This window comes from Pseudomonas sp. DF11 (assembly GCF_058148565.1).
In genome coordinates this window covers 230,687-346,029 of the sequence record NZ_JBYVYN010000001.1, presented here as the reverse complement: position 1 = coordinate 346,029, position 115,343 = coordinate 230,687, and the positions used below count along the sequence as shown (strand labels likewise).

The following is a 115,343-nucleotide window of genomic DNA, read 5'->3' as shown; positions in this document are numbered from 1 at the left end:
AGAGGGATTCTGCTCATGCGCGATTATTCGTCCGCCACGTCGCAGTTCGATTACCTGAACACCGTCAACGCCGCGCTGCACGGCTCGCTCGAGGCACTCAATGCCTGTGTCGAGTGTTGCGACCGGCACGCGTTGCCAGGGCGCATTGCCCTGTTCTGGGAGGGCCGCGACGGCAGCGACGCGACTTGGACTTACCGCGACTTGCAGGACCGCGCAGCGCGGTTCGCCAATTTTCTCCTGACCCAAGGTGTGGGCAAGGGCGACAAAGTGGCCGGCCTGCTGCCGCGCACCGCTGAACTCTTGATCGTGGTGCTCGCCACCTGGCGCATCGGGGCGGTGTATCAACCGCTGTTCACCGCGTTCGGGCCCAAGGCCATCGAGCACCGCCTCGGCGGCTCGGGCGCGCGGGTGGTTGTCACCGATGCGGTCAACCGTCCCAAGCTCAACGAAGTCGCCGGTTGCCCCACCGTGGTTACGGTCGGCGGCGAAAAGGGCCAGGGCATCGTGCGAGGCGACTACAGTTTCTGGGCCGAAGTGGCAAACCATTCCGACCAGTGCGAACCCGTGATGCTCACTGGCGAAGACCCGTTCCTGCTGATGTTCACCTCCGGCACCACGGGGCCCGCCAAGGCGCTGTCGGTACCGCTCAAGGCCATTGTCGCGTTCCAGAGCTATACCCGAGACGCGGTGGACCTGCGCCCTGAAGACGCCTTCTGGAACGTCGCCGACCCTGGCTGGGCCTACGGCATCTATTTTGGCGTGACCGGCCCACTGGCGATGGGGCATCCCATCACGTTCTACGATGGCCCGTTCACCCTGGAAAGCACCTGCCGAGTCATCAACAAATACGGCATCACCAACTTGACCGGCTCGCCCACCGCTTATCGCCTGTTGATTGCCGGCGGCGAGCAGTTTGCACGCTCGATCAAGGGCAAGCTGCGCATCGTCAGCAGTGCTGGCGAACCGTTGAACCCGGAGGTGATCCGCTGGTTCGCCGACAACCTGAACGTGGTAATCCACGACCATTACGGCCAGACCGAACTGGGCATGGTGCTGTGCAACCACCATGGGCTGGAACACCCGGTGCACCTGGGCGCAGCCGGTTTCGCCTCGCCGGGCCACCGGATCGTGGTGCTGGATGAAAACCAGCGCGAGCTGGGGGTGGGCCAACCGGGCATTCTCGCGGTGGATCGCAGCCAGTCGCCCATGTGCTGGTTCGCCGGTTACGAAGGCGCGCCAACCAAGGCCTTTGTTGGTGATTACTACCTGAGCGGCGACACCGTGGAGCTGAACCCGGACGGCAGCATCAGCTTCGTCGGCCGCAGCGACGATGTGATCACCACCTCCGGCTACCGGGTCGGTCCATTCGACGTGGAGAGCGCGCTGATCGAACACCCGGCCGTGGTGGAAGCGGCGGCGATCGGCAAACCTGATCCGGAACGCACCGAGTTGGTGAAGGCCTTCGTGGTGCTCAGCACCCAATACCGCGCCTCACCGGAACTGGCCGAGGAATTGCGCCTGCACGTGCGCCAGCGCCTGGCGGCCCATGCCTATCCCCGTGAAATCGAATTTGTCAGCGACTTGCCGAAGACCCCAAGCGGCAAATTGCAGCGCTTTATCTTGCGCAACCAGGAGATCGCCAAAGCTCAAGAGGCCGCGGCGCAGAACGTTTCAGCTTGAACCCAAGGAAACCATGATGCAGATCGACAACAAGATTTTCCTCGTCAGCGGCGGTGCCTCCGGCCTCGGCGCGGCCACCGGTGAAATGCTGGTCAAGGCTGGCGCCAAAGTGATGCTGGTGGACCTCAACGCCGAAGCCGTGGCCGCCCAGGCGCAGAAACTGGGCTGCCAGAGCGTGGTGGCGGACATCAGCAACGAGGTGGCGGCTGACGCGGCGGTCAAGGCCACGGTGGATGCGTTCGGCGGCCTCAATGGCCTGGTGAACTGCGCTGGCATCGTGCGCGGCGAGAAGATCCTTGGCAAGAATGGTCCCCATGCACTGGCCAGCTTCAGTCAGGTGATCAACGTCAACCTGATCGGCAGCTTCAACCTGCTGCGCCTGGCCGCTGCCGCCATCAGTGAAACCGAGGCCGATGCCGACGGCGAGCGAGGCGTGATCATCAATACCGCCTCGGTGGCGGCTTTCGACGGCCAGATCGGCCAGGCTGCCTATTCGGCCTCCAAGGGCGCCATCGCCAGCCTGACCCTGCCGGCCGCCCGGGAACTGGCACGCTTCGGTATCCGCGTAATGACTATTGCGCCGGGCATTTTCGAAACCCCGATGATGGCCGGCATGACGCCCGAAGTACGCGATTCCCTGGCTGCCGGCGTGCCATTTCCACCGCGCCTGGGCAAACCGACCGAGTACGCGGCGCTGGTCAGGCATATCATTGAGAACAGCATGCTCAACGGCGAGGTGATCCGTCTCGACGGTGCCTTGCGTATGGCGGCCAAGTAAGGAGCAATAGTCATGTCCAACGATCCGATTGTCATCGTCAGCGCCGTCCGCACCCCCATGGGCGGCTTTCAAGGTGAATTGAAAAGCCTCACGGCCCCGCAACTGGGGGCTGCCGCGATCAAGGCGGCGGTAGAACGGGCCGGCATCGCGCCGGACGCAGTTGAAGAAGTGTTGTTCGGTTGCGTGCTCGCCGCCGGCCAAGGCCAGGCACCGGCGCGTCAGGCTGCGCTGGGGGCCGGGCTCGACAAGTCGACCCGCTGCACCACGCTCAATAAAATGTGCGGTTCGGGCATGGAAGCGACGATTCTCGCCCATGACATGCTCATCGCCGGCAGTGCCGAGGTGGTGGTGGCCGGCGGCATGGAAAGCATGTCCAACGCGCCGTATCTGCTCGATCGGGCCCGCAGCGGATACCGGATGGGCCATGGCCGGGTGCTTGACCACATGTTCCTCGACGGCCTGGAAGACGCCTACGACAAAGGCCGGCTGATGGGCACCTTCGCCGAAGATTGCGCCGAGGCCAATGGCTTCAGCCGTGAGGCCCAGGATGCCTTCGCTATCGCCTCAACCACCCGCGCCCAGCAGGCGATCAAGGACGGCAGCTTCGACGCCGAGATCGTGCCGCTGCAGGTCATGGTCGGCAAGGAACAAGTGACTGTGCGCCACGACGAGCAGCCGCCCAAGGCGCGGATCGACAAGATCGCCTCGCTGAAACCGGCGTTCCGCGAGGGCGGCACGGTGACGGCGGCCAACGCCAGTTCGATCTCCGATGGCGCCGCTGCCCTGGTGCTGATGCGCCAGAGCCAGGCGCTCCAGCGTGGCCTCACGCCCCTGGCGGTTATTCACGGCCATGCAGCGTTTGCCGATACCCCGAGCCTGTTCCCCACCGCGCCTATTGGCGCTGTGAAGAAACTGATGCAAAAGACCGGCTGGTCGCTGGATCAAGTCGATCTGTTCGAAGTCAACGAAGCCTTTGCCGTGGTGGGCCTGGTGACCATGAACAAATTGGAAATCGCCCATGACAAGGTCAATGTCCACGGCGGCGCCTGTGCGCTGGGCCATCCGATTGGCGCGTCTGGCGCGCGGATTCTGGTAACCCTGTTGTCAGCCCTGCGCCAGAAAGGTTTGAAGCGTGGCGTCGCGGCGATCTGCATCGGCGGCGGCGAAGCCACGGCCATGGCTGTCGAATGTCTGTATTAAGGAATCACCATGCTGCCGACTGAAGAACAGACACAAATCCGTGACATGGCCCGGCAATTCGCCCAGGAGCGCTTGAAACCGTTCGCCGCCGAATGGGACCGCGAGCACCGCTTTCCCCGGGAGGCCATCGATGAGATGGCCGAACTGGGTTTTTTCGGCATGCTGGTGCCGGAGCAGTGGGGCGGTTGTGACACCGGTTACCTGGCCTATGCCATGACCCTGGAGGAAATCGCCGCGGGCGATGGCGCGTGCTCGACCATCATGAGCGTGCATAACTCGGTGGGCTGCGTGCCGATCCTCAAGTTCGGCAACGATGAGCAGAAGGCGAAATTCCTCACGCCCCTGGCCAGTGGCGCGATGCTCGGCGCCTTTGCCCTGACCGAGCCCCAGGCCGGTTCGGACGCCAGCAGCCTCAAGACCCGAGCGCGGTTGGAGGGCGATCATTACGTGCTCAACGGTTGCAAGCAGTTCATCACGTCGGGGCAGAACGCCGGGTTGGTGATCGTGTTCGCGGTGACTGATCCGAGTGCCGGCAAGCGTGGCATCAGTGCGTTCATCGTCCCGACCGATTCGCCGGGCTACAGTGTGGCGCGGGTCGAAGACAAACTCGGCCAGCACGCGTCCGACACTTGCCAGATCCTCTTTGAGGATGTGAAGGTGCCGCTGGCTAATCGCCTGGGCGAGGAGGGCGAGGGTTACAAGATCGCCCTGGCAAACCTCGAAGGCGGTCGGGTCGGTATTGCGGCGCAAGCGGTGGGCATGGCCCGCGCTGCGTTCGAGGCTGCCCGTGACTATGCCCGGGAACGCGTCAGTTTTGGCAAGCCGATCATCGAGCACCAGGCCGTGGCGTTCCGCCTGGCCGATATGGCGACCCAGATCGCCGTGGCCCGGCAAATGGTGCATTACGCCGCCGTCCTGCGGGACAACGGCCAGCCGGCGTTGGTCGAAGCGTCCATGGCCAAGCTGTTCGCCTCGGAAATGGCCGAAAAGGTCTGTTCCATGGCCTTGCAGACCCTGGGCGGTTACGGTTACCTCAACGACTTCCCGCTGGAGCGCATCTATCGCGATGTGCGGGTCTGTCAGATCTACGAAGGCACCAGCGACATTCAGCGCATGGTCATTTCGCGCAATCTTTGAACAGGAGTCTTGCATGAGCTACGAAACGATTTTATTGGAGATCAAGGACCGTGTCGGCCTGATCACCCTCAACCGTCCCCAGGCCTTGAACGCCTTGAATGCGCAGATCGTCAGCGAGCTGAACCAGGCGCTGGACAGCCTGGAGGCCGATCCGAAGATTGGCTGCATCGTACTGACCGGCTCGAAAAAAGCCTTTGCCGCCGGTGCCGACATCAAGGAAATGGCTGAGCTGACCTACCCGCAGATCTACCTGGACGACCTGTTCAGCGACAGCGACCGCGTGGCTAACCGGCGCAAGCCGATCATCGCGGCGGTGAACGGCTTTGCCTTGGGCGGCGGTTGCGAGCTGGCGTTGATGTGCGACTTCATCCTGGCCGGCGACAATGCCAAGTTCGGCCAGCCGGAGATCAACCTCGGCGTGCTGCCGGGCATGGGCGGCACCCAGCGCCTGACCCGGGCGGTGGGCAAGGCCAAGGCCATGGAAATGTGCCTGACTGGGCGCTTCATCGACGCGGTGGAAGCCGAACGCTGTGGCATCGTCGCCCGCATCGTGCCGGCCGATGAACTGCTGGATGAGGCGCTGAAAACGGCGGCGTTGATCGCCTCCAAGTCGGTGCCCATCAGCATGATGGTCAAGGAAAGCGTCAACCGCGCCTTTGAAGTCAGCTTGTCCGAAGGTGTGCGCTTCGAGCGCCGGGTATTCCACGCGGCGTTTGCGACGCAGGATCAGAAGGAAGGCATGGCGGCGTTCGTGGCCAAGCGGGCGGCGGAGTTCAAGGACAAGTAAATGCGGCGTCCTTACTGACGCCATCGCGAGCAGGCTCGCTCCCACAGTGGTTCTGGGTGTATGCAACATGTGTGTACACCACAAAGCCCTGTGGGAGCGAGCCTGCTCGCGATTGGCTGATAACGTCCAACTGCGCAAACGCTTTTGCTATTTCTTGGTTGATGCGAGATACGCGTCAATCTCAAGACCCAGGGCCCTTTTTAGAGCCTCCAGATCGGTATACATCGGACTACGTCCCCGGCCGCGTTCGTAAATATAATAATATTCCGTGGGACCGCCATAGGGGTCGTATTGTTTCCGCCAGATCTTCACGTCTCGGTAGGGCTCGACAAGTATATCTCCGGCTTGGTCTGCCATGATTTCGCTCCTATTCCTATGTAGCTATGCTGGATCGACCCGCCCGGCTGGCAATCGAAGCAGCGCAGGCAGGGACTGATGTAGCGACGAAATCATTAGGGCAGGGGCGGCGGGAGGTGGCTACTGTAGGAACTTACAGGTAGCGAATTTTTCAGATGAGCGGAGGCGCTCAAACAGGGCAGAATTGACATGTGAACGCGGAGTTTATCGTGTCAGTGACATCCGGGCCGCCGTGCCATCGTCATCGCGAGCAGCTCGCTCCCACAGTGGATCTGGGGTGTATGCAAAATGTGTGTACACCACTAAGCCCTGTGGGAGCGAGCCTGCTCGCGATGCTTTTTCAGCTATCACACCAGGTAGTTCTTTAACTCCCGGGCAATGACCATCCGTTGTATTTCGCTCGACCCTTCATAGATCTGGGTAATCCGCGCATCGCGGTAGTAGCGCTCCACCGGATAATCCTCGAGATACCCATACCCACCATGAATCTGTATCGCCGAGGAGCAGACTTTCTCGGCCATTTCCGACGCAAACAGCTTGGCCTGGGAAGCTTCCGACAGGCACGGCTTGCCAGCGCTGCGCAGGCGCGCGGCGTGGAGGATGAGCAGGCGTGTGGCGTTGATGCGGGTGTGCATGTCGGCCAGCAGGTTGGCGATGCTCTGGTGTTCGATGATGGGCTTGTCGAACTGCACCCGATCACGCGCGTAAGCCAGCGCCGCTTCAAATGCGGCACGGGCGATGCCCAAGGCTTGCGCCGCGATGCCGATGCGGCCGCCTTCCAGGTTGGAGAGGGCGATTGCCAGGCCTTTGCCACGCGCGCCCAGCAGGTTGGCCTCGGGGATGGTGCAGTTGCTCAAGGTCACGGCGCAGGTGTCCGAAGCGCGGATGCCCATTTTGTGTTCGGTGCGATCGACGATGAAACCCGGCGTATCGGTGGGCACCAGGAACGCTGAAATGCCTTTCTTGCCCAGTTCCGGGTCCGTCACGGCAAACACGATCGCCAGTTTCGCCCGCTTGCCATTGCTGACGAACTGCTTGGCGCCGTTGATCACCCAATGGCCATCGCGCAGTTCGGCGCGGGTGCGCAGGTTGTGAGCTTCGGAGCCAGCCTGGGGCTCGGTCAGGCAGAAACAGCCAATGGCCTGACCACTGGCGAGTTCGGCCAGCCAGGTCTGCTTTTGTTCATCAGTGCCGAAATTCAGCACCGGCCCGCAACCTACCGAGTTGTGGATGCTCATCAGGGCCCCGGTGGCACCGTCGCCGGCGGAAATTTCCTCCACCGCGAGGGCATAGGCCACATAGTCGACGTAGGTACCGCCCCATTCTTCCGGCACCACCATCCCCAACAGGCCCAGTTCGCCCATCTTCGCCACCAGGCCGTCGTCGATCCAGCCGGCCTTTTCCCACGCCTGGGCATGGGGGGCGATTTCACCACGGGCGAAGTCCCGGGCCATGTCGCGGATCATCACTTGTTCTTCGGTCAGTTCGAGGTCGTGCATGGCTCAGTTCCCGTGGTCGTCGAAGCCGTCGAAGAAACTCGCCACGTGGTTGGCGTCCAGCGCCTCCAGGGTCGGCGGGTTCCAGCGCGGGTTTTTGTCTTTGTCGATCAGCAAGGCGCGCACGCCTTCGATCAGGTCACCGCGTTCGAACCATTGCCGGTCCAGGTGCAGTTCCAGGGCGAAACAGTCTTCCAGGCTCAAATGCCGACCACGCCGCAGCATCTCCAGGGTCACGGCCATGGCCAGGGGAGAACGGCTGTCCAAGAGGTCGGCGGTCTTCAGCGCCCATTCGTGGCTGTTGGCGACGGTGACCTGGCGCAACTGCTCGACCATGCTTGGCACATCGGGCAAGGCAAAAAAATGGTCAATGGCCGACCGCAAGTCAGCCAGGGGCGGCGCAGGCAGTTGTTGCTGGCCGAGCTTGGCCAGCAGGCTTTGCAGGTCCTTGAGTGGCGTGTCGTGCCACTCAAGCCGATCGAGACGTTCGTCGAGTTGCTTGAGCTTGCGACTGTCGAGGTACCAGTCGGCGAGCCCGCAATACAATGCGTCGGCGGCATGGATCTGGACGCCGCTGACTCCCAAATAGATTCCCAGCTCACCAGGAATGCGCGGCAGGAAGTAACTGCCGCCCACGTCCGGGAAGTAACCGATGGCGACTTCCGGCATGCCCAGGCGGCTGCGTTCGGTCACGACCCGCAGGTCGGCGCCTTGTACAAGGCCCATGCCGCCGCCCAGCACGAAACCGTCCATCAAGGCGAGGATCGGTTTGCGGTAATGGTGGATCGTCAGGTCGAGGGCGTATTCCTCGACGAAGAAATCTTCATGCAGGGTGTCGCCCTGCTTGTGGCTGTCGTACAGCGAGCGGATATCACCGCCGGCGCAAAACGCCTTGTCACCGGCGCCACGCAGTACCACGGCGCGGATCTGCGGGTCGAGTGCCCAGGTATCGAGTTGTTGCTGCAAGCTGCGCACCATGCCCAGGGTGAGGGCATTGAGGCCGGCGGGGCGGTTCAGGGTCAAATGGCCAATGTGATTGCGAACGTCGACCAGCACCTCATAGGCCGCGGTTTCGATGGTTTGCGCGGCTTGTGATGAAACCTGAGCTGTCATCGCTAACTCCCTGCTTTTATTCTTCTTTGTGAATTGTGTCGCGCGTATCCGTTCAGGATCGTACCAGTGCAAATTTGCATTGCACAACCGGGATACGTGCAGGTCCTGTCTGCATATTTATAGCAGCCACAGGCTCAACCGCGACCAGAGAGAACCTCCGTGATGCTTCGGCGCTTGGCATTTCGCTCGCTGGCGTGGATCAATCGCTCGAGATCTTCCGGCGTGACGTCAAAGAATGCTTCCATTTCCGCCAGGGCCAGTTTCAGGTCTTCGGCCGTGATGGCCTGGCGGTCGACGGGAGAGTGGTCAGCCGGTATGACGGCCACCGGTTCACTGGCCCGCTTTGGATAGCGCACCCGGGTCAGGTTGTTGTAGGCCAGCGCAAAGGCAAGCAGCCCGGAGCCGGCCAGCATGGCCGCGCCTACGGACTGCCAGTCCAGAGCAATGATGGACGGATCCGCCAGCACCAACGTCGCCGCCAGGGCGCCTGCCGGCGGGTGCAGGCAGCGCAACCAGCACATCAATATCAGCGCCATGCCGGCCGCCAGGCAGGCGCTTCCCAGCGTGCGGCCCAGTACATGGGCCACCAGCAGTGCGACGACCGATGCACACAGGTAGCCGCCGACAATCGACCAGGGCTGGGCAAGGGCACCCGAGGACACCGCAAACAACAACACCGCCGAGGCGCCAAGGGGGCCGATCAGGTGTTGCGCCACCTCAAGGCCAAATACCTGTCCACAAAGCCAGACGCTGAACATCGTCCCCAACGCCATGCCGATGGCGGCGCGGCTCCATTCGGAGGGACGGGTATTGATAGCAGCGGGGAACCAGCGAGAAAGCATTAAACGGAAATCCAAAAAACGAACAAAAAAAGGGGCTTACGGGTAAATCCCAGAAAGCCCTTTAAGTGTTCCAACAGTTGGGGGAGGAACGCTGCACAGTGTGCCGCCCACAACCCTTGGTTACAAATTCATATTAATGCTGGTTGAGTGCATTAATTTTGAGGTAACGGCCAGGCTCAAGCACTTTTTGGAGGCCGTAACCATGTTTGCTGGGCAATGGGCAGGTTGCGCGACTGCCCGCGGCCCATCGGGAAATAGGTAAAACCCTTGTCGGCCATGCGCTCCGGGTCGAACAGGTTACGGCCGTCGAAAATCACCGGGGCCTTGAGCCGTTGCTGGATCAGGTTGAAATCCGGCGCCTTGAAGGGCTGCCATTCGGTGCAGATGACCAGCGCGTCGGCCCCCGGCAACACCGATTCCGGCGTGCCCATCAGCATGAGTCGGGGCTCGTCGGGATAGAGCAATTGCGTCTGCTGCATGGCTTCCGGGTCGAATGCGCGGACGCTGGCACCCGCGGCCCAAAGCGATTCGAGCAGGGTGCGGCTCGGCGCATCGCGCATATCGTCGGTGTTGGGCTTGAACGCCAAGCCCCACAGCGCGAAGGTCTTGCCGCGCAGATCGCCCTGGTAGAACGCGTTGATCCGCTCGAACAGCTTGTGTTTCTGCCGTCCGTTGATGGCTTCCACTGCTTGCAGCAGGTCGCTGGAGCAGTGGGCCTGCTCGGCGGTGTGGATCAGGGCACGCATGTCCTTGGGAAAGCAGGAGCCGCCGTAGCCGCATCCCGGGTAAATGAAGTGATAGCCGATGCGCGAGTCGGCGCCGATGCCCAGGCGCACGGATTCGATGTCGGCCCCCAAGTGTTCGGCCAGTTCGGCGATCTGGTTGATGAAGCTGATCTTGGTCGCCAGCATGCCGTTGGCGGCGTATTTGGTCAGTTCGGCACTACGCAGGTCCATGAACAGCACCCGGTCATGGTTGCGGTTGAACGGGGCGTACAGGTCGCGCATGGTTTCGCGCACTTCATCGCGCTCGCAACCGATCACGATGCGATCCGGACGACGGCAATCGGCGACCGCCGAGCCTTCCTTGAGGAACTCGGGATTGGAGACGATATCGAACTGCAGCAAGCGACTGGCCTTGAGCAGGCATTTGTCGATATGCGCCCGCAGAACATCGCCAGTGCCCACCGGCACGGTGGACTTCTCCACCACAATGACCGGTAGCTCGCGGTAGCGGGCGATGGCCTCGCCGACGGCCAGGACCTGGGCCAGGTCTGCGCTGCCATCGTCCCGCGATGGCGTGCCCACCGCGATAAACAGCACCTGGCCGTGCTGTACGGCGAGTTGTTCGTCACAGGTGAAGTGTAAGCGTCCGGCCTCCAGGCCTTCACGTACCAGCGCGGCGAGGCCGGGCTCGAAAATACTCACCTGGCCTTGGCGCAGGCTTTCCACCTTGCGTTCGTCGATGTCCATGCACACCACGTCATGGCCCACCTCGGCCAACACCGCGGCTTGCACCAAACCTACGTAGCCACTTCCGAATACACTGATTTTCATGGCGGATTCCCTGGGTCATTCCGAGCGGGCGACATGCACAACCAGCGTTTGCCGCAGTGCGCTCGGCTCAGAATAAGTCGGGGATATTGCAGTTCACTTACAGTCCGGTAGGTGCTCGCAAGCAAATACTGTGGATGCCGCGCGCAACTAGAGAAATGTCTCACGCACCTATCGGACGCTGCTCATTTCTTCTTGCCTGTCTCCCGAACACAATCAGGGCCCCCACGCTTTCGGTCAAACCAGCGCCTTGACGATCATTCTTGTGGCTTGCCCCAAGGAAACGCGCACTGGCGACGGGGCTCTGAAGTGCTTCAACAAGAGAGATCAACGCATGAAAAGACGCTCTTTTTTTCACGGCGTAGGCGCTACGCTGGCTTTGGCATCGGCGGCGCCCCTGGCTGGCGGCGCAACGGTCCGGCAAGTTGAGCCTGCAAACAGTTGTGGTGTCGGTCGACGTAGCAGTTCGCTCGTTCCCGTTGATGCTCGCGTAGACAGGATTACCGAAATCTCGACGTGCCTGAGACCGTTTCGGTTGACGGGGCCCCGGATTGAAGCGCAGCAATTGGGCAATAAACTGGTGGTGCACAACTACGGTCACGGCGGCAGCGGTTGGTCGTTGTCCTGGGGCTCGAGCAGGGTCGCGTTGCAACTTCTGGAAAGGTCGGCCAAACACATCCGGCGCCTGGGCGTAATCGGTTGCGGTCCAATGGGCCTCACCTCGGCGATTCTCGCGCAGCGTGCCGGATTGTCGGTGACCCTCTATGCGAAAGAGATTCCACCCCATATATCGTCCATGGGCGCAACGGGACACTGGTCGCCGGACTCCCAGTTCTGCTCGGCAAGATTTGCCTCCAGATGGTGTGGACGCTGGATTGAAATGGCGGATTTCTCCTACAGAATGTATCAAGGCCTGCTTGGGTTGCCCGGCGATCCGGTGGAGTGGTATCACGGCTACAAGCTGTCCAGCTCGCCATTTGGCTTGACGGAACCGCGCGGGGAGCCGGATTTCGCGAAATTCAGTAACCCCAACCGCCACTATCAGCCAATACAGGTTGATCTTTCACCGGATGAACATCCTTTTTCATACCCTTATGTTCGCCGCTGGCAAAACCTGCTGTTCAACATCAATGGCTATGCCCGCTTGTTGTTGTCCGACTTCCTGGCGGCGGGGGGAAAGATCCACATACGCCATTTTGAAAGCACCGATGAGCTTGCGGGCCTGCCTGAGAAAGCGATCATTAACGCTACGGGCTATGGTGCAAAAGCGCTGTTTGACGACAGGGACATTGTCCCGATCCGGGGGCAAACGACCAGGCTCGTGCAGCAACCGGATATCAAATATGCAATTCGGGCTGAAGACTTTCTCTTCCTCCCGCGACGAGACGGCCTGCTTGTGCAGTACATCGACCGAGCAGGGAGCTATGACAATAGCGATGACAGCCCTGATTCCGTAGAAGCATCTATGGCCATCGAACAGTTGGCCACCGTCATGAGGGGGCTGCGCGACTGAAATTCAACTCGCATTCAACGTGTAGCTGGCAGGCAGTTGTGCCACGAATTCACCCACCACGTCCCGAGTCAGGCTAACGATGTCTTCCACCCGTTCCATTCCCGCGCCGGTCCTCCAACTGGCCACGATGTCCATGACCGATGGCAGCGGCACGCCGTCCACCAGGGTCAAGGTGCCTTGGGTCAGTTCGCCGACAACCAACGCCGCGGGCATGGCCCCGATGCCAAAGCCATCGCGAACCAGGCGGGTGATGGCCGACGCGGAGTTCACACAGTTGATGCGGGGCGAGACGATATTGGCCGAATGCAGCAGGTTGAGAATGTCCTGGTGGGGGCGTGAGTTGCGCGAGAACGTCACGATGCGTTCCTGGGACAAGTCCTCCAGTGACGCATAGGATCGGTCATAGGCGGAGCCAGTGCGGACCACCCAATGCATCGGGTAGCGCGTCAGGAGTGCATTGCGCACGCTGTCCAGGCGCAGGATGTCGGTCTGGAAAATGATGTCCTGGTAGCCCTTTTCCAATTGTGAGCACAAGTTGCTCGCGGTGTCGGCCGACAGTTCGATTTCCAGGGCTGGGTAGCATTCCATCAGGCGTGTCACCAAGGGGCTGAGCCAGGTGTGGATCACCGTATCCATTGCCCCGATGCGGATTCGGCCGCGTACTTGGCGTGGATCCTTGATCACGGCTTTCATGCTTTGCATGGTGTCCATGATGCGCTCGGCGTATTCCAGCACGCGCTGGCCTTCGGAGGTCAGCGATACGCCTTTGGAATCGCGCACGAACAGACGCACGCCCATTTCGTCCTCCAGGGCTGCGATCCGGCTGGAAATGGACGCCTGGGTGGTGAACAGCTTTTCGGCGGTGAGGCGAAAGCTCTTCAGGCGGGCAACCCAGACGAAGGTTTCGAGAAACTTGATGTTCACTTGGGCGTTTCCTTGGCGCTGGCTTAGAAACCGTGGCGAGGGGGATCTAGGTTAGTTTCATGTTCTTCACTGCTGGGTATTAGCCAAGTATCGAACTACCTCCTTCATCTCGCCCAAATCCGGCGCGTTATCAATAATCGCTTCAGGCCTACACCATGGATAGTCCAACTTCGATACCCAGGCCATGATCATCGGCAGATCGCTCGCCGGCAGGATCTTCATGTGTTCGATGGTGATGGTCAGTCGCTCGGCCAGTCTCGAGGCTGGATCGAACTGCCATTCATACAGGCCACAACCGACACGTGCTTCGCCGCTGCTTTTGTCTGACATCGCCACCAGCCATTTGCACTGGAATGCCCCGGAGTTGGCGGGTGGTGGAACTGCCAGGCAGAACGTGTAGACGTTTTCGAAGGTCTGGCCAAAGCGACTGACCAGCACGTCGCCAATGGCGGTACGGCCTTCGACGTGGGCGGGAAACGCGATGGAACCGGTGCGCACGACCATGTCCAGGATAGCTGTCGGCGTAAAGGCCTGGGCCAGCAGGTGAGGGCGGTTGCTGTCCTTGGCGTGGATGTACTGTTGAATCGATCGCTGAACGGTGTTCATCGCGTGTCCTTTCAGGTTGAAGACAGCCTTGTTCGAGCTTACAAATCACTGTTCCATAAGTCCGTCACCAGCATGCAGCCCGGAGCGTGGGTGATGCACAACGGTGGACGCGAGGCCTGGACCACGGATTGGGGCGTCACGCCACAGGCCCAGAATACCGGGATTTCGTCCGCTTCCACCGGCACGGCGTCGCCATAATCCGGCGTGTCCAGGGACCGGATGCCAATCAATGAAGGATCACCGATGTGCACCGGAGCGCCGTGAACGCTGGGCATGCGCCCGGTAATCTGGATCGCCTGGATGGCCGCGGCCGCTTTCATCGGCCGCATGCTTACCACCATCTTGCCAGACAGGCGAGCGGTGGGGCGGGTGTCGATGTTGGTCTGGAACATCGCGACATTGCGCCCCAGCTCGATGTGCCGCAAACGGATGCCAGCCTCCAGCAAGGGCTGCTCGAAGGAGAATGAGCAACCGAGGGCGAAGGCCACCAGGTCGTCCTGCCACAGGTGTGCGATGTCCAGCGGCGTTTCGCTCAACTCGCCGTGGCGGTAGACCCGGTATTGAGGCACCTCATGGCGGATATCGATGGCGGCGCCCAGGTTACGGAAGAACGGATCCCCTGGCTCGGTCACGTCCAGCACTGGGCAGGCCTGGCGGTTGAGGGTGCAGTAGCGCAGGAATTCATTGGCCCAGTCGCTGGGCAGGATCACGATATTGGCTTGCACGCGCCCTTGGCCCAGGCCGCTGGTATGGCCCTGGTATTGGCCGGCGGCGATGCTCTGGCGCAGGGCGACGGGCGTGCATTGCTGCAGTTGTTCGAAAGGCAGGGCGGGTTGATTCATCACGGGGTCTCCAAGCGTTCGTCCGTTACTTTGGGAACAGCGTGGCGATGACGTCCAACAAGGAATATTGGTACCCCGTGACAACTAAAAGTTATTCCAGAGGCGCTTGGCTGTTCAGGCCCGGGGCCGCCACCATGCGTTGCGGCCCGACATCAGCGGCGTATTGGCTGACCACCTGGCGACTCATCTGGACGATGTTCTCGATCAGTTCAAGGCCGACGCCAGCGCGCCAGGAGGCGACCACGTCGAGTTGGGGCAGGGCGGTGCCGGGCTCGAGCTGGATCAGTTCGCCGCTGGCCAGCGGCTTGGCCACCAGCGCCGCCGGCAAGGCGCCAATGCCGAATCCGTCGCGAATCAGCCGGGTCATGGCCGACACCGAATTGACACAACTGACCCGCGGTGCCGTGATCCCATGGGCGTACAACAGGTTGAGCACATCCTGGTGCGGACGCGAATGCTTGACGAAGGTGATGATGCGCTCGCCCGCCATCTCCACCAGCGAAGCATAGGGACGGGCATAGATGGACTGGCTGGCGGCGATCCAGTGCATGGGATAGTGACCCAGCTCCAGGTTGCGCACGCTTTCGTGGCGGACCAGGTCGGTCTGGAACACGATGTCCAGGTAGCCTTTCTGCAGTTGCTCACAGAGATTGCGTGCCGCATCGGCGGTGATTTCGATTTCCACGGAGGGGAAGGCTTGCATCAGCATCGACATCAACGGGCTGAGCCAGGTGTGAATCACCGTATCCATCACGCCGATGCGCACCAGGCCTTGCTGCGGGCTGTTGGTGTCCAGTGACTGCTTCAACGCCCGCTGGACTTCGAGCATCTGTTCGGCGTAGTCGAGCACCTTGAGGCCTTCGGGTGTCAGCGAGACCCCACGCGAATCCCGCACGAACAGGCGCAAGCCCAATTCTTCTTCCAATGAAGCGATCCGGCTGGAGATCGCTGCCTGGGTGCTGAACATCTTCTCGGCGGTGAGGCTGAAGCTCTGCAGTCGGGCGACCCAGACGAAGGTTTCGAGGAATTTGAGGTTCATGAAGGCTCTCTGGGTGCGTGTGGTTCTTATGATTGCAATTGTTACTCCAGATCGCCCCATTGGATGCATCAAATTTTCTTATGTCCGATCGGGTGTTTTTCCCGTTTGACGTTGTGTGGATTCGCCGCAAAGAATCCGGCCCACGACGCAGGCACTGCGTCCGCATCTCCAACGACAACGCCTTCACAAAAGAATAACGAGGCGTGTCCGTCATCTTCGCTTGCTGCCGCAGGAACCTTCCATGGAAAAGACCATGACTGACGGCGTAACCACCGGGACAGGGCGCACGGGCCCATTCAGTTGGTACGGCCCCCTGTCGAAAAATGAAAAACGTACATTCTGGAGCTGCAAGATCGGCTATGCCTTGGACGGCATGGATACGCAGATGCTGAGTTTCGTTATTCCGACCCTGATCGCGACCTGGGGAATCTCCAAGGGCGACGCCGGCATGATCGGCACCTGCACCTTGTTGGCCTCGGCGGCTGGCGGGTGGATCGCCGGGATCCTGTCCGACCGTATCGGCCGGGTACGGACCCTGCAACTGACGGTCCTGTGGTTCGCGTTCTTCACCTTTTTGTGTGGGTTGGCGCAGAACTACGAACAATTGCTGGTGGCCCGGACCTTGATGGGCTTTGGCTTCGGCGGTGAATGGACCGCGGGGGCGGTGTTGATTGGCGAGGTTATCCGCTCCAAGGACCGTGGCAAGGCAGTGGGCATGGTGCAGGCTGGATGGGCGCTGGGCTGGGGGCTGACGGCGCTGCTGTATGCCGGGCTGTTCAGTTTCCTGCCGCCGGAACAAGCCTGGCGGGCATTGTTCATGATTGGCCTGGTACCGGCGCTGTTTGTGCTGGTAATCCGCCGACTGGTCAAGGAGTCGGACACCTTCGAACATGCTGTGCGGGAGCGCCAGGCCAAGCCAGAGCTGGGTTCGCGGTGGGCATTTTTCGAGATATTTGCCCCACGGATGCTCAGCACGACCTTGCGTGCCTCGCTGTTGACCACCGGTGCGCTGGGCGGCTACTACGCAATTACCACGTGGTTACCGACATACCTGAAAACCGAGCGCGGCCTGAGTGTGCTCGGTACCGGCGGTTACCTGGCGATGGTCATCGTCGGTTCCTACGTCGGCTATGTCACCAGTGCGTTGTTGACCGATGCCATCGGCCGCAAAAAGAACTTCATTCTGTTCGCCGTCGGGTCCATGGCAATCGTCCTGGCCTACACCCAACTGCCCATCGATAACGCCTGGATGCTCTGGCTGGGCTTCCCACTGGGTTTCTTCGCTTCGGGCATCTTCGCCGGCATGGGCGCGTTCCTGACTGAGCTGTTTCCCACCCGTATGCGTGGGTCGGGTCAGGGGTTCTGCTACAACGCCGGGCGCTCCATCGCGGCGCTGTTCCCGTTGTTCATCGGCACGCTGAGCAACACCTTGCCCATCGGCACCGGGATCGGTGTATTCGCCGCCGGCGCCTATGGCGTGGTGATCCTGGCGGCGTTGAGTCTGCCGGAAACCCGCGGCAGACAGCTCGAATCCTGACGACCCGTGGCGTCCGCGCGCAGAGCGGACGCCGCAACAACCTTTAAAACAACAACCATCGGACGCGACGGCAGCGCCCCCGAGAGGGTTCGCTCGCGTCCATAAAAAGGAGCATGCCATGCGGCATTTCACATCCACCTGGTTTCATACCCCCGCCGGTACGTTGCTCGGCCTGAGCCTGATCGGCATGCCGAACGCCCAGGCCGACTTCATCGCCGACAGCAAAGGCAGCCTGGAGGCCCGCAACTTTTACTTCAACCGCGACTTCCGCCAGGAGGGCGCACGGGACAAGGCTGAAGAATGGGCCCAGGGCTTTTTGCTGCGAATGGAGTCGGGATACACCGCCGGCACCGTAGGTTTCGGCCTCGATGCCTTGGGCATGGCCGGCTTCAAACTCGATTCCGGGGGCGGCACGGCGGGCACCAATCTGTTACCGGCGGATTTGTCGGGCGGTTCGCAAGACCGTTATGGCGAACTGGGCCTGACTGCCAAGGTGCGCCTATCCAATAGCACCTTGAAGCTGGGGACGTTGCAGATCAAGGACCCGGCGGTGAGTTCCAACGACACGCGCCTGTTACCAGGAACGTTCAAGGGCGGCTTGTTGAGCGTGCAGGAAATCGATCGCTTGAAGCTGACCGCCGGGCAACTCACGCAGATCAACTTTGTCGATTCCACCGACTACCAGGACATGACCGCCAACCGCATCGGTGGAAACAGCGACAAATTCCAGTTCGCCGGGGCGGACTATCAGTTCCTGCCGAACCTCACCGCGCAATACCGCTATAGCCAGTTGGAAGACATCTACCAGCAAAACTACCTCGGGTTCGTCCACACCCTGGACCTGGGCGCGGGCCAATCATTCAAGAGCGACGTGCGCTATTCGCGCAGCACCGAGGATGGCAACTTCCGCGATCTCGACAACCAGGCCTTCGGCGCCTTGTTCACCTACAGCCTGGCGGGCCATGCGTTGGGCCTGGGCTACCAGCGCATGAGCGGCGACGACCCGTTTCCCTACATCGGACGCAGCGATCCCTACCTGGTCAACTTCGTGCAGATCGGCGACTTCGCCAACATCAAGGAACGTTCCTGGCAAGCGCGTTATGACTACAACTTCGCAGCCATTGGCGTGCCAGGGTTGACCTTCATGACTCGCTACATCACCGGCGACAACGTCCAGCGCACCGCCCCGGGCGAAGGTAAGGAATGGGAGCGCAACACGGATATCGCCTATGTGGTGCAGGACGGCACGCTGAAAGGGCTGGGCTTGAAATGGCGCAATGCGACGGTGCGTTCGAATTTTGGCAACGACCTGGATGAGAACCGGTTGATCGTCAGCTATACGATGGCGCTGTGGTAAGAATCATCTCTCTGGCGACTGGTATTGTTCGGCCACCAAAAGCAGCGACTGCGGCACCGGACTTTGTGGGTGCTGCGGTTCCTGCAGGCCCACCAGGCGGAAACCGGCCATGTCCAGGGCATTGAGCCAACTGGACAAGGTGCGGAAATACCACGGCATGGGTCGCCATTGGCCTTTGAAGCCGTCGAAGGTTTCTTCGCGCCAGCCGTCCTGATAATTGCCCGCCGCCACTGTCCACGGGTGCAACGTCTGGATCACTAGCGCTCCGCCCGGGCTTAGCAGAACGTTCATCGCCGCGAGCAATGGGATGATGTCCTGGTGCAACAGGGCGAAGTTGGCGCAGATCAGGTCGTAGTCGTTGCCGACGTCCACTTTAGCCTCCACCAGCGCCTCATAGCTTGCCAGGTGCACCGGCGAGGACCCCGCGGCCCGGGCCGCATCGACCAGTATCGCGTCGCCATCCACACCGACCGCCTCGATGCCCCGTTCAGTCAGCGCCCGCAACAGCCAGCCTTCGCCGCAGCCCAGGTCAAGCACGCGTTCGGGCTGGCGGCTCAGCACCGCCAGCAGCATGGCCTGGTCGGTGACCGTTTGGCGGCTTTCGATGGCACCGGTGCGAATGGCTTCGATCCAGGCCTGGGCGTTGTGGTGCCAGCTTTGGAGGAGGGTGGTTTCGGAGGTCGACATGGATCCAGCTCCGCAGTGAATGGGGTCAGCATAGGACAATCGTTGGCCCGGGTCACAGCGGCCGATCAAGAAACAACAGGCGTGCCGCCAGCGCTGCCATGACCCCGGCAAAACCATACGTGCCCAGGCGCCTTGAAATCCCGCTGTTTGCCAGTCTCGCCCTGAGCTGTGCGGCGCAAACACCCAGCAGCGTATGGAAGACAAACGCAATCAATGCCAGCAACGCTCCGAGGAAGATCAGTTGCAGGCTTACGCCGCCGGCCTTGACGTTGACGAACTGGGGCAGGAACACCATGAAGAACAGCAGCGCCTTGGGATTCAAGAGGCTGTTGAGGGCGCCTCGGCAGAAGATTTTCCACTGCGAAGCCCCTTGGAGCTGACTATCTTGAGTCACTGCCGGCGTTCTCAGGGCTTGCCAGGCAAGCCACAGCAGATAAGCGGCCCCGGCCAGGCGCAGCACGTCGAACGCCGGCGCCCAACTCATCACCAACGCGCCAATGCCAGCGCTGACCATCATGGTCATCAGCACGTCCGCCAGGGAAATGCCGAGGGCGGCCGCGACGCCGGCACGCCAACCGTGGGCCAACGCATGGCTGGTGACAAAGGCCATGTTGGGCCCCGGAACGATCAGCAAAAGCACGACAGCAACCACGAACAGATAGAGATTGGCGGTATCCGGCATGGGATTCACTCCGTGGGATGAGCCTCGACAGTAAGCGAACGGCGAGCAGGGCGTCAGTTACAGTCCGGGCCTAACTGATAGCAACAGTCGTCTCTCTCGCGATGAATCACGGGAATCGCTAAACTGCGGCCCCGAATTTCAGCAAGGAAGTGGGTGGATGCGTTCGCTCGTCAGCAGTGTGCTTCTCTCCATGACTGTGGCGGCCCCGGTCATGGCCGAACCAAGGTCATTTTCGGTGAATGACCGCAGCGGCCAATACCTGGTCGAAGTGCTGTTCCCGGAGCCGCCGGAAGATCCACATCAACTGGCGCAAGCGTTCATCACCGTGCGCGACAACAACACCCACGAAACCCTGCAGCAATTGCAGACACCCGCCGGCAATGTGCCCGTGGACCGCAACGGCAAGGTCGATAACTGGCTACTTGGCCCCCAGAGCCTGTTGTACTTCGACGACTTCAACTTCGATGGCCGCCAGGACTTGGCGATCCGCAACGGCAACGATCCCGACGCGAGCTACAAACCGACGTTCGACGTCTACCTGCAAGACCCGCGGAAAGCCCAATGGGTCCTCAACTCTGCCTTGACGGCCCTGGCCAAGGAGGACAGCAAAGGCATGTTCTCCGTCAGCCCTCTGGACGGCGTTCTGCTGTCACAAACCGACCGCGACTGCTGCTGGACGCGCGCCACTCAATGGAAAATGCACGGCGACGAGTTGGTCCTGCTTCGCTCGGACACCGAGGAGCAAATCCAGCCGACCGAGCCAGGCGAAAATACCAGCATGCCCAGCGGCTACACGCTGCGTACCACGGGTGAATGGAAAGAGGGCCAATGGCAGGAACAATCGCGCCTGGAAGGCCCCGAGAAAGAGGACCCAGTGATCCTAGCCGGGACCCTCGACGGCAAGACCCCGGTGGAGCTCTGGTATCAGGTGCAAGGTGCCGTGATCATTGGCGAGGTGCGCTATACCCAGGCGGGCGGCGGCGAACCGATCAAGCTGCTGGGCATTCGGGAAGACGCGGATGACGACCTTATCAGCCTCCATGAATATGCCGGCGATGGCCGCCAAACGGGTACCTGGCGGATGTCCCGGGAGCAAGTCGAGCCCAATTTTTTTACCGGCACGTGGGTCAGCGACGCCAAGGGCGACGACCGGCAACTGGCAGTCCTGCTGCATGATGAAGAACGGGAATTGGATGGCGACAAAATCGACGACGTCGACTCTGACCAGCGCAGCGGCCATTACCAGATGCGCCAGGATGCCCTGGGGCTTGACGCGGATCTGGATTTGAAGATCCTCCCTGAGCGGGATGCCAACGGAAGAGAAATCGCTGAATTCACCGTAACCACGAAGCACAGCGTGACCGAGCATCACGTCGTGCCGATGGACACCGACAACCTGATCATCGTGCGCGAGCCGCAAGCCTCCGAGAAGAACGGTCCGTATCACATTCAACTGGTGAAAGGCTTTGCGGTCATTGGCTACAACGCGGTGCCGGATTCGCAGGGCGGCCTGGCAGGGGGGTATTTGAAGCTGCGTTGAGCACGGCATCGGTGTGGATGAAGGCCAGCCTTCATCCACTGCGTTGTGCCTGCAGGGCAGCGAGCGTTTTGTCAGTCGCTGGCTTTTACCGACTATCCCCCTCGATTTCGATGCAAAAGGGTATTGGGCGCAACGCCAAATGCCTTGCGAAACGCATGGCTGAAGTGTGAGAAGTCAGAAAATCCGTAGTCGAGTGCCGCTTGAGAAACGCTGCGTACCTGGCCGCGTTCAATGGCTTCACGACTGGCATGCAGGCGTTCTTTCCAGATTTCTGCAACGGGGGTTTTCTGGTAGCGCGCGAAGGCGCGCGTAACGGTTCTGGTGGAGACATTGTGAGCCTGGGCGATGACTTCAATCGACAGTTCCGGCTCGGTCAGGTGCCGTTGAATGTACTTCATGATGCGGCCGTAGAGATCCAGCTCCTCATGGGAAGTCTTCAAGTCCTGGAGTTCCAGGCTGATGACGAGGAGGTCGAGCAATGTGCTGGAATAACGGTTGGAGATGTTCTCATCCTGCAACGATGCCGGCGTGCTCGCGGCCTGGCGCAACATTTCTCGTAATGGAGCGACGCCGGGGCGTCGGTCGTCGAGGACCATGGCGGTGTAATCGGCGACACGGGGCAAACGCTCGGTGAGTAATGCTCGCGGAATACGCACCAAGTGGTTTTCGGTACCACCGAAGCTGAATCGAAACGTCTGGTTTGCGTCATAAAGAAACAAACTGCCGGGGGCCAGACTGGCTTTTCGCCCGCCCTGTTCAAGTTGGCCATGGCCGTTTCGAGAGAAACCCAACCACAGGTCTTCGGCCGGGCCACTGCGCAAATGCCCGGCGGAGCGTTCCCAATAATGCAGCGGCGCTGACAGGGAGCAGATGTCCAGGGCGCCCATGGCGTTGACGGCCAGTGCCCCATCAAAACTGCTCTGCGACAACGGTTTGCTATCGGCCGCCAGGCAATGACGACAGACGACTTCTTTCCAGTAATCAAAGCGACGAGGGGCCGAGACGGCAAGGGTCGAATACTGAGTGCTTTGGTTCATGGCACTGACCTCGGTACGGCGATATGAGCTCAAGAAGTTGTAATGGGCTTGTGAACATCAGCTGTTACTCGCAGCAATTACCAGGCCATGGGCACTCACGGATGGCCTGGAGGGCTGTGTAACGTCCATTCAAAGGCAGAGAACCAGACGTTTTTGGTGCGGGCGCACCAACAGCGATCACGTGAAGCCCTCTGCGCCTGCGTTGTCTTTTCCAACCAAACGGTTGTCTTGACGAACAAAGCTCCCCGTTGCTCTCCCGCCTAATTTTCACCTCACAGCAGCTCATGTCCCCGCTGATGAGGCACGCCATGTATCGACACTGTTCACAACGATTGCCCGACGCCTCCTGGTTTCTGCAGATGCGCGACCTCGTGCCTGAAGAGTCGGCTTACTGGTTGATTGAATGGGGCGCCATGAAGCTGCTGCACCGACGGCAGGTCGCCAGACGCAGCCAGCCACCGGGACGCTAACTCCCACCCGTACGCCTGAAAATAACGAGGAGCTCAAGATGGAATCTGCAATCGATAAACATCTCAAATGCCCACGCACACTGTCTCGCCGTGTGCCCGACGAATACCAGCCGCCGTTTCCGATGTGGGTGGCGCGCGCTAACGAGCAATTGGAACAAGTGGTGATGGGTTACCTCGGTGTGCAGTATCGAGGCGAGGGCCAGCGCGAGGCAGCGCTGCAGGCCATGCGTCATATCGTGGGCAGTTTCAACCTGCCCGACGGCCCGCAAACCCATGATTTGACCCACCACACCGACAATAACGGCTTTGATAACTTGATTGTCGTGGGGTACTGGAAAGACCCTGCTGCCCATTGTCGCTGGTTGCGCTCACCCGAAGTGAACGGTTGGTGGGCTTCACCGGATCGCCTCAGTGACGGCCTTGGCTATTTTCGCGAAATCACCGCGCCGCGTGCAGAACAGTTTGAAACGTTGTATGCCTTCCAGGAAAACCTGCCCGGTGTCGGCGCGGTCATGGACGCGACCAGTGGTGAAATCGAGGAGCACGGTTACTGGGGGTCGATGCGCGACCGCTTCCCGATCTCCCAGACGGACTGGATGAAACCCTCGGACGAACTGAAAGTGATCGCGGGTGATCCTGCCAAAGGCGGACGGGTCGTGGTCCTGGGGCATGACAACCTCACGTTGATTCGTTCTGGCCAGGACTGGGCGGACGCCGAGGCGGACGAACGCTCACTGTACCTCGACGAAATCCTGCCGACGTTGCAGGACGGCATGAACTTCCTGCGTGACAACGGCCAACCGCTGGGCTGCTACAGCAACAGGTTCGTGCGCAATATCGACATGGACGGCAACTTTCTCGACCTGAGCTACAACATCGGCCACTGGCGCTCGGTCGAGAAGCTCGAACGCTGGGCAGAATCCCATCCTACCCACCTGCGCATTTTCGTGACGTTCTTCCGGGTGGCCGCAGGTTTGAAGAAGTTGCGGCTGTACCACGAAGTGTCCGTGTCGGACGCCAAGAACCAGGTGTTCGAGTACATCAATTGTCATCCGCAAACCGGGATGTTGCGCGACGCGCAGTCGGCAAAAGCCTGAGCGCCATCCGCGTTTTGAACGCCTCTGCAACTTCAATCTGGCTTGCCGCGTCGCTCGGGCGGCACGGTATTCCTTGCAAGGAAAAAATAATGAATAAGGTCCGTCTGCTGGCAATCACCACGCTATTGCCCACGTTTCATGCGAATGCCGTTGAGGTCGCCCCCGGCGACTACGAACAATATCCCGTCGGCGCGACCATCGGTGCGATTTATTACCAGCATTCCACCACGGATTCAGCCTATGCCAACGGCCATAAGGTCAGCTCGGACTTCGCGTTGAGTTCGGACGTCGGCATCCTGCGTCTGCTCCATGTCTACGCACTGAGCGACACGGTCACCATCGACCCGCAATTCCTCTTGCCCTTCGGGCACGTCTCCAGCGGCGGCGATGCTTCAACGCTGGGCAGTACGCGTGGGGTGGGCGACTTGATCCTGACCGCGCCGGTCAAGCTGCGGCTCAACGATGCCCGCGACACCCTCAGCATCGCCCCCTATCTGTTCGTTCCCACGGGTACCTATGACAAGGACGACGCCCTGAACATCGGTGAGAACCGCTGGAAGTTCGAGCTGCAGAGCGCCTACGTCAAGCACTTCACGCAGAAGTGGGCGATGGATCTGGTCGCAGGTGCCACCTGGTATGGCGATAACACTGATTACGGCGCAAATGCCGATCGTCTCGAACAGGACGTTTCCTACGCAGCACAGGTCATGGGGCGCTATATGCCGGACGCCACCACCACGTTCGCTATCGGTTTCGGGCGCAACTGGGGAGGCGAGACCCGCGTCGAGAAGGTCAACCAGGACAACGAAATCGGCACGACCAACTTCCGTCTGACGGCCACCAAATTCGTCACCGCCCAGGACCAGATTCAACTGCAGCTGGGCAAGGATCTTTCGGTGGACAACGGTCCCAGGGAGGACTTCCGGATGAACCTGCGTTATGTGCGGGTGTTTTGAGGTAACCGGCGGCAGGCAGCGGCCGGATGCTCCTCCAGCAGTCAGCGGAGCGTGTCCGGCTCAGCCAAGTCGTTGTCTTTTTCAATCAAGCCTGCGCGCAGGGCTCCGGATTATCTTCAACCCCAGGCCCACCGACATTCGATGCGCCCGCAGTGCTTACAGGCCATTACGATAAGGAAAGCGCCACCATGGCAATCGTCCGCCCCTCTCTTGAGCAGCTACTGGACATCGCGAGCAGCCTGCACATGCAGCTAAGCCGTGAGCAAGCCAGTGAATACCTGACCCTTATGCAGTCGAGCTTCGACGCCTACGACCTGGTCGACGAGCTGCCCGACTTCATCCCGTCGGTACGCTACGAGCGCAGTCCGGGCTACCGCCCATCGATGGCGCACAATCCGCTCAACGCCTGGTATTTCCGCACCGAAGTCAGCGGTGCGCGTGAGGGCAAGCTGGCGGGTAAGACAGTCGCGCTCAAGGACAATGTCTCATTGGCCGGCGTACCCATGATGAACGGTGCCTCGCCATTGGAGGGTTTCGTCCCTGCATTCGATGCCACCGTCGTCACCCGCTTGCTGGATGCGGGCGCGACCATCCTCGGCAAGGCAACGTGCGAGCACTACTGCCTGTCCGGCGGCAGCCACACCTCCGACCCCGCGCCGGTGCACAACCCTTACCGGCATGGCTTCACTTCCGGCGGCTCGTCTTCCGGCAGTGCGGCCCTGGTTGCCGCCGGCGAGGTGGACCTGGCGGTCGGTGGTGACCAGGGTGGGTCGATCCGGATTCCTTCGGCGTTCTGCGGTACCTACGGGATGAAACCGACCCACGGCCTGGTGCCCTACACCGGAATCATGGCGATCGAAGCCACTATCGATCATGCCGGCCCCATCACGGCGAACGTGCGAGACAACGCCTTGATGCTGGAGGTCATGGCGGGAGCGGACGGGCTCGATCCACGGCAGGCCGCGCCCCAGGTCGACACGTACAGCAATTATCTGGAGCGCGGGGTGAAAGGGCTCAGGATCGGCATCCTGCAGGAAGGTTTTCAACTGGCCAACCAGGATCCGCGTGTCGCCTCATCGGTGCGTAATGCCATCGCACAGTTCGTACGGCTTGGCGCGCAGGTCGAGGACGTCTCCGTTCCCGAGCACACCGTTGCCGGCTCTCTATGGCACCCCATCGGGTGTGAAGGCCTGACGATGCAGATGATGCACGGCAATGGCGCCGGTTTTAACTGGAAAGGCCTGTACGACCTCGCGCTGCTGGACAAGCAGGCCGGATGGCGCGAACAGGCGGATGAGCTGTCTGCTTCGCTCAAGCTGTGCATGTTTGTCGGCCAATACGGCGTCAACCGTTACAACGGCCGTTTTTATGCCAAGGCGCAAAACCTCAGACGCCTGGCCCGCTCCGGTTACGACGCGGCACTGGCGCGCTTTGACCTGCTGGTGATGCCGACCGTGCCCATCATTGCCCAACCGCACCCTGGAACTGATTGCTCGATCACCGAGTACGTGGCCCGGGCACTGGAGATGATTGGCAATGCTTCAGCCCAGGACATCACCGGCCATCCGGCCATGTCGATTCCCTGTGGGCTGGTGGACGGGTTGCCAGTCGGGCTCATGCTGGTTGGCAAGCACTATGCCGAAGGCACGATTTACCAGGCTGCCGCTGCCTTCGAGGCGTCTGTCGATTGGAAAAACCTTTAACCGATCCGTCTTTCGTGCAGCGCAAAAAACAACGACATCAAGCGTTGCTGTGAAGCTCAACGATGAGGAGTCAACTGATGAACGTACCTGGAAAAAATACCTCGACCCCGGGCGAGAGAGCACAAGCGTTGCTTCAAGTGCTCAAGCACAAGGACCTGATCCCCGACGGATACATCGAACAGATGACACAGCTGATGGCCCACGAATGGAGCCCGGAGAATGGAGCACGGGTTGTAGCCAAGGCCTGGGTCGACCCGCAGTTTCGTGAATGGCTGCTCAGGGACGGCACCGCTGCGTGCGCTCAGTTCGGCTATACCGGCCCGCAGGGCGAATACATCGTGGCCCTGGAAGATACGCCCACGTTGAAAAACGTGATCGTCTGCAGCCTGTGCTCTTGCACCAACTGGCCCGTCCTCGGTTTGCCGCCGGAATGGTACAAGGGCTTCGAATTCCGTGCGCGCCTGGTCAGGGAAGGGCGCACTGTCCTGCGGGAATTGGGCACCGACCTGCCAAGCGAGGTGACCGTCAAGGTGTGGGACACCAGCGCTGAAAGCCGCTACCTGGTGCTGCCTGTACGCCCCCAGGGCAGTGAGGCCATGGATGAGGAAGCGCTTCGAAAACTGATCACCAAGGACGTCCTGATTGGCGTGGCGCTACCGCACGTAGCGTAGCCGGGACGCTTTGTTTCTTGCATTTTCCAGAGGTATTCACGATGGATGGTTTTCACGATCTGGGTGGTTTTCAAGGCTTTGGCAAAGTCCCCCACACCATCAACAGTCTGAGCTACAAACCGGTGTTCAAGCAGGACTGGGAGCACCTGGCCTACAGCTTGATGTTCATCGGCGTCGATCACTTGAAAAAGTTCAGCGTGGATGAAGTGCGCCACGCTGTCGAACGCTTGGATGTTCGTCAACATGTCGGCACGCAGTATTACGAGCGTTACGTCATTGCGACCGCCACCCTGTTGGTCGAAAAGGGGGTGATTACCCAGGCGGAGCTCGACCATGCCTTGGGCTCGCACTTCAAGCTGGCCAATCCCCCTCATGCCAAAGGTCGTCCGGCGATCACCGGTCGGCCACCTTTCTCGGTGGGCGACCGGGTTGTCGTTCGAGACGAGTATGTGGCAGGGCACGTACGCATGCCGGTCTACGTACGGGGCAAGGAAGGCGTGATCCTGCACCGGACTTCCGAACAATGGCCTTTCCCGGACGCGATTGGCCATGGTGATTCGACTGCGGCGCATCAGCCAACCTACCACGTCGAGTTCCGCGTAAAAGACCTTTGGGGCGATGCCGCAGATGATGGTTTCGTGGTGGTCGACCTTTTCGAAAGCTACCTGGACCACGCCGACAGCACAGCAGCGGTGAACGCATGAATGACGGCGCCCTGACAGGCCGACTACCGGTGACGGTCCTTTCGGGCTTTCTAGGTGCCGGCAAAACCACGCTGCTGAACCATATCCTGCGCAACCGCGAAGGTCTGCGGGTAGCGGTCATCGTTAATGACATGAGCGAAGTCAACATCGACGCCGAGCAGGTGCAACGTACGGTCTCGTTGCACCGCGTTGACGATCAGTTGGTCGAGATGAGCAACGGCTGTATTTGCTGCACCCTGCGCGCCGACTTGCTCGAGCAAATCAGTCTCCTGGCGCGTCAGCAGCGTTTCGATTACCTGCTCATCGAATCCACGGGCATTTCCGAGCCGATGCCAGTCGCGGAAACGTTCGCCTTTCTCGATGCCGAAGGCTTCAGCCTCAGCGAACTGGCGCGGCTCGACACATTGGTAACGGTGGTCGACGGCAGTCATTTTCAGGCGTTGCTCGAGTCGCCGGACACCGTGGCCCGCGCCGACGCCAAGGACATGCCTGCGCGCCATCTGGCTGATCTGTTGATCGAACAGGTGGAGTACGCCAACGTCATTCTGGTCAACAAGCTGGACCTTATCGGTGAGGCTGGCTACCTGGCCTTGCGCGCGATCCTCGAAAGCCTGAACCCAACCGCACGGATCCTGCCGATGGCTTACGGTAACGTGGCGTTGACCAGCGTCCTCGGCACCCACCTTTTCGACTTGCCCAGCCTTGCGGCGTCACCGGGCTGGATGAGAACAATGGAGTCGATCGATGCGCCGGCCTCCGAATCGGACACCTATGGCGTGACCTCCTGGGTGTACCGGGAACGCGCTCCGTTCCACCCGCAGCGATTGCTCGATTTTCTCCGGCGGCCTTGGCGCAATGGTCGGCTGTTGCGCAGCAAAGGTTACTTCTGGGTCGCCAGCCGGCACCTGGAAACCGGCGTACTGGCGCAAAGCGGCAGGCAGTTCCAGTGGGACTATGCCGGGCGATGGTGGAACTTCATCGAGCCGTCGCAATGGCCGCGGGATGAATATCGGCTGCAGGGCATCATGGCCAAGTGGGACAGCGTCGTCGGCGACTGCCGGCAGGAACTGGTCTTTATCGGCCAGGATCTCGATACCGGCGTGTTACAGCGCGAACTCGACAACTGTCTGCTGAGTGCTCAGGAAATAGCCGCTGGTCCGTTGGCCTGGCAGGCCCTGCCGGGGGCGACGGCCTTTGACGCCGGAGCCTTGTCGGCATGCCCCACGCAATCCTTGTCGGTTGAGTCCATTGACCGAGGTAGAGGTGTTCCATGCTTTTTTTCAGTCGAACCACCCGCTGGGTATTGACGCTGCTCGCCGACAGACTGGAGCAGCCTGATCAGGCAAGCACGCCGTTGGCGTCGAGCAATCCTTTGCTGCGACGCCTCCTGGCAGGCGTCGAACAATTGCTGCTTGAGCGGCGAGGGCTACAGGAACAAGCGCGTGCGCTGACGTTGGAAGTCGCCGACCTGGGCGTGAGCCTGGCGGCCCGCGATAAGCTTCTACAGCAACTGGAGGCGCGCTGGGCACTGATCACTCAAGGCGCAGGCGAGCTGTTTTGGGCGCTGGAGTTGGATGGCACCGCAGCACCTGCGCTGGACTGTACGCTGGAGTGGGTGGGGGCTGCGTCGACCCGGCCCCAAGCCATCGACCAGCTCGGTCATTGGAGTGAACAGTTGCACCCGGCTGACCGTCAACGGCATTTGGACGCTCTCGCCAGGCATCTTGCCGATCGTAGCGGGCGGACGCCCTTTGTGTTGGACGTGCGAATGAGGGCCGCAGCGGACGGTAGCTATCGCTGGTGCAGGATCAGCGGTGACGCGCACCGTGATGCGCAGGGCGTACCTGTCGCCATCGGTGGAAGCTTGCGTGACATTCACGGACAGCACCTGCACGACGAGGAACTCGAATTGGCGGCTACTCGTTTCGACATTTCTCGGGAAATGCTCCATGACGGACTCTGGGATATCGAGGTCATGGCGGGCGACCCGGCGAATCCGAAAAATACCATTTGGTGGTCTTCGCAGATGCGTCGGCTGTTGGGATACACCACGGTTGAGGAGTTTCCCAACACACTGGAAAGCTGGACCTCGCGCCTGCATCCCGACGACAGCGCCCGGGCGATCGGTGCCTTTGTCGCACATGTGGAAGACCGCAGCGGGCAAACGCCGTTTGATGTCGATTATCGGCTCAAGCACAAAAGTGGCAGTTACCGCTGGTTTCGCGGCCGTGGTCAAACACGACGGGCAGCGGACGGCTCGGCGCAAAGGGTGGTGGGCGCCATCACCGATATCCATGCCAGTCACGAAGAAAGCGCGATGCGCGAGGCTCAGGAGCAACAGCACCGGGTGATGCAGGAAACCCTCAACAAGCTGACGCAAATCGTCGCGACCATCCAGGGGATTGCCAGCCAGACCAACCTGCTGGCGTTGAACGCAGCCATCGAGGCGGCGCGAGCGGGGGAGGCGGGGCGGGGATTTGCGGTGGTCGCCGATGAAGTGCGCAAGCTGGCCACCCGCACCAGCCAGGCGACCCAGCAGGCGGCCGATATGATGGACGGCTAGACAGAGGAAAGCGCCCGGGCGCGAGGCTAGAAAAACGACGAACAGTGACTATTCGCTACCGGACCCGCAACGCACCGAGCCGATGCATGAAAACATGGCCGAGCATTTTAAGCTGGCCGTCATGGACATCAGCCGTCTCAGCGTATCGATGGACTAAAGCCGCGCCTCTGTCGGCTTTACGACGCTGCGGATCAGCGAAGCGAATGTTTCCATGACCTCGTCCTCGCCATGCCGCCCTCGTACCAACGCGCCGGACAGGGCTTCCCCCGCGCCAACCAGGCCAATGCAGCATCGTTCGAGTTCATCCGCTGACCACGTCGTATGAGGTTCGAGCACAGACATGAACATCTGCACACAGTTATCCAGGAGCTCCTGGAATACCGCTGCCTTCTCTTCGCTGCCTGCCAGGGCGGCACCCACGGCATGGAATTCGTCGGTGTTATCGGCCGCGCAATGAATGTAGGCGTTGGCCAGGACCCGGGCCGTCTCCTCCAGGTTCCGCGCAGTCCTGGACATGGCGTCACGGAAAGCGCTGACCCGCTCGGTATCGATCCACTTGTAGAGCTCGATCAACAGACCCGAACGGGTGCCGAAATGATCGTAGACAACCGGTTTGGACACGCCGGCGCGAACGGCCAGATGCCCCAGGGTCAGCCGATCCGCGTCTTCTTCGCGCACGATCAGCAGCGCCGTATCCAGCAACTGTCGCCGCCGTTCGGCTTTCGCAAGCCGGCGAGGAGGGGAACCGGCAGGGCTGTGCTCAATGTTTTTCTGCACGTTTTTTTGCTCCTGGTCGCCAAAAACCTACCAATGGTAGGTTGAAGTGCATGATGTTGTGTTAGCTTACCTACTGAAAGTAGGTTTAAACCAGAGACAAGGAGAACACACCATGTCACTTGATCCTATCTTGTTAATGGGCGGTTCCGGCGCCATTGGCCACCACACTGCCCGGGCGCTACGCGCTGCTCATCCCGACGTACCACTGCTGATCGGTGGTCGCGACCTTGCCAAGGCTCAGCGCGCCGCGGAGCACATTGGCGGAGCGCAGGGCGTGGCGATTGACTCTGCCGCAGACGACCTGGGCCTTGGCGATCGCCCGGTCAGCGCCGTCGTGGTCTTTTATATGGACCACGCCCTTGCCGGATTGCGCTTTGCGCAAAAACGTGGCGTGCCGCACCTCAGCATTTCCTCCGGCGTTTTCGAGATCGCGCCGGAAATCGCGACCTACATGCACACGCCTGACGCCTCGCCCATTGTCCTCGGTTACGAATGGATGGTAGGCGCGACGACCGTGTCGACGCTGAGCGTTGCCCGGGCTTTTGGCCGGGTCCAGGACATCCGTATCAACGCGCTGGTCGATGAGCAGGACACCGGCGGCCCGACCGTCGCCACTGACTTTGAACACCTGAACAAAATGCTCCCCGCCGCGCTGACACGACGCGACGGTGTGTTCGTCTGGCGCGAAGGGGAGGACTCCAAGGCACGATTCCGCGCGGTGGATGGTACGGGAATCGATGCCACGGGCTTCTCGTCCATTGATGTGGTTGGCCTGGCGGCGGCGACAGGCGCGCCGAATGTTCAATTCAACCTGGGCACTGCGGTGAGTTCGACCCGGCGCCAGGGCAGGCCGATGTCTACCGAGATCATCATCGAACTCGTTGGTAAGGACCTCAAGGGCGAACCCCTGCATACACGTCATGCGGTCATCCACCCGGCAGGCGCTGCGCCATTGACCGGCCTCAGCGTCGCAATGACGCTTGAACGACTGCTCGGGTTGGACGGCCAGCCACCGACGCCGCCAGGGCTTTATTTTCCTTATCAACTGTTGGACGCCAGCGCGTATCTGGAACGTTTGAAGGAGGAGGGCGGTGAGTTGCGCACGCTGCCGGAGTAATGAGCGACGCAATTGCGTGTGCCGAGCGTTTCCTCCTTTTAGTCAGTGCTAGCCGGCTACCGGCCGGCAGACCTGACGATGAGAGGTGCCCCCCGGGCTATAGCTTTCCAGCCCAAACCTCAGGTTTGCGTGCCGTCCAAGGCAACGCACGTTCTAGCTGACCGGCCAGCCGCAGCAGCATGTCCTCTCGGCCAACGCCCGCTGAGAACTGCATGCCTATAGGCAGACCACTTTCTGGATCAAACGCCAATGGCATGGACATAGACGGGGATCCAGTCACATTCGCTAACGCGGTGAAGGGGGAGTGGGTGAATACCCGATCCATCCAGCCCCTGCCATCCAGATGCGTCTGACCCTCGTTATAGCTGCCGATGGCAGGAGGCAGCGCTGGCAGCGTCGGGCTCAACAGGACGTCATATTTGCAGAAGAAGTGCCCCATGCTGCGGGAAACAAGATTTCTCGAATGCATGGCCTCAAGCAAATCGATGGCGGTGAGTTGGCTCCCCATCCGATGCAGCGAAAGCGTGGCCGGTTCAAGCGTGCTGGCATCAATAGAGCGGCCTGTACCCGCAGCGATGGCATTGATCCAGGCAGCGGTATTGGCTGACCAGAATTGCGCGTTCATTTCAACAAAGCCGTCCCAGCTCAGCCCGATGTCCAGACAGACTTCTTCCACGCTATGACCCATGCCTTGGAGCTGGAGCGCCACATGACCGGTCGCTTCTGCGATTGGCGCAACAGAGCGAGTCGCGTTCAGTGGATGCAGGAGAAGGCCAATTCGTAGTGAACCAGGCTCGCGAGTCGTTTCCGACAGATAGGCATGTTGCGGCTTAGCGATCTCAAAGGGATCCCCAACAGCCGCCCCTTCGATTGCGTCCAGTAACGCGGCACTGTCGCGCACCGTTCGACTGACCACACCGTGCACGGCAAGCCCGGCCCACACCTCGTCAACTCCAGGCCCCATTGAAACTCTGCCTCGACTGGACTTGAGCCCGAACAGTCCGGTAGAGGCTGAAGGCACGCGGATAGAGCCACCGCCATCGGTGGCGTGCGCCGCGGGTACCAGGCCGGCGGCTACCGCAGCAGCCGAACCACCGCTTGATCCACCGGCGCTGCGGCTGAGATCCCAGGGGTTGCGCGTCGGCCCCGAAAATACCGATTCAGTGGTGGTACTGGCAGCCAACTCGGGGGTGGTGGTCCTGCCAAGGGTAACCAGACCTGCCTGGCGCAAACGGGTCATCAGGTTGGAGTCCGCGTCAGCGATGCATCCGGCTGCCAAGCGACTGCCCAGTTCGTTCAGATGCCCCTTGGCAGTAAGGCCCAAGTCCTTGACCAGAAAGGGCACCCCCATGAACGGCCCGGTAGCTGCCTGAGGTTCATTCTCCCAAATCTCAACCACCGCATTGATCTTTGGATTGAGCTGCTCGATGGCGGACAGTGCCGCAGCACTGACCTCGGCTTGGGTGACTTGACCGCTGGCGATCAGCTCAGCAAGGCCCAGCGCATCGTATTCGGCGTATTCAGCGGTTCTCATCGCGTTCTCCGAGCCATCTACCTGGCAAAAGCGGTATGATTACTTATCAGTATCGAGCGATACTTCTGGGTATAGTACGATACCAAAAAGTATCGCTGTCAAGCGGAGAACACCATGCGCCCCGAACGAGTCCCACAGTTGGCCCCCAGAGAGAGGATTCTCGACGCAGCCGAGGAGCTGTTTTTCAATGAAGGCATCAGTCGGGTAACGGTGGACGCCATCGCGGCAAAGGCCAAGTCGACCAAAATGACCGTCTACCGGCATTTCGATTCGAAAGACGCACTGGTGCTGGAGTGGTTGCGGTTGCTCGTCGAGAAATACTCCGAGGTCTTCGAAGCGCTTTCGGCACAGTACGCCGGCGATCCCAAGGCGCAGATTCTCGGGTTTGCCAAGTTCATCGCCCAGGATCTTTCGGCGGCGTCTTATCGAGGCTGTCCGTTTACCAACTCACTGGCGGAGATACCCGAGCCAGGAAATCCTGCCCGTCGTCTCATCGAAGCACATAAAAAGCGTCAGTTCCTCCGGCTGGTGGATCTCTGTGTCGAGGCTGATTTGCCCGAGCCGGAACAAGCGGCGATGGAGCTCTCGTACCTGATGGAGGGGGCTCAGGTCGTTTCGCAGAACAAGAGCATCGAGGGCGTGGGTGAAAACCTGATGAAGATGGTTCGGAAAAAAATCAGCGGCTAGGTCAAGGGCAATTGGCTGTGCTGTTTCGTGTTCGGGCATCTTCGGCCGATCCCTCAACAGGCGGTTTCTGCAACGTGCTCTCGTCTGATCACCACAGGACGTCTACTGAAAGATAGTCATTGTGTTGCTTCGAAATCGAATGTTACTCTAGTAACAAGAATTGAAATAATGACAACATAATAACACCTGGCGCTCGGAGGCTTTGAAATCCATGGAAAAAAACAGCTTCCTGCAACGGCTGGAGCAAGAGTTCTCCAACCTGACCCCGACGGGCAAGCGGATCGCCAGCTATCTGCTGGGTAACCCTGAACAGCTTCCGTTCGAGTCGGCTGATAGCATCGCGCAGCAGACCTCCACCACTGGGATTTCCGTAGGGCGCTTTTTTCGATCCCTTGGTTACCAGAACATCGATGAAGTCAAACAAAGCCTGCGCGTTGAAACGCCAGCGTCATGGCTTATCACCGATCGCATCGGCGCCTTTCGTGCCGAAAGCAATCAGCAGGATGCGCTGGATCGCTCCCTGAGTCGCGAGATCGAGGCCATCCGGTATGTCTACGGTTTAGCGCGCAGCGATGCTTTCGCCAATATCGTGCAACGCATCCATGAAGCCGATGCCGTGTTCATTCTCGGCATTCAGTCCACTCGAGGGATTCTCACAGCGTTCCATAGCCACCTTGAGTACATCCGGCCCAAGGTCTACTACGTCGATGGCCTATCCGGCATTTACGCAGAAACCCTGAATTCCGGCTTCGCCAACCCTTACGCGATCATTGCGGATTTTCGTGCTTATTCCAGCGTGACTCAGACCTTCTGCGACACGGCCATAGACAACAACCTCCCATTGGCGCTGATCACCGACTTGCAATGCCCCTGGGCTCGAGACTACCCACTTGACCTCCTGCAGCTGAAAACCGACGTCGGGCAGTTCTGGGATTCTCCTGCGCCATTGGCCTGCCTGTTAAATCTCATCGTCTCGGCCGTCGCTGAAAAATACGGCGATCGGCTCGATGAGCGCTTGGCCAGGAACCGTCAATTGCAAAAAGCTTTCGGTCAGTTCGAAGGCTGACCCTCATCGTCCCACCGAACCCAACTGGAGTATTGGCGTGAACAACAGCCCCCTTGTAGAGATCGATGCCCAGCGCCATCAGGTGCAAATCGATTTGATCTACGCCGGTGCAGACAACCTGGCAGGAAGAGTGATTTATCCAGATGCGCGTTGCCTGTTACATCACCAGGCTGCCGACTGCCTGTACAAGGCCAGTCAGCTTGCGCGTCAGGCCGGATTTACCCTTCGCATCTATGACGCCTATCGGCCGCCTTATGCTCAGTACCTGCTGTGGGACGCGCTGCCCAACAACGACTATGTACGTGACCCGCATTTGGGCTCCCACCACAGCCGTGGCGTGGCGGTGGACCTGACCCTGGTCGGTGCTGATGGCGAGCCGTTGAATATGGGGACCGAATTCGACGCAATGGAAGAAAAATCCCACCAGTTCTATCCCGACTTGCCAGTAGACGTGCAACGCAATCGACTGCTGTTGGTGGGGATCATGCTCGCCGCCGGCTTCCAGACGATTGCCACCGAGTGGTGGCATTACGAACTTCCGAATGCCGATGACTACCCATTACTGGAGGTCGTTTAAATCACGGATTGATGGCCCTGCAACGCCGTGCAGCCCACGTTCAGTGCGGCTGATAACAAAACAACAAGACAGCGTTACTTACGTTTCACCTGCAACTGCCCGGTTATAGCTTTTATAAAAAACCTGACGTACTTCCCTCTATCGAATGATCAAGGAAACCGGCATGAACCCAATGAACACCGTGACCAGCAAAACCTTTCCCGGCGCTGGCAAGCTTTTGCTGAGTGTTTTGTGCAGCGCACTGAGCCTCGGTGCCTGGCAGGCCGCGACAGCGGCTGTACCGCAAGACACCCTGGTCATCGGCAAACCCGCTGATCCCCAGACCCTCGACCCGGCCGTGACCTTCGATAACAACGACTGGACCATCACCTACCCGTCGTATCAGCGCCTGGTCGGCTACAAGGTCGAAGGCGACAAAAGCAGCACCGAAGTTCAGGGGGACCTGGCCGAGAGCTGGACCGTTTCTGCGGATAATCTGGTCTGGGAATTCAAGATCAAACCCGGCAATAAATTTGATGACGGCGCCCCGGTAGATGCCGCCGCGGTGAAGTTTTCCTTTGATCGCTTGATGACCCTCAAGCAGGGACCTTCCGGTGCATTTCCAGAGGACATGGTGGTCGCGGTTGTCGACCCGCAGACCATTCGGTTCACCCTGAAGACGCCTTTCGCGCCGTTCCTGTTTACCCTGGCCCACAATGGTGCTTCGATCATCAACCCCGCCGTGGTCAATAAAAGCGCGGACGTCAATGCCTGGCTGTCGAGCCATACCGCAGGCTCCGGTCCCTTCCGCTTGAGCAACTGGCAAAAAGGCCAGTCGTTGACCATGGAGCCGAACACCTACTTCGCCGGTCCCAAACCTGCGCTGAAAACCGTGGTCATCAAGATCATCGGTGAACCCTCCGTGCGTCGCTTGCAATTGGAACGGGGTGACCTGGACATCATCGAAGACATGCCCGAAGACCAGCTCGGCGTTCTTGCCAGCAAGCCCGGCGTGGCGGTGAGGGAGTTCCCGTCGCTACGGGTCACCTATCTCTACCTGAACAACAAGAAGGGCCCATTGACCAGCGTCGATGCTCGTCGTGCGATCACCGAAGCGGTGGACTACAACGGCATCGTCAAAGGCATTCTCAGGGACAAGGCCAAGCTCCTGAACGGGCCAATCCCGGACGGCATGTGGGCGTATGACAGCTCGTTGCCGCCGATGAAACAGGACATGGCAGCCGCCAAGGACAGCCTTGCCAAAGCACCGCAGAAGATCACCAACCTCAGCTACATGTATTCGGACAAGGATCCTAACTGGGAACCGATCGGCCTGACTCTGCAAGCTGCATTGGCGCCGCTGGGCATCAACCTCAAGCTGGAAAAGCTTGCCAATGCCACGCTGCGTGAGCGCGTCGGCCAGGCGGACTACGACATCGCGGTCGGTGCCTGGAGCCCGGACTTTGCCGACCCGTACATGTTCATGAACTTCTGGTTCGACTCCAAGATGCAGGGCCTGCAAGGCAACCGCTCGTTCTATAGCAACCCGCAAGTCGACAAGCTGATCCGAGAAGCGGCCGCCGTTAGCGACACCGCGAAGCGCGTAGAGCTGTACCAGACCGCGCAGAAAATCGTGCTCAAGGACAGCGTCTACGCCTACCTCTATCAGAAGAGCTACACCTTGCCGATGCGTGATTCGGTCAAGGGTTACGTGTTCAACCCCATGCTCGAACAGGTGTTCAATCTGGGCAGTATGAGCAAGTAAACCGGCTCCCTCGCGCCGGCCATTCGTGGCTGGCGCGGCTTCTGATTTTCGTCGTGGGTGTGACTGAGGTGCCAAAATGGCCTTCCTGACTTTGTTGCGCAAGCGTCTGCTCGGCCTGTTGCTGGTCGTGTTCGGCGTTTCGCTGATTACTTTTGCAATTTCGCACCTGATCCCCGGTGATCCTGCTCGATTGATCGCTGGCGACCGTGCCAGTGATGCGTTGGTGGCCGGCATACGTCATCAATTGGGATTGGATCTGCCGTTGTATCAACAATACGGTCGTTACCTGATGGACCTGGTGCAGGGTGACCTGGGAACCTCGATACGCACCAGCCGCCCCGTTCTGGAAGACTTGCAGACGTTCTTCCCGGCGACACTGGAGCTGGCGCTGGTAGCGCTGGTGCTCGCGATCCTGGCCGGCGTGCCGCTTGGCGTGCTATCGGCGGTTTACCACAATCGGGCGATAGACCAGATCGCCCGTACCCTGGCGGTCACCGGTATTTCAACGCCGGCCTTTTGGCTCGGTCTGGGTGCAATCGTTCTGTTCTACGGGCATCTGGGTTGGTTGCCCGGAGGCGGGCGGTTGTCCGAAGGGCTTGCTCCGCCGCCGACAATCAGCGGTTTTTATCTGCTCGACTCGCTGCTCGCCGGTGAGGGCACGCTGTTTCTCGATGCCGTGGAGCATCTGATTCTGCCGGCGGCGACCCTGGGTTTCGTGACCTTGGGCGTCGTCGCACGGCAGATTCGTTCAGCCATGCTTGATCAACTCGGCGAAGACTATATCCGCACCGCCCGCGCCTACGGCTTGTCCCGATGGACTGTGATCCTGCGCCATGCACTGCCTAACGCGCTCATCCCTTCGGTGACGGTACTCGGACTGACCCTTGGGGATTTGCTGTATGGCGCGGTGCTGACCGAAACGGTATTTGCCTGGCCCGGCATGGGGGCCTATGTCGTCAAGTCGATCCAGTCGCTGGACTTCCCGGCGGTGATGGGCTTCGCCATTCTGGTTTCGTTCATCTATGTGCTGCTGAACATGGCCATCGATATTGTGTACCGCGTGATCGACCCACGCATCGGCGAGGTAAGTTGAAATGTCCGCTACCCTGATGGCCACGCGCCGCCCGCGCTGGAACGAAAAACTCGCCTATCTGACCTACCGCATCCGCCGCAGCCCGTTGACCATGGCGGGTCTGGCGATCACTTTTATCGTCTTGCTGTGCATGATCTTCGCCCCTTGGCTCGCTAGTCACGACCCCAACGAGCTGAACTTGGCCGAACGCCTGGTACCGCCATCCAGCACCCATTGGTTCGGCACCGACGAAGTCGGCCGCGACCTGTTCAGCCGCGTGCTGTTCGGTAGCCAGCAGTCGGTGGGTGTAGGTCTATTCGTGGCTTTTGCATCCTGCTTTATCGGCGGGTTGCTGGGGTGCTTTTCCGGGGTCGTCGGTGGTCGTTTCGACGCATTGATCATGCGCCTGATGGACATCATGCTGTCGGTGCCATCGCTGGTGCTGATCATGGCCTTGGCGGCTGCGTTGGGCGCGAGCCTGTTCAACGCGATGCTGGCGATTACGCTTGTACGAATTCCTTCCTATGTCCGGCTAGCCCGCGGCCAAGCCTTGAGCATCCGCGAGATGGGCTATGTCAAGGCCGCCCAAACCTTCGGGGCAGGGCGCTGGCACGTCGTGCATTGGCACGTGGCACGCAACGCAATGCCGCCATTGCTGGTGCAACTGAGCCTGGATATCGGCAGCGCGATCCTCATGGCCTCGGCCCTGGGCTTTATCGGCCTGGGAGCGCAGCAGCCTACGGCCGAGTGGGGCGCGATGGTCGCCACCGGGCGCAACTACATTCTCGATAACTGGTGGTACTCGACCTTTCCGGGCCTGGCGATTCTGATCACGGCCACCGGGTTCAACTTGCTGGGCGATGGCGTACGCGATCTGCTCGACCCACGGCAACAGGGGAAATGACCATGCATGCATCGAGTCCAGTATTGTCCATCGACAACCTGAGCCTGGAGTTTCCGGCTTACAAGAACAACGTCAAAGCCCTGAACGGCGTGTCGCTACACGTCAATCCCGGCGAAATCGTCGGTATCGTCGGCGAGTCCGGGTCGGGCAAGTCGGTCACGGCCATGCTCAGCATGCGATTGTTGCCCGAGCGCAGCTATCGCATCACCGCCGGCAGCCTGAGCATGCTCGGTCGCGACATGCTGGCAGCGCCTGAAAAAGAGTTACTGACGATTCGTGGACGCGATGCCGCGATGATTTTCCAGGAGCCGATGACAGCCTTGAATCCGACGCGGCGTATCGGTAGGCAAATGCTCGATGTGATCATTCATCACCAGAAGATCAGCGCCGCCCAAGCCCGTCTCAAGGCGATCGCACTGTTGCGCGACATGCACATAGCCAGTCCGGAACAGGTATTGGACAGCTATCCTTTCGAACTGTCTGGCGGCATGCGTCAGCGGGTGATGATCGCGCTGGCGTTCTCCTGCGAACCTCAATTGCTGATCGCCGACGAGCCGACAACGGCCCTCGACGTGACCGTGCAACGCCAGGTGCTGTTGCTGTTACGAGAAAAAGCCAGGCAGCGGGGCACGGCCATCTTGCTCATCACCCATGACATGGCATTGGTTTCGCAGTTCTGCGACCGGGTGTACGTCATGTACACCGGGGCTGTGGTCGAGGAAGGGCGCACGGCTGACGTCATGGGGAATCCGCAGCATCCCTATACGCAAGGGTTGCTCAGTGGTCTGCCGGAAATGGTCGAGCCGGGCCAGCCGCTACTGACCATTCCCGGTCAGGTGCCGAACCTGGCTTCTTTGCCCGTAGGTTGCACTTTTCAGGAGCGGTGTACGTACGCTATGCCGGTGTGTGCCAAACGTCCGAATCTCAACACTATCAACGGTAATGACCAACGTAAAAGCGCGTGCTGGTTACCGGTCAAGGAGCTTTCGTGATGAACAGTGCAGTCTTTCAACCCATCACCCCAATGGCCCCCACGATTCTTCAACTGAACGATGTTCACGTGCGTTTCCCCGTAAGTAATGACTGGTTGGGGCGGCCGCGCGGGTATGCCCACGCCCTGAACGGTATTGATCTTCAGGTGCGGGCAGGGGAGACCCTGGGTATTGTCGGCGAGTCAGGTTGCGGTAAGAGCACTTTGGCTCAATTGCTGATGGGCCTGGTGCCGCCCAGCAGCGGTGGACTGAACTGGGCCAATCGCAGCGGCGAGGGCAGTAGCAACGTTCAGATTGTTTTCCAGGATCCACAGTCTTCGCTTGATCCGCGCCTGCCTATCTGGAGAGTAATCACTGAGCCGTTATACGCCCGAGGCCATGTCAGCCATGCGCAGATGCGCGATGTGGCCGCCAGGGTCGCGGCCCAAGTCGGCATCCGCCCGGAGTACCTGGACCGTTTCCCGCACCAGTTTTCCGGGGGGCAGCGTCAGCGCATCGCCATCGCCCGAGCCCTTTCGTCAGACCCGGATATCATTGTCCTGGACGAGCCCACATCGGCGCTGGATATCTCGGTTCAGGCGCAGATTCTCAACCTGCTGGCAGAGCTGCAAAATGCCCGCAATCTGACGTACATCCTGATTTCTCACAACGTATCAGTGGTGCGTCATATGGCTGATCGGGTAGCGGTCATGTACTTGGGGCAAATCGTTGAACTGGGCAGCGCTGCTCAAGTGCTTGATGAGCCACGTCATCCCTATACTCGCTTATTGCTCGAAGCGGTACCACGACTGGGCGTGCCACTCCATGACGAGCAAGTTGCGGCACCTACCGAATTACCGGGGAATCGTCGACTACCCAATGGCTGCTTCTTCCGCGAACGCTGCAATCTATGCACGGTTGGCTGCGAGAAGCCGCAGGCCTTGTTGGGCGATGAGCAGCAGTGTGTGCGATGTCATTTACAGGATTGAGTCACTGGTTTCGCCAATCCTCCCACCTTAGAAACGGAAAGAGCCAAAGGACCGAATAAGCGTTGGGGCAGGCAAGGCGAAAATGAACGAGGCCGCAAATGCGGCCTCATTCTGTGCTTATTCCTTACGCAACAGCACCCTGGTCACCCGACGCTCTTCGACCTCCATCACGGTCATGCTCCATCCTTGCCAACTGAGCGTGTCTCCAATCATCGGCAAGCGATCCAACAGGCTCATCACTAAGCCTGCAAGCGTCTGGTAATCTTCCGTCGCTTTCGCCTGGAAACCGATGTGCTCACAGACCTGACTGAGGGGCAGGGCGCCGCTGACGAGAAAGCCTCCATCCTGGGCGACAATATTCGGGCCTTCAATTTCACTGGCATCCGGCAGTTCACCTGCAATGGATTCCAGGATGTCAGTCATAGTGAGAAGGCCGACGAAGTCACCGAACTCGTTCACCACGAACGCGATGTGGGTCGACTCCTTACGCATTTGCTCCAGTGCGTTGAGGATCGTGAAACTGTCGAGCAGGTTGATGGCTTTGCGCGCCATGACTTCCAGATTGGGCTGATTGCCCGCCAATATTTCCTTGAGCAGTTCTTTCTTATGGACAAAGCCTAGCGGCTCATCCACGCGTCCTTCCCGGATCAACGGCAAGCGTGAGTAAGCAGAATGCATCAGCGCCGTACGGATTTCTTGCGCAGTATCTGCCAAGTCGAGGTGATCGATTTGCGCGCGAGGTGTCATCACGCTGCGTATCGGGCGCTCGGCCAATTGCAGTACGCCACTGATCATGACCCGTTCGCGTCGATGGAAAACCTGCTCCGGTTCGTCACCTTCCAGCATGTCCGCGATTTCCTCACCGACTTCATCGGCCCCCAGCTTTTGGCCGCCCAGCAGGCGCAACACCGCATGGGCGGTACGCTCGCGCATCGGCCGAAGACCTTGCAGGCTTTTCTTGCGGCGGGAGCGCGCCAGCTGGTTGAACAACTCAATCAGGATCGAGAAACCAATCGCGGCGTACAAGTAGCCTTTCGGAATGTGGAAACCCAGGCCTTCAGCCGTGAGACTGAAGCCGATCATCATCAAAAAGCCCAGGCACAGCATGATGACAGTAGGGTGGCCGTTGACGAATTTTGTCAGCGGCTTGCTCGCGATCATCATCAAGCCGATAGAGAACATCACCGCGATCATCATGACCGACAGATGCTCCACCATACCCACGGCCGTGATCACCGCATCCAGGGAAAAGACTGCGTCCAGTACCACAATCTGCGCAACGATCGGCCAGAACATCGCGTAGGCGGCATTGCCGGACCGTTGTGCCACGTGGCCCTCGAGCCGCTCATGCAACTCCATGGTTGCCTTGAACAACAGGAATACACCACCGAACAGCATGATCAAATCCCGGCCCGAGAACGTCTTGCCGAAGACCTCGAACAACGGATTGGTCAACGTCACCATCCAGGAGATGCTGGCAAGGAGGCCAAGGCGCATCAACAACGCCAGGGACAAGCCGATGATGCGGGCGCGGTCGCGCTGCTCGGGCGGAAGTTTGTCAGCCAGGATGGCGATGAATACAAGGTTATCGATGCCGAGCACCAGCTCCAGCACGATCAAGGTCAGCAGGCCGAGCCAGGCCGTGGGGTCAACGATCCATTCCATGGGTTATTCGCTCCCTCGGACGATCAATGCGAGGGAAGAAGGCTGCAACGAACGCAGGCAGAGCGCGAGAGCGCTGAAGGGGATGTTCTTTGGAAAGCTACTGGGAGGTTCCTGGAGCGTGTTCATACTGACCTGGAAATAATTGGGGAAGAAATCCTACAACGGTTTCCAATACTTCATACGAGACGATTTATTACAGGATCTGACAGGACGGCGATCGGCCATCATTCACGATGGTGACTTCCGAGTTCGCTCCCATTGATTTGTTATCGCAGATAGCATCAGCCTGGTGTATCTATTCGGGATCGAGGATGGGATCGGCTTCATGAAGCGCGAGCAAGAGGGGGCTGTCTGACATGGCGGTCGCTCAAGATTGCCGACTGCAATAGCGGTCGGCAATGCTCTGCTCAAAGTGAGGGGAGGGGCACGACACGGCGCGGGTCAATCAACCACGTTGCGCCGCAGCCAAATGTTCCACCACGTATTGCGCGTCCCGTGCGATCCCCGAGAACCGACCAGAGCCCCAGGTGTGCAGCCACGGAAGACCAAGGAAATACAAACCTTGTCGAGCGGTGACGCCGCGGGTATGGCCAGGGTAGCCGCGGCCGTTGAAAACCGGTACATCGACCCAACTGAAATCAGGCTGAAAACCGATGCACCAGATAATGCTGGTGATGCCGCTGCCTGTCAGGTCCAGTTCGCTTCTTTCGGCTTGCGGTGCCCAGAGCGGGGTGTAAGGTGTGCCGACCGGTGCATCGATGGCGTGTTCGGCGATGTATTTGTCGATACTGGCGTTGATACGGTTGTACACCGCATCGGCGGCATCCAGGTTGGCCCCAAGGTCCGTGGCAAATTTCAGTGTGCTGCCGTCCAGGTTATCCAGTCGTCCAAACAGTTCCATACCTTCGCTGGCAAAACGACGCAAGTCGATATCGCGACCGCCGTCACGCCCGGTGACGTAGTGGTTGGTGTTATCGCGCACGCCCTCACGCAGCGGATGAGCATCGACACCGATGTCGTAGTAGCCCATCTCTGCCAACCAGTCGACCACGTCTTTGCCGCGATAGAAACGTGCGCAACGCGGTGCATCGCCAACTGCAAGAAACACCTTGCGCCCGGCCAGGTGCAAGTCCTCGGCGATCTGCGCGCCGGACTGCCCGGAGCCGACCACCAGCACGGCGCCTTCGGGCAAGGCCTGTGGGCTACGGTATTGCTCGGAGTGAATCTGGGTGATCTCGGCCGACAAACGTTCGGCAAGGCGCGGGATGATCGGGGTGTGATAGCCACCGCTGGCGACAATCACCTGGTCGGCCGTGAAGTCCCCCGCCGAGGTACTGAGCCGGTAACCGCCCTCGGGGCGTGCGGTCATGCGCTGAACGGCAACGCCTTCTTTGACCGGTGCGTTGACCTTGGCGATAAAGCCGTCAAGGTAATTGATGATCTGATCTTTTCTCATGAAGCCATGGGGATCGTCACCCGTATAGGGGTAGCCAGGCAGGGCGCACTGCCAGTTTGGCGTCACCAGACAAAAGGCATCCCAACGCTGGTTGCGCCAGGTGTGTGTCAAGGTGTGCTTTTCCAGGACCAGGTGATCGATGTCCTGTTGTTGCAGGTAGTAACTGGCGGAAAGTCCAGCCTGACCGCCGCCGACGACGATTGCGTTGTAGTGAGTCATGTTGAAATCCTCTCGGAGTATAAACAGGGCGGTCAGATGTCGCCGAAGCCTGAGTAGTGAACCTTGCCGGCTCCCTGGTTCTTGATTTCCAATACTTCGACTCGCGCGTCCGGGTCGGCGAAGGCGCGGGCCATCAAACGCAGGCCTCCCAGGCTGTCCATGGCCGAACTGCAGTAGAAACCCTTGACCTGCCTGACCCGTTCCGAGGCTGCGTTCAGGCCGGTTTCTGCCCGTCGCAGAAACTCGGCCATGACGTAGGATCGGCCTTCTTCGAGGTGCTCGTAGATGGTGGTCGACGGTGAGTAGGCGTTGCTTTCCTGGCCATCGGGCCAGCGCAGGCGGATATTGACGGCGGGCATGTCAGTGTTCCTTTGAAACGACGGAGTGAAGGTGTTCGGGGTAGCTGAATCCGGTAAAAGCCTGATCCGCCAGGTTCCAGAACTCGTGATGTTCATGACCCTGGCTGACGCGCAGCCGGGCGCTGTCATCGACTTCGCCGATGCAGGCGCAGTGCACCCCTTCAAAGGCAAACGCGGCCTCGACGGTAGCCAGATCCTTGCGGTCCAGAGTGAGCAGGAAGCCATAGCTGGGGAAGGCTTGCAGCCAGCGCTCCATCGCCGCGCCGGCGGGTAGGGGCAGGGCGTCCAGGTCAATCTGCGCGCCACAGCGGGTGGGCTCCAGCAGCATCAGTAATGTGCCGAGAATCCCGGCATTACTGATGTCCTTGGCGGCCAATAACAGGCCGGCTTCGGCCAGACGAGGGATGACTTCGAGTTTTTCCTGCAGGCGGGTGCCTGGCACGTTTTCGAAGGCTTTCCAATAAGGCGCATTGCCGTGCCAGCGGCCGTCGAGGTCCACGGCCATGGCAATGACCTGGCCCGGTTCGACGTGCAGGGTCGAGAGTAAATTGCGCGCCCAGCCAGTGATCGCCACCGCCAGTGCCGCGGGATTGCCCGGTGCCTGGCTGGTGTGGCCGCCGGCCATGATCAGGCCATAGGCCTTGCAGGCATCACGGATACCGGCCAGCACATGGTCGGCGGCCTGGCTGTCATGGTGCCAATAGGCATTGACCATTGCGCTGGCGCGACCGCCCATGGCGGTGATGTCACTGACGTTGGCCATGACGGCCGACCAACCGGCGAACCATGGAGCCTGTTCGACAAAGGCCGGGATCATGCCCTCGATGGCGAGCAACTGATACTGGTCACCGCAGCGGATGGCCGCCGTGTCGTCGCCCGGCAACGCATAAAGATCGTCACGGCTGGCCGCGTGCATCGGCAGCGCCCGCGCCGGGTTCTGGATCGCTTGCTTGGCGTGCATCGCTGGCGTGTCGCGCAGCCTTGCGAGCATGCCTTGCAGCTGTGTTGGCGCGAGTATCGGGTTAGTCATGACCACGCACCTTGCGTGGCAATAGCGCAACTTGCCGGGGCATGAAGGGATAACGATCCAGTTGTGCTTGCATCAGGCAGTGCGGGTGACCGAGCAGGTCGATGGGCTGTAAGGTTTGCCAGTGAAGGCTGTGGAAATAGCTCTCGTTGGCTTGTTGCACAGTAGCCAGAAAGGTCCGGCAGCCGAGATCGATGGCCCGCGACACGGCTTCGTTGACCAGCGCCTTGCCGATCATCCCGTGACGGCGATAGGCCCGCTCGACACACAGGCGTCCGCCATACCAGACACCCGGTTCGGTCTCGTAGATGCGCACTGCGCCGACCACGTGTTCGGGCATGCCGCAGTGATGCGCCACGGCCACGATCGGGATCGCCTGAAAATCTTTTTCGTCTTTGTCCTGAGCCAGCAACTGCTGCTCATCGGAGAACACGGCACGGCGCAACGCGTAATAGTCCTGACGCTCCCAGGCATCGGCAGCGGGCTTGACCAGCAGGTCATCGGCGAGAAAGTCGGCAAAGGTGCCGTCGATCAGGGCAAAGGCATGTTCGGCCATGGCGTGTACTCCCGTTATTCATGGTGCTTGAGGGCCGAGCAGGCGCCGCATTTGGCGCAGCCGGCGTTGATGTTGGCCGAGTGCAGGCCATGCTTGCGCAGGCTGGCGCCGATGCGCGGATAGAGCCGTTGCATGAAGGCACTGTCGGGCTTGGGGTGATGAGCTAGAGGCGTGCCGTCGATGGGTACGAACGGTACGACGAAGGGGTACACGCCGAGGCTGGCCAGCCGTTCACTCATCTGCGCGATGGCGTCTTCGCTGTCGCCCAGGCCGGCGAGAATGTAGGTGCTGACCTGGCCGCGACCGAACACCTGGACGGCTGCATCGAAAGCACTGAAATAGCGCTCCAGTGGCACCTCGGCCTTGCCCGGCATGATGCGTTGACGCACGGCATCGGTGACCGCTTCCAAGTGCATGCCCAGCGATACCACGCCACTGTCTTTGAGGCGCTGGAACCAGGCATCGTCATCCGGCGGCTCGCACTGGGCCTGGATCGGCAGGTCGACGGCGGCGGTCACGGCCGCCGCGGACTCACAGAGAATGGCGGCGCCGCGGTCGGAGGTCTGCGGGGTTCCGGTGGTCATCACCATGTGCTTGACGCCGTCCAGCTCCACAGCGGCCTTGGCAACTTGAGCGAGCTGTGCCGGGCGCTTGCGGGCGATGGTTTTACCGGCCGCCAGAGACTGGCCGATGGCACAAAACTGGCAGGAGGTGACGGCCTCGTTCATGCGGATGCAGTGCTGCAGAATCGTCGTCGCCAGTACGTCCTTGCTGTGCAGGGTGGCAATCTTCCAGTAAGGCGTACCGTCTTCGGTACTCAGGCCATAAAAGTTAGGCACCCCGGGCAACTGCACCTGGCCGATCTGAAGACCTTCGCGAAAGATCAGCGCCTGTTCGCCGGTCGCATCCGGGATGGCGGAGTAGGGCGAGTCCAATGAGGCGCGATTGAGCATCGGCACCATGGCGGTGTATTCGCCCAGGCTCAGTGCCTTGTGGTCCGATGGGCCGGCGCCGCCTTTGCGCGACAGGCCGTCGGCGCCTTGCCAGCGCACGCCGTGACATTGCAGGTCTACCAGCAGATCACTGCGAGATGAAGACGCGATCAGGTTATTCATGGGCTTGCCCCTCGAAGCTTTCGTGCCGCTCGTGCAGGTGAGCAGCGGGGCGCCGATCAATCAGCAGACTGAGCAGTTCGGGACGGCTGTAATGGCCCACCGAGTCCATCATTCGCTTGCGTTTATTGATCAGGTTGAAGTCGAGGTCGGCAATCACCACGCCTTCGCCAGTGCGCAGCGGCTCACCGAGCAATTTGCCTTCTGGCGAGACGATGGCGGTGAAGCAGCCACCGGAAATGGGCTCGATGGCACAACCTGTGTCGGCCATGATCCGAGCCTGTTGTTCGGCATCCAGCCACGCCGTGGCGTTGACCACGAAGCATCCGGATTCCAGGGCATGGTGGCGGATAGTGACTTCAATCTGGTCGGCGAAGATCTGCCCGACCAGCGAGCCTGGGAACATCGCCGCGTGAATGTGTTCGCCATCGGCCATCAGGGCATAGCGCGCCAGCGGGTTGTAATGTTCCCAGCAGGCGAGTGCACCAATGCGGCCGACGGCGCTGTCAGTGGCGCGCAGACCCGAGCCGTCGCCTTGCCCCCAGACCATGCGTTCGTGGTAAGTGGGCGTGATTTTGCGGCGATGTTGGATCAACGTACCGTCGGCATCGAACAGCAGTTGGGCGTTGTAGATCGTGCCGCCATCGCGTTCGTTGACGCCGATGCAGGCGACGATTCCGGCTTCGCGGCAGGCTTCGCCCAGTTGCCGGGTTACATCGGACGGTACGGTGACCGATTGTTCAAGCAACTGCAGGTGTTCTTTGCCCATCGCGAAGGGCGGCTGGACGAAAGAGAAATAGGGGTAGTAAGGAACGACTGTTTCCGGGAACACAGCAAACTGAACGCCATTGCGACCCAAGTCCAGGAGCGTGTTGCAGAGCTTGGCCACCGTGGCTTCACGGGAATACAGCACCGGACTGAACTGGACGGCGGCAGCGCGGATGGTAGGCATGTCAGGGGTTCCTGTCAGGATGATCGACTGAGCTTTCGGTGCCTGCGATGACGCGATCGAGGTCGTCATCGCAGGCCAATCAGGCTCCTTGCACGAACTCGTATGCCGCTATTACGCCGTCCAGGTATCGATGATCATTGCGCCTTCACGGCGCATCAGCAGGCGCAGGTCCATCACATCCAACGGGTTGATTGGGCGGATACCTTCGATCAAGGCTTTTTCGGTCTGGCCATACAGGGCTTGCAAGGCGAAGCGACAGGCGTACACCTCACCGCCTTCGGCCATGAATGCCTTGATCTGGTTGTTGACGGCCAAATGACCAGGGAAAGCTTCGGCGCCGAGGGTCGGAAAGCCTCGCTGTACGCCCAATTGGACGCCGGGTCCGTAGAGCAGGATTTTGGTTTCAAAGCCTTTGCGCAGCAGGCGTTTGGCTTGCAGCATGTTGACCAGGCCGATAGACCCTTCGAAGGCGATGGTGTGGAAGGTCAGCAGGGCTTTGGCGCCCGGTTCGGCTTTGACATCCTCGAAAACTTTCTCTTCGTAATTGACCAGAAAGTCGCCGTCTTGGTAATGGGCAATTTCCACGCTTGGCATGTCGTCGTCTCCGTTATGGTTGCTGTTATCGATGGCCGGGATCGGCTGATCGTTGCAAGGCATAGAGCGAAGGACGTGCCAATGTTTGATAGCTGGCTGTAGATGTTTTTATCTTTTTGAAAAATATAGCTATTTTATTTTTTAAGGTCTGTGTGAGATCACTCGGGGCCTGAGGAAAAGCTACGTAATTACGTAGAAATACGATTATTCGTAGTGGATTTAACGAGAGTTCGTATGGCTAGAGTGGCGGGGCGCCTATGCAGCCTAGATGTTCGCAAGGTGTGGTACTGGATATTTGGTATGGTTTTTTTAGAGCGATCTGGTCCTATCGAGACATTACGAACTTCCGTATAAATATGTTTCTTCGATACCTGATCGTTACGAGATTTCGTAGGCATGAGCGATATTGATTTCCTCAAAGGCTGGGCCGATCTGGCCTATTCCTCTCGGCATATGGTGTTCGAGCATTGCGCCGAAGCCATCGCCTTGCTCAACCCTTATGGCGACCGGTTCGGGGACTTGAACATTGCCACGTGTCAACTGTTGGGCTACCCCCGTCAGGAGCTGCTGGAGCTACCGGTCAGCAAGCTGTTCGGCCATCAGTTGGCGGACTTGATCGTCTTTACTCAGGCCGTGATGGACAAGGGCCGCAGTTGGACCGACGAGCTCAGTTGCAACTGCAAGAGCGGCGAGCGTATCGAACTCGAAATATCCGCCACGGTTCTCAAAATCAAAGGTGAGCAGCAACTGATTCTGGTGCTGCGGGAACAAAGCAAGCAACGCTACCAGCGCGACCAGGCGGAAACCGAGCGCACGATGCGGGGCGGCCTCATTGAGTGGCGCAACATCATGAACTTGTTCCAGGAAACTGAACGAGATAAGCAGTTGCTACTCAGTTCGGTGGGGGACGGTATCTACAGCATCGACAGTGAAGGGCTGGCCACCTTCGTCAATCCGGCCGGCGCCCGCATGCTGGGCTGGGCCCCCGAGGAGATGATCGGTAAAAACATCCACCGTATCCACCACCATACCCATGCCGATGGCAGTCACTATCCGGTAGAAGATTGTCCAATCTACAAAGCGGTGCATGACGGCCTGGTGCACGAGGGGCGACAGGAGGTGTTCTGGCGGCGAGATGGCAGCTCCTTTGCCGTCGAATTCACCAGCACGCCAGTGATCAGAGATAGCCGGATCGTCGGGGCTGTGGTGGTGTTTCGCGACATCACAGAGCGGCGCACGACAGAGTTGCAACTGCAAAACGCCCTGGCTGAATTACAGGCGCTGAAGCAGCGGCTTGAAGAGCAGAACGCCTATCTGCAGGAAGAGATTCATATCGAGCACAACTACCGCGACATCGTTGGTCAGAGCGAACCGATTCTGAAGATCGTCCGGCAGATAGACGTGGTCGGTCCGACCGACGCCAACGTGCTGATCCATGGTGACTCCGGCACGGGTAAAGAACTGATCGCCCGGGCCATTCACCAGGCCAGCAAGCGTCGGGAACAGCCGCTGATTCGAGTCAATTGCGCGGCGATTCCAGCGGAGCTGTTCGAAAGTGAGTTTTTTGGCCATTTGCGTGGCGCCTTCACCGGTGCTGTGCGCGACCGGATCGGTCGTTTCGAATTGGCCAACGGTGGAACCTTGTTTCTCGATGAGATTGGCGAGATTCCCCTGGAGCTGCAGAGCAAACTGCTGCGCGTGCTTCAGGAAGGACAATTCGAACGGGTAGGCGAAGAACGTACTCGCAGTGTAGATGTGCGCATCATTGCTGCCACCAATCGCGATTTACGCGCTGAAGTGCAGTCCAGGCGCTTTCGCGAAGACCTGTTTTTCCGGCTGAATGTCTTTCCTGTCCATTCGCCGAGTCTACGTGAGCGTCGCTCCGATATTCCCTTGCTGGCCTCGCATTTTCTCCAGCTTATCGGCGCGCGCTTGAATATGCCTGGACACCGCCTGAGCAAGGGTGACATGGCGCGCCTGCAGGCCTATGACTGGCCGGGCAATATCCGCGAACTGCAGAATGTCATCGAGCGCGCGTTGATTACCGCAACCGGCGCGGAATTGAACATCGACTTGCCCAATGCAGCGGCGTCCAGCCATGTCGACGTGGTCGAGGTCAATTCGCGAATCATGACCGAACAGGAATTGCGTACACTCGAACGGGATAACTTGTGTGCGGCAATGTCTGCCTGCGGTGGCAAGCTGTTTGGCAAGGACGGGGCTGCCGAGCTTCTGGGGATCAAGCCCACGACGCTGGCGTCGCGCCTGAAGAAGCTAGGTATCGTGACAGCCGTTTGAGAGTGGCCGCACAGGATAACCAGGTAGAATCTGAAATATATTGTTACGTGTAATGTATATTATGTTAAACGACAGGTCATGTCATAGATGTTCATGAGCTGTCTAAGCCACTGATTCGACAAACCCGCTTCTGGCGTCCACTCTCTCAACGGGCCATGTCACTGCATGTTCATGGCGACTCATTGCATGAGGTGGCTGCCGATTCAGAGTTGTCCTGTTTGATCACCACTCCCGCCCAGCAAAGCCGCCATGCACGCGCGCCGTACTATGAATGCGAGATCAGAGATGTCGTTTCCGCGCCGGAAGAACAATGGCCCGGCACTCACCGAAGCCGATCGAGCCAACCCCCTCACGTTCGCAGCGTGCTTTGAGGATGATCTCGTCGCCGTCCTCCAGGAAGATGCGCGTCTCACCGTTTGGCAGTGTAACCGGGTGCTTGCCTCCCTCGGTCATTTCAAGCAACGAACCCAGCGACTCCGGTGTTGGCCCCGATAGCGTTCCCGTGCCGAAAAAATCACCGGGATTGAGCTGGCATCCATTCACTGTGTGATGCGCGACCAACTGAGCGAATGTGAAGTACATGTTCAATGTGTTGCTGAGACTGAGACGAAACGGTGCAGCGTCCTCCTCCCTCATTCGAGAGGTGAGCATCAATACTTCGAGCTTGATATCGAAGGCACCGCTGTTTTGGTCTTCCTCGTCATACAAATAAGGTAATGGGCTGGGGTCCCCCAACGGTCTCAAAGGCTGGGCACAGCGGAATGGCTCCAATGCTTCAGCCATTACGACCCAAGGTGAAATGGTCGATGCGAAGCTTTTCGACAAGAATGGTCCCAGTGGCTGATATTCCCAAGCCTGGATGTCACGTGCCGACCAGTCATTGAGCAGGCATAGCCCGGCAATGTGCTCGCGTGCATCACGAATATCGATGGGCTCGCCCATCTCATTTCCGGACCCGATCCAAAGTCCGACTTCAAGCTCGTAGTCCAAGCGCCGGCTTGGCGAATAAATCGGCAGCTCGCTATCGGGGAGTTTGATCTGCCCGGATGGGCGCACGAACGCCTGGCCAGAGGCAATGATTGTCGAAGCACGGCCGTGGTAACCGATGGGTACGTGTTTGTAGTTGGGCATCAGCGGGCTGTCAGGTCGAAATAGCTTGCCCACGTTCTCGGCGTGATGGATGCCGACGTAGAAATCGGTGTAATCCTGAATACGGGCCGGCACGTGCAACTGGCAGTTGGAGGTCGGCACCAGCAGCGCCTCGCCGAGCCTCTGTTGTTCCTGAATCTGCGTCGAACCTTCAGCAAGCAGCGCCGTCAGACAATCGCGCAATGCTTTGCGCTCGTGCCTTGAGCGCGCGAAAAAACCGTTGAGAGAGCCGCCCACTGCCGCCGTTGCAACCTCCTCGGCTACACCGGTGAACAGGCCTGCCTGTAGCGCGACCTGAAGGTCGTAGATCTGATCACCGATCGCGACGCCCGTACGGCGTTTACCTCCGGCGACACTGAATACACCTAATGGCAGGTTGCCAATTGAAAAATCAGGATGGCCGTTGGCCGAGGATACCCAGCTATTCATGTGCATCTTTCTCCATAAAAAATCGTGTTTGAGAATGGGCGCAGCCGCCCTTCTCCATCCGGATTATGTTTTCGACCGGCGCGCTCGCAAGCGCCCGCCAATGCTGGCCATCAGATAGAGCAGTAAAATCCCTCCGGCAATACCCAGAGTGGCCGGAGCTCCAAATCGCGCGGCGACCAAGCCCGCCAACATCCCGCCTACCGCTTCAAATCCGAATCGCATGGCGATGTAGAACGCGACCACTCGCCCCCGAAGCGCACCTGGTGCACTGCTCTGCAGTTGCATATTCGTACTGACGTTGCTCAGCGTGATGCCGAAACCGAGTAACACCAAACCAGTAAGTGCCATCGGAAGGTTCGCGGCGAGGAACACTCCAAGCAGCGCGAGGCCGCACACCAGAGCGCCGCCCTCCATGAAGTATCGCAACCGTGACAGCGTTCCATTGAAAGCTAAAGCCAGGGTGGCCACGAAGGCACCGGCACCGGCGGCTCCCCATAACCAGCCGAGAATCCTGGCATCACCGGCATATACGGTCTTGGCGAGAATGGGTAAAAGCGAGGCATAGCAGGACGCCAGCAGGTTCACCATGATCACGCTGATCATCAGTTGACGGACGCTCACCGTATGCCAGAGGTAGGCCAGCCCCTCTCGAAAAACCTGAGAGGTGGAACCGCTCGCCTTGGGTGAGGCTGTTGCCCTGACCTTGATCAGCCCGAACATCAGCGCCAGATAGGCAAATGCTGTCAGAAGAAAACAGCCCGCTTCACTGGTCATCGCTATAAGAGTGCCCGCCAGAGGTGGACCTACAAATCTCGCCGCGTTGATCAACATCGCATTCAGCACTAACGCATTGGGCAAATCGGCCGGATCATCAACGAAGGTACCGATAAGGGACTGCCGCAACGGCGTCTCTACAGCATTCAGCAACCCCAGTAGCAATGCCATGCATGCAATGGAAGTCCCATCGATCCAGCTGAACTGAGTCATGACGGTGAGTGTAAGTGACTGGGTAATCAGCACCGTCTGGACGCCGATCAGTAATCGTCGTTTGTCATGCCGATCTATCCAGGCACCCGCAAGTGGTCCGATGAGGAGTTGAGGTGCGAGGGAGAGAAACGTGATCAGGCCGAGCAAGATGGCTGAGCCGGTGGTAGCACGTGCGCCGATGTTAGGCGGCACTCTGCGTGCCTTCGATGCGACTCAGGCCCGGGCGCTCCCCGGAGTGCGCAACGTGGTTCAGATCCCCAGCGGTATCGCGGTGATCGCTGATCACTACTGGGCGGCCAAGAGAGGTTGCGATGTGCTGCAGGTGGAATGGGAAGCTGCGAGCGGTGCCGTCATTCTCGACAGCGATCGGCAACGCGAGGATCTCGTCAGGCTGACCCATACCCCCGGACTGGTCGCGACACAGAACGGTGACGTCGAGACAGCCCAAAAGGCTGCGCATAAAGTGGTCGAGATGCAGTATTGCGTGCCCTACCTCGCGCACGCGGCCATGGAGCCGCTGAACTGCACGGTGAGGCTCAGTGCCGACGGTTGCGACATCTGGGTTGGTAGCCAGATGCAAACCTTCAATCAACGAACCGCCGCAAAAATCACCGGCCTGGCCCCGGAACAGATACGCATCCACACCACCTTCCTGGGCGGTGGTTTCGGCAGACGCGCCGTGCAGGACTTCGTGGCGGAGGCGGTACAGGTCGCCAAGGCCGCGGGAGTGCCGGTGAAAATCCTCTGGAGTTGCGAAAATGATATGCAGGGCGGCTATTACCGTTCAGCCTTCGCGCAACGTCTCAAGGTAGGCCTGGGTCGTGACGGCCGACCGCTGTCTTGGTCGCAGACCAGTGCCGGCCAGTCGATATTCCCCGATGCCGAGGGTATTCACCCGACATCAATCGAAGGGATGAGCGACTCACCCTACATCAAGCACACCCCTGCCTATCGAGTCGAAGCGCACTCGCCCCGCTCCAACGTTCCCGTGTGGTACTGGCGCTCGGTTGGACACAGCCATAATGCGTTTGTCATGGAAAGCGCGGTTGATGAACTGGCGCACGCAGCCGGTCAAGACCCATTGGCCTATCGACGCCTGCTGCTCAGGACTGAACCCCGTCACCTGGGGGGGCTGAACCTCGCCGCTGAACGCTTTGGCTGGGGGCGTAAGGCAGCGGCTGGTCGGGGCCAGGGTATTGCCGTGCACCAGTCCTTCGGAAGTTTCTGCGCTCAGGCGGTGGAGATATCCATTGAGCGTGACGAGATCCGTGTCCACCGTGTGGTCTGTGCGATCGATTGCGGAATCCCGGTCAACCCGGACAACATCAAGGCGCAGATGGAAGGCGCTATCGTCTTCGGACTGAGCGCGGCGCTGTTCGGGCAGATAAGTATCAAGGAGGGACGCGTCCAGCAGTCCAACTTCCACGATTATCGGGTACTGCGCATGAATGAGATGCCGCAGATCGAGGTGCATGTCCTCCCCAGCACCGAGGGGCCCGGCGGAGTGGGCGAACCGGCGACGCCGCCAGTGGCACCGGCGGTGGCCAATGCGCTGTTCGCCCTGACGGGCCAGCGCTTGCGAGAGTTGCCGTTACGCCTCTCAAGCCATGCATAAAGCAGAATCTGGAAAGCAGGCCCTGCTCTTCTCAGGTCAAGGGCCCGAAGCGCTGGGCATACAACCCGCTCACCCACTCGACAAAGACCTTCAACCTGGGGGAAAGCTGGCGATGATAGGGATACAGCACCGAGACCGGCAGTCCGGCGCTGGGCCAGTCGCCCAGGACCTCCACCAACTGCCCTGTTGCCAGGTATTGCTCCACGCGAAACCGCGGAACCTGGATCAGGCCACAACCGCTGAGCGCGCAACTCCTGTAGCACTCGGCATCATTCACCGATATCCAGCCACCCAGTTCCTGATCGACGACCTGGCCGTCGATGAGAAAACTGAAGGGATAACGAATGTCGTGATTACTGGCAAAAAATCCCACCGCCTGGTGCTCGCCTAGCTGTTCGGGGGATGTCGGTGTGCCGTGCTCCGCCAGATAGCCGGGACTTGCACAAACGACCTCCGGCATCAACGCCAGGCGCTTGGCTACCAGTGACGAATCGCGCGGGTTACCTGCACGCACTACGCAATCGACGCCTTCGCTCACCAAGTCCACCAGCCGATCACCACTGCTGATCGCCAGGTTGATTTCGGGATAGCGCTGATGGAAGTCCTGGATGTTCGGCAAGATGATCTGGGTCGCATGCGAGCCGTGCAGATCCAGGCGCAACGTGCCACGTGGATTTGCCAGTACCGTGCTGAGCGAAGACTCGGCATCTTCCAGATCCCCAAGAATACGCTTGCAACGCTCATAGAATGCCTGGCCATCCAGCGTTGGCCGAACCTGCCGCGTCGTACGCTCGAGCAGGCGTGCACCGAGCTGTCGTTCCAGCTCCTTGATAGCCAGGGTAGCAGTGGCTCGTGGGATGTTCAGGGCATTGGCGGCACGGGTGAAACTGCCCTGCTCGATGATACGGATGAAGAGTTGCAAGGCGTCGAATTTGTCCACCGTATAGCGCCCTATTGTTGGTGAGAGGTAAATAGTCTTGCCAGTTATTCCGCATTTATCCATCCCCTGGAAGCAATCAGAATTACTTTTGTGGTGAGGATGGTGCCTCGCTAAATGCCCAGGTCATTCGTGCCGGCGGTGGTTTCGCCTGAGGCGCGCCATGGCGGCGCACATGTCATTTCGAATCCGTCTTGTGAGAGGCAGCGATGAAGGCCAATCATTATCAAATCAGCATCCAGCCCTTGGATGAGCAGAGCGAGGGCGCTCCCCCTGCCCTGCAGTTCGAATTCGTCAACCATGACGACCTGTTGCATATCGTCGAGCTGCTCCAGGCTGGCCTGAGCTATGCACCTGCCTCGACCGCCGCGCTGGCGATCGGGGTGAAACTGTTCAGCGCGGTGATGCTGGCAAACCGTTACGATCCACTGTTCGCGGATATCGACCCGGCCATGCGGGCGTTCATTCGCAAGCTCAAGCAGCGAGTGTCAGCGGTTGGTCCGACGTCTGGAGCGACGCAGCCATGAAGCGTTTTCTAGCGGAACAAGGCAGGCATCTACGCAGGCTGGGCGCAACCACACTTTCCACCATCACAGCCTTTTTGTTCATGGCCAGCCCGGTCTCTTCGGCGATCGAACCCTACAGGGGTATCGCTTACGACGAACGCGTGGATCCGTCGCTGCACAAACGCAAATCCACCGGCGTCAGTACGCGAGCGATCGCCGAGGCCACCACCCACCTGCTGGATGGCTTGAGCGCGCCGCAGAGACAGCAGGCGAGTTTCGCGGTGGACAGTGAACAATGGCGGGTATGGAGCAACTTCCACCGCTCCAGTGGGCGCCTTGGCCTACGCCTGGGAGATCTGTCTGTGACCAGCCGCGCCGATGTCTTTGAGTTGCTGCGCCAGTCGCTCAGCGCCAAGGGACTGAAACTCAGCGAGGACATCATCAAGTTGAACCATGTGCTGGGCGTCATCACCGGCGACACCCGCAGTTTCAACGAGGACGAGTACTACTTGGCGCTGTTCGGCCGCCCTTCGGATAACGAACCCTGGGGGTTTCAGTTCGAAGGACACCATCTGGTCATCAACTACTTCATTCTCGGCGATCAAGTGGTGATGAGTCCGACTTTCTGGGGTTCAGAGCCCATGTACAGTCCGCCTGACGCGGCACTACCGCCACGTTATCAGGGGTTGTCCGTGCTAGAGGTTGAACGTAGTGGCGCCAAGGACTTTCTCGCCTCTCTGAACCCGGAGCAGGCTAAGAAGGCCCGCCTGCACGGCTGGCAGTCGTTCATCTCGGGAGCCGGCAACGACAATGCCAAGGTTCCACAAGAAGGCATACGCGGCAATGAGTTGCAGGGCAGCCAGCGTCAGGCGCTGGCCGCCCTGATCGAAAACTTTGTCGGCAATCTGCGTGAAGGCCACGCGGACATTGCCATGGATGGAGTCCGGGCACATCTCGACGACACATGGTTTGTCGCCCGGGAGCGTGATGATGGTCGAATCTACTATCGGATTTTCAGCCCTGTGATCCTCATCGAGTTCGACGAGATCCACGGTACATTCACCGATCATCAGCATGTACATGCGGTAGTGCGCACGCCCAATGGCAACGACTACGGCCAGAGCCTGTTGCGCCAGCACCTGGAGCAGCATCCGCACTGAAAGAGGTCACTCTCTACGGACAGTCGATGCCCGTTGCCTAGCCGTTTGTCGCGAAATATCACACACAGCTCAACGGGCACAGATTGATAAGAAATAGTTGAAAACCCGCCGGGCCGGGGACTTTCGCAGGTGCGCGAAATACTCAAGAATCTGCGCATACCCTGCCTGCACGGTTTATGGCACATGGAGTTTCCGATGGAGTCGTCCCCCCACATCATTGTTGTCGACGACCATCGCGATATCCGCGATCTGGTCGGCAAGTACCTCGGGCAACATGGTTATCGGATCAGCATGGCTGAAAGTTCGGCGGCGCTGCGAAGGTTGATGGAACGCAGTGCACCGGACCTGATTATTCTCGACGTCATGATGCCTGGAGAAGACGGGCTGACAGTCTGCCGCCAACTGCGTAGCAGCACCGACATCCCGATCATCTTCCTCACCGCGATGACCGAAGAGCTGGACCGCATCATCGGCTTGGAGCTGGGAGCGGACGATTACCTCTCCAAGCCCTTCAATCCCAGAGAGTTGCTGGCACGAATCAAGGCCGTGCTGCGCAGGGTCAACAGCCTGCCTCCGCAGCGCGGTATTTCCAAGTCGAAGGTGCTGCGTTTCGATCATTGGGTGCTCAATGTCGGCCGCCGGGAGTTGCTGGGAACCGATGGTGTCGCCATTCCTTTAAGCACTGCAGAGTTTCGGCTGCTGAACGTGTTTCTCGATCACTCGGGCATCGTGCTCAGTCGCGACCAGTTGCTGGATCTGACAGTTGGCCGTACCTCGGACTACTTTGACCGAAGCATCGATAACCAGGTCAGCCGTCTGCGCAAGAAAATCGAAGTCGATCCGCGCAACCCGGCCTTGATCAAAACACACTGGGGTGGAGGCTACAGCTTCACGGCCCAGATCGAGCGGGCATGATGGGTATCTGGCAACGCAGCCTCGCCGCGCGTTTCATCCTGTTGTTATTGCTGGCCCTGGCGCTGTCCCAAGGCGCGGGTTTCCTGATCTCCTGGGATGAGCGTTGGCAGGCACTGCGTAGCGCTGCCAAAAGCGAATTTTTCAGCCGCACCGCCTCACTGACACTCCTGCTGGAGAGCACACCGTCGGCGTTGCACAGCGATATCCTGAATGTCAGCGGGACCAACTACAGCCGGTTCTGGATCTCGACCGAAGCCCCCAGGGACGCCTCGTCCTGGTGGCAGGACGCCCGTGCGCAACTGCTCAAGCCATTACCCAACCGCACGGCGGCGCCGGGGGATGCCGAGGAACGGGAAGCATCAACAAAACTGACCGCAGTGCCTTCGCAGGCGATCGAATCAGGCTTGGTCTGGAGCCAACTGCCCTCCACCTCCTGGCCGCTCTCCCGTCCTGCCCTGTACCTGCCCCTGGAGGCCGCGAACGGATCAGGACTGGCCGTACGGCTCGCCGACGACGTCTGGCTGAATGCGGTGTATGCCAAATCGATACCCAATTCACCGCTGACCCTGCAATCGTTGTTGTCATTGGCGATCACCGCACTTGCACTCTCCCTGATAGCGATTGTGGTCGCGCGGGGCATTACCCGTCCGATGCGGCACCTGGCGGCGGCGGCCGAATTATTGGGGCGTGGCGAATCAGTTCCGCATCTGCCGGAGTCGGGCCCCGATGACATCCGGCAAACAGTAGAAGCCTTTAACCGCATGCAGGCACGTATCCAACGCTTCGTTGACGACCGGACCCGGATGCTGGCGGCCATCGGTCACGATTTGCGCACACCGATCACATCACTGCGCTTGCGCGCGGAGTTCGTCACCGACCCCGAGGTCCAGGAGAAAATGCTCGCGACCATCGAGGAGATCCGCAGCATGACCGAGGCTGCCATCGCCTATGCACGTGAAGAAGCGACGGTTGAAGCGACCCGTGCGGTAGATGTTTCGGCGCTGGTTGAAAGCCTGTGTGACGATCTTGCGGAGCTGGGTATGCAGGTCAGCTATATGGGCGGTCCGAAGATCATCTACCGCTGCCGACCCGACGCTCTGCGCAGAGCGCTGCGTAATCTCATCGAAAATGCCGTCAGGTATGGCGAACAGGCTCGGGTCAGTATCCACCACGCCATGGAAGGTATCGACATCATCATCGAGGATGACGGACCGGGCATTCCGAACCATGCCCGTGAACAAGTGTTCGCCCCGTTCTTCCGGCTGGAGGACTCCCGCAGTCGCGATACGGGAGGCATTGGCCTGGGCCTGTCCATCGCCCGGGCCATAGTGCGTCACCATGGAGGTGACATCAGCTTGAACAATCTGGATGCGGGCATGCGTGCCCTGATTAACCTTCCACTGACTCGCTAACCCCCTTCTTCTTTGCTCCAAGCACGGAGCAATGCCTCAGCGCTTGCGCAAAATGTCACCCAGGCCCCCTTCCCGACATTTTGCGACAAAGCGCCCTCCTCTCGACAAAATCTGCATACAAGCGCTGGGCAAGCTCTGAATCAGGCCCCGCCACCTGGCTGTCTAGCTTGTCGGTCACGGTTATAGCGCCCTACGCCACCCAGCGATTGTTTATCCGAGATGAATAGCCATGGCAGTTTATGCGGATTTATCCACTGGCAAACAGCGACCCACAATACCGGGTCGGTGCGCGCTTCCTTGTAACAGCGGTTCGACGCACTTGCACCGGCCCCATTGAACAATGCCAGGACAACCTCAGATGAAATCGACCTCTCATTCCTCAGATGCGCAATTGCAACCGAAACTGCTGATCCCGGCCCTGGGCACTTTTTATCAATGGGGCGAACCCCTCGCCTACGCGTTGCTGAGGTTATGCCTGGGCATCGTCATGCTGACCCATGGCCTGCCCAAGCTGTTGGGAACCTCACACGGCTCCATGGCCGACCCCATGGCGGGTTCGATCCGATTGATCGAAAGCATCTTGCATCTCCCTGCGCCCGAACTCTTCGGCCTGTTCGTCGCCTGGCTTGAAGGTCTCGGCGGATTGCTACTGGCGCTGGGGCTGGCAACCCGGGTACTCGCGGTGGCCATGGCCCTGCAGATGGCGGCAATCGCCTACATCCTTGGTCCGACCTGGCCATGGATCGATCGCGGCATCGAGTACCCGGTCCTGATGGCGTTTCTCTTCATCTACATCGCCTTCAGGGGCGCCGGCCGCCACTCGCTGGACCGCCTGCTCGGGCGCGAACTCTAAATCCTTCAGGGAAGTTGCTGTCATGTCGCAATCCAAGATATCCAGAACCTTTTTCAGTGTATCTCTGACACTCGGCAGCCTGTTGACCCTGGGTGGCTGGACTTACTGGTTGTGGCCGGGCCAGTCCGCGGCAGCCGTGACCACGACCCCGCCCTCCGTACCGGTCAGTGCGTTCGAGGTACAACATCAAGACGTCCCTGTGTTGATTCACGCGATCGGCAACGTACGTTCCCTGCACAGCGTGGAAATCCGCTCGCAGGTCGACGGTTTATTGCTCGAGTTGCCGGTCAAAGAGGGGCAACGGGTCAAGCGTGGCGATCTTCTGGCTCGGATTGATGATCGCGCCATAGTCGCCGCCCTGGAGCAAGCCAAGGCCCAACTGGCCGTGGCCCAGGCCCAGTTGGCCTCGGCAAACGTTGACCTCAAGCGCTATCGGGCCCTAGCCACGACCCAAGCGGTTTCCGCACAGACCCTTGACCAGCAGCAGGCACTGGTCGCCCAACTGCATGCAACGGTGCAGAGTCAGCAGGCGACTGTCTCCGCCAACCAGGTGCAACTGTCCTATACACGGATTCTGTCCCCTACCGATGGTCGGGTCGGTATCCGTAACTTCCATGAAGGCAGCTACGTCCGGGCGAGTGACGCGCTGGCATTGTTCTCCGTGGTGCAACTGGACCCGATCAGTATCGAGGCCGCCCTTCCCCAGGCGCTCCTGCCACAGTTGCAAGCACTGGTTGCTGGCTCGGGACAAGCACCGGTGATCCTGCGCGCTTACTCGGGCGACGGTGGTGCGCTGCTGGGCGAGGGTCGCCTGGGCCTGATCGACAACCGGGTTTCCGACGCCACCGGGACGGTACGGATCAAAGGCAATTTCGCCAACGCACAAGGACGTCTGTGGCCGGACCAATCGGTGGTGGTCAACCTGCAGGCAGCGACCTTGCGCGAAGCACTGGTGGTGCCACAGCGCGCCTTGCGCCAAGGCGCGCAATCCACTTTTGTCTGGCGCGTCCGGGACGGCAAGGCGTCCCCGCAACCGGTACGGGTCACCTATGCAGACGCGGAGATCGCAGTGGTCGAGGGCATCGTAGCGGGTGACCGGATCGTCGACGACGGTTACTCGCGGCTGCGCCCCGGAACCGAGGTGCACATACTCGAGCCTGACGATGCGGTTCACTCCACTGTCGCCAGCGGAGGTGTCTTGTAATGGCCCGCCGCAATGTCTACGCCTGGTGCATGGACCATCCCATCGGCACCATCCTGTTGAGCTTCGCCTTGGTATTGCTCGGGGTGATTGCCTATCCGCGTCTGTCCATTGCACCACTGCCGGAAGCTGATTTTCCGACGATCCAGATCACTGCGACACTGCCTGGCGCCAGTGCCGAGACCATGGCCTCTTCAGTGGCGACACCGTTGGAAGTTGAACTGAGCTCGATCCCCGGTATTACCGAGATGACCTCGGCTAGCTCGTTGAGCATGTTGACCCTGACGCTGCAGTTCACGCTGGATAAAAACATCGACGCCGCCGCCCAGGAAGTCCAGGCGGCGATCAATACGGCGTCGGCGCGTTTGCCCAGCGACATGCCGAGCCTGCCGGTGTGGCGCAAGGTCAATCCAGCTGACAGCCCGATCCTGATTCTCAGCGCCTATTCGGCCAACCTGCCGCTGATTGAGGTCAGCGACCTGGCCGATACCGTGCTCTCGCGTCAGCTCAGTCAACTCGAAGGGGTGGGCCTGATCAACGTAGTGGGTGAACGTCGTCCGGCGATCCGTATCCAGGCCCGCCCGGAAGTCCTCGCCGCGGCCGGGGTAACACTGGCGGATATCCGCTCGGCAGTGCAGACGGCCAGCGTCAACCTGCCCAAGGGCGCTCTGTTCGGTGGGCACCGGGTTTCCAACCTGGAGGTCAATGATCAACTGTTCGAGCCCCGGGAATATGACAATGTCATCGTCACTTATCGCAATGGTTCGGCTGTGCGGGTACGCGACCTGGCCCGGGTTACCCTCGGGTCGGAGGACGACTACACGCAAAGCTGGCCCAATGGCGAATCCGGTGTGGCCCTGGTAATCCGGCGTCAGCCGGGGGCCAATATCGTTGCCACCGCGGATCGCATTCTGCAAGCCCTTCCCCGCCTCAAGGCGTCCTTGCCGGCGGACATGACGGTCGAAGTGCTGAACGACCGCACCCGCACCATTCGCTCCTCCTTGCATGAAGTGGAGTTGACGCTGGGCATCGCGATCGTCCTGGTCATAGGGGTGATGGCGCTGTTCCTGCGGCAGTGGTCGGCCACGTTAATCGTTACCACCGTGCTTGGTGTCTCGCTGGTGTCGACGTGCGCGGTGATGTACCTGGCCGGGTTCAGCCTGAACAATTTGACGTTGGTGGCCATTGTGATTGCAGTCGGTTTCATCGTCGATGACGCCATCGTAGTGATCGAAAACATCCACCGTCACCTGGAACTGGGCGAGAACAAGCGTACCGCGGCGCTCAAGGGCATCAGCGAAATCGGCTTCACCGTGGTGTCCATCAGCGTGTCGCTGATTGCCGCCTTTATCCCCCTGCTCTTCATGGGCGGCGTGATCGGACGGTTGTTCCGCGAATTCGCCTTGACCGCCACCGCTGCCATCGTGATTTCAGTCCTGGTCTGCCTGACCCTGGCCCCTACCCTGGCCTCTCTGTTCATGAAAGCCCCCAACCATCACGATGAGTCCGACAAAGGTTTCTTCGGCAGCTTGCTCAAGGTCTACGATCGCGCCTTGAGTTGGGCACTTGGGCACCAGCGCATCATGCTCGGCGTGTTTTTTGCCAGTGTGATGCTCAGCGTGGCCAGCTTCATCATGATCCCCAAAGGCTTCTTTCCTCTGCAGGACACTGCCTTCATCCAGGGCTTCACCCAGGCATCTGCCGATATCTCCTACGATGAGATGGTTGAAAAGCACAAGCAACTGGAAGCGATCTTCAGCAAGGATCCGGCGGTCATCAGCTATAACCACGCCGTCGGTGGCAGCACTACGGACTCGATCGGCAATGGCCGGGTCTGGCTGGTATTGAACGATCCCGGGGAGCGTGACGCGACGGTCAGCCAGGTCATTGATCGGTTACGTCCACAACTGGCACAGGTTCCCGGGATCCAGGTGTTCCTGCGCGCCGTGCAAGACATCAACCTCAGTGCCGGCCAGCCCCGGGCCCAGTATCAATACGTGTTGCGCGCGCAGAGCAGTGCCGAACTGGCGACCTGGGCCACCACACTGGCCGATCGCCTGCGGGCCAACCCACTGTTTCGCGATGTCTCGCATGACCTGCAACTGGATGCCAACATCACCCGCATCACCCTGGATCGTGACGAGGCTGCACGTTATGGCTTCACCGCCCAGGACCTGGACAACGCACTTTACGATGCCTTCGGGCAACGACAGATCAGCGAATACCAGACCGAGGTCAACCAGTACCAGGTGGTGCTCGAACTGAGTACGGCACAGCGTGGCAATGCCGAAAGCCTTAGCTACTTCCACCTGCGTTCGCCGCAGACCGGCCAGATGGTCCCGCTCCTGACATTTGCCCGGATCGAGCCGCCGGCAAGTGGCCCGGTGGTGATCAACCATAACGGCATGCTGCCAGCGGCCAACCTGTCCTTCAATCTCGCTCCCGGCGTTGCCCTGGGGCAGGCGGTGAGCGCACTGCAGGACATAGAACGGGACATCGGCATGCCAATCTCGGTGAGCGGTACCTTCCAGGGGTCGGCCCAGGCGTTCCAGTCGTCCCTGGCCAGCCAACCGTTTCTGATTCTGGCCGCACTGGTGGCGGTCTACATCATCCTTGGCGTTCTCTATGAAAGCCTGGTGCATCCGCTGACTATTCTTTCGACCCTGCCGTCGGCAGGTATTGGTGCCATCGTGCTGCTGTGGGCCTGGCAGTTGGACTTTTCGATCATGGCCCTGATTGGCCTGATCCTGTTGATCGGCATCGTCAAGAAAAACGGCATTCTGCTGATTGATTTCGCCATCCACGCCCAGCGTGAACGCAACCTGTCCGCCCGAGACGCCATCCATCAAGCATGCCTGGCGCGTTTCCGGCCGATTCTCATGACAACTCTGGCAGCCCTGCTCGGTGCCGTGCCCCTGATGATGGCCTTCGGTACCGGCGCCGAGCTGCGTGAGCCGCTCGGGGTTGCAATCGTCGGTGGCCTGATGCTCAGCCAGGTGTTGACGCTGCTCACCACACCGGTGGTGTTCCTGACACTCGACAATCTGTTCCACCGACGCAAAGGTCAGCCGGTTGCCGGCCTGGAGCACAGCGCATGATAAACCGAACCTCGCTCATGACCTTGGCCCTGCTGTCCGCGCTGGCAGGGTGCAGCAGCCCCATGCAGGAGGGGTCCCCGACAGCAGGTGACCAGATGCATGGCCAAGACCTCGCGCCCTCTCTTGCCACTCAGTTGCCGCGCTGGTGGGAAGGCTTCAACGATCCTGCACTCAATAGCCTCATGGAGTCGGCGTTGCGCAACAACCTGGACCTGGCCAGCGCCGTGGAACGAGTTCGGGAGGTCCGGGCTCAGCGGCGCTTGGCTGCGGCCCAACGGTATCCCGATATTGGCTTGGCGGCGAACTATGATCGCTCACGCACAGCACTGAACGGCACCAATGAGGACTACTTCTACGGCATGGACCTGAGCTGGGAAGTGGATCTGTTCGGTCGTCTCAAGGCTCTGCGTAATGAAGCCGATGCGCAGTTGAAGGCCACGCAACAGGACTATCTGAGCCTGCGTATCAGCCTGATGGCCGAGGTGGCCAACAATTACTTGCAGTACCGTCTGGCGCGGCGAGTGGAACAGATTGCCAGCGAGGCCAGCACCGCACAGAAACAAACCGCGGATGTCACCCGGGCTCGCTTGGAACAGGGCACCAGCAACCGTCTGGATCTGGAGCGCATCGAGTCCCAAGTGGCTGTCACCCTGGCCGAGGTACCGGTCGCTCGGCAACAGGCGGAGACCGCTCGTTACAACCTCGCTTATCTGCTGGCCAGTGAGCAGCCCGTGGTCGATCGGCTGCTGGCTGGCGAGGATCCGGCGGAAGTACCGCCATCCCCCTCCGCCCTTTCGTTGTCCTCGGTACCTGTGGAGGTACTGCGCGAACGACCGGACGTGCGTGCAGCCGAGCAACGCTTGCAGGCGGCCGGTGAATTTCTGGCAGCGGAAAAGGCAGCGCGTTACCCGCAACTGACATTGGGGCTGCTGTCCGGTTTCGAGCAAGGCGCCGGCGCTTCGACCTGGGCGCTGAGCACCCAACTGTTTCAGCCGTTGTTCGACTTCGGCCGCATCAGCTCACGCATCGAAGCCGGTGACGCTCGACACGAACAGGCCAGGCTCGCCTACAAGTCGAGCCTGCTGCAGGCGTTGCGAGAGGTGCACACCGCGTTCCAGGCTTACAACCAGGGTGTCGAGCGACAGGGCAACCTCGACCAGGCGACGGCTGCTGCCGTGCGTGCTGTCGTCCTCGCCAAGCAGCAATATGCCGCCGGTACGGTTTCCATGCTGGAAGTGCTGGATGCCGAACGCAGCCTGTTCGACGTGCAGCGCAGCCAGGTACAGGCCAGGGCGGACGTGGCGCTGCGCTGGGTCGAGATCAACCGCACCTTGGGTATCGCCCCACCGGGGCCGGCCATTGCGACGCTATAGATATTTCAGCAGCACCGTCACTCAGAGCTACCGGGGATTGCCCAGGAAATGAATGTATTCGACAGAGCGCTGGAACCGCCCTGTCTCACGAGAAGCATGGAAGATGCTTCGAAGCTACTTTACACGCTCCCAGACGATGTGAACCTTCATCCCATCCGGGCGCCGAAAATCTTCCACCATCCGGTCGCCGTCGACCTTCAGTTGCAAGTCATCCTGGGTACGCACAGCGCCCACCCAGTTTGGAAACGTAGATCCTTCGACGGTGTTGCCCGTGAACTCGCCGTTCTGGTTAACGGTATATCGTCCAAAGAAACCGATGCTACCGAGCATGGCTGCGCGGTTTTCCTCATCGGTGCCTTCGCCACGCACGTTGGAGCGAAACGGCGGCACGCGCGGATCCGTGAGCACTTCAACAAACGTCAACTCTGGGGTGAAAACGAGCCAGCCATGAGGATTGGGTCCATAAGCATCCGAGCTACTGCCCTGGTGCTCAACCGTTGCGCTGATCATGCGCCAGGTGCCGATCAACGAGTTTTTCTCGCCCGCAAAGGCTGTGGGGAAAACCGAAAAGGCAATGACCGCACCTACTGCCAGTACGCTGTTTTTTAGAGTCATCTGTATCACCTCTCACTGTAAGGATGCGATGGAGAATAAAAAATCTTCATGCCCTGGCCGAGATAATTGCCAGGCGTAGTTCCCGCGAAGCGGCATAATCGGCCTGCCGTCCCAATTGCCAGCCCAAGTAACCCCACAGCAACGCGCAACACGCGCCAATCATCGCGGCCAGGCCGGCGCCCTGCCCCAGCATGTCAAGCAGGCTCTTGGCCCAGCCACTCATGGCGTCACCGGCGCGATAAACCACGGTGTCGATGAAGTTCTTCGCCTTGTATTTACTCTCGGCGTCCAATGGCGCGAAGAGCATTTCCCTGCCCGGCCGGACGAACGCGTACTCGCCGATTCGTCGCACGATCATCAATGTCGTGAGCAGTGCAAACCCGGGTGCCAAGGCCAGGCCCAGGAAGCCGATGGACATGAGCAGCGGCACGATGGCCAGCAACGCACGTACCCCCAGTTTCGGTGCGATACGGCCGGTGATGAACAGCTGGGACAGCAACGCGCCCGCCTGCACGATGATGTCGATGGTGCCAAAGATGCGAACTTGCGATTCGCGATCCGGATAGTGCTCGGCCACCAGGCGCGCCTGTTCGAAATACAGAAAGGTGCTGACGGTCGCCAACAGCACCACGAACCCGGCGATCCCCAGCAGGTAAGGTGATCTGAGCACGGCCGTCAAGCCGCTGAACGGATTGCCGCGCAGTGGTTGCCGAGTACTTTGCGTCGGCGCGGCGCCGGGGCGGCCAGCCCCACCCTCTTCGCGCCATCTCATCAGTGCCCGTTTCAAAACCAGCGTGGCACCGAGCAACAAGGCCGCCAGCAGCATCAACCCAGAGGCACCGAGGGTATCGATGAGCAGCGCGCTCAGGGCCGGCCCCAGCAGACCGCCGATGCTGGCGCCGGCAGCGATGAAGGCGAATAAACGCTTGGCCTGCTCGCTGTCGAATACATCCGCCATCAAGCTCCAGGCCACGGACACGACGAACAGGTTATAAACCGAGATCCAGACGTAAAAGACCCGGGCCAGCCAGACACTGTCCGGCTGGAACTGGAAGAATTCGACGAACATCAGCAGGTTGATGCCGAAGAAGCCGTACACCCAGTCGATGAGGCGCAAGCGCGGTACCCGGGAACTGAGCCAGGCGAACATCGGAACCGCCGCCAGCATGACCAGGAAGGTCGCGGTAAACAGCCATTGCAGATTCTCCACGCCCGCGGCGATGCCCATCGATTCGCGGATCGGGCGCAGCATGAAGTAACCGGTAAAGAGGCACAGAAACAGCAGGAATCCGTACAGCGCCGGACGCAGCTCACCGTCACGGGCGTTAAGGGCGAGGCTCAGCCGATGCAGATAGGAAGGCGTACTCATGGGAGCTCCAGGAAGGCGGCAACAGGCCAGAGGGTGGGCACGGGACAACACCCGCGCCCAAGGTTGCATCAGGGGTAGGTGACGCCGGTCAGCCGTTCGGAGACGGCCCAAAGCCTATTTGCATCCGCCTCCCCGGTCGCCGCGGCAGGCGTTTTGGCGAAGCCCAGCGGGCCGCGTTTTTCCTGGTCTCCGGTCGGGCCGTAATAGGCGCCGCCGACGGCCTGCGCGGCGGTGGCGGCATACAGCGTGGGCAACGCCCCTTGTGCCGCTGAGTGGTAGGCGTCGCGGTCCTGGGCCCAGCGCTGGCCGAATTCACTGTTGAGGCCGGGGCCGCGTTCGACCAATTCGGTTACGGCAACGCCGGGGTGCGCGGCGATGCTACGAATGCCCCAGTTTTCGGCATCGCTGCGCCGCTGCAACGCGAACGCCCAATGCAGGATGGCCAGTTTCGATTGCGCGTATGTCGCATACGGGTCGTACTTCTGGTTGGCCTGCAGGTCATCGAAGTTCATCGTGCCACGGGTCGCTGCAATGCTTGAAAGGCTCACCACGCGTGCGTCCTGGCTTTGACGCAGGAGCGGCACCAGCAGGCCGGTCAGCGCGAAGTGCCCCAGGTAATTGGTTGCTAACTGAAGTTCGAAACCATCGGCTGATGTACCTCGTTCGGACGGCGCCATGATGGCGGCATTGTTGATCAACACGTCGAGGCGCGGCAGCCTCTGATTAAGACGCTGGGCCAGGTCGCGCACGGATGAAAGGTTGGCCAGGTCCACGGCCTCGAACTGCACCTTGGCGTCGGGCACCGCCTGTTGAATGCGTGCAATGGCCTGTGCGCCGCGCTCTGGGTTGCGAGCAGCGATAATCACCTGCGCGCCGGCACGGGCAAGTGCTAGCGCATCCTCATAACCCATGCCGCTGGTACCGCCGGTGACCAAGACGATTCGGCCCTTCTGGGACGGCATGTCGTTGGTCGACCAGTCGGGTTTCGGTGCGACACGAGCCGTCGCTTCGACACTTACGGCACTGAGCAGCGCGACACCGGCGACGAGTGCCCGGGCCAATTTCATCAACGGGTTTATGGTGTTCAGAACGCCGATTGCGGAGGTTGTTGTGTTCCACATGGTTGAATCCTCTATTTGAAACAATGAACCGACACGACCGGCGATCACTGGATGGAACACGCCTCAGCCAGTTGCAGAAAGCTGACTTGGCGGGTTTGCCCTTGCGAATCCACATAGGTCATTTTTGCCCGCACGACCTCACACACTTGCGAGCTCGGTGCCTCGATGCGAATGGCGTGGGCGATGTCCAGCGGCATGCCATATTCGTAAGCCGGTGGTTCCGTGTTTTCTTTGGCGAACAGAGGTGAACCGCTCAATGTGATGACGGCCAGCAGACTGGCGATCGACAGGTTTTGGATATTCATGATGGACTCCACGACTACCTTTACCGGGATGGTCGTAGCACTCTAGGAGGGAGACACTGACGTCAAGGTGACTGCTGACTGACAGGAAGATGTCAAACGCCGATGTTGGGGAAACACCGGCGTTCGCTAAGACGCAACTAGCGCGCCGCTTGGCTCGTCAGGGAAAATCCGAAGGTATTGAGCCCATCCTTGCTATGGGCAAACACTCGTCCACCGTGCATGGACGCCACGGCCCGCACAATGGAAAGCCCCAGGCCATGGTGCGCGTCGCTCCGGGCCCTGGCGGCGTCGGCGCGATAGAAGCGTTCGAACAAATGCTCCAGGTGCACGTTGTCGATAGGCTCGCCTGCATTGGAAACGCTCACCTGGGCCTGCATGCCATGGCTTTCCAGGCGGATGATAATGACGCTCTCCGGCACCGCGTATCGCGCCGCGTTCTGTATCAGATTGGCGAGGGAGCGGTGAAACAGGCGTCGGTCGATGCATACGCGCATGTCGCCTTTGATCACCACGTTCAGCTGTTTGTCATGCAAGACAGGCTCAAGGTATTCCACCGTCTTCGACGCCTCTTCATAAAGGGAGACATCACTGAGCTCGGTTGCCCGCTGCCCACTCTCGGCGCCCGCCAGGAACAGCATGTCATTGACGATGGTGCCCATCCGTTCCAGTTCTTCGAGGTTGGACTGCAACAGATCCTGAAGCTCATTCACGTCCCGCCCGTGGGCCAACGCAACCTGGGTCTGCCCGATCAGATTGGTCAGCGGCGTTCGCAGCTCGTGCGCCACATTGGCATTGAACCCTTCGAGCTGGCACCAGGCTGCCTCCTGGCGAGCCAGGGCGCCGTTGAACGACACCGCCAACTCCTGCAATTCGCTTGGCAGTGCCTCGGTGTCCAGTCGCTGCTTCGAATCCCCCGGCGGCAGGCTGTTGGCCTGACGGCTCAAGCGCCTGACGGGCCCCAGGCCAAAACGCGCGATCCAGTAACCGAGCAATGCAACCAGCACAACGCCCAGCGCCGAAATCAGGATCAGTGTCTTGGTGAATTGGTCCAAGGTCTTCATGAACGGCGTTGAATCGATTCCCACGATAAAGCGTAACTCCGGCCGGCTACCCATGGCTGCGATGGTCTTGATCAGCAGGACCATGGGGCGATCCCGGTCAGGTATCTCGACCGTGGAGAATCCATCCGGGCGCTTCGACCAGTCCTGGCCGTCCGGCATGGCCCCGCCATAACGGTAGGCCGGGTCGTCGACCAGCACCCAATAACGCACCCGCTCGTCCGTGGGAGTCAGGCCATCCAGCTTCTCACGCAAGCCGACCCAGAACGCCGGCGAATCATATTTTGCGAGTACCGGATCGAGTACGGAATGGCGCAGGATCAGCTCGTTCTGCATCTGATCCTCGAGCGATTGCTTCAAGGAACAGCGCAACAGCGTCGCACTGACCGCGGTGATCAGCATGACCGAAAGCGCAAACATCAGGCCGAGCCGCCTGGATATCGATCCTTTCATCATGGCGTACCATTTTGTCTGCCATCGGCTTCGCGGCTTTCCAGTACATAGCCCATGCCACGAACGGTATGCAGCAGCTTGCGTGGATAAGGCGCATCCACTTTAGCTCGCACACGCTTGATCGCAACCTCGACCACGTTGGCGTCACTGTCGAAATTCATGTCCCAGACCTGCTCGGCGATCATCAATTTGGGAAGAATCTCGCCCTGGTGCCGCGCCAGCAGGCTCAACAGACAGAACTCCTTGGCCGTGAGGTCCAACCGCACCCCGGCCCGGGTGACCTTGCGCGCTTGCAGGTCGACCTCAAGGTCATCGATGCGCAAGTGCGTCGGGTCGGCCGTGTCGTCGGCGAAACGCCGGATCAATGCCTGGATGCGCGCGACCAGTTCGGCAAATGAAAAGGGTTTGGCCAGGTAATCATCGGCGCCCTCTCGCAGCCCACGGACGCGATCATCCACCGTGCCCCTTGCCGACAACATGATGACCGGGGTTTTCTTGTACAGGCGCAAGCCCTGCAGCACGCCGTAGCCGTCCTTGCCCGGCAACATGACATCCAGGATAACGACGTCGTAATCCATTTCCAGCGCGTAGTGCAGGCCATCGATGCCGTTAGTCGCGACATCGACGATGTAGCCGAGCTCGCTCAAGCCACGATGCACATAAGAGGACGTCTTTTCTTCGTCCTCGACGATGAGCAAACGCATCGGGTAACTCCTCCGTAGAAGCGGCACGGGTCGAGACAGACTTTTATCCATCTCTCAAGAATCCTGGACAGGCTGTGTGCACCATTCTCCAGACTACAGAACAAAGGTGTCCTGAACCTGACCGCTTCCTGACATTCCTGTCAGAATCGAGCGGCGTCTGAACCCGTCGCTGGAAAAACCATCGTCCAGAAAATGCTTCAAATCAACCCTGGCGTCAGGGCTTCGAGGGTCGCGGCCGCACATCGTTGTGTCCCCGCGCCGCCGCGATGACTGCCTTCCATTCAGAGCCGGCTGCCGCTGCCTGAAGCAACGACCGCTTACGCGGCTGCCAAGGCTGCGCTCTCGACTCACAGTAAAAGCAACTGAAGTCGGCGACATCACTTATGCGCTATTGGAATTGACTAAATAGCTAAAGAAACTAAATAAATCACCTTAGCTCACCTATCTTAAAATCTTGAAACCCCTCAGGTTCCTGTTGAATAAAGAGGATTGCGAGGCCGATATGGAGATCACCTTCGTGGTGGATAGACAGCAATTGTTGGACTCGATTTCCCTTGCCCCTTCCTGTGGCGACGACCCTGACTACAACGTCGCCTTCCGTACGGCTGACTGACGCCCAATACGAGCCACAGGAAGCCGTTCATGGCAATCACGCAAAACAATCGCTTGGTGCAGGTTGACAGTCCTCTCGGCGACGATGTGCTGTTGCTGCAAAGCATGGAAGGCAGCGAAGAGTTGGGGCGGCTGTTCCACTACGAGTTAGACCTCACCTCCGAAGACCGGGCGATCACGTTCGACCGGTTGCTGGGCAAGCCGATGGGCCTGACCCTGGAGCTGTACGACGGCGGCAAACGCTACTTTCACGGCATTGTCTGCAGTTGCCGGCAATTGACCGGCCACGGCCAGTTCGCCGGTTACCGGATCAGCTTGCGTCCCTGGTTCTGGCTGCTCACGCGCACCTCGGATTGTCGGATTTTCCAGAACAAGACGGTGCCGGACATCATCAAGCAGGTGTTTCGCGACCTCGGTTTCTCCGATTTCGAAGACGGCCTCAGCGGCAGTTACCGCGAGTGGGAATATTGCGTGCAGTACCGCGAAACCAGCTTCGACTTCGTCAGTCGGCTGATGGAGCAGGAAGGCATCTATTACTACTTTCGCCATGAGAAATCGCGGCATGTCCTGGTATTGGCCGATGCCTATGGCGCTCACACCACCGCGGCGGACTATGAATCAGTGCCCTTTTATCCGCCCGATCGACAAATGCGCGAGCGTGATCATTTCTACGACTGGCAACTGGCCCGGGAAGTACAACCCGGTTCGCTGGCGCTGAACGACTACGACTTCCTACGCCCTCGCGCCAGCCTTGAGGTGCGCTCCAGCGTGCCGCGCAACCACAGCAACGGCGACCATCCGCTCTATGACTATCCCGGTGAGTACGTACAGAGCAACGATGGCGAGCACTACGCGCGCACCCGCATCGAGGCTATTCACAGCCAGTTCGAGCGTGTGCAGTTGCGCGGTCGCGCTCGCGGGCTGGGTTGCGGCCATGTGTTCACGCTGACGGGCTATGACCGCGCGGACCAGAACCGCGAATACCTCGTGGTGGTCGCCCGTTATCAGATCCGTCAGGAAGCCTATGAAAGCGGACAGTCGGATATCGCCGAACAGTTCGTCAGCGAACTGGACTGCATGGATGCCAACCAGGCCTTCCGCCCTCTCCCCCTCACGCCCATGCCGATTGTCCGCGGGCCGCAGACTGCCGTGGTGGTCGGCCCCAGTGGCGAGGAGATCTGGACCGACCAGTATGGCCGGGTCAAGGTGCATTTCCATTGGGATCGCCATGACCAATCCAACGAAAACAGCTCCTGCTGGATTCGCGTGTCCCAGGCCTGGGCCGGGAAGAATTGGGGCTCGGTGCAGCTCCCGCGGATCGGTCAGGAAGTCATCGTCAGCTTCCTGGAGGGCGATCCGGATCGTCCGATCATCACCGGCCGCGTCTACAACGCCGAACAGACCGTGCCCTATGCGCTGCCGGCCAACGCCACCCAGAGCGGGGTGAAAAGCCGTTCGAGCAAGGGCGGCTCACCGGCCAACTTCAATGAAATCCGCATGGAGGACAAGAAAGGCGCCGAGCAACTGTTTATCCACGCCGAGAAGAACCAGGACATCGAGGTCGAGAACGACGAAACCCACTGGGTCGGTCATGACCGCAGCAAGACCATCGACAACGACGAAACCGTGCACGTCAAACACGACCGCACCGAAACCGTCGATAACAACGAAACCATCACCATCGGTGTGGACCGCAAGGAAAAGGTCGGCAACAACGAAACCATCTCCATTGGCGTGAACCGCACCGAGGATGTTGGCAGCAACGAGAAAATCACTATTGGCGCCAATCGCACCGAGAGTGTGGGCAGTAACGAGACCATCACAATCGGTGCCGACCGCACGGAAAAAGTCGGTGCGAACGAAAAAATCAGCATCGCCAGCAACCGCACCGAGGACGTGGGTGGCAACGAGACCATCGGCATCAGCGGCAACCGCAACGAAACGGTCCAGGGCAACGAAGGGATCGAGATCAACGGCAACCAGAGTACCCAGATCGGCCAGAACGAGTCCCGCGATGTCGCCCAGAACCGCAGCACGAGCATCAAGCAGAACGACAGCCTGGATGTGGGCAAGCACTTCTCCCTCAACGCTGGTGACTCCATCAGCCTGACCACAGGCGCGGCCAGCATCACCATGAAGAAGGACGGCACCATCGTGATCAGCGGCAAGAACATCACCATCGACGGATCCGGCGCCATCAACATCAAGGCCAACAAAAACGTGGTCGTCAAAGGCCAGAAAATCCTGCAGAACTAGCCACGGAGTGGGCGCCATGACCGTTGAATATCATTTCCCCGTTTCCTCTACCGCCACGCCCGCGCGCGTGGATGGCGTCGTGATTGGGGTGCTGCTGGATGTGCCCGGGGCAGATGCCCCGGTGGTGGCCTTCCCTGGCTGCCCCGGCGAAACGGGCCTCGCCGCGCGCACCACCACCCCGCTCGCCCGTGAAGACATCGGCGCCCAGGTCGCACTGATGTTCGAGGCCGGCGATTTGACCCGGCCGCTGGTGATCGGTCGCATCCAGCGCCTGCCGCAAACCGCCACGCCAGCCGTCGCCCACCTGGACGGCGAGCGCTTGGAGTTCACCGCAGAGCGGGAAATCGTCCTGCGCTGCGGTAAGGCGAGCATTACCCTCACGCGTGAGGGCAAGGTGCTGATCCGTGGGACCTATCTTTCGAACCGGTCATCCGGCGTGAACCGCATCAAGGGCGGTTCGGTGCAGATCAACTAGACAGGTAGTCGACTCATGGAGCTGCTCAACGCCAGCAAACTGTTTGCGGCCTACACCCAGGGCCTGGAGCCCGATGGTCGCGAATCCCTGGTGATCGTGGCCAAAGGCACGTTTGATTTACCGCTGGACGGCCGTGCGGCAACCCTCGCCGACACCCAGCAACCGCTGCTGATGGCCGACACCTTCCTCGGCGAGCCGGGCCTCAGCGCCCCGCTGCAGGAAATGGACTTCGCCCCGGTCAAGCCATTCTGCGATGTGCTGGTACGCGGCAAGGCCTATGCCCCAGGCGGGCGGCCCGTGACGCAACTGGCCGCGGGCATTCGCGTCGGGCAGATGAGCAAAGCCTTTTCCGTCCTCGGCCCCCGACAATGGCTACCGGGGCTAATGGGGGTATCTCCCGGTTTACCGCAACCCTTTACCCAGCAGGACATCTCCTATGCCCAGGCCTACGGAGGCTCCCATCCCATGGCCAAGAATCCGGATATGCGTCATTGCTACCCGGACAATCCAAGCGGTTGCGGTTGGTTCCCAGGCAGCATCGACAGTGCTGAAGTCGCTTACAAGCCAATGCCGAATACGGAAGAACTGGGCAAGCCGATCGACAGCCCCTCCGGCGATTTCCGCCCCATGGCCCTCGGCCCCATCGGTCGTAGCTGGCCACAACGCGCCCGTTTCGCCGGTACCTACGACGAGGTCTGGCTGGCCGACTGCTTTCCGTTTCTCCCGCAAGATTTCGACCGTCGCTACTTCCAGGCAGCCCCTGACGATCAGCAGATTCCTTACCTGCGTGGCGGCGAGGACGTGCTACTGCTCAACCTCACGCCCCAAGAGCGCGCGGGCTTTCGCATCCCTGAAATGGAGGTGCCGGTGACGTTCTTCTTGAAAAAAGGTGGCCATGAGACTGTGCAGGCGGTAATCGACACCCTGCTGATCGACACAGACGCGCGCCAGGTACAACTGACCTGGCGTGTTTCCCGTCCCCTGCGGCGCAACCTGTTCGAGATCGCCCAGGTGCTGGTTGGCACAATGTCCACGGGTTGGTGGCGCGCCCGTGAACTGGGCAAGGATTACTACCCGTCGCTCTCCTCCCTGGTAAAAGCCAGGCGCGCCCCCGAGGAGATGGACGGATGACCGCACTTTGCATCATCGGCTCCGGCATGGTCAGCGCTGTCGGCCTCAGTGCACCCGCGAGCTGCGCGGCGATCCGCTGTGCCATCGACAATTTCCAGGAAACCCGCTTCATCGACCAGGGTGGCGAATGGCTGATGGCCGCCAGCGTACCTCTGGAGCAGCCCTGGCGCGGCCGCTCCAAGCTGATCAAGATGGCCGCCCGCGCCATCGCCGAGGCGTTACAGAGCACCCCTGGGGTTGACCCGGAAAAGACCCCGTTGCTGCTGGGGTTGGCGGAGGTCGAGCGCCCCGGCCGCCTCGCCGGTCTCGACAAGGGGTTGCTGCAGGCTATCGAAGCCGAACTGGGCCTGCGTTTTCATCCGGACTCTTACATCATCGCCCGTGGTCGGGTCAGCGCCGCCGTGGCCCTGCTGAACGCGCGCACGCTGATCTACCAGAGCGGCCATCGCCACGTACTGATTGCCGGCGTCGACTCCTTCCTGTGCGGCCCCACCCTGGCGGCCTTCGAAGAACGCGAGCGCCTGCTCACCAGCCAGAACTCCAACGGCTTTATCCCCGGTGAAGGCGCCGCCGCCGTGGTGCTGGCGGCCCCCGTCGCCCGTGAAGAGCCGCAACTGGCCTGCATCGGCCTGGGGTTCGGCATGGAGAAGGCCACGGTGGAGGCCGAAGACATTCCCCTGCGCGCCGAAGGCCTGACTCAAGCTGTACGCGCAGCCCTGAGCGAAGCCGGCTGTGGGTTGGAGCAGATGGATTATCGGCTCACCGACATCTCCGGCGAGCAGTACTACTTCAAGGAAGCCTCCCTGGCCCTCAGCCGAACCCTGCGCGTGCGCAAGGAGTTCTTCCATCTCTGGCACCCGGCCGACTGCATTGGCGAAGTCGGCGCCGCCATCGGCCCGGCCATGCTCGCCGTGGCCCTGGCTGCCAGTCGCAAGGGCTATGGCGAAGGACCGAATATCTTCTGCCACCTCGGCAACGACGCTGGCGAACGCGCCGTCGCATTGCTCAGTTACCAGATTGTGAGGGTTGCGTAATGGCGAATGAGGTCTACGCCAACAATATGGAGGTTTCCTGCAAGGCGGCCGACGGCAAGTCGATTGCCTGCTTTCCGGACGTCTGCTTTACCCCGCCCCAGGCCCCACCCACCCCGCTCGGTGTGCCCATCCCCTACCCCAACACCGGCATGGCCAAGGACACCACCAGGGGCACGCGAACGGTGAAGATCAGTGGCAAGGAGGCCATGCTCAAGGACAAGAGCTATTTCAAGACAAGTTATGGCGATGAGGCCGGAAACGCTCCAAAAAAGGGGATCATCACCGGCAAGATCAAAGGGAAAGTCTATTTCACAGCCTGGTCGATGAATGTGAAGTTTGAAGCTGAAAACGTCGTGAGAAATATGGACCTGACCACCCATAACCACGGATCGACAAGCAACACCGGCCCTTGGCCTTATCAAGATGCAATTGCGATGGATACCGCTGGTCATCCTTGCCAACCAATGGCAAACGATATTAAGACCCAATGCTCTGGTGCCAATGACAAAAGCGACAAGTGTTGTAGCAGCCGAAAATGCCTGCTTATGCCGAAGACCCCGAACCGTTGTTGCGACGGCGCAGATGGCAAACCGATGACAGGCCACCACCTGCTTCCATCCAATGAGTTCGTCGCACATGCCAACCGAGGCTCCGCCGACGCAACGACGAACTATAAATCGGACAAGGCCCCCTGCCTCTGTGTGGAGGGCCATAGCCATTCAAAACGTACCGAGCATGGGCAGGTAGGGTGCAATTACACCGTCGAAAGAAATGCTTGGCTCGCTAATCCTGCCAACCGAGGCAAGGCCTATACCCTGGCCGTCGGTTGCGAGATAGGCGCGAAGTCGGCGGTTGGCAAAGTCAATGCTCCACCCGGAGCCAAAGGATGTGACAAGGAGTGCCTGCAAAAGCAGTTGGACAATGGTCACCAGAAGATGGAATTGACGGTGAAACCCAACGATCCGCTGCCCAGGGCGAAACAGCCACCAGCCGCCATAGTATTGGACGATTAACAAGCACGGGATCTAATGAAGATGAACGGAATATCAGATGCGGAGTTTATTGAAAGGGCCTTTATTCAAGAAGGTGTTAGTCCGGTCGCGGGTATCATCATCGCTGCCTGTACCATTGGCGACGACTATGACAATCCAAAGAACAGGATTGGCGTTAGAAAGCAGGATGTCTGGCTTGAGTTCGGATTGTCTGCAGAGGCTATTCTCTCGGTTGATGCCGCGACTGACGGCTCCGCTTACGTCTTGGGTGAGAACGGTTCAGTCGTGCGTTTCGACTGGAAATCGCCAACAACAAGAGAGGCGCTCAAAGCCTCGCGAAAGCCCTTCGCGAACGCTGCCGTCGGTAACATCGGACCACTGCGTAGAATTCGTATCCTAGGTGATGATGTGATCTGCGCAGGATCTGTCGGCCAGGTCTATCGCTTGCTCGGCGATAGGTTCGAAACGCTACCGAAGTTAAGCGTTGGCAATCAGGATGTGACCATTGAGGATATCGCCGGAAGCAGTCGCAGCGATATGGTCGCTGTAACCTCCGATGGTTACGCTGCGCATTTCGACGGCACAAGCTGGGCCGTTCTTGATCTACCAAGCAACGCAAGTCTTACCAGTATCTGTCGGCTGGACAACGGTCACTATGCCATTGCTGGCAAGAATGGAACCGTACTGATCGGCGTTGCAGATCAATGGTCCATTGTTCAGCCGATTGACACGAGAAGAAGCTACTGGGGGGTGGCGGCCTATAACGATCAAATATATGCAGCCCATTTGGCCGGTGTGGACAAAGTCGCCGGACAGACTCTGATAGTCCTGGACATAGAAGAAGCAGACCTCCAATTCACAGTGCTTCGAAGCAGCACCGAAGGGGTGTGGTCCTTCGCGGAGAGAACGATTGGGTTGATCCGCGATGATCAATGGCAAACGATAATGAAGTGACGCGTGCCAAGGGCAGGCCAAGTCATTCGAAGGTTCCTGTAGAAGAACCGCTGGAGGCGGAATATTCAACATGCTGGTAACTTCCATTGTTCTGGACCAACACGCCGAAGAAGCCAGCTTCCTCGCCGTCCTGCGCGACTATGCCCTGCGCGCCCCGCACTATGACATCGAGCACCTCGACAAACTCGATAATCGCCTCGACGCCCACCTCGACGGCTTGCGAATCGCAGCCCCTGGCGGCCTGGAGACGCTGCTGGCCCAGCTCGGCCCACACGCCATCGGAGAGATGTTCGCCTGCGTGGTACTGGCCTTCGAGGCGGCCAATGCAAAAGTGTTGTCGCGGCTCAGCGAGCATTTGCGCAGTGCCTTGGAAACCGAACGCGGCTACCTGATGGCTTTGGGGTGGCTCGACTGGGAACGGATCGCGCCCTGGATAGAACGCATGCTCGCCTCCCCCGAGCCCCTGTTCCGCCGCCTCGGCCTCGCTGCCTGCGGCATGCATCGCCACGACCCAGGCCCCGCCCTGCTGGCCGGACTTTCCGATGCCGACCCCAGCGTGCTGGCCCGTGCCGCGCGCACGGCTGGCGAACTGCGCCGGCGTGACCTGCTGCCGGCGATTCGTGCCCACCGCCAGCATGAAGACGCCGCCACGCGCTTCTGGGCCAACTGGGCCACCACCCAAATGGGCGATCAGCAGGCCTTGGAGCCTCTGCGCTCATTCGCTGAGCAACCGGGCGAATTTCAATACCGCGCGCTCTGTGTGCTGCTGGCCTGGCAGGAACGCGAGCCCAGCATCGCCTGGATACGCCAGTGGGTACAGGATCCCCGGGATCGGCGCATAGGCATCGAGGCCCTTGGGCTGCTGGGCGATCCGGTCTGCGTGCCCTGGTTGATCCAACAGATGAGCGACCTGCCCTTTGCCCGGGTCGCCGGCGAAGCCTTCAGCCTGATCACTGGCGCTGACCTGGCGTTGCTTGATCTGGAACTGCAGGCTATGCCGGATTTCGATGCGGGCCCGAACGACAACCCTGAAGATCCCAATGTCGCGATGGACCCCGATGAGAACCTGCCCTGGCCCGACCCGCAGGCAATCGAAAAATGGTGGCAAGCCAACGGCGGACAATTCCAGGTGGGTACGCGTTATATGCTGGGTTTGGCCCATAGCGAACACAGTTTTCAGCAAGCCCTTGTCCACGGTCAGCAACGCCAGCGCATCGCCGCCGCCTGCGGCCTCGCTCGCTATCGGCCAAACGAAGTGCTGTTTCCCACTAGCGCGCCGGCCTGGCGGCAAAAGAGGTGGTTGGCAGCGGTCAACGCCGCATCGAACACCAGCGGCACGAAGCCATCGAGGTAATCCTGTACCGGCGGGCGTTTGTGATCCCGATCGGCTGCGATTCCCGGGTGTGAGGCCTGAGGCGCGGCAGGGTAACAACGATTTTTGGTGAAGCAGCACACAAAATGTAGGAGATGTACAAAATAATTATCCTACGTTTCGGTCGCTAAAACAGCGATCTTCCAGGGAATGCGCGCGTCTTCCGGGCCTTTGAGCCCGTGGGCTTTGAGCCTTTAGCGCTGGCCGCATCGGACATCACATCTCTCTCCGTCTACCGATTTTCAACGGTTGACCGCCCAGTCATAGCGTCCTAGCCTAAGCGCGCGGCAAAAACCGGAGCAGTCATAGGACGTCGCATCAACGAACAGTCCTTCCTGACGCTCCTCTGGCAAGGAAATGTGCCGCGAGCGACTGCCGGCTCCAGTCTCATGGAACCAGCTTGCACCAGCCCTCACATTACATGGACGTGTCATGATCGAACCGCGATGCTTTTCGTTAAGCTCCACGCAGCAATCCGTCTGGCTCGACCAGTTGTTATCGCCCGATATTCCCTCCTACAACATCGGCGTCACAGTGCAGGTCCACGGTGCGGTGGACCTTACGGTATTTACCGCTGCGGTGCGGGTGGTAATCGCTCAACACGATGCGTTGCGGCTGATCTTCAGCGAAAGCGACGGGCACGCGCAGCAGCGGGTAGCCACCGACCTGAAGGCGCCTTTCGCCTACCATGACTGGCGCGGCGAGCCCGAGGCACGCGCCAAGGCCCTGGCCACTATCACGCAACTGAATCGCACGCCGTTCGCACTTTATGAGCAACCGTTGTGGGGCATGGAATGGTTCCAGTTGTCCGACACCGAGGCCCTGTGGAACAGCCGGTATCACCACCTGATTTGTGATGGCACTTCGGTGGGCCTGGTCGGCCAGGCCGTTAGTGCGGCCTACAATCAGTTGCTGCGTGGTGAACAACCGGTGCTGGACCCCGAACTGGCCGAAGGCTACCGAACCTTTGCGGCCAGGGACCAGGATTACCTGCGCTCGTCGCGCTACGACAAGGCCCGTGAATACTGGCTGGAGCAGTTCGCGGCGCTGCCGGAACCGTTGTTCCAGGCCGCCCGGTCGCCGAGCGTACAGCACCAGCCACAGCCCAATGCAACCGCTCATGTTGTCAGCGCCCAGGCGAACTGGTCACTGGGGGCACGGCGCCTGAATGCTCTGAGCCAGTTGGCAAAAGCTCAGGGCGCTACGCTGAGCCATTGTCTGAGCGCCTTACTGGCCGCTTACTTCAGCCGGATGACCGATCAACGGGAGAGCCTGGTCATCGGTCTGCCGGTGCATAACCGCGCCAATGCCTTGCAAAAACGTACCGTGGGCATGTTTTCTTCGGTGTTGCCATTGGCGGTCGCGGTCGATCCTCTAGCCAACTTTATCCAGACCGTGCAACAGGTCGCCGGCCAGACCCTGCGCAGCTATCGGCACCAACGCTATCCATTGCAAGCCTTGCATCGCGAACTACGCGCGCGGGCCGGCCATCCCGGCCACCTGTTTGAACTGATGCTGTCGGTCGAACAGTACCCCGGCGACGTCAACCTGGGGGCGGCGCGTTGCTCGTTGCGCACCTGGCACAGCGGCTACGAGCGTTATCCGCTGGCCATCTACCTGCGGGACTACGAGGCCCAAACCGAACCGCTCCTGGAGTTCAACTACGACCCGCGGCTGTTCGACGCCGAGCAGATCGCCGCGCACCTGCGGCGGCTCGAACACTTGACCGAGCAGGTGCTCGCCGCCCCCACCCGGGCACTGGCCGATTGGCCGTTGCTCGATGACACCGAACGGCATCAGGTCATTGAAAAATTCAACGCGACCGCCCGTGACTACCCCGTCAATGAGCCACTGCATATGTTGTTCGAGGCGCAGGTGCAGCGTCGACCCGAGGCGACGGCGGTGTTGGATGGCGACCACTCGCTGAGCTATCGCCAGCTCGATCAGCGCGCCGAACGGTTGGCTCGCTACCTGGCGACAAGTGGCGTCGAAACCGGCAGCAAGGTCGCAGTGTGTATGGCTCGGGGCGCGTCGCTGATCGTGTCGATCCTGGCGATCTTGAAACGCGGCGCGGCCTATGTGCCCATCGATCGAGACGCCCCGGCCGCCCATCAAGCCCGAGTGTTGATGGATTGCGGCACGGCTTGGCTGCTCAGCGCAGGTGACAGCCCAGCGCCGAAGGATGGCGTCCAGGTCATCGATGTCGAGGCCTTGAACGAAGATTCGACCGCTGGCCCAAGTCGTCTACTGACGAATAGCGCAGGCGACGTCGCCTACGTCATGTACACCTCCGGCTCCACCGGCGCGCCCAAGGGTGTGCAAGTACCCCACCGTGCGATTACCCGGTTGGTACGCAACAATGGTTTCGCCGAGTTCAACGCCCAGGACCGGATTGCCCTGGCCGCCAACCCGGCGTTCGATGCCAGTACCCTGGAAATCTGGGGCGCATTGCTCAATGGCGGCTGCCTGGTGGTCTGTCCGCGCGACACCCTGCTCGACGCTGCGCGCTTCAATGAGCATCTGCTGCACCACGAAGTCAGCGTGCTGTGGCTCACCGCCGGGCTCTTTCATCAGTTCGCCGAACCCTTGGCCCCGGCGTTTCGCAACCTGCGCTACCTGATGGTCGGCGGCGATGTGCTCGACCCTCGGCGCATCGCCCAGGTGCTGCGCCATTCGCCGCCCCAACACCTGCTCAACGGCTACGGGCCGACCGAAAGCACCACCTTCGCCACCACCCACCGCATCACCCTCGAAGACGCCCTAAGCGGTGATATCCCTATCGGCAAACCCATCGGCAACACCCAGGTCTACGTGCTCGACGAACAACGTCGTCCGCTGCCCATTGGTGTCGCGGGTGAGCTGTACATTGGCGGTGACGGGTTGGCCCTGGGTTACTTGAACCAGCCGCAACTGAGCGAACAACGCTTCGTGCCCAACCCGTTCCAGCCGGGCTCGCGTCTGTATCGCACCGGCGACTTGGCTCGCTGGCGCGCCGACGGTGTGCTGATGTTCCTGGGACGTAACGACTTCCAGGTCAAGATCCGTGGCTTTCGCATCGAACTGGGCGAGATCGAAGCGCAGCTCAAGGCCTTGCCCGAGGTGAGCGAAGCCGTGGTCCTGGCCGATGCCCAGCAGCGTCTGCTGGCCTATCTCACCGCCACCACGGTCCAGGAACCGAGCGAATTGCGCACGCGCCTGGCCGCCGTGCTGCCGGACTACATGCTGCCAGCGGCCTTCGTCCAGGTGGACAGTTTTGCCCTGACCGCCAACGGCAAGCTGGACCGTCGTGCCCTGCCCGCCCCCGACGAAAATCATTTCGCCCAGCAACGCTACGAAGCGCCGCAAGGGCCAGTGGAAACCCGCCTGGCCGAGCTTTGGGCCCAGGTCCTTGGCGTGCCGCGCGTGGGGCGCCAGGACAACTTCTTTGCCCTCGGTGGGCACTCGCTGCTGGCGGTGCAACTGGTCGAACAATTGCGCGTACAGGGCTGGAACCTGGATGTCGGGACGTTGTTCAACGCCAGTAACTTGCTCAACCTGGCCCTGGCGCTGGAACACCCTGGCGAGCCAGTCGAGGCCGGCGAACCGGTAACAGCGTCCATCCCGCCGCACTGTGTCCGCATCACTCCAGAAAATGTGCCGCTGGTGAACCTGCCCCAAGCGCAGATCGATCGCATCGTCGCCAGCGTCGACGGCGGCATCGCCAACGTGCAGGACATCTATCCCCTGGCGCCGTTGCAGGAAGGCCTGCTGTTCCAACACTTGCTGCAGCCCACGGACGATGCTTACCTGCTGCGAGCCACCCTCGCCTTCGACAGCCGCGAGCGCCTGCAAGGGTTCATCGCAGCGTTCGACCAAGTGATTGCCCGCCATGACATCCTGCGCAGCGCGGTGCTCTGGGAGGGCCTGGACGAGCCGGTGCAAGTGGTCTGGCGCACTGCCCGTCTGCCCGTGGTCCACCTCGCCGATGGGGAAACCTTTGCCGAGCGGGCGCTGGACATTCGTCGCGCGCCGTTGGCGCAGGCGTTCACCCGCTTCGACGCCCTCCGGCAACAGTGGCAACTGCAATTGGTCCACCACCACCTGGCCATCGACCATGCCACCCTGGGCCTGCTGTTTGCCGAAGTCCGCGCCTTGATGCTCGATCCCGATCATCGGCTGCCGCCTAGCGTGCCATTTCGCCCGTTCGTGGCCCAGGCCCGCGAGCCTCGGCGTCAAGCAAGTGCCGAGGCGTATTTCCAGCGACTGCTTGGCGACGTTGACGAACCGACCATGCCCTATGGTCTGCACAATATCCAAGGCACGGGCCGTGACAATCGCGAGGCGCAGTGCCAGCTCGAACCGGCCTTGTCCCTGCGCTTGCGGCGCCTGGCCAAGACCCAAGGGGTGGGCGTCGCCAGCCTGTTCCACCTGGCCTGGGCGATGCTGGTCGGCAAGACCAGTGGCCGCGACGACGTAGTCTTTGGCACGGTGCTGTTCGGGCGGTTCACCGGGGGCCAGCAGGTCGACCGGGCCCTGGGCATGTTCATCAACACCCTGCCACTGCGCATCGACCTCGACACGCCGCTGCACACTGCGTTGCGTCAGATCCATACGCGGCTGATCGAATTGCTCGCCCATGAACACGCGCCCCTGGCCCTGGCACAACGTTGCAGCGCCTTGCCAGCCCAGGCGCCGCTGTTCACGGCCCTGCTGAACTTTCGCCACAGCCAGGCCCAGCACTCGGCACGCCCGGAGTTCGACCTGCCGGGCATCCAGGTGCTGGGCAGCGAGGAACGCAGCAACTACCCGTTCTGCCTGTCTGTCGATGACTTGGGCGATGGGTTTGCCCTGACCGCGCAAATCCAGCGTTCGGTCTGCGCCGAAGCGGTCCTGGCGCATATGGTCCAAGCCCTGTCGGTGGTTGCGCAGACCTTGGAAACGGCGCCGATGACCCTTGCCTGCACACTCGACAGCTTGCCCGCGAGGCAACGCGAACAGGTGCTGGAAGGGTTCAACGCGACCCATCAGCCGCACCCACGCGACACCCTGCTGCAACAACCTTTCGAACAGCAGGCCGCGTTGCGCCCCGACGCCGTGGCCGCATATGTTGCAACCGCAACCGCCGGTACCACGACGCTCACCTATGGCCAGCTCAACCGCCAGGCCAACCAACTGGCCCATGCCTTGCTGGCCTCCGGACTGCGCCCCGATGATCGGGTGGCGATCTGTCTGGAGCGCGGCCCGCACCTGCTGGTCGCCTTGCTGGCCATCTTGAAGGCCGGCGGCGCCTACGTGCCCCTGGACCCTACTTACCCGCCGGCACGCCTGCTGCACATGCTCGAAGACAGCGCGCCGCGCCTGGTCCTGAGCAGCCAGTCACTTCGAGGTCGGCTACCGAACACGACGAAGGCCGAGCGCTGGGAGCTGGACGACCCGGCGTTGCAAGCGCAGTTGTCCGCCTTGCCGATGGAAAATCCCGACGTCAACGGCCTGCACGCGGCGCACCTGGCCTATGTGATCTACACATCCGGCTCGACCGGACTGCCCAAGGGCGTGATGATCGAACACCGAAACGCCTGCAACCTGCTGCACTGGGCCCTGCGCAGCTTCGAGACGGATGAACTGCAACGCAGCCTGTTCGCCACCTCGATCAATTTCGACCTGGCGGTGTTCGAATGCTTTGTCCCCTTGGCCGCCGGCGCGGCCCTGCAACTGGTCGACAATGCCTTGGCCCTGGTTTCGCAGCCCAGCGCCGTATCTCTGATCAACAGCGTACCGTCGGCGGTCGAGGAGTTGCTCAGGATCGGCGCCATCCCCGGCGCGACCCGAGTCGTCAACCTGGCCGGCGAACCGCTCAAGGCGCGCCTGGTGGAACAGTTGTTCGCCCAAAGCGCCACGCGTCGGGTTTGCAACCTCTACGGACCGACGGAAACCACCACCTACTCGACCTGGCTGTCGATGCGTCGCGAAGAAGGCTACGTAGCCGGCATTGGCCGACCGCTGGACAACACCCGCGTGTACCTGCTCGATCGGCATCGCCAGCCGGTGCCGCTGGGGGTGGCCGGGGAAATCTACATAGGCGGCGCGGGCGTGGCGCGCGGCTACCTGAACCGGCCGGAGCTGAGCGCCGAGCGGTTTCTACCCGACCCTTTTGTCACCGCGCCCGACGCGCGCATGTACCGCACGGGTGATCTGGGGCGCTGGCGTGCCGATGGTCACTTGGAATACCTGGGGCGTAACGATTTCCTGGTCAAGGTACGCGGCTTTCGCATCGAACTGGGTGAGATCGAAACCCAATTGCTCGGCATGCCGGGCCTGCGCGAAGCGGTGGTATTGGCCCAACCCGGCCCTTCCGGCGACTCGCGCCTGGTCGCCTACCTGGTGCCCCATGACCCCGCCAGCCCTGCCCCGGATCTGGCCGAAGTCCGCGCTCATCTGGAAAGCCGTTTGCCGGACTACATGCTGCCCAGCGCATGTGTCGTCCTGACTCACCTGCCACTGACACCCAACGGCAAACTCGATCGCCAAGCTTTGCCAGCGCCTGCGGCAGCGTCCGCTGGCCACGCCAAACAGGCGCCACGCGGGGACACCGAACGGCGCCTGGCAGCGATCTGGACGCAGATACTCGGTGAACCGGACATCGGTCGCGAGGATGACTTCTTCAGCCTCGGCGGGCACTCGTTGTTGGCGGTACAACTGCTCGAACAACTGCGGCGCAACGGCTGGGACCTGGACATCCGCAGCATTTTCGAACGTCCGACCCTCGCCACCTTGGCCCAGCGCCTGGAGACACTCGGCACTGGCGCCGCGCCTGAAGCCAGTGTCACGCGCATTCCTACCCCTTGCTCACGGATCACCCCGCCGATGCTCGACCTGGTCGAGTTGCCCCAGGCCCAGATCGACCTGATCGCGGCCCGGGTCCCCGGCGGTGCCGCCAACATCCAGGATATCTATCCGCTGGGACCCTTGCAGGAAGGCATGCTCTATCACCATCGCGCGCAAAGCGCCGGGGATCGCTACGTGTTGCGCAGCCTGTTGGCGTTTACCGACGAGGCATACCTGCAAGGCTTCTGCGCCGCATTGGAGCAGGTCATCGCCCGGCATGACGCCTTGCGTACCCTGGTGCTCTGGGAAGACTTGGACGAACCCCTGCAAGTGGTCTTGCGCCAGGTGGCCTTCGTGCCTCGTCGTCTGTTGTTCAGCGGTGACGACGTCGCCGGGCAATTGCAGGCCAGCGCCGATCCCCGCCATTACCGGCTCGACTTGTGCCAGGCACCGCTGATCGAGGCGCGGGTGGCGTTCGATGCCGTCCATGAGCGCTGGTTGCTGTTGCTGCTGCATCATCACGTAGTGGTGGATCACACGTCGCTGGAGCTGATGATCGAGGAGATCGCCCTGATCGAAGGCGCCCGCCAGGCGGACTTGCCGCCACCCACCAGCACCCGTGGCTTGGTGGCCCAGGCGCGACAGGCGCACGTCGTGGCGGCTGCGCGGACATTTTTCAGCGAACAGTTGGGCGACCTGGAGGAACCCACCCTGCCCTTTGCCATCGACCTGGAAACCGATCCGCGCTGGCAGGCCCTGGAACACCGGCAAGCGCTGCCAGCCGAACTGGCGCGGCGCTTGCGTCAACAGGCCAGCGCCCACGGGGTGAGCGCGGCCAGTGTCTGTCACTTGGCCTGGGCGTTGGTCTTGAGTCACCTCAGCGGGCGCGATGACGTGGTCTTCGGCACGGTCCTGTTCGGGCGCCTGCAGGCCGGGGCCCACGCGGACCGGACCGTGGGGCTGTTCATCAACACCTTGCCGTTGCGCGTGCGCCTGGATGACGGTGTGCAGGTAGTGCTGGCCCGGGTGCAGCATGCGTTGAACGGTTTGCTGAGCCACGAGCAGACCCCGCTGGCCTTGGCCCAGCGTTGCAGCGCCATGCCGGCGGGCACCGCGCTGTTCAGCGCGTTGTTCAATTACCGCTACAGCCATGCCGAGCAGGCGAACCTGCGCCAGGCCATGCCGGGAATGAGCTTGTTGCACAGCGAAGAGCGCACCCACTATCCGTTCAACCTGGCGGTGGACGACCTGGGCGAAGGTTTCCAACTGACCGCCCAGACCCACCCCGGACACGCCCCGGCCCGGCTCGTCGGGTTCATGCAACAAGCCTTGGGGGCGTTGGTGGAAGCGCTGGAGCAAGCCGGCGATACCTCCGTGCTGCAATTGTGCGTGCTGCCTGACGAAGAAAAGGCGCAATTGGACCGCCTCAACCCACCGCTCGCCGCACAGGCCCCCGACGCGACCTTGCAACAACGCTTTGCCGAACAGGCCGCGCGCAGCCCGGACGCCCTGGCGGTCATCGACGAACACCAGGCCCTGAGCTTTCGTCAGCTCAACCAACAGGCCAATCGCTTGGCCCATCATCTGCTCGCGATGGGTATACAGCGCGGCCAGCGCATCGCGGTCTGCCTGGAACGCGAGGCCCATCTGGCGATCGCCCTGCTGGCCGTGTGGAAAGCCGGTTGCGCCTATGTACCGCTGGATCCGGACTACCCGGTGACACGCCTGGCTTACATGCTCAGCGACAGCACCCCGGCCGCCCTGCTTACCCAGGAACACCTGCGCGACCGGCTACCGTCTTTCGACGGCGGACCGTTGCTCAGTCTCGATGCACAATCGCAAGGGCTCGCGGCCTGGCAACAGGCCTGCGCAGACAACCCCGATGGCGCCGCGCTGGGTCAGCAACCCAGCGACCTGGCCTACCTGATCTACACCTCGGGTTCCACCGGACAGCCCAAAGGCGTCATGGTCGAACACCGCTCGGTGCTCAACCTCTGGGCCGGGTTGCGCCAACGCCTGGACGATCTGCCGCCCGGCACGCGCTGTTCACTCAACGCCTCGGTCGCCTTCGATGCCTCGGTGCAGCAGCTCTGCCAATGGCTGAGCGGCCACTGCCTGGTATTGGTCCCCAAACGCGTGCGTCTGGATGCCGGCGCCTTGCTCGGCTACCTGAGCGCCCAGCAGGTCACTGTATTCGATTGCACCCCAAGCCAGATGCAGGCCTTGCTCAAGCACCGACAAACGCTGGCAGCGGCCGCACCGTTGCCGCGGCGCATCCTGCTCGGCGGCGAAGCGGTGCCCAGCGAGTTGTGGACGCAGTTGGCCGGCGAGCACGAGGTACGGGTGTTGAATGTCTACGGCCCCACCGAATGCACGGTCGACACCACCAGCACCTGGCTCGATCACCATTCGCAGCCAAGCCTCGGCCAGCCGCTGCCCAATACCCAGGTGCAGGTGCTCGATGGCCATGGCCGACGCGCGCCGTTGGGGGTGGCAGGGGAAATTCATATTGGTGGCTATGGCGTGGCCCGTGGTTACTGGCAACGCGAGGACCTGACCCGCGAGCGCTTCATTGTCGACCCGTTTACCCGCCAGCCGGGCGCGCGGCTCTATCGCACCGGCGACCTCGGACGCTGGGAGCTGGACGGCAGCCTCAGCTACTTGGGGCGCACGGACTTTCAAGTGAAGATCCATGGGCACCGCATCGAGCTGGGTGAAATCGAAAGCCACCTACTGGCGTTGCCCGGCGTGCGCCAGGCCGTGGTGGTGGGTCGCGCCGACCGCCATGGCGTGACGCGCCTGGTCGCCTACCTTCAGGGCTCGGCCCTGCCAACCCCGAGCCAGGCACGCACCACCCTCGGTGAACGCTTGCCCGATTACATGCTGCCTAGCGCGTATGTGCGCCTGGACAGCCTGCCGCTGACCGCCAACGGCAAGCTCGACCGCAACGCCCTGCCTGAACCTGACGCCCAGGCCTACGTGCAAACGCACTATGAAGCCCCCCAAGGCGAGGTGGAGATCACCCTGGCGGCGCTCTGGTGCGAGCTGCTGAATGTCGAGCGGGTCGGTCGCCACGACAATTTCTTCGCCCTGGGCGGTCACTCGTTGATCGCCATGAGTCTGGTCGAACGCATGCGCCAACACCGCTTGCGGGTGGATATCAGCCAACTGTTCACCGCCCCGACCCTGGCAGGTCTGGCCGCGGCCACTACCCCTTTGAAGGAGATGCTCCTGTGACTGCGGATCAACTGCTGGCTCTGCTCAAACAACGTGGCGTGACCCTGTCATTGCGTGGCGATCAATTATCGGTGGTGGCCGACGACCAGGTCCTGGCCGACCAGGAACTGATCGCGCTGCTGCGCAGCCACAAACCGGCACTGATCGAAGCCTTGCGCCAACCTGTCGCACTACCGCCCCTCGAGAGCGGATTGCCCAAGGGAACCACGCACATTACCCCGGCGATGTTCGACCTCTGCCAGCTGGACGAGGCCCAGCTCGCCAGCATCGTCGCCGGCGTACCAGGCGGCGCCGCCAATATCCAGGACATCTACCCACTGGTGCCCTTGCAAGCGGGCATTCTGTTTCATCACCTGCTTCAACAGCGCGGCGACACCTATCTGCTCAACGTGCTGCTGGCCTTCGACGACGAGCCCTGTTTGCAGCGCTTCATGGACGCGCTCAATCAAGCCATCGCCCGCCATGACATCCTGCGCACCGCCTTGGCCTGGGAGGGCCTCGATGAACCGGTGCAGGTGGTCTGGCGCCAGGCGCCGCTGACGCTGGAGCTGATCAACCCCGCCCAGGCCGATGTCGAGGCTGCATTGCGCGCCCACACTGATCCACGGCAGCAGCGTCTGGACCTGCGCCAGGCGCCCTTGATGCGCGCGGTGGCCGCCGAGGACCCACGCGCCGGCCGCTGGCTGTTGCAACTGTTGCATCACCACGCGGTGATGGACCACACCTCGCTGGAACGGCTGGTTCGGGAGGTCGCGGCGATCCAGCAAGGTCGGCTGGCCGAACTGCAGCCACCACAGCCGTTCCGCGATTTTGTACTGCGCGCTCGCCAGGGGCTGAGCGAAGCGCAACATGCCGCGTTCTTCACCGAACTGCTGGGCGATATCGATGAACCCACCGCACCGTGCGGGCTGCTCGACGTACGCGGCGATGGCAGCCAGGTCCAGACCCTGGAGGCACCGCTGGCGATCGATCTGAGTCGCCGGATCCGTCTGCTCGCACGCAACCTGGGCGTCAGTAGCGCCAGTCTGTTGCACCTCGCCTGGGCCCTGGTCCTGGGCAAGACCAGCGGCCGCGACGACGTGGTGTTCGGCACGGTGATGTTCGGTCGTTTGCTCGGCGCCGGTGAAGCCGCGACCGCCATGGGGCTGTTCATCAATACCCTGCCATTGCGGGTGCGCCTGGCGGTGCCGGTGGAACAGGCGCTGCGCGACACCCACGCGCTGCTCAGTCGGTTGATTGCCCACGAGCACGCGCCCCTCGGCCTGGCCCAGCGTTGCAGTGCCTTGCCCAATGGCACGCCGCTGTTCTCGGCGTTGCTCAACTACCGGCACAGCGCTGCCACCGAGCACGCCCCAATGCTGGCCGGCATGCGCGTACTGGGGGGCGAGGAACGCACCAACTACCCATTCAACTTGTCGGTGGACGATCTGGGCGAAGGTTTTTCGCTGAGCCTGCAAATCGACGCCCAAGTTGGTGCCGAACCGGTGCTCGACTGGCTGAACACAGCGCTGCAGAACCTGCTGGAGGCCCTCGAACGGCATCCACAAACCCTGGCGTGCCAACTTTCGGTGTTGCCTGGTGCGCAACAGGAACGGCTGTTACGCACCTTCAACGCCACCACCCGCGCCCTTCCTGGCCCGGGCTTGCTGCACCTGGCACTGGAGCAACAGGCCGAGCGGCAACCACAAGCCATCGCCGCACGTTTCGAGGCCGCCGATGGCTCGAGTCCGCTGACCTATGGGCAGCTCAATGCCCAGGCCAACCAGTTGGCGCACCGTCTATTGCAGGCTGGGGTCGAGCCCGACAGCCGTGTCGCGATCTGTCTGGAACGCGGCCCGCACCTGCTGATCGCCCTGCTCGGGATTCTCAAGGCCGGCGCCGCCTATGTGCCGTTGGATCCGGCGTATCCCCGGGAACGTTTGCTGCACATGCTCGAAGACAGCGCGCCGCGGGCGCTGTTGACGCTTCGCGCCCTGCAATCCAGCGTTCCAGCGCCCAACGGTTGCGAGCTGCTGTGCCTGGACGACCCCCATACCCAGGCCAGCCTGGCCGAACTCCCCAGCGACAACCCCGATCCAGCTAGCCTGGGCCTGACCAGCGCGCACCTGGCCTACGTGATCTACACCTCGGGGTCCACGGGCACGCCCAAGGGCGTGATGATCGAGCACCGCAACGCCTGCAACTTGCTGAACTGGGCGCTGCACGCATTCGACGCGGTCAGCCTGCGGGACAGCCTGTTTGCCACTTCGATCAACTTCGACCTGGCGGTGTTCGAGTATTTCGTCCCTCTGGCCGCTGGCGCGACCTTGCACGTGGCCCGCAATGCCCTGGCCTTGCTCGACTGCCCGGTGCCGGTGACGTTGATCAACAGCGTGCCCTCGGCGCTTGACGCGCTGGTCGGTGCCCAGGCGATCCCGGCCTCGACGCGTGTGGTCAACCTGGCTGGCGAGCCCCTCAAGCAAAGCCTGGTCGAGCAAGTGTTCGCCCACAGCGCGGTGCAGCGCCTGTGCAACCTCTACGGTCCCTCGGAAACCACCACGTATTCGACCTGGGTGTCGATGAGCCGCGAGCAGGGTTTCGTGCCCGGTATCGGGCGACCGCTGGACAACACTCGGGTGTACATTCTCGATGCCCATCGGCAGTTGGTGCCGCTGGGCGTGGTCGGGGAGCTGTATATCGGCGGCGCCGGGGTCGCCCGTGGCTACCTGAATCGGCCAGCACTGAGCGCAGAGCGTTTTCTGGAGGACCCGTTCGCCACCCAGCCCGGCGCGAGGATGTACCGCACCGGAGACCTGGGCCGCTGGACCGCCGAGGGTCAGCTTCTCTACCTGGGGCGCAACGACTTCCAGGTCAAGGTGCGTGGCTATCGCATCGAGCTGGGGGAAATCGAAGCGGCCCTGGGCCGGGTGTCGGGCGTGCAGCACGCCGTGGTGATCGCTCGGGAAGATGTGGCCGGGGACCCACGCCTGGTGGCGTACTGGGTGGCCCAGCCAGGCGTGTCGGTGTCCGAGGTACAACTGCGCGACGTCCTGGCCGCCGGCCTGCCGGAGTACATGCAGCCCAGCGCTTACGTCGCCTTGTCGGCCTTGCCGCTGACGCCCAATGGCAAGCTCGATCGCAGCGCCCTGCCCGCGCCCGAGCATGGCGCGACCGGGGGGCACTTCGAACCGCCCCAAGGCCCGTTGGAAATCCAGTTGGCGGCCATTTGGAGCCGTTTGTTGGGGTTGCCACGGGTCGGTCGGGACGAGCATTTTTTCCAAGCCGGCGGCCATTCGCTGCTGGCAGTGCAGTTGATTTCCCAACTGCGTCAGCAACTGCGGATCGAGCTACCGCTGGCCTGCGTGTTCGACCAGCCAACCCTGCAGCGTCAGGCCCAGGCTATCGAAGCCTTGGCCGCGTCCGGACAATACGGTGCGGCGCCCATCCCGGCCGTTGCGCGGCCCGCACGGCTGCCGCTGTCGTTTGCCCAGCAGCGCTTGTGGTTTATCGCCCACCTGGATGCCCAGGCCAGCGCGGCCTACCACATGGCCGGTGGTCTGCATTTGCGCGGAGCGTTACACGAATCGGCATTGCGCGCGGCACTGTCGCGCATCGTTGAGCGGCATGAAGCCTTGCGCACCCGTTTCGTCTCCGAAGGTGGTGAGCCGGTCCAGGTTATCGACCCACCGCAGGCCTTCGTCATGCCCAACGAAGACCTGCGCGGCCAGCCACAGGCGATATTCCAGGCCCGCTGCGCCGCCGAAGCGCAGGCGCCGTTCGACCTGGCGCGCGGCCCGTTGATTCGTGCGCGCCTGTTGCGCCTGGCCGACCAGGAGCACGTCCTGCTGGTCACCTTGCACCATATCGTCGGCGATGCCTGGTCGCTGGGGGTACTCACCCGCGAACTGACCGAACTGTACCGGGCCTTTGTCCTGGACCAGGCCGACCCGCTGCCGCCGCTGGCCATCCAGTACGCCGACTACGCCCTATGGCAACGCTCACCGCGCCAGGCGCAACGAATCGCCGAACAACTGGCTTACTGGCGCACCCAGCTCGAAGACGCCCCGCCACTGTTGAACCTGACCTTGGACCGGCCACGTCCGGCGCGCCAGGATTTCACCGGCGTCAGCCTGGAAGTCAGCATCGACACGGGTCTGGTCCAGTCCATCAAACAGCTGAGCGAGCGGCACGGCAGCACCTTGTTCATGACCGTCCTGGCCGCCTGGTCGATCGTGCTGGCGCGGTTGTCTGGGCAGAATGACCTGGTGATCGGCTCGGTGCTGGCGAACCGGACCCGTGTCGAAGTCGAGCCGCTGATCGGCTTTTTCGTCAACACCCAAGCGTTGCGTGTACGACTCGACGAGGTCAACCAGGTTGCGCAATTGCTCGCCCAGGTGCGGCGCACCGCGCTGGATGCCCAGGCCCATCAGGAGGTCGCCTTCGAGCATCTGGTCGAGGCCTTGAATCCAAGCCGTTCGCTGGCCCACAGCCCGATCTTCCAGGTCATGTTCGCCTGGCAGAACGCTCCGCAACCGAGCCTGGCGCTGGGCGCCCTGGAATTGACGCCGCTGAGCACCGACGAAGACAGCGCCAAATTCGACCTGACCCTGAACCTGCACGAACGCGACGGCGTGATTGGCGGTCGGTTGACCTATGCCACGGCGCTGTTCGAGGCCAGCACCGTGCAGCGGCATTGGCAGGCCCTGTGCGCCACGTTGCAGGCCATGGTCGACGATGACCAGCAACCCCTCGATGGGCTGTCGATTCTCGGCGCAGCCGAGCGCGAACACGTGCTGCATGCCTTCAATGCCAGCGCCCTCGATTACCCGGCAGCCGAGTCGCTACACACGTTATTCGAGGCCCAGGTACAGCGCCGCCCCGAGGCGACGGCGGTGCAGGATGGCGACCACTCGCTAAGCTATCGTCAGCTCGACCATTACGCCGAACAACTGGCGAACTGGCTGGCCGAACACGGCGTGCGACCGGGTGATCGGGTGGCCCTGCGTCTGGACCGCGGCCCGCGTCTGGTCGCGACAATCCTGGCGATTCTGAAAAACGGCGCAGCCTATGTGCCCATCGATACGGCCACCCCGCTGGAGCGGCAACGTACCTTGCTGCACGATTGCGGCAGTGCCTGGTTGCTCACCGACGAACCGCCCTCGAGCGTGCTCGACCCGACGGTCCGACACCTGGCCTTGGCAGCCTGGGAAAATGCCCTGGCACAGGGTTCTCTCGCCACGCCGCGCCAACATCCTTCGGTGTCTGCCGAAGCGACCGCCTACGTCATGTACACCTCCGGTTCCACCGGCGCGCCCAAGGGTGTGCAAGTATCCCACCGTGCGATTACCCGGTTGGTACGCAACAATGGTTTCGCCGAGTTCAACGCTCAAGACCGGATTGCCCTGGCCGCTAACCCGGCGTTCGATGCCAGCACCCTGGAAATCTGGGGCGCATTGCTCAACGGCGGCTGCCTGGTGGTCTGCCCGCGCGACACCCTGCTCGACGCTGCGCGTTTCAATGAGCACCTGCTGCACCACGAAGTCAGCGTGCTGTGGCTCACCGCCGGGCTCTTTCATCAGTTTGCCGAACCCTTGGCCCCGGCCTTTCGCAACCTGCGCTACCTGATGGTCGGCGGCGATGTGCTCGACCCTCGGCGCATTGCCCAGGTGCTGCGCCATTCGCCGCCCCAACACCTGCTCAACGGCTACGGCCCGACCGAAAGCACCACCTTCGCCACCACCCACCGCATCACCCTTGAAGACGCCCTGAACGGTGATATTCCGATTGGCAAACCCATCGGCAACACCCAGGTCTACGTGCTCGACGAACAGCGCCGTCCGCTGCCCATCGGTGTCGCTGGCGAGCTGTACATCGGCGGCGACGGGTTGGCCCTGGGTTACTTGAACCAGCCGCAACTGAGCGAACAACGCTTCGTGTCCAACCCGTTCCAGCCGGGCTCGCGCCTGTATCGCACCGGCGACTTGGCACGCTGGCGCGCCGACGGTGTGCTGATGTTCCTGGGACGTAACGACTTCCAGGTCAAGATCCGTGGCTTTCGCATCGAACTGGGCGAGATCGAAGCGCAGCTCAAGGCCCTGCCCGAGGTGAGCGAAGCCGTGGTCCTGGCCGATGCCCAGCAGCGTTTGCTGGCCTATTTCACCGCCACCACGGTCCAGGAACCGAGCGAATTGCGCGCGCGCCTGGCCGCCGTGCTGCCGGACTACATGTTGCCCGCGGCCTTCGTCCAGGTGGACAGTTTTGCCCTGACCGCCAACGGCAAACTGGACCGTCGTGCCCTGCCCGACCCCGCCGAAAATCATTTCGCCCAGCAACGCTACGAAGCGCCACAAGGGCCGGTGGAAACCCGCCTGGCCGAGCTTTGGGCCGAGGTCCTTGGTGTGCCGCGCGTGGGGCGCCAGGACAACTTCTTTGCCCTCGGTGGGCACTCGCTGCTGGCGGTGCAACTGGTCGAACACATGCGTGCCGAAGACTGGGCCATTGATGTTCGCACCCTGTTCGGTGCGCCCACCATCGCCGCACTGGCCACGGCGCTGGCGCACCGCGAAACGCCCCCCAGCCATGATCCCGAGGTACTGGGAGCGTCCCTGCCGTTGGGCTGCACCCACATCACGCCTGAGTTGTTGCCGTTGGTGGAATTGACCCAGGCGCAGATCGACCGCATCGTCGCCAGCGTCGAGGGCGGCGCGGCCAACGTGCAGGACATCTATCCCCTGGCGCCGTTGCAGGAAGGCCTGTTCTTTCACTATTTGTTGCAGAACGAAGGCGACACCTACCTGCTGCACACCACCCTGGCCTTCAGCGACGAAGCCCGACTGGACGCTTTTTGCCTGGCGCTGCAACAAGTCATCGCCCGCCACGACATTTTGCGCACCGCCCTGGCCTGGGAAGACCTGGAGCAACCCGTGCAGGTGGTCTGGCGGGAGGCGCCGCTGCCCATCGAGATCCTGCGCATTACCGAAGCCGATGCGCTCGCTCAGCTACAGGCCCACACTAATCCCCGGCAACGGCGCCTGGACATCCGCCAGGCGCCGCTGCTACGGGTGGTGAAGGCGTTCGACGCCGGCCAGCAACGTTGGTTGCTGCAGGTCTTGCACCATCATTTGGTGCTGGACCACACCACCCTGGAACGCATGGTCGAGGAAATCGTGCTGATCCAGCAGGGCCGCGCGGCGCAGTTGTGCGCACCGGTGCCGTTCCGGACCTTCGTCGGGCACGCCCGGCGCGGCCAGGACAGCGCCCGGCAGCAGACTTTTTTTCAAACCATGCTCGCCGACGTCAGCGAACCCACCGCCCCGTTTGGCCTGCTGGATGTGCAAAATACCGGCGAAATCGACGAGGCCCACGGGTCGCTGGACCCAACGCTGGCGCTCGCTCTGCGCCAGGCGGCGCGGCGCCATCAGGTGAGTGTCGCCAGTCTGTTTCACCTGGCCATGGCGCTGGTGTTGGGCAAGGCCACCGGACGCGCCGACGTGGTATTCGGCACGGTCTTGCTCGGTCGTTTGCAAGGCGTGCAAGGCGCCGATCAGGCATTGGGGGTTTTCATCAATACCTTACCGCTGCGCATCGGCTTCGCGCAGAGTTCGGTAAGCGACAGCCTCCAACGTACTCATCAGGCCTTGCTGGGGTTGCTCGAACATGAGCACGCACCGTTGACCATGGCCCAACGGTGCAGCGGCGTGCCGGCCAGCACGCCGTTGTTTTCCGCGCTGCTGAATTTTCGCTACAGCCTGGAAGACACGCCACACCAAAGTGTCGAGGGCATGCAGGTGTTGAGCAGCGCTGAACGCACCAACTATCCCTTCACCGTTTCGGTGGACGATCTTGGCCAAGGCTTCGGCGTGACTGCGCAAATTGCCGGTTCGGTGGGGGCGCAACGGGTCTGGTCCTTCCTGCACCGTGCCCTCGCCAGCCTGGTCGAAGCCCTGGATCACAACGCGCAACAGCTCGCCCAAACCCTCGACGTCCTGCCGGCGGACGAGCATCAGCGCTTGGCCCGCTTCAACGCCACGCAGCGTACGCAACCCGAACGTGCCTTGCTGCACCAGCGCTTCGAAGCACAGGCTCGCTTGACTCCGGAGGCCGAGGCGGTGCGTTGCAAGGGGCGCGTGCTCAGCTACGGACAGCTCGACCGCCAGGCCAATCGCCTGGCCCGGCAACTGCAAGCACTGGGTGTCGGGCCCGAGGCACGGGTCGGTGTGCACTTGCGCCGCTGTCCGGAATTGATCGTCGCGCTGCTTGCCGTGCTCAAGGCGGGCGGCGCGTACGTTCCGCTGGACCCGGCCTACCCGACTCAACGCCTGGCCTACATGCTCGACGACAGTGCCCCCGTGGCAGTGCTGACGATGGGCGACGCGCCGCTGGGCCTCACCCTCGCCGCTACCTGCCGGCGGCTCAATGTCGACGAGGCGTTGCGCACCGGCGACACGACGCCGTTGGCTGTGGCGTTGGAGGCCAGCCACCTGGCCTACATGATCTACACCTCCGGCTCTACCGGGCAACCCAAGGGGGTGATGATCGAACACCGCAACGCGCGCAATTTCCTCGATTGGGCCCTGCGTAGCTTTAGCGCTGAAACCCTTGCCCACAGCCTGTTCAGCACTTCGATCAACTTCGACTTGTCGGTGTTCGAATGCTTCGCGCCGTTGTCCTGCGGCGGCACCCTCGAACTGGTCGACGACGCCCTTGCCCTGCTCGAGCACCGTCCCACCCTGAGCCTGCTCAACAGTGTGCCGTCGGCCGTTGACGCCTTGCTGCGCGCCGATGCGCTGCCGGACTCGCTGGGCACCGTCAACCTCGCCGGCGAAGCGCTGCCGCGACACTTGGTCGAGCGACTGTTCGCCCATGGCGCGGTGCACCAGGTCAACAACCTCTATGGCCCGACCGAGACCACGGTCTATTCGACCTGGGCCTCGATGGACCGCGCGCGCGGCTTTGTCCCGCACATTGGCCGGCCCATCGACAATACTCAGGTGCACGTGTTGGATGACGCGCGGCAACCATTGCCGGTGGGCGTGACTGGCGAGTTGTATATCGGCGGGGCCGGCGTGGGGCGTGGCTACCATCGGCGGCCCGAACTGACCCGCGAGCGCTTCCTGCCCGACCCGTTCAGTGCCGAGCCGACGGCGCGGCTGTACCGCACTGGCGACTTGGGCTTCTGGGACGCCGACGGCCAGTTGCATTACCTGGGGCGTAACGATTTCCAGGTCAAGATTCGTGGTTTTCGCATCGAACTGGGGGAAATCGAAGCGGCTCTGCTCACGCTTCCACACGTGGCCGCCGCAGCAGTGCTGGCGGTCCAGCGTAATGGCCGCGAGCCCGCGCTGGTGGCCTATGCCGTGGCGACGGCAGACGCAGCGCCGTTGACGCCAACGGCGCTGCGCGAGGCCCTGGCGAGTCGTTTGCCGGGGTACATGGTGCCAGCGCTGGTCGTGCCCCTGGACGCGCTGCCCCTGACCCCCAACGGCAAACTCGACCGCGCCGCCTTGCCGGTGCCCGGCGAAGACGCCTGGACCGCCCAGGCCTATGAAGCGCCAAGCGGTGAACAGGAAACGCTCATGGCCGAGATCTGGCGCGACCTGCTGGGCGTCGCCCAGGTGGGGCGTCATGATCATTTCTTCGAACTCGGCGGACACTCGCTGCTGGCGGTGCAATGGGTCTCCCGGGTGCGCCAGCGCCTGGGGCTGGAATTGCCCCTGGCGACCTTGTATGCGCACCCGACCGTGGCCGCGCTGGCCAGCGTCATGGGCAATGCGACGCGTAGCAGCCTGGCGCCGATCACGGTGCTGCCGCAGAGCGTTGCGCGCCCCTTGTCGTTTGCCCAGCAACGTCTATGGTTCATCGCCCGCCTGGATGAGCAAGCGAGCGCCGCCTACCACATCAGCGGCGCCCTGCGCCTGGATGGCGAACTGGACGAAGTGGCGCTGCGCAACGCCTTGACGCGCATCGTCGAACGCCACGCCGTGCTGCGGACCCGTTTCGTCGGGCAGGACGCGGAAGTCCGCCAGGTCATCGACGCGCAGCCGCGCCTGGCGTTCGCCTGCCTGGCGCTGGACGCTAGCGCCCCGGCCCGCTTGCAACAAGTCATGGCCAGCGAAGCTGCCCGGCCGTTCTCATTGAGCGAAGGCCCGTTGCTACGGGTGCTGCTGGTGCGGCAGAACCCTTACTGCCACGTGCTGCACGTGACCCTGCACCACATCATCGCCGACGGCTGGTCCATCGGGGTGCTGATTGACGAACTGTCGACCTTGTACAAAGCGTTCCGCCAGGGCGCGGCGGATCCGCTTCCGGCCTTGGCGATCCAATACGCCGACTATGCCGCCTGGCAACGCGATTGGCTGGCCGGCGAGCGTCGTACCGAGCAGTTGGCCTATTGGCTCGAACACCTGCGCGACGCGCCCGAGCGGGTCGACCTGCCCAGCGATCGTCCACGGCCGCCCCGCCAGGACTTCGCCGGTGCGCGGTTGACGGTCACGCTCGATGAGCCGACCAGCGCTGCGATCAAGGACCTGAGTCGCCGCCATGGCACGTCGCTGTATATGACCTTGCTGGCGGCCTGGGCGATTGTGGTCGGGCGCCTGGCCGGTCAGGAACGCGTGGTGATCGGCACCCCGGTCGCCAACCGCACACGCAGCGAAGTCGAGCCGTTGATTGGCTTTTTCGTCAACACCCAGGCGCTGTGCATCGACCTGGCCGGGCAACCGGACGTCAGCCAGTTGCTGGCCCAGGTGCGTGAGCACGCTCTGCAGGCCCAGGCGCACCAGGACGTGCCGTTCGAGCATGTGGTCGAAGCCCTCAACCCGCCCCGCTCGCTGGCACACAGCCCGGTGTTCCAATTGATGTTCGCCTGGCAGAACGCCCCACGCAGCGCGCTGGACCTCGATGGCCTGAGCCTGACCAGTCTGGCCGCCGACCAGGTCACTGCGCCTTTCGATCTGTCCCTGGAACTCTATGAGGCCGAGGGGCGCATCGTCGGCGGGCTCAACTACGCTACTGCGCTGTTCGATGCCGCCAGCGTGCATCGGCATTGGCGCTACCTGGTCAACGTGTTGCGCCAGCTATGCGCCGACGACCGCCAACCGCTGGCCCGCCTGTCGTTGGTCGATGCCCGGGAGCGCGAGCATCTGCTGCACGGCCTCAACCCGGCGCCAACCGCCTACCCGCAGGCCGGCTGGGTACACCAGCCGTTCGAGCGCCAGGCGCTGTTGCAGCCCGACGCCATCGCGGTCGAACTGCATGGACGCGGGCTGAGTTACGCTGAGCTCGATCGCCAGGCCAATCACCTGGCCTGGCAGATGATTGAGCTGGGCGCGGGGCCCGGCCAACGCGTGGCGATCCATCTGCCGCGCAGCCTGGAGATGGTGTTGGCCATGGTCGCCACCCTCAAGACCGGTGCGGCCTACGTGCCGCTCGACCCGAGTCAGCCCCTCGCACGCCGACAAGGCATCATCGAGGATTGCCAGCCGTGCCTGCTGCTGTGGGATGCGCAGCGCGTCGAAGCGTTGCAATGCAGCGACCGTTGCACGCCGCTGTCGGTGCGTTTGGCGGCAACGGCGATGCAGGCACCCTCCTCTCCACCGCTCGGGCAACCGAGTCCCGATGACCTGGCCTATGTCATGTACACCTCCGGCTCCACCGGCCTGCCCAAGGGGGTCGCCATGGGCCATCTGGCGTTGAGCAACCTGCTGGCCTGGCAGGCCGAACAGCCGTTGCCCGGTCCGGCTCGTACCCTGCAATTCGCCGCGCTGGGATTCGATGTCGCGTTTCAGGAGGTTTTCTCCACCCTGGGCAGCGGCGGCACCCTGGTGTTGCTGGACGAAGCCCAGCGCCTGGACCTCGCGAGCCTGCCGCGCTGGCTCGGCCAGGCGCGTATCGAGCGTTTGTTCCTGCCCTATATCGCCCTGGCAGCGATGGCCGACAGCTGGGCCGACGCCCCGCTTGAACTGCCCATGCTGCGGGACGTGATTGTCGCGGGCGAGGCGCTGCGCATCACCGGCGCATTGCGCGGATTCTTCAAGCACCATCCCCGCGCCCGCCTGCACAACCACTATGGCCCGACCGAAACCCATGTGGTGTGTACCCACACCCTGCCCGACGATCCGGATCAATGGCCGGACGTACCGGTGATCGGACGGCCGATTGCCAACACCCAAGTGTGCCTGCTCGATGCCCATGGCCAATGGGTGCCCCAGGGCGCTGTCGGCGAACTGCATGTCACCGGCGTGGCCCTGGCCCAAGGCTACTTGAACCGTCCCGAGCTGACCGCCGAGCGGTTTATCGAGCCGCCGTTCGACGCCACTCCCGGCGCGCGTCTGTACAAGACCGGCGACCTGGCCCGCTGGACCACCGAAGGGACGCTGCAGTACCTGGGGCGCAATGACTTCCAAGTGAAGATTCGCGGTTATCGGGTCGAACTGGCCGAGGTGGAAAGCCGCCTCGATCAATTGCCCGGGCTGCGCGAATCGGTGGTCGTCGTGCTGCCGGCGGACCACGGCGACCCGCGCCTGGTCGCCTATTTCAGCGCCGAGCAGACCTTGTCGCCGCTGGACCTGCGTAGCCAACTGAGTGAGCGCCTGCCCGAATACATGTTGCCCAGCGCCTTCGTACAGCTGCATGCCCTACCGCTGACCAGCAATGGCAAGGTCGATCGCCAATGCTTGCCGGCACCAGCCCCCGAGGCGTTTGCGCAAACGGAATACAGCCAGCCCGAGGGCGAGCTGGAGATGACCCTGGCGGCGATCTGGAGCGAGTTGCTGGGTGTCGCATCCATCGGTCGCGAAGACGATTTCTTCGCCTTGGGCGGACACTCGCTGCTGGCATTGCGGTTGCTCGCACAAGTGCGCCATCGACTGGGCCTGGAAGTGCCGCTCTCGGCGGTCTTCGCCCAACCGCACCTGCACGCGTTGGCGGCAGTGCTGGCCGACGCCGGGCGCAGTCGCTTGGAACCGTTGCAGGAAGCCGACCGCAGCCAACCCCTGCCACTCTCGTTCGCCCAGCAAAACCTCTGGCTGATCCAGCAACTCAACCCGGACTCGACAGCAGCCTTCAACATGCCGGCGGGCTTGCGCCTGCGCGGCAAGCTCGACATCGAGGCGCTGCGCCGCAGCCTGGATCGCATCGTGGCGCGCCACGAAAGCCTGCGGACCCGGTTCGTGAGCCTTGCCGGCCAAGCGCGTCAGGTGATCGACCCACCACGGGCGATGGCCCTGGAGATGCTGGATCTGAGCGCGCCCGGCGCGGCGGATTGGCAGGTGCTGTGCGCCGAGGAAGCCGGCCGACCGTTCGACTTGACCTGTCAGTGGCCGATCCGCGCACGCCTGTTGCGCCTGGATGTCGACGATCATGTCGTGCTGGTGACGGTGCATCACCTGGTCTCGGACGGCTGGTCCATGGGCGTACTCACCGACGAGTTCTCCCGTCTCTACCAAGCCTTCAGCCGGGATCAGGTCGATCCCTTGCCGCCCCTGGCGCGCCAGTACGGCGATTACACGCTGTGGCAACGCCAATGGCTGCAGGCGGACGAATTGCAACGCCAACGTGCCTATTGGCAGGCCCACCTGGACGGCGCGCCGACCTGCGTGACCCTGCCCACCGACCGCCCGCGTCCGGCTCGACAGGACTACGCTGGGGCGAGCCTGCCGGTGCGCATCGATGCCGAACTGAGCCATGGGCTCAAGGCCCTTGGACGGCGCCATGGCACCACCTTGTACATGACCTTGCTGGCGGCCTGGGCCGTGGTGGTCAGTCGGCTGTCGGGCCAGGCCGAGGTGGTGATCGGCTCACCTGTCGCCAACCGCAACCGGGTCGAGCTGGAGCCGCTGATCGGCTTCTTCGTGAACTTCCAGGCCCTGCGCATCGACCTGGGCGACGCGCCCCGGGTGAGTGCGCTGCTGGCCCAGGTCAAGGGCCTGGCGCTGGCCGCCCAAGAGCATCAGGACCTGCCGTTCGAGCAAGTGATCGAAGCGCTCAATCCACCGCGCTCGCTGGCTCATAACGCGATTTTCCAACTGATGCTGGCCTGGCAGAACGCTCCACAGGGCAACCTCGACCTCGGCAACGGACTGCAATTGCACAGCGTTGGCGCGCCGGTCAGCACGGCCAAGTTCGACCTGGCCCTGGATGTCCATGAAGCGGGCGATGTCATCGAGGGTGGCTTCAACTACGCCACCGCGCTGTTCGATGCCGACACCGTGGCCCGTCACTGGCAGGCGCTGTTGGCTGTGCTGCGGGCCATGGTCGACGACGACCGCCGGGCCGTGACCCGCATCGACCTGCTCAGCCCGGCCGAGCGCGAGCAGTTGCTGCATGGCTTCAATCCGGCACTGGCGCTGGCGGCCCCGAGCGGCGAACGATTGCACCAACGTTTCGAGGCCCAGGTCGCACGTCGTGGGGACGCCGTCGCGCTCCAATACGAGAACCTGACCCTCAGCTACCGGGCGCTCAACGAGCGGGCCAATCGCCTGGCCCATCGCCTGCGCGACCTGGATGTCGGCCCGGACAGCCGCGTGGCGATCCACGCCGAGCGCGGCATCGAAATGCTCATCGGCATACTCGCGGTGCTCAAGGCCGGAGGCGCCTATGTCCCGCTGGACCCGGTCTACCCGGCGCAGCGCTTGAACTTCATGCTCGACGACAGTGCGCCACGGGTCCTGCTGACCCTGGCTGCGTTGCCTGAGACGCTGCAGGTCCCAGCGTCGTGCGCAGTGGTATCCCTGGACCCGGACACCGGTGAATGGGGGCATTTGTCCAGCATTGACCTGGCAGCCGATCCGCGAGCCAGTGACACGGACCTGGCCTACATCATTTACACCTCGGGCTCGACCGGCGTGCCCAAGGGCGTAATGATCGAGCATCGCGCGGTGATGCGGCTGTTCAGCGCTACCGACGCCTGGTTCGGCTTCAACGACCGGGACGTCTGGACCCTGTTCCACTCTTTCGCCTTCGACTTCTCGGTGTGGGAAATCTGGGGTGCGCTGCTGCACGGTGGCCGGTTGGTGGTGGTGCCCTACTTGACCTCGCGCAGCCCGGAGAATTTCTACCACCTGCTGGTGGACGCCGGCGTCACCGTGCTCAACCAGACCCCTAGCGCCTTTTATACCTGGATGAAACAGACCCGCGCCGAGCCCCATCGGTTGCGCTGTGTCATCTTCGGTGGCGAGGCCCTGGATGCCGCCGCGCTGCGGCCCTGGTTCGAACGGCCGGACAGCCAGGCTACCCGCCTGGTGAATATGTACGGCATCACCGAGACCACTGTGCATGTGACCTACCAGCCGATCGAAGCCACCGACTGCCATGCCCAGGCCGGGCTGGCACCGATTGGCCGGCCCATCCCGGACTTGCGGGTCTACCTGCTCGATGCCCACGGCGAACTGGTACCACGCGGCGTGGTCGGCGAGCTGCATGTCGCCGGACCAGGCCTGGCGCGCGGCTACCTGAATCAACCGGCGCTCGATGCCGAGCGCTTCCAGCCGGCGCGCTTCCTCGGCGGCCAAGGCGAGCGTCTCTACAAGACCGGCGATCTGGCACGCTGGACCGCCGACGGCACCTTGCACTACCTGGGCCGTAACGACCAGCAGGTCAAGGTGCGTGGCTTCCGCATCGAACTGGGCGAAATCGAAGCCCGGCTGAGTGCCCTGGACGGCGTGCGCTCGGCGGTGGTGCTGGCGCGCCAGGACGATCCCGGCGATGCGCGCCTGGTCGCCTATCTGCTGGCCGAGCCGGGCCGGCACCTGGAGCCTGGGCAATTGCGCTCAGCACTGACCGGACAATTGCCAGCGCACATGTTGCCCAGCGCCTATGTGCAGCTGGAGCAATGGCCCTTGACCGCCAACGGCAAACTTGACCGGCGCGCCCTGCCGGCTCCCGATCAGCAAGCCTTGCAGCAGCGTCCTTATGCGGCGCCACGCGGCACCACGGAAACGCGACTGGCGCAACTCTGGTCGCGACTGCTGGGCATCGAGCAGATCGGTCGTGACGACAACTTCTTCGCCCTGGGCGGGCATTCGTTGCTGCTCGTGCAACTGCTTGACGGCTTGCGCGCGCAGGGAATGGATGTGGCCATCGGCGCCCTGTTCAGCGCTGAAAGCCTCGCCGCGCTGGCCCGCGAGGTCGTTACGCTGGACGTTGCCAGCGTCGCGGCCCAAGGCCTGCTGTGCATTCGCGCCGGTTCGCCGGGTCGCGCGCCGCTGTTTTTCATCCATGAAGGCACGGGCGAGGCGTTGCCGTATGTCCGGCTGGCGCAGCATCTGGACCCGGAACGGGGGATCTATGCCGTGCAGGCCGCCGCCGAGCTGGACGACGGCGTCGACAACACGACCTTGGCCAGACGCTACATCGAGCTGCTGCGCACGGTCCAACCGCACGGTCCCTATCAGCTCGCCGGCTGGTCGGCGGGCGGCGTGCTGGCCTATGAAATGGCCCGCCAACTGCTGGGCGAGGATTGCCCGGTAGCGTTCCTCGGGCTGATCGACAGCAGCCAGCCAGGCGCCCTGCGCGCCGCACCGTTGGCGCTGAGCTTCGACGAAGCCGGCCTGCGCCAGCAACTGATCGGGTACTTGGCGCACCACCGGGTCGGCGACAGCGCCGATGACCCTGCCCAGGACACCTGGCATGCCGGGCTCGACCTGGACGCGGTGATCGCTGCGGCCCAGGCACGGGATTGGCTGCCAGCCGGTTTCGACCGCCAGGAGCTGAGCCGCCGAGCCCGTCTCAACCTGAACCTGCGCAATGCCATGGTTCGCTATCGGCCGGCGCCGCTAGGCCTGCCCGTGCACCTGTTCCGCGCCACATCGACAGGCCCTGCGGGAAGTGACTCGCGAGATCTGGCAGCCGATTGGCGCGCGCTGCTGGGGGCCGAGCTGGTCGAGCAGCGTATCGAGGGCGATCACTGGTCGATCATGCGCGACCCCGAGCATTTGCAACGGCTGGCGCAGGCCTTGGAGCAGGCGCTGGCGCGAGCCGAGCAGCGCCCTGCCAGTCCGTCGGGCGCGCGTGTCAGCCTGGTCCTGCAAACCGGCGCGCCGAACGCGCCCTGCCTGTTCATGATCCCCGGCGCCGGCGCGAATGTCGCCAGCTTCGTGCCCCTGGTCCGGCAACTGGACCCGCGATTGACGGTGATCGGCCTGCAAGCCCGTGGTTCCGACGGCCAGCGCGAGCCGCATGCCTCGGTGCAGGCTGCGGCCAGCGCTTATGTACGGGAAATCCGCGCGCAGGTTCCGAACTGTCCCTACTACCTGCTCGGGCACTCATTTGGCGGCTGGCTGGCCTTTGAAGTCGCCCGCCAATTGCACGCTGAGGGTACTGGGGTGGCACCGGTGCTGGTGCTCGACAGTCGCGCGCCTGGCACGCGGTTGGCCAGTGATTCGCGTGGGGCCCTGGCGCACTATGTGGCGTTGCTGGAGATGGAGGCCGGGTGTGAGCTGGGCCTCGACGTCGACAGCCTGGCCAAGCTGGAACCGGACGAGCAATGCGCCCGATTGCTGACGCGCATGCAGGCCGTCGGTTTGATGCCCGCGCAAGCCCGTGCCGATGCGTTGCGTGGTCCTTTGCGGGTGTTTTACGCCAACCTGGCGAAAGACTATCGACCGGCATCGGTCTATCCGGGCCCCGTGGTAGTGTTCAAGGCCGGGCGAGGTCATGGCGAAACCGAGGATGGCTGGGAGGCATTCGCCGGGGACTGTCAGCGCCACGTGCTTGAAGGGTGTGATCACCTGTCGATTCTCAAAGCGCCTGCGGCACGGACTTTGGCCGAGTACCTAAAACACTATTGGCCCGCTCTGGAGGCTTTTCAAACCCATGGAAATTGAGCATTCGGTGCGGCCCTGGGTATGGGCGTGGGCGGGTCAGGTCGTCTCCACCTTGGGGTCGGCCCTTGCGGCTTTCAGCCTGGGCATCTGGTTGTTGCAGCAGCACGCCAGTGTGACGGACTACGCCCTGGTCATCGCGCTGTCTGCGTTGCCGGGACTGCTCCTGGCACCCGTGGCGGGCTGGTTGGTGGACCGCTGCGAGGCGCGGGCGATCCTGCTCGGCGTCGAGGCCGGCAGCGGTTTCGCGGCGCTGATCCTCTGGTGGCTGTTCGAGCAAGGCGAGCTGGAACGGTGGCAGGTGTATGCCTTTGCCGCCGTCAACTCCAGTGGCCAGGTCATGCGCATGCTCACTTGCCAGGCAGCGATCCCGCGAATCTTGAGCAGTGCGCAAGCGATTGGCCGGGCCAACGGCCTGATGCAACTGATGGTCGGCTTGCCGCAACTGATCGCGCCCACCCTGGCGGCCCTGTTGCTGGGCAGTGTTGGAGTCCCTGGACTGTTGTTGCTGGATGTCGGTGCGGTGCTGTTTTCCGCCGGCGTGCTCGGTTGGCTCGCCTGGGTGGCGACGGCGGTGCGCGCCACCGGCCAGGGGCGTGTCGTGGCCGTGGGCGGGTTGGCAGCCGTCTTGGCGGTGCTGCGCGGGCGTCCGGCGTTTTGCGCGTTGCTTGCCTACCTGGGCGTCGAGCATTTGATGCTCGGGCTGGCCTCGGTCCTGTTGGCGCCCATGGTTTTGGAACGTTATTCGGTATTGGTGCTGGGCACGCTGATGACCTGCGGCGGCCTGGGCATGCTGGGCGGCTCATTGTGGGTGGTCGCCCGTCCACCACTGCGATTGATCCGCACGGTATTGCTCGCGGACCTGATGCTCGGCATCAGCATCCTGGGCATAGGTGTCAGTACCTCGCCGGTGGTTTTGTATGCGGCGGCATTCGTCGCCTTTGGCTGCTTTTCACTGAGCACCAGCAGCGACCAGAGCTTTTGGCAGCGCAGCCTGCCCAACGCCATCCTCGGTCGGGTACTGTCAGCCCGGCAGATCGTCTGCCTGCTGGCCCTGCCGCTCGGGGCGCTGGGCGCGGGCGCGCTGGCCGACGGTTGGGCGATTCCATTGATGAGCCAAGGCAGCGAGCTGCAAGCCTGGCTGGCCCCCGTGCTCGGTATCGGCAAGGTCGGCGGCTTGAGCTTGCTCTTCGCAGTCGCCGGCCTGCTGTATGTACTGCTGGCCGGCCTGGGATTGACCATCGCACCGTTTCGTCGGCTTGAGCCTGGGTGGGTTGCGTCCACCCAGGTCGTGGCCGAACCTGGCTGATCATTTGGAGAGCACCATGCCAAACGCTGTAATGCAGGATCATGTGGCAATCGTCAGTGGCGCTGGAAGTGAGATCGGCATTGGGATGGCAATCGCACGCCGGCTTGGTCTGGCCGGAGCCAGATTGATCATCACCGCCAGCAGCGCTCGGGTCTTCGATCGAGTCGAAGAACTGCGTACCGAAGGCTTCGAAGTCGAAGGGCGGGCCGTCGACCTGACCGATGAAAACCAGGTACGCGAGTTCAGCCTTTGGGCAGAGTCGCGCTGGGGGCGGATCGATATCCTGGTTAACAACGCGGGCATGGCCATGCAAGGTTCCCCAGAGGTGCTTTCGGAGCTGGCGATCATGGATTTGCAAGCCTGGAACCTTTCGCTGGCTCGAAATCTGACCACGGCTTTTCTTCTTACACGGGCTGTTCTGCCCGGTATGCAGGCGCGCCGTTACGGGCGCATCGTCAACATCAGTTCCACTACCGGCACGCGGTGCAGTAACCCCGGCGAGGCGGCCTACAGCGCTGCGAAGGCCGCGATGGTAGGGATGAGCATGGGCCTGGCTCTGGAAGTCGCCCGGCAAGGGATCACGGTCAACAGCGTGGCTCCCGGCTGGATCGCTACGGGGTCTAGCTCTCCCGAGGAAGTCGAGGCCGCACGGTACACGCCGATGGGCCGGGCGGGACGCCCCGAAGAAGTGGCTGCGCTGGTTGCGTTCCTTGCATCGCCAGACGCGAGTTACATGAGCGGCGAAGTCATCGTGATAGATGGCGGAAACTGTCTGGTCGAGAACAAGGCCCCTTGATCTGAACATACGCCGCAACGGCCGCTCGCACCTGGAGCCTGGCAAAACAATGGTGCCAGAAACTGACCCTGTCGATGGTTAGAGTGAAAGATGTGGGAGCGAGCCTGCTCGCGATAGCGGCGGTTCAGTCACTTGAACAACTCACTGCTCATGAAATCAATGAACGCCCGCAGCTTCGGCGCCAGGTGTTTGCTTGAGGGCCAGAGCATGCGGAAGGTGCTCTGATGCCTGTTGAAGTCGTCCAGGACGGTGACCAGCTCACCGCTGGCGATGGCCTCGCGCACAGTGAAATCCGGCACGCAGGCGATCCCCAGCGCATCGTGCACCACGTGTAGCAACGCCTCGGTGGTGTTGCAGACCAGGGTCGCCGGCAGGTTGAGTTCCGGCTCCCCGTCCCCGTTTACCGGCCACACTTGCATCCTGCCAGTACTGGGGAACTTGTAGAGCAGGCAGGCATGGCGCAGCAGGTCCGCCGGTGCGTGCGGTGTGCCGTGTTCGGCGAAGTACCGGGGCGAACCGACCACAACGAGCTTGAACGGGCCCAACGGACGGGACATCAGCCGGGAGTCGTTCGGCTCTCCGGTTCGAATGACCGCATCGAAACCCTCCTCGATGATGTCCACCAGCCGATCGGAAAAATCCAGGTCCAGCTCGATACTGGGGTAGCGGCGCATGAAGGCGATCAGCGTCGGCATGACCAAATCCGCAACGAGGGGCAAACTCACGCGCAATTTGCCCCGTGGCGCCTTGCGGGTTTGCGACAGTTCCTGTTCGGCCGCATCGACTTCGCAGAGAATGCGCCGGCAACGCTCAAGGAACAGCGTCCCTTCCGCCGTCAGCGTGATACTGCGGGTGCTGCGATGAAACAGCCGCACACCCAGTCGCGCCTCGAGCCGGGCGACGCTTTTGCCCACCGCCGAAGACGAAATGCCCAGCGCCCTGCCCGCCTCTGAAAAGCTGCGGGTTTCGGCCGCGCGCACAAAAAAATCAATCCCGCTCAGTGATTCCACGCCTGGCCCCCATTACGGACATTTTTTCCGATGTGTTGTGCACTCTAGCATTCTTGTCTCGCCAAAGACGGGCACCTACCGTAGTCGACACTTATCAATCTGCAATTGACCGCGCCGTCCCGGCGGGTCAGGCGCGCTCCAAACAGGTGCCCCATGACGATTGCCAATACCCACATCGACGCCGAGGCCGAGGTTGTTCAAGCCACGGCACCGCTCCCCATCGGATCACTGTTTGCCCTTGCCCTCGCGGCGTTCGTGACCATCCTCACCGAAGCCTTGCCCGCCGGGCTTCTTTCACAGATCAGCGAAGGGCTGGCGATCTCCGAGGCCCTGGCTGGCCAGTTGGTGACGGTCTACGCGATCGGCTCCTTGCTGGCGGCCATTCCATTGACCGCCGCGACCCAAGGCATGCGACGCAGAACACTCTTGTTGCTGGCCATCGCCGGCTTCGCCGTTGCCAATACCGTCACGACGCTTTCCACCCATTATGTTTTGACGATGGTCGCGCGCTTGCTCGGTGGCGTATCGGCCGGGCTGCTCTGGGCCTTGTTGGCCGGCTATGCCGCCCGCATGGTGCCCGAAAGCCAGAAAGGTCGTGCGATTGCGATCGCCATGGTGGGCGCGCCCTTGGCGTTATCCCTCGGCGTACCGGCCGGCACGCTGCTCGGCAACCTGGTCGGCTGGCGAATGAGCTTCGCCATCATGAGCCTGTTCGCCGTGGCCTTGATGGTCTGGGTACGACTCAAGGTGCCTGATTTTCCCGGACAGACCTCCAACAAACGTCTTGCCTTGGGCCAGGTCTTCACCCTGCCGGGCGTTCGCTCGGTGTTGTTCGTGGTGCTGGCTTTTGTCCTGGCGCACAACATTCTCTTTACCTATATCGCTCCGTTTTTGGCGGCGGCGGGCCTGGGCGAGCGGACGGATCTGGTCCTGCTGGTCTTTGGCGTCGCGTCGTTGCTGGGGATCTGGGTCGTCGGCGTGCTGATCGATCGCCATCTTCGGGCGTTGACGCTTGCAGGTACGGTGCTGTTCGCCCTCTCGGCAATGACGCTAGGGGCGATGAGCGACAGGCCAGCGGCGGTGTATATCGCCGTGGCCGCCTGGGGAATCGCTTTCGGAGGGGCTGGGACGCTGTTCCAGACGGCCATCGCCAAGACTGCCGGAGACGCAGCGGATCTCGCCCAGTCGATGTTGGTCACGGCCTGGAACCTGGCCATTGCCGGCGGCGGAATCGTCGGAGGCATTCTGCTCGATCACCTGGGGGTCGTGGCGTTTGCGCCGGTTCTGGTCATTCTTCTGATCATGACGTTGGCGGTGGTGTGGTCTGCCAGGCAGTCCGGGTTTGCAGCAAACATGCGCTGAATATGCATCCGCTCGATGAATAGCCATCAACGATAGAGATCAGTCACTGACATCAAATCGTCATCACTGCGTCGCAGAAATGCCACGATTCCTGGGTACTGTCCTCGCCAATGAGATCGATCTCAAGCGAGTGACAATGACTGATTTGAAAGAAGTGGCACGTTTGGCAGGGGTTTCGCGGGCAACCGCAGCTCGCACCTTTGCTTCCCCTGAAGTGGTGCGTCCGGCCACCCGCGAGCAGGTGTTCGCCGCCGCACGGCAGTTGGGTTTTCGGCCCAATCGTCTCGGCCGCCAACTGCGTCTGCAGGTGACCAAGTTGATCGGCGTCGTGGTGCCCAACCTGCTCAACCCGGTGTTCGCCGAGCAATTCCAGGCCATGGAACGCGCGGCACGC

The 115,343-nt window shown here is 61.5% G+C and carries 78 protein-coding genes and 2 pseudogenes (1 of these 80 cut by a window edge); 49 read left to right on the top strand and 31 right to left on the bottom strand.

The genetic code is table 11. The features are described from left to right. Nucleotides 1-15: 15 nt before the first annotated feature. Genes AC30D9_RS01390 through AC30D9_RS01370 form a run of 5 tightly spaced genes read left to right on the top strand, consistent with a single transcriptional unit; the run spans nucleotide 16 to nucleotide 5,582 of the window. Nucleotides 16-1,680 carry an AMP-binding protein gene (locus AC30D9_RS01390; protein WP_490143245.1) on the top strand — a complete coding sequence of 555 codons (1,665 nt, stop codon included), beginning with the start codon at nucleotides 16-18 and terminating at the stop codon, nucleotides 1,678-1,680. 16 nt (nucleotides 1,681-1,696) lie between these two features. Further along, the gene (locus tag AC30D9_RS01385; RefSeq protein WP_307572234.1) at nucleotides 1,697-2,458 is read left to right on the top strand and encodes an SDR family NAD(P)-dependent oxidoreductase; all 762 of its coding nucleotides are present in this window, start codon (nucleotides 1,697-1,699) and stop codon (nucleotides 2,456-2,458) included. A gap of 12 nt (nucleotides 2,459-2,470) precedes the next feature. Next, nucleotides 2,471-3,658 (top strand): acetyl-CoA C-acyltransferase, encoded by a 1,188-nt coding sequence (locus AC30D9_RS01380; RefSeq protein ID WP_490143244.1) that lies wholly within the window; start codon nucleotides 2,471-2,473, stop codon nucleotides 3,656-3,658. Between the two features lie 9 nt (nucleotides 3,659-3,667). Continuing rightward, entirely contained in the window at nucleotides 3,668-4,795 is a 1,128-nt protein-coding gene (locus AC30D9_RS01375; protein WP_307572236.1) for an acyl-CoA dehydrogenase, read from the top strand. 13 nt (nucleotides 4,796-4,808) lie between these two features. Further along, entirely contained in the window at nucleotides 4,809-5,582 is a 774-nt protein-coding gene (locus AC30D9_RS01370; protein WP_134924409.1) for an enoyl-CoA hydratase, read from the top strand. Nucleotides 5,583-6,286: 704 nt separating this feature from the next. Here AC30D9_RS01370 and AC30D9_RS01365 read toward each other — a convergent pair. The 4 genes from AC30D9_RS01365 to AC30D9_RS01350 form a co-directional block, all read right to left on the bottom strand. Beyond that, a complete protein-coding gene (locus AC30D9_RS01365) occupies nucleotides 6,287-7,438 on the bottom strand; it encodes an acyl-CoA dehydrogenase family protein (RefSeq protein WP_307572237.1) in 1,152 nt (383 codons plus the stop codon). A gap of 3 nt (nucleotides 7,439-7,441) precedes the next feature. Next, on the bottom strand, nucleotides 7,442-8,548 hold the full coding sequence (locus AC30D9_RS01360) for an enoyl-CoA hydratase/isomerase family protein (RefSeq protein WP_134924407.1): 1,107 nt from the start codon (nucleotides 8,546-8,548) through the stop codon (nucleotides 7,442-7,444). A 134-nt stretch (nucleotides 8,549-8,682) separates the two neighbouring features. After that, a complete protein-coding gene (locus tag AC30D9_RS01355; protein ID WP_490143243.1) occupies nucleotides 8,683-9,390 on the bottom strand; it encodes an HPP family protein in 708 nt (235 codons plus the stop codon). A gap of 176 nt (nucleotides 9,391-9,566) precedes the next feature. After that, the gene (locus tag AC30D9_RS01350; RefSeq protein ID WP_307572238.1) at nucleotides 9,567-10,946 is read right to left on the bottom strand and encodes a UDP-glucose dehydrogenase family protein; all 1,380 of its coding nucleotides are present in this window, start codon (nucleotides 10,944-10,946) and stop codon (nucleotides 9,567-9,569) included. Between the two features lie 331 nt (nucleotides 10,947-11,277). Here AC30D9_RS01350 and AC30D9_RS01345 point away from each other — a divergent pair, with 331 nt between their 5' ends. Continuing rightward, the gene (locus tag AC30D9_RS01345) at nucleotides 11,278-12,456 is read left to right on the top strand and encodes an FAD-dependent oxidoreductase (RefSeq protein WP_490143242.1); all 1,179 of its coding nucleotides are present in this window, start codon (nucleotides 11,278-11,280) and stop codon (nucleotides 12,454-12,456) included. A 3-nt stretch (nucleotides 12,457-12,459) separates the two neighbouring features. Here the strand turns inward: AC30D9_RS01345 and AC30D9_RS01340 are convergent, their stop codons facing one another. From AC30D9_RS01340 to AC30D9_RS01325, 4 genes are all read right to left on the bottom strand, one after another. Further along, nucleotides 12,460-13,380, bottom strand: coding sequence for a LysR family transcriptional regulator (locus AC30D9_RS01340; RefSeq protein WP_134924404.1), 921 nt, complete (start codon nucleotides 13,378-13,380; stop codon nucleotides 12,460-12,462). Nucleotides 13,381-13,446: 66 nt separating this feature from the next. After that, nucleotides 13,447-13,986, bottom strand: coding sequence for a hypothetical protein (locus tag AC30D9_RS01335; protein WP_490143241.1), 540 nt, complete (start codon nucleotides 13,984-13,986; stop codon nucleotides 13,447-13,449). 38 nt (nucleotides 13,987-14,024) lie between these two features. After that, complete coding sequence (locus tag AC30D9_RS01330) at nucleotides 14,025-14,828, bottom strand: putative hydro-lyase (protein WP_305483732.1); 804 nt, start codon at nucleotides 14,826-14,828, stop codon at nucleotides 14,025-14,027. A gap of 91 nt (nucleotides 14,829-14,919) precedes the next feature. Next, the gene (locus tag AC30D9_RS01325; RefSeq protein ID WP_134924401.1) at nucleotides 14,920-15,867 is read right to left on the bottom strand and encodes a LysR family transcriptional regulator; all 948 of its coding nucleotides are present in this window, start codon (nucleotides 15,865-15,867) and stop codon (nucleotides 14,920-14,922) included. Between the two features lie 253 nt (nucleotides 15,868-16,120). Here AC30D9_RS01325 and AC30D9_RS01320 point away from each other — a divergent pair, with 253 nt between their 5' ends. Together AC30D9_RS01320 and AC30D9_RS01315 are read left to right on the top strand one after the other, a co-directional pair. Continuing rightward, nucleotides 16,121-17,404 carry an MFS transporter gene (locus tag AC30D9_RS01320; RefSeq protein ID WP_167659319.1) on the top strand — a complete coding sequence of 428 codons (1,284 nt, stop codon included), beginning with the start codon at nucleotides 16,121-16,123 and terminating at the stop codon, nucleotides 17,402-17,404. 118 nt (nucleotides 17,405-17,522) lie between these two features. Further along, the gene (locus AC30D9_RS01315; protein ID WP_307572241.1) at nucleotides 17,523-18,761 is read left to right on the top strand and encodes an OprD family porin; all 1,239 of its coding nucleotides are present in this window, start codon (nucleotides 17,523-17,525) and stop codon (nucleotides 18,759-18,761) included. Between the two features lie 3 nt (nucleotides 18,762-18,764). Here the strand turns inward: AC30D9_RS01315 and AC30D9_RS01310 are convergent, their stop codons facing one another. Together AC30D9_RS01310 and AC30D9_RS01305 are read right to left on the bottom strand one after the other, a co-directional pair. Continuing rightward, entirely contained in the window at nucleotides 18,765-19,448 is a 684-nt protein-coding gene (locus AC30D9_RS01310) for a class I SAM-dependent methyltransferase (protein ID WP_490143240.1), read from the bottom strand. 52 nt (nucleotides 19,449-19,500) lie between these two features. Beyond that, the gene (locus AC30D9_RS01305; protein ID WP_134924397.1) at nucleotides 19,501-20,130 is read right to left on the bottom strand and encodes a LysE family translocator; all 630 of its coding nucleotides are present in this window, start codon (nucleotides 20,128-20,130) and stop codon (nucleotides 19,501-19,503) included. 157 nt (nucleotides 20,131-20,287) lie between these two features. Between AC30D9_RS01305 and AC30D9_RS01300 the strand changes: the two genes are divergently transcribed. Continuing rightward, on the top strand, nucleotides 20,288-21,670 hold the full coding sequence (locus AC30D9_RS01300) for an XAC2610-related protein (RefSeq protein ID WP_490143239.1): 1,383 nt from the start codon (nucleotides 20,288-20,290) through the stop codon (nucleotides 21,668-21,670). 92 nt (nucleotides 21,671-21,762) lie between these two features. Here the strand turns inward: AC30D9_RS01300 and AC30D9_RS01295 are convergent, their stop codons facing one another. Next, nucleotides 21,763-22,707, bottom strand: coding sequence for an AraC-like ligand-binding domain-containing protein (locus AC30D9_RS01295; RefSeq protein WP_307572244.1), 945 nt, complete (start codon nucleotides 22,705-22,707; stop codon nucleotides 21,763-21,765). 508 nt (nucleotides 22,708-23,215) lie between these two features. Here AC30D9_RS01295 and oxdA point away from each other — a divergent pair. The 8 genes and pseudogenes from oxdA to AC30D9_RS01255 form a co-directional block, all read left to right on the top strand. Then, nucleotides 23,216-24,274, top strand: coding sequence for an aliphatic aldoxime dehydratase (oxdA, locus tag AC30D9_RS01290; RefSeq protein WP_307572245.1), 1,059 nt, complete (start codon nucleotides 23,216-23,218; stop codon nucleotides 24,272-24,274). Between the two features lie 89 nt (nucleotides 24,275-24,363). Further along, nucleotides 24,364-25,230: a transporter gene (locus AC30D9_RS01285; RefSeq protein ID WP_490143238.1), complete on the top strand. Its 867-nt coding sequence runs from the start codon at nucleotides 24,364-24,366 to the stop codon at nucleotides 25,228-25,230. 188 nt (nucleotides 25,231-25,418) lie between these two features. Then, nucleotides 25,419-26,933 (top strand): amidase, encoded by a 1,515-nt coding sequence (locus tag AC30D9_RS01280; RefSeq protein WP_490143237.1) that lies wholly within the window; start codon nucleotides 25,419-25,421, stop codon nucleotides 26,931-26,933. Between the two features lie 77 nt (nucleotides 26,934-27,010). Next, nucleotides 27,011-27,604 (top strand): nitrile hydratase subunit alpha, encoded by a 594-nt coding sequence (gene nthA, locus AC30D9_RS01275; RefSeq protein ID WP_490143236.1) that lies wholly within the window; start codon nucleotides 27,011-27,013, stop codon nucleotides 27,602-27,604. A gap of 41 nt (nucleotides 27,605-27,645) precedes the next feature. Continuing rightward, nucleotides 27,646-28,308, top strand: coding sequence for a nitrile hydratase subunit beta (gene nthB, locus AC30D9_RS01270; RefSeq protein ID WP_490143235.1), 663 nt, complete (start codon nucleotides 27,646-27,648; stop codon nucleotides 28,306-28,308). Then, nucleotides 28,305-29,615, top strand: coding sequence for a GTP-binding protein (locus AC30D9_RS01265; protein ID WP_490143234.1), 1,311 nt, complete (start codon nucleotides 28,305-28,307; stop codon nucleotides 29,613-29,615). Before nthB ends, AC30D9_RS01265 begins: the two co-directional genes overlap by 4 nt. Beyond that, a pseudogene (locus AC30D9_RS01260) lies at nucleotides 29,579-30,577 on the top strand (PAS domain-containing protein); the annotation flags it as partial. The gene AC30D9_RS01265 and the pseudogene AC30D9_RS01260, both read left to right, overlap by 37 nt. Beyond that, nucleotides 30,578-30,847, top strand: a pseudogene (locus tag AC30D9_RS01255) (methyl-accepting chemotaxis protein); the annotation flags it as partial. It lies immediately after the preceding pseudogene. Nucleotides 30,848-31,024: 177 nt separating this feature from the next. Here AC30D9_RS01255 and AC30D9_RS01250 read toward each other — a convergent pair. Continuing rightward, on the bottom strand, nucleotides 31,025-31,648 hold the full coding sequence (locus AC30D9_RS01250) for a TetR/AcrR family transcriptional regulator (RefSeq protein ID WP_307572252.1): 624 nt from the start codon (nucleotides 31,646-31,648) through the stop codon (nucleotides 31,025-31,027). Nucleotides 31,649-31,760: 112 nt separating this feature from the next. Between AC30D9_RS01250 and AC30D9_RS01245 the strand changes: the two genes are divergently transcribed. Beyond that, a complete protein-coding gene (locus AC30D9_RS01245) occupies nucleotides 31,761-32,765 on the top strand; it encodes an NAD(P)-dependent oxidoreductase (protein ID WP_490143233.1) in 1,005 nt (334 codons plus the stop codon). 97 nt (nucleotides 32,766-32,862) lie between these two features. Here AC30D9_RS01245 and AC30D9_RS01240 read toward each other — a convergent pair whose 3' ends face one another. Continuing rightward, nucleotides 32,863-34,299, bottom strand: a complete 1,437-nt coding sequence (locus AC30D9_RS01240; protein WP_490143232.1) for an amidase — start codon at nucleotides 34,297-34,299, stop codon at nucleotides 32,863-32,865. 114 nt (nucleotides 34,300-34,413) lie between these two features. On the opposite strand from AC30D9_RS01240, the gene AC30D9_RS01235 reads away from it, so the two are divergent. The 8 genes from AC30D9_RS01235 to AC30D9_RS01200 all read left to right on the top strand — a co-directional run bounded on the left by AC30D9_RS01235 (nucleotide 34,414) and on the right by AC30D9_RS01200 (nucleotide 42,309). Further along, complete coding sequence (locus AC30D9_RS01235) at nucleotides 34,414-34,986, top strand: TetR/AcrR family transcriptional regulator (RefSeq protein ID WP_307572255.1); 573 nt, start codon at nucleotides 34,414-34,416, stop codon at nucleotides 34,984-34,986. Between the two features lie 211 nt (nucleotides 34,987-35,197). Then, a complete protein-coding gene (locus tag AC30D9_RS01230; RefSeq protein ID WP_232200846.1) occupies nucleotides 35,198-36,052 on the top strand; it encodes a MurR/RpiR family transcriptional regulator in 855 nt (284 codons plus the stop codon). 37 nt (nucleotides 36,053-36,089) lie between these two features. Next, nucleotides 36,090-36,629 carry a D-alanyl-D-alanine dipeptidase gene (gene ddpX, locus AC30D9_RS01225; RefSeq protein ID WP_307572256.1) on the top strand — a complete coding sequence of 180 codons (540 nt, stop codon included), beginning with the start codon at nucleotides 36,090-36,092 and terminating at the stop codon, nucleotides 36,627-36,629. A 163-nt stretch (nucleotides 36,630-36,792) separates the two neighbouring features. Further along, the gene (locus tag AC30D9_RS01220; protein WP_490143231.1) at nucleotides 36,793-38,373 is read left to right on the top strand and encodes an ABC transporter substrate-binding protein; all 1,581 of its coding nucleotides are present in this window, start codon (nucleotides 36,793-36,795) and stop codon (nucleotides 38,371-38,373) included. A 76-nt stretch (nucleotides 38,374-38,449) separates the two neighbouring features. Continuing rightward, nucleotides 38,450-39,466, top strand: a complete 1,017-nt coding sequence (locus tag AC30D9_RS01215; protein ID WP_122568615.1) for an ABC transporter permease — start codon at nucleotides 38,450-38,452, stop codon at nucleotides 39,464-39,466. A gap of 1 nt (nucleotide 39,467) precedes the next feature. Continuing rightward, a complete protein-coding gene (ddpC, locus tag AC30D9_RS01210; protein ID WP_307572258.1) occupies nucleotides 39,468-40,349 on the top strand; it encodes a D,D-dipeptide ABC transporter permease in 882 nt (293 codons plus the stop codon). Nucleotides 40,350-40,351: 2 nt separating this feature from the next. Then, complete coding sequence (locus tag AC30D9_RS01205; RefSeq protein WP_307572259.1) at nucleotides 40,352-41,341, top strand: ABC transporter ATP-binding protein; 990 nt, start codon at nucleotides 40,352-40,354, stop codon at nucleotides 41,339-41,341. Continuing rightward, nucleotides 41,341-42,309, top strand: coding sequence for an ABC transporter ATP-binding protein (locus AC30D9_RS01200; protein WP_307572260.1), 969 nt, complete (start codon nucleotides 41,341-41,343; stop codon nucleotides 42,307-42,309). The genes AC30D9_RS01205 and AC30D9_RS01200 overlap by 1 nt, the downstream gene beginning before the upstream one ends. Nucleotides 42,310-42,426: 117 nt before the next feature. Here AC30D9_RS01200 and AC30D9_RS01195 read toward each other — a convergent pair whose 3' ends face one another. The 8 genes from AC30D9_RS01195 to AC30D9_RS01160 form a co-directional block, all read right to left on the bottom strand. After that, on the bottom strand, nucleotides 42,427-43,974 hold the full coding sequence (locus AC30D9_RS01195) for a TerC family protein (RefSeq protein WP_307572261.1): 1,548 nt from the start codon (nucleotides 43,972-43,974) through the stop codon (nucleotides 42,427-42,429). 445 nt (nucleotides 43,975-44,419) lie between these two features. Next, the gene (locus AC30D9_RS01190) at nucleotides 44,420-45,649 is read right to left on the bottom strand and encodes an MSMEG_0569 family flavin-dependent oxidoreductase (protein ID WP_307572262.1); all 1,230 of its coding nucleotides are present in this window, start codon (nucleotides 45,647-45,649) and stop codon (nucleotides 44,420-44,422) included. Nucleotides 45,650-45,681: 32 nt separating this feature from the next. Next, a complete protein-coding gene (locus tag AC30D9_RS01185) occupies nucleotides 45,682-46,008 on the bottom strand; it encodes an MSMEG_0570 family nitrogen starvation response protein (RefSeq protein WP_134924393.1) in 327 nt (108 codons plus the stop codon). A gap of 1 nt (nucleotide 46,009) precedes the next feature. Next, on the bottom strand, nucleotides 46,010-47,038 hold the full coding sequence (locus AC30D9_RS01180) for a sll0787 family AIR synthase-like protein (RefSeq protein WP_490143230.1): 1,029 nt from the start codon (nucleotides 47,036-47,038) through the stop codon (nucleotides 46,010-46,012). Next, a complete protein-coding gene (locus AC30D9_RS01175; RefSeq protein ID WP_307572264.1) occupies nucleotides 47,031-47,591 on the bottom strand; it encodes an MSMEG_0567/Sll0786 family nitrogen starvation N-acetyltransferase in 561 nt (186 codons plus the stop codon). Before AC30D9_RS01175 ends, AC30D9_RS01180 begins: the two co-directional genes overlap by 8 nt. Before the next feature lie 14 nt (nucleotides 47,592-47,605). After that, a complete protein-coding gene (locus tag AC30D9_RS01170) occupies nucleotides 47,606-48,706 on the bottom strand; it encodes an MSMEG_0568 family radical SAM protein (protein ID WP_490143229.1) in 1,101 nt (366 codons plus the stop codon). After that, nucleotides 48,699-49,655: a Nit6803 family nitrilase gene (locus AC30D9_RS01165; protein WP_134924390.1), complete on the bottom strand. Its 957-nt coding sequence runs from the start codon at nucleotides 49,653-49,655 to the stop codon at nucleotides 48,699-48,701. Before AC30D9_RS01165 ends, AC30D9_RS01170 begins: the two co-directional genes overlap by 8 nt. Before the next feature lie 111 nt (nucleotides 49,656-49,766). Further along, the gene (locus AC30D9_RS01160) at nucleotides 49,767-50,249 is read right to left on the bottom strand and encodes an MSMEG_0572/Sll0783 family nitrogen starvation response protein (protein ID WP_134924389.1); all 483 of its coding nucleotides are present in this window, start codon (nucleotides 50,247-50,249) and stop codon (nucleotides 49,767-49,769) included. Nucleotides 50,250-50,645: 396 nt separating this feature from the next. On the opposite strand from AC30D9_RS01160, the gene AC30D9_RS01155 reads away from it, so the two are divergent. After that, on the top strand, nucleotides 50,646-52,547 hold the full coding sequence (locus tag AC30D9_RS01155; RefSeq protein WP_307572267.1) for a sigma 54-interacting transcriptional regulator: 1,902 nt from the start codon (nucleotides 50,646-50,648) through the stop codon (nucleotides 52,545-52,547). Between the two features lie 279 nt (nucleotides 52,548-52,826). Here the strand turns inward: AC30D9_RS01155 and fahA are convergent, their stop codons facing one another. Together fahA and AC30D9_RS01145 are read right to left on the bottom strand one after the other, a co-directional pair. Next, complete coding sequence (gene fahA, locus AC30D9_RS01150; protein ID WP_307572268.1) at nucleotides 52,827-54,125, bottom strand: fumarylacetoacetase; 1,299 nt, start codon at nucleotides 54,123-54,125, stop codon at nucleotides 52,827-52,829. A gap of 63 nt (nucleotides 54,126-54,188) precedes the next feature. Beyond that, on the bottom strand, nucleotides 54,189-55,304 hold the full coding sequence (locus AC30D9_RS01145; RefSeq protein WP_490143228.1) for an MFS transporter: 1,116 nt from the start codon (nucleotides 55,302-55,304) through the stop codon (nucleotides 54,189-54,191). On the opposite strand from AC30D9_RS01145, the gene AC30D9_RS01140 reads away from it, so the two are divergent. Then, nucleotides 55,291-56,727: a xanthine dehydrogenase family protein molybdopterin-binding subunit gene (locus AC30D9_RS01140; RefSeq protein WP_490143227.1), complete on the top strand. Its 1,437-nt coding sequence runs from the start codon at nucleotides 55,291-55,293 to the stop codon at nucleotides 56,725-56,727. The genes AC30D9_RS01145 and AC30D9_RS01140 overlap by 14 nt on opposite strands. Nucleotides 56,728-56,758: 31 nt before the next feature. Here the strand turns inward: AC30D9_RS01140 and AC30D9_RS01135 are convergent, their stop codons facing one another. Continuing rightward, the gene (locus AC30D9_RS01135; protein WP_176687856.1) at nucleotides 56,759-57,667 is read right to left on the bottom strand and encodes a LysR family transcriptional regulator; all 909 of its coding nucleotides are present in this window, start codon (nucleotides 57,665-57,667) and stop codon (nucleotides 56,759-56,761) included. Between the two features lie 206 nt (nucleotides 57,668-57,873). Between AC30D9_RS01135 and AC30D9_RS01130 the strand changes: the two genes are divergently transcribed. The 8 genes from AC30D9_RS01130 to AC30D9_RS01095 all read left to right on the top strand — a co-directional run bounded on the left by AC30D9_RS01130 (nucleotide 57,874) and on the right by AC30D9_RS01095 (nucleotide 68,182). Continuing rightward, a complete protein-coding gene (locus tag AC30D9_RS01130) occupies nucleotides 57,874-58,191 on the top strand; it encodes a DUF3861 domain-containing protein (protein ID WP_134924380.1) in 318 nt (105 codons plus the stop codon). Further along, nucleotides 58,188-59,330, top strand: coding sequence for a DUF3500 domain-containing protein (locus AC30D9_RS01125; protein ID WP_490143226.1), 1,143 nt, complete (start codon nucleotides 58,188-58,190; stop codon nucleotides 59,328-59,330). Before AC30D9_RS01130 ends, AC30D9_RS01125 begins: the two co-directional genes overlap by 4 nt. A 195-nt stretch (nucleotides 59,331-59,525) precedes the next feature. Next, nucleotides 59,526-60,245 carry a response regulator gene (locus tag AC30D9_RS01120; RefSeq protein WP_134926628.1) on the top strand — a complete coding sequence of 240 codons (720 nt, stop codon included), beginning with the start codon at nucleotides 59,526-59,528 and terminating at the stop codon, nucleotides 60,243-60,245. Beyond that, nucleotides 60,242-61,657, top strand: coding sequence for an ATP-binding protein (locus AC30D9_RS01115; RefSeq protein ID WP_490143225.1), 1,416 nt, complete (start codon nucleotides 60,242-60,244; stop codon nucleotides 61,655-61,657). Before AC30D9_RS01120 ends, AC30D9_RS01115 begins: the two co-directional genes overlap by 4 nt. Nucleotides 61,658-62,015: 358 nt before the next feature. Then, the gene (locus AC30D9_RS01110; RefSeq protein WP_163858663.1) at nucleotides 62,016-62,510 is read left to right on the top strand and encodes a DoxX family protein; all 495 of its coding nucleotides are present in this window, start codon (nucleotides 62,016-62,018) and stop codon (nucleotides 62,508-62,510) included. 22 nt (nucleotides 62,511-62,532) lie between these two features. Continuing rightward, nucleotides 62,533-63,714, top strand: a complete 1,182-nt coding sequence (locus AC30D9_RS01105; RefSeq protein ID WP_305483724.1) for an efflux RND transporter periplasmic adaptor subunit — start codon at nucleotides 62,533-62,535, stop codon at nucleotides 63,712-63,714. Continuing rightward, nucleotides 63,714-66,809, top strand: a complete 3,096-nt coding sequence (locus AC30D9_RS01100) for an efflux RND transporter permease subunit (protein WP_490143224.1) — start codon at nucleotides 63,714-63,716, stop codon at nucleotides 66,807-66,809. The genes AC30D9_RS01105 and AC30D9_RS01100 overlap by 1 nt, the downstream gene beginning before the upstream one ends. A gap of 95 nt (nucleotides 66,810-66,904) precedes the next feature. Then, the gene (locus AC30D9_RS01095) at nucleotides 66,905-68,182 is read left to right on the top strand and encodes an efflux transporter outer membrane subunit (RefSeq protein ID WP_490143223.1); all 1,278 of its coding nucleotides are present in this window, start codon (nucleotides 66,905-66,907) and stop codon (nucleotides 68,180-68,182) included. Between the two features lie 114 nt (nucleotides 68,183-68,296). Here the strand turns inward: AC30D9_RS01095 and AC30D9_RS01090 are convergent, their stop codons facing one another. From AC30D9_RS01090 to AC30D9_RS01065, 6 genes are all read right to left on the bottom strand, one after another. Further along, nucleotides 68,297-68,797, bottom strand: a complete 501-nt coding sequence (locus AC30D9_RS01090) for a lipocalin-like domain-containing protein (protein ID WP_134924374.1) — start codon at nucleotides 68,795-68,797, stop codon at nucleotides 68,297-68,299. Between the two features lie 46 nt (nucleotides 68,798-68,843). Further along, complete coding sequence (locus AC30D9_RS01085; RefSeq protein WP_490143222.1) at nucleotides 68,844-70,166, bottom strand: NTP/NDP exchange transporter; 1,323 nt, start codon at nucleotides 70,164-70,166, stop codon at nucleotides 68,844-68,846. 68 nt (nucleotides 70,167-70,234) lie between these two features. Continuing rightward, complete coding sequence (locus AC30D9_RS01080) at nucleotides 70,235-71,287, bottom strand: oxidoreductase (RefSeq protein WP_490143221.1); 1,053 nt, start codon at nucleotides 71,285-71,287, stop codon at nucleotides 70,235-70,237. A gap of 44 nt (nucleotides 71,288-71,331) precedes the next feature. Continuing rightward, on the bottom strand, nucleotides 71,332-71,592 hold the full coding sequence (locus AC30D9_RS01075) for a DUF2790 domain-containing protein (protein WP_134924371.1): 261 nt from the start codon (nucleotides 71,590-71,592) through the stop codon (nucleotides 71,332-71,334). Between the two features lie 137 nt (nucleotides 71,593-71,729). After that, complete coding sequence (locus AC30D9_RS01070; protein ID WP_134924370.1) at nucleotides 71,730-73,103, bottom strand: heavy metal sensor histidine kinase; 1,374 nt, start codon at nucleotides 73,101-73,103, stop codon at nucleotides 71,730-71,732. Next, nucleotides 73,103-73,807, bottom strand: coding sequence for a heavy metal response regulator transcription factor (locus AC30D9_RS01065; protein WP_109754108.1), 705 nt, complete (start codon nucleotides 73,805-73,807; stop codon nucleotides 73,103-73,105). Before AC30D9_RS01065 ends, AC30D9_RS01070 begins: the two co-directional genes overlap by 1 nt. A gap of 642 nt (nucleotides 73,808-74,449) precedes the next feature. Between AC30D9_RS01065 and AC30D9_RS01060 the strand changes: the two genes are divergently transcribed. From AC30D9_RS01060 to AC30D9_RS01010, 11 genes are all read left to right on the top strand, one after another. Further along, complete coding sequence (locus AC30D9_RS01060; protein WP_134924369.1) at nucleotides 74,450-76,675, top strand: type VI secretion system Vgr family protein; 2,226 nt, start codon at nucleotides 74,450-74,452, stop codon at nucleotides 76,673-76,675. A 16-nt stretch (nucleotides 76,676-76,691) separates the two neighbouring features. Then, a complete protein-coding gene (locus AC30D9_RS01055) occupies nucleotides 76,692-77,150 on the top strand; it encodes a DUF6484 domain-containing protein (RefSeq protein ID WP_109754103.1) in 459 nt (152 codons plus the stop codon). Between the two features lie 15 nt (nucleotides 77,151-77,165). Further along, on the top strand, nucleotides 77,166-78,281 hold the full coding sequence (locus AC30D9_RS01050) for a DUF2169 family type VI secretion system accessory protein (protein ID WP_490143220.1): 1,116 nt from the start codon (nucleotides 77,166-77,168) through the stop codon (nucleotides 78,279-78,281). Next, the gene (locus AC30D9_RS01045) at nucleotides 78,278-79,315 is read left to right on the top strand and encodes a hypothetical protein (RefSeq protein ID WP_490143219.1); all 1,038 of its coding nucleotides are present in this window, start codon (nucleotides 78,278-78,280) and stop codon (nucleotides 79,313-79,315) included. The genes AC30D9_RS01050 and AC30D9_RS01045 overlap by 4 nt, the downstream gene beginning before the upstream one ends. Beyond that, on the top strand, nucleotides 79,315-80,328 hold the full coding sequence (locus AC30D9_RS01040) for a PAAR-like domain-containing protein (protein ID WP_134924365.1): 1,014 nt from the start codon (nucleotides 79,315-79,317) through the stop codon (nucleotides 80,326-80,328). Before AC30D9_RS01045 ends, AC30D9_RS01040 begins: the two co-directional genes overlap by 1 nt. A gap of 21 nt (nucleotides 80,329-80,349) precedes the next feature. Further along, nucleotides 80,350-81,261, top strand: coding sequence for a hypothetical protein (locus tag AC30D9_RS01035; protein WP_490143218.1), 912 nt, complete (start codon nucleotides 80,350-80,352; stop codon nucleotides 81,259-81,261). Nucleotides 81,262-81,331: 70 nt separating this feature from the next. Beyond that, complete coding sequence (locus AC30D9_RS01030; RefSeq protein ID WP_490143217.1) at nucleotides 81,332-82,615, top strand: TIGR02270 family protein; 1,284 nt, start codon at nucleotides 81,332-81,334, stop codon at nucleotides 82,613-82,615. Between the two features lie 450 nt (nucleotides 82,616-83,065). Next, nucleotides 83,066-92,674: a non-ribosomal peptide synthetase gene (locus AC30D9_RS01025; RefSeq protein WP_490143216.1), complete on the top strand. Its 9,609-nt coding sequence runs from the start codon at nucleotides 83,066-83,068 to the stop codon at nucleotides 92,672-92,674. Further along, complete coding sequence (locus tag AC30D9_RS01020; RefSeq protein ID WP_490143215.1) at nucleotides 92,671-110,475, top strand: amino acid adenylation domain-containing protein; 17,805 nt, start codon at nucleotides 92,671-92,673, stop codon at nucleotides 110,473-110,475. Before AC30D9_RS01025 ends, AC30D9_RS01020 begins: the two co-directional genes overlap by 4 nt. Further along, on the top strand, nucleotides 110,465-111,781 hold the full coding sequence (locus AC30D9_RS01015; protein WP_490143214.1) for an MFS transporter: 1,317 nt from the start codon (nucleotides 110,465-110,467) through the stop codon (nucleotides 111,779-111,781). The genes AC30D9_RS01020 and AC30D9_RS01015 overlap by 11 nt, the downstream gene beginning before the upstream one ends. A gap of 16 nt (nucleotides 111,782-111,797) precedes the next feature. Next, nucleotides 111,798-112,577: an SDR family NAD(P)-dependent oxidoreductase gene (locus AC30D9_RS01010; protein ID WP_249014958.1), complete on the top strand. Its 780-nt coding sequence runs from the start codon at nucleotides 111,798-111,800 to the stop codon at nucleotides 112,575-112,577. A gap of 128 nt (nucleotides 112,578-112,705) precedes the next feature. Here the strand turns inward: AC30D9_RS01010 and AC30D9_RS01005 are convergent, their stop codons facing one another. Beyond that, on the bottom strand, nucleotides 112,706-113,587 hold the full coding sequence (locus tag AC30D9_RS01005; RefSeq protein WP_490143213.1) for a LysR family transcriptional regulator: 882 nt from the start codon (nucleotides 113,585-113,587) through the stop codon (nucleotides 112,706-112,708). Between the two features lie 153 nt (nucleotides 113,588-113,740). On the opposite strand from AC30D9_RS01005, the gene AC30D9_RS01000 reads away from it, so the two are divergent. Next, the gene (locus AC30D9_RS01000) at nucleotides 113,741-114,949 is read left to right on the top strand and encodes an MFS transporter (protein ID WP_490143212.1); all 1,209 of its coding nucleotides are present in this window, start codon (nucleotides 113,741-113,743) and stop codon (nucleotides 114,947-114,949) included. 136 nt (nucleotides 114,950-115,085) lie between these two features. Next, a protein-coding gene (locus AC30D9_RS00995; RefSeq protein ID WP_490143211.1) for a LacI family DNA-binding transcriptional regulator crosses the window boundary here: on the top strand, nucleotides 115,086-115,343 show its 5' portion. It continues 762 nt past the right edge of the window; only the first 258 of its 1,020 coding nucleotides appear in the window; it begins with the start codon at nucleotides 115,086-115,088; its stop codon lies beyond the right edge, outside the window.

Coding starts and splice junctions, on each gene's coding strand:
- AC30D9_RS01385 (WP_307572234.1), top strand. CDS start 1,697: ATGCAGATCGACAACAAGATTTTCCTCGTCAGCGGCGGTGCCTCCGGC.
- AC30D9_RS01045 (WP_490143219.1), top strand. CDS start 78,278: ATGACCGCACTTTGCATCATCGGCTCCGGCATGGTCAGCGCTGTCGGC.
- AC30D9_RS01070 (WP_134924370.1), bottom strand. CDS start 73,103: ATGAAAGGATCGATATCCAGGCGGCTCGGCCTGATGTTTGCGCTTTCG.
- AC30D9_RS01125 (WP_490143226.1), top strand. CDS start 58,188: ATGAAGCGTTTTCTAGCGGAACAAGGCAGGCATCTACGCAGGCTGGGC.
- AC30D9_RS01085 (WP_490143222.1), bottom strand. CDS start 70,166: ATGAGTACGCCTTCCTATCTGCATCGGCTGAGCCTCGCCCTTAACGCC.
- AC30D9_RS01110 (WP_163858663.1), top strand. CDS start 62,016: ATGAAATCGACCTCTCATTCCTCAGATGCGCAATTGCAACCGAAACTG.
- AC30D9_RS01120 (WP_134926628.1), top strand. CDS start 59,526: ATGGAGTCGTCCCCCCACATCATTGTTGTCGACGACCATCGCGATATC.
- AC30D9_RS01240 (WP_490143232.1), bottom strand. CDS start 34,299: ATGAGAACCGCTGAATACGCCGAATACGATGCGCTGGGCCTTGCTGAG.
- AC30D9_RS01000 (WP_490143212.1), top strand. CDS start 113,741: ATGACGATTGCCAATACCCACATCGACGCCGAGGCCGAGGTTGTTCAA.
- AC30D9_RS01035 (WP_490143218.1), top strand. CDS start 80,350: ATGAACGGAATATCAGATGCGGAGTTTATTGAAAGGGCCTTTATTCAA.
- AC30D9_RS01195 (WP_307572261.1), bottom strand. CDS start 43,974: ATGGAATGGATCGTTGACCCCACGGCCTGGCTCGGCCTGCTGACCTTG.
- ddpC (WP_307572258.1), top strand. CDS start 39,468: ATGTCCGCTACCCTGATGGCCACGCGCCGCCCGCGCTGGAACGAAAAA.
- oxdA (WP_307572245.1), top strand. CDS start 23,216: ATGGAATCTGCAATCGATAAACATCTCAAATGCCCACGCACACTGTCT.
- AC30D9_RS01155 (WP_307572267.1), top strand. CDS start 50,646: ATGAGCGATATTGATTTCCTCAAAGGCTGGGCCGATCTGGCCTATTCC.
- AC30D9_RS01220 (WP_490143231.1), top strand. CDS start 36,793: ATGAACCCAATGAACACCGTGACCAGCAAAACCTTTCCCGGCGCTGGC.
- AC30D9_RS01345 (WP_490143242.1), top strand. CDS start 11,278: ATGAAAAGACGCTCTTTTTTTCACGGCGTAGGCGCTACGCTGGCTTTG.
- AC30D9_RS01285 (WP_490143238.1), top strand. CDS start 24,364: ATGAATAAGGTCCGTCTGCTGGCAATCACCACGCTATTGCCCACGTTT.
- AC30D9_RS01185 (WP_134924393.1), bottom strand. CDS start 46,008: ATGCCCGCCGTCAATATCCGCCTGCGCTGGCCCGATGGCCAGGAAAGC.
- AC30D9_RS01130 (WP_134924380.1), top strand. CDS start 57,874: ATGAAGGCCAATCATTATCAAATCAGCATCCAGCCCTTGGATGAGCAG.
- AC30D9_RS01355 (WP_490143243.1), bottom strand. CDS start 9,390: ATGCTTTCTCGCTGGTTCCCCGCTGCTATCAATACCCGTCCCTCCGAA.
- AC30D9_RS01165 (WP_134924390.1), bottom strand. CDS start 49,655: ATGCCTACCATCCGCGCTGCCGCCGTCCAGTTCAGTCCGGTGCTGTAT.
- AC30D9_RS01050 (WP_490143220.1), top strand. CDS start 77,166: ATGGAGCTGCTCAACGCCAGCAAACTGTTTGCGGCCTACACCCAGGGC.
- AC30D9_RS01230 (WP_232200846.1), top strand. CDS start 35,198: ATGGAAAAAAACAGCTTCCTGCAACGGCTGGAGCAAGAGTTCTCCAAC.
- AC30D9_RS01325 (WP_134924401.1), bottom strand. CDS start 15,867: ATGAACCTCAAATTCCTCGAAACCTTCGTCTGGGTCGCCCGACTGCAG.
- AC30D9_RS01215 (WP_122568615.1), top strand. CDS start 38,450: ATGGCCTTCCTGACTTTGTTGCGCAAGCGTCTGCTCGGCCTGTTGCTG.
- AC30D9_RS01330 (WP_305483732.1), bottom strand. CDS start 14,828: ATGAATCAACCCGCCCTGCCTTTCGAACAACTGCAGCAATGCACGCCC.
- AC30D9_RS01030 (WP_490143217.1), top strand. CDS start 81,332: ATGCTGGTAACTTCCATTGTTCTGGACCAACACGCCGAAGAAGCCAGC.
- AC30D9_RS01060 (WP_134924369.1), top strand. CDS start 74,450: ATGGCAATCACGCAAAACAATCGCTTGGTGCAGGTTGACAGTCCTCTC.
- AC30D9_RS01095 (WP_490143223.1), top strand. CDS start 66,905: ATGCATGGCCAAGACCTCGCGCCCTCTCTTGCCACTCAGTTGCCGCGC.
- AC30D9_RS01190 (WP_307572262.1), bottom strand. CDS start 45,649: ATGACTCACTACAACGCAATCGTCGTCGGCGGCGGTCAGGCTGGACTT.
- AC30D9_RS01335 (WP_490143241.1), bottom strand. CDS start 13,986: ATGAACACCGTTCAGCGATCGATTCAACAGTACATCCACGCCAAGGAC.
- AC30D9_RS01320 (WP_167659319.1), top strand. CDS start 16,121: ATGACTGACGGCGTAACCACCGGGACAGGGCGCACGGGCCCATTCAGT.
- AC30D9_RS01015 (WP_490143214.1), top strand. CDS start 110,465: ATGGAAATTGAGCATTCGGTGCGGCCCTGGGTATGGGCGTGGGCGGGT.
- AC30D9_RS01200 (WP_307572260.1), top strand. CDS start 41,341: ATGAACAGTGCAGTCTTTCAACCCATCACCCCAATGGCCCCCACGATT.
- nthB (WP_490143235.1), top strand. CDS start 27,646: ATGGATGGTTTTCACGATCTGGGTGGTTTTCAAGGCTTTGGCAAAGTC.
- AC30D9_RS01080 (WP_490143221.1), bottom strand. CDS start 71,287: ATGTGGAACACAACAACCTCCGCAATCGGCGTTCTGAACACCATAAAC.
- AC30D9_RS01360 (WP_134924407.1), bottom strand. CDS start 8,548: ATGACAGCTCAGGTTTCATCACAAGCCGCGCAAACCATCGAAACCGCG.
- AC30D9_RS01140 (WP_490143227.1), top strand. CDS start 55,291: ATGTTAGGCGGCACTCTGCGTGCCTTCGATGCGACTCAGGCCCGGGCG.
- AC30D9_RS01075 (WP_134924371.1), bottom strand. CDS start 71,592: ATGAATATCCAAAACCTGTCGATCGCCAGTCTGCTGGCCGTCATCACA.
- AC30D9_RS01100 (WP_490143224.1), top strand. CDS start 63,714: ATGGCCCGCCGCAATGTCTACGCCTGGTGCATGGACCATCCCATCGGC.
- AC30D9_RS01065 (WP_109754108.1), bottom strand. CDS start 73,807: ATGCGTTTGCTCATCGTCGAGGACGAAGAAAAGACGTCCTCTTATGTG.
- AC30D9_RS01245 (WP_490143233.1), top strand. CDS start 31,761: ATGTCACTTGATCCTATCTTGTTAATGGGCGGTTCCGGCGCCATTGGC.
- AC30D9_RS01205 (WP_307572259.1), top strand. CDS start 40,352: ATGCATGCATCGAGTCCAGTATTGTCCATCGACAACCTGAGCCTGGAG.
- AC30D9_RS01305 (WP_134924397.1), bottom strand. CDS start 20,130: ATGCCGGATACCGCCAATCTCTATCTGTTCGTGGTTGCTGTCGTGCTT.
- fahA (WP_307572268.1), bottom strand. CDS start 54,125: ATGAATAGCTGGGTATCCTCGGCCAACGGCCATCCTGATTTTTCAATT.
- AC30D9_RS01390 (WP_490143245.1), top strand. CDS start 16: ATGCGCGATTATTCGTCCGCCACGTCGCAGTTCGATTACCTGAACACC.
- AC30D9_RS01310 (WP_490143240.1), bottom strand. CDS start 19,448: ATGTCGACCTCCGAAACCACCCTCCTCCAAAGCTGGCACCACAACGCC.
- AC30D9_RS01040 (WP_134924365.1), top strand. CDS start 79,315: ATGGCGAATGAGGTCTACGCCAACAATATGGAGGTTTCCTGCAAGGCG.
- AC30D9_RS01365 (WP_307572237.1), bottom strand. CDS start 7,438: ATGCACGACCTCGAACTGACCGAAGAACAAGTGATGATCCGCGACATG.
- AC30D9_RS01300 (WP_490143239.1), top strand. CDS start 20,288: ATGCGTTCGCTCGTCAGCAGTGTGCTTCTCTCCATGACTGTGGCGGCC.
- AC30D9_RS01090 (WP_134924374.1), bottom strand. CDS start 68,797: ATGACTCTAAAAAACAGCGTACTGGCAGTAGGTGCGGTCATTGCCTTT.
- AC30D9_RS01265 (WP_490143234.1), top strand. CDS start 28,305: ATGAATGACGGCGCCCTGACAGGCCGACTACCGGTGACGGTCCTTTCG.
- AC30D9_RS01115 (WP_490143225.1), top strand. CDS start 60,242: ATGATGGGTATCTGGCAACGCAGCCTCGCCGCGCGTTTCATCCTGTTG.
- AC30D9_RS01280 (WP_490143237.1), top strand. CDS start 25,419: ATGGCAATCGTCCGCCCCTCTCTTGAGCAGCTACTGGACATCGCGAGC.
- AC30D9_RS01370 (WP_134924409.1), top strand. CDS start 4,809: ATGAGCTACGAAACGATTTTATTGGAGATCAAGGACCGTGTCGGCCTG.
- nthA (WP_490143236.1), top strand. CDS start 27,011: ATGAACGTACCTGGAAAAAATACCTCGACCCCGGGCGAGAGAGCACAA.
- AC30D9_RS01055 (WP_109754103.1), top strand. CDS start 76,692: ATGACCGTTGAATATCATTTCCCCGTTTCCTCTACCGCCACGCCCGCG.
- AC30D9_RS01175 (WP_307572264.1), bottom strand. CDS start 47,591: ATGGCCGAACATGCCTTTGCCCTGATCGACGGCACCTTTGCCGACTTT.
- AC30D9_RS01375 (WP_307572236.1), top strand. CDS start 3,668: ATGCTGCCGACTGAAGAACAGACACAAATCCGTGACATGGCCCGGCAA.
- AC30D9_RS01295 (WP_307572244.1), bottom strand. CDS start 22,707: ATGAACCAAAGCACTCAGTATTCGACCCTTGCCGTCTCGGCCCCTCGT.
- AC30D9_RS01010 (WP_249014958.1), top strand. CDS start 111,798: ATGCCAAACGCTGTAATGCAGGATCATGTGGCAATCGTCAGTGGCGCT.
- AC30D9_RS01025 (WP_490143216.1), top strand. CDS start 83,066: ATGATCGAACCGCGATGCTTTTCGTTAAGCTCCACGCAGCAATCCGTC.
- AC30D9_RS01315 (WP_307572241.1), top strand. CDS start 17,523: ATGCGGCATTTCACATCCACCTGGTTTCATACCCCCGCCGGTACGTTG.
- AC30D9_RS01350 (WP_307572238.1), bottom strand. CDS start 10,946: ATGAAAATCAGTGTATTCGGAAGTGGCTACGTAGGTTTGGTGCAAGCC.
- AC30D9_RS01235 (WP_307572255.1), top strand. CDS start 34,414: ATGCGCCCCGAACGAGTCCCACAGTTGGCCCCCAGAGAGAGGATTCTC.
- AC30D9_RS01105 (WP_305483724.1), top strand. CDS start 62,533: ATGTCGCAATCCAAGATATCCAGAACCTTTTTCAGTGTATCTCTGACA.
- AC30D9_RS01160 (WP_134924389.1), bottom strand. CDS start 50,249: ATGCCAAGCGTGGAAATTGCCCATTACCAAGACGGCGACTTTCTGGTC.
- AC30D9_RS01380 (WP_490143244.1), top strand. CDS start 2,471: ATGTCCAACGATCCGATTGTCATCGTCAGCGCCGTCCGCACCCCCATG.
- AC30D9_RS01170 (WP_490143229.1), bottom strand. CDS start 48,706: ATGAATAACCTGATCGCGTCTTCATCTCGCAGTGATCTGCTGGTAGAC.
- AC30D9_RS01180 (WP_490143230.1), bottom strand. CDS start 47,038: ATGACTAACCCGATACTCGCGCCAACACAGCTGCAAGGCATGCTCGCA.